Here is a 115,343-nt window from a genome sequence, read left to right as displayed (position 1 = left end):
TTTGGGATAAGCCTCGGAAACGGGGTCTAATACCGGATATGACTTCCGCCTTCATGGGTGGGGGTTGAAAGTTCTGGCGGTTGGGGATGGGCTCGCGGCCTATCAGCTTGTTGGTGGGGTAATGGCCTACCAAGGCTTCGACGGGTAGCCGGCCTGAGAGGGCGACCGGCCACACTGGGACTGAGACACGGCCCAGACTCCTACGGGAGGCAGCAGTGGGGAATATTGCGCAATGGACGAAAGTCTGACGCAGCAACGCCGCGTGAGGGATGACGGCCTTCGGGTTGTAAACCTCTTTCAGCAGGGACGAAGCGAGAGTGACGGTACCTGCAGAAGAAGGACCGGCCAACTACGTGCCAGCAGCCGCGGTAATACGTAGGGTCCGAGCGTTGTCCGGAATTATTGGGCGTAAAGGGCTCGTAGGCGGTTCGTCACGTCGGGAGTGAAAACTCGGAGCTTAACTCCGAGCCTGCTTCCGATACGGGCAGACTAGAGGTAGGCAGGGGAGAGCGGAACTCCTGGTGTAGCGGTGGAATGCGCAGATATCAGGAAGAACACCGGTGGCGAAGGCGGCTCTCTGGGCCTTACCTGACGCTGAGGAGCGAAAGCGTGGGTAGCGAACAGGATTAGATACCCTGGTAGTCCACGCCGTAAACGTTGGGCGCTAGGTGTGGGGGACATTCCACGTCCTCCGTGCCGCAGCTAACGCATTAAGCGCCCCGCCTGGGGAGTACGGCCGCAAGGCTAAAACTCAAAGGAATTGACGGGGGCCCGCACAAGCGGCGGAGCATGCGGATTAATTCGATGCAACGCGAAGAACCTTACCTGGGTTTGACATATAGGGAAATCTCGCAGAGATGCGGGGTCCGTAAGGGTCCTATACAGGTGGTGCATGGCTGTCGTCAGCTCGTGTCGTGAGATGTTGGGTTAAGTCCCGCAACGAGCGCAACCCTCGTCCTATGTTGCCAGCACGTTATGGTGGGGACTCATAGGAGACTGCCGGGGTCAACTCGGAGGAAGGTGGGGATGACGTCAAGTCATCATGCCCCTTATGTCCAGGGCTTCACGCATGCTACAATGGCCGGTACAAAGGGCTGCGAAACTGCAAAGTGGAGCGAATCCCAAAAAGCCGGTCTCAGTTCGGATTGGGGTCTGCAACTCGACCCCATGAAGTCGGAGTCGCTAGTAATCGCAGATCAGCAACGCTGCGGTGAATACGTTCCCGGGCCTTGTACACACCGCCCGTCACGTCATGAAAGTCGGCAACACCCGAAGCCGGTGGCCTAACCCTTGTGGAGGGAGCCGTCGAAGGTGGGGCTGGCGATTAGGACGAAGTCGTAACAAGGTAGCCGTACCGGAAGGTGCGGCTGGATCACCTCCTTTCTAAGGAGCATTGACGCCAGGTTCCGTTAAGGGTCTGGTGTCTACTCGTCGTTTCCTGGACGTCCGTTCCAGGGCGACGGTGCTTCGGAATGTGGAACATTGACCATTAGGCTCGGATCTCGAGCTGCGAGGCTAGTACTACCCACTTGTGGGTGTGGAACGTGGAGCGGTGAAGAGTGAAGGGTCGAGGCGCGCTGTTGGGTCCTGAGGAATCGGGCCCGGCTCACTGGACGTGATGTCTGGGGGGACGTGGACTGGTTTTTCTGGGTCACAGCCACACTGGATGGTTTTGGTGTGGTGGGTGGCTGGGGCCGGCTCTCACCAAACTGCTGGTGGGTTCGCTTGATGGGTGTGTTGTTTCCCTGGATGGTGTGCTCGATCATGTGTGTGGTGGTTTAAGGGTTGGTGTTCCTGCCCGTATTTTGAGAACTGTATAGTGGACGCGAGCATCTCTTTGTAGCGTAATTTTGTCTTTTGTTGTTTGTTTTTGTGACAAGCTACTAAGGGCAATCGGTGGATGTCTTGGTACCAAGAGCCGATGAAGGACGTTGGAGCCTGCGATAAGCCCCGGGGAGTTGGCAACCGAGCTGTGATCCGGGGGTGTCCGAATGGGGAAACCCAGCTGGCATTCTAAAGCCAGTTACCAGTGCCTGAACACATAGGGTTCTGGAGGGAACGCGGGGAAGTGAAACATCTCAGTACCCGCAGGAAGAGAAAACAATAGTGATTCCGTGAGTAGTGGCGAGCGAAAGCGGATGAGGCTAAACCATGTGCGTGTGATAGCCGGCGTGCGTTGCGTATATGGGGTTGTGGGAGCATTCGGGTCTTAATGCCGTGAGACCAGAGAGTTATAAATCGCTGTTGAAGTCGAATCTTCTGGAATGTCGAGCCGTAGTGGGTTATAGCCCTGTAGGCGTAAGACAGTGACTCTCGAGTGTTTTCCCAAGTAGCACGGGACTCTTGAAATCCCGTGTGAATCTGGCGGGACCACCCGCTAAGCCTAAATACTTCTTGGTGACCGATAGCGGACTAGTACCGTGAGGGAAAGATGAAAAGTACCCCGGGAGGGGAGTGAAATAGTACCTGAAACCGATTGCCTACAATCCGTCGGAGCATCTCCTTGTGGGGTGTGACGGCGTGCCTTTTGAAGAATGAGCCTGCGAGTTAGTGGTGTGTGGCGAGGTTAACCCGTGTGGGGTAGCCGTAGCGAAAGCGAGTCTGAATAGGGCGCTTTAGTCGCATGCTCTAGACCCGAAGCGGAGTGATCTATCCATGGGCAGGTTGAAGCGTGGGTAAGACCGCGTGGAGGACCGAACCCACCAGGGTTGAAAACCTGGGGGATGACCTGTGGATAGGGGTGAAAGGCCAATCAAACTCCGTGATAGCTGGTTCTCCCCGAAATGCATATAGGTGCAGCGTCGCGTGTTTCTTACCGGAGGTAGAGCACTGGATGGTCTAGGGGGCTTACCGGCTTACCGAAATCAGCCAAACTCCGAATGCCGGTAAGTGAGAGCGCGGCAGTGAGACTGCGGGGGATAAGCTCCGTAGTCGAGAGGGAAACAGCCCAGATCACCAGCTAAGGCCCCTAAGCGATTGCTAAGTGGAAAAGGATGTGGAGTTGCCCAGACAACCAGGAGGTTGGCTTAGAAGCAGCCACCCTTGAAAGAGTGCGTAATAGCTCACTGGTCAAGTGATTCCGCGCCGACAATGTAGCGGGGCTCAAGCAATCCGCCGAAGCTGTGGCATTCACACTCGTACCAGGTGTTGTCTTCGGACGGCATCCAGGTGTGTGGATGGGTAGGGGAGCGTCGTGCAGCGTGTGAAGCAGCCTAGTGATGGAGTTGTGGATGCTGCACGAGTGAGAATGCAGGCATGAGTAGCGAATGACGGGTGAGAAACCCGTCCGCCGGATGATCAAGGGTTCCAGGGTCAAGCTAATCTGCCCTGGGTAAGTCGGGACCTAAGGCGAGGCCGACAGGCGTAGTCGATGGACAACGGGTTGATATTCCCGTACCGGCATTAACACGACCCGACCGAACCCGCTGATGCTAAGGACCAGAATCCATGACGCCTTCGGGCTGAGTGGTGGACGGTTTGACCCGAGGTGGTAGTAGGTGCATTGAGGAGTGACGCAGGAGGGTAGTCCAACCGCGGCGATGGTAGGCGCAAGCTGATCCGCGGGCAAGGTGGTAGGGCGAGGCATAGGCAAATCCGTGTCTCACATAGCCTGAGAGCCGAGGCGGACCCGTTTAGGGGAAGTGGATGATCCCATGCTGCCGAGAAAAACTTCGCAGTGAGTGTTAGAGCCGCCCGTACCCCAAACCGACACAGGTGATCAGGTAGAGAATACCAAGGCGATCGAGTGAACCATGGTTAAGGAACTCGGCAAAATGCCCCCGTAACTTCGGGAGAAGGGGGGCCGGATCCGTTAGGTGACTTGCTCACCGACGCGGTGATGGCCGCAGAGACCAGGCCCAAGCGACTGTTTACTAAAAACACAGGTCCGTGCGAAGAAGTAATTCGATGTATACGGACTGACGCCTGCCCGGTGCTGGAACGTTAAGGGGACAGGTTAGTCGGCTTAGGCCGGCGAAGCTTTGAACTTAAGCGCCAGTAAACGGCGGTGGTAACTATAACCATCCTAAGGTAGCGAAATTCCTTGTCGGGTAAGTTCCGACCTGCACGAATGGCGTAACGACTTGGGCGCTGTCTCAACCGTGGACTCGGCGAAATTGCATTACGAGTAAAGATGCTCGTTACGCGCAGCAGGACGGAAAGACCCCGGGACCTTTACTACAACTTGGTATTGGTGGTCGGTACAACTTGTGTAGGATAGGTGGGAGACTGTGAAACTCGGACGCCAGTTCGGGTGGAGTCATCGTTGAAATACCACTCTGGTTGTTCTGGCTGTCTAACTTTGGTCCGTTATCCGGATCAGGGACAGTGCCTGGTGGGTAGTTTGACTGGGGCGGTCGCCTCCTAAAAGGTAACGGAGGCGCTCAAAGGTTCCCTCAGCCTGGTTGGCAATCAGGTGTCGAGTGTAAGTGCACAAGGGAGCTTGACTGTGAGACAGACATGTCGAGCAGGGACGAAAGTCGGAACTAGTGATCCGGCGGTGGCATGTGGGAGCACCGTCGCTCAACGGATAAAAGGTACCCCGGGGATAACAGGCTGATCTTCCCCAAGAGTCCATATCGACGGGATGGTTTGGCACCTCGATGTCGGCTCGTCGCATCCTGGGGCTGGAGTAGGTCCCAAGGGTTGGGCTGTTCGCCCATTAAAGCGGCACGCGAGCTGGGTTTAGAACGTCGTGAGACAGTTCGGTCCCTATCCGCTGCGCGCGCAGGAGACTTGAGAAGGGCTGCCCCTAGTACGAGAGGACCGGGGTGGACGAACCTCTGGTGTGCCAGTTGTTCCGCCAGGAGCACGGCTGGTTGGCTACGTTCGGGAGTGATAACCGCTGAAAGCATCTAAGCGGGAAGCACGCTTCAAGATGAGGTCTCCCACCGGGTTAACCGGGTAAGGCCCCCAGTAGACCACTGGGTTGATAGGCCAGAAGTGGAAGCATCGCAAGATGTGGAGCTGACTGGTACTAATAGGCCGAGGGCTTGTCACACACACCCACCCATGGTGGGTAAGCAAGCCCCCAGAAGACACTGCGCTACGTAACTGAGAGAAGCATTCGCGTCCACTGTACGGTTCCCGAAATACGGTCAACCCCCAGCCCACCAAACCCCACACGGGGTTTGTGGCTTGGCAGGATGGTTGGTTGATATTTCTATAGAGTTTCGGTGGCCATAGCGTCGGGGAAACACCCAGTCTCCATTCCGAACCTGGAAGTTAAGCCCGACAGCGCCGATGGTACTGCGATCGGGAGATCGTGGGAGAGTAGGACGCCGCCGGACATTCACACTGTTAAGGGCCACCCCGTAAGGGGTGGCCCTTAACACATGTCCCGATGGTCCTCAACCAAGCAGCTGCTTGCGGGTGGGAGTGTAGGTCCACCACGGGCGGGCGGGGTTGCCGTTGGCTTGGTCCACGGCCGACATGATGGTGTCGAGGAGGCACGGATCGTGGCGGCGTCCGTCGACGGTGCAGATGGTGTCGTAGATGTCGACCTGGTCGCGGCCGGCCAGCTGGCGGACTTCGGTGATATCGGCACGCCGCAGGTAGCCGGCTACTGCCCGGCCGACGTTCATGAGGGTCGTCAGATCTGAGGTTGTTGGAGTGGGTGGCATCTGTCGATCGTCACTCGTGCGGAGTCTGGTGTCTTGAAGGTTTCGGACACCGACCCCGTTTGACGACATCAGACCAGGCTCAGTAGGTCTGGTAGTAGATGAGTTCGCCTGATTCGCCAGCGGCGGCGCCTTGGCTTGGGATGAAGAGACTGACCAGGATGGCCGGCTGCCCGTTCGGTGCGTTCAAAGCAGTCACGGTCGGATTCGCGAAGGCCGTGCTGCCGCCGTCGGTCCGGATAGTGGTCTGATCGGCGTTGCCGGTCTGATAGTCGTACACGAACATGCGCCAGGAGCCGAAGTCGCCCTTGGTGAATTGACCCTCGATCAGACCGAAGCTGCAGCCGCGGAACACAGCCTGGTCGCGGTCGCCGATGTTGCCACCGACACCCCAGTACAGCAGGGCGTTGTCGTAGTTCGGCTGCGCCGCCGTACTCCAGGAGCTGAAGTTGGTCAGCTGTCCGCGTTGCTGCCTGTCCCGGTCGCAGTTCCACCAGTAGTGCCCACCGATGTCGATCGTCGAATGGTCGATATCGGGAGCGAGCGTGATCCCGTAGATGTTCGGCGTGCCTTCGGCGCAGGACGACAACTGACGGGGAGCGTCGAAGGACCGCGTCACCTGGCCGGCCAGCAGGTCGGTGCGGCTGGCGAAGTAGCGGAAGGCGAGGTGGTTGTTGCCACCCCCGGGCTGCTCCTGCTCCCAGGCCATCACGAAGCCGCCGTTCGATGCCTGGGCGATCGTCGGCTGCGACGCCGGTCCGGTGTTACTTCCCGCGAGTTCGCGGACCCAATGCCAGTTCAGTAGATCGGTCGAGGTGGCGAGGTTGACCCGGAAGTGGCCGTCGGCCGCCAGATGATGGGAGACGGCGAGGTAGCCACCAGTCGCGTCCTGGATGATCTTGACCGTGTCCATCACGTGTCCGGCGTCGTCGTGCACCGCGTACCGCTTGCCGGTCGCGCCGCTCACGTTCTCCACGATCGAGCGAAGCTCGGCGCGCGCCGGATCCGACGGCGGGGCGTCGGCGGCTGCGGGTGCCGAGACAGTGGCCAGAAGCAGCGCTGAGCAGGTCAGAAGTCTGATGAGCATGGGCGGTCCTCCGTGGGGCGGGTTGTGTAGAACGCCTGCCCACCGCCGAACCTGGGGAAACCCGTTGCCAACATCAACAGCCGCATGCGTAGGGTCTGCGGATGGAGAATGCGGCGATGGTGCTGATCGTGGGGTTGCCGGGGGCGGGGAAGACGACGGTCGCGCGACGGTTGGAGGTTGAGCGGGCGGCGCTCCGGTTTACGCCGGATGAGTGGATGGAAGCGTTGCTCGGGGTGAGCGAGGACAACGGTCGGCGCTGGGTGCTGGAGTCGCAACTGTTCTGGGGTCTAGCGGCCCGGGCATTGACGCTGGGCGCCAGCGTGATCCTGGACTATGGGTGCTGGTCGGAGACTGAGCGGGACTTGTTCCGGACGCGGGCCCAAGAAGTCGGTGCGCGCACGGAGATCGTCGTACTGGATCTGCCGTTGGATGTGTTGTGGGAGCGGCTGCACGCGCGCAACGCGGCGTTGCCGGCCGGGACGTTCGCGATCAGCCGGGAGGAGTTGGTGGAGTACGCCGCTCAGTTTCACGTACCGAGTGCCGCGGAGCTGGCGCGGTGGGATCACCAGGTCGTTGTGACCGAGTAAGCGGTCTACTCCTCGGGGGCGATACCGACCAAAGCGGCTGCGGCGCAGATATGGACCGGAGTGAGATCGGCAGGGGCGACCGGGGCCTGGAGCAGTGTGCCGCGCTCGAACGGGGTCAGCGTGATGTCGATGCCGTGGGCACCGGCCACGAGGCCGCGGACGTAGGTGAGCCAGCCCATCATCGGAATGCCGCGGCGGAAGACCCCGGCCGCGGCAGCGAGCTCGGTGTCGGCGATGCTGGCCCACTGCGGTTCCCAGATCGTCACGACCGCGCGGAGGACCTGGGCGAACCGCTCGGACTGCGCGAGTGCGTCCTCGTCGCTCCAGTGCAGCGTGAGCTGGTCGGAGACCGTGGTGAGCGTCCCGCCCATCGACAGGTCGAACAGCCAGGGCAGCTCGCCGGTGCTCTGCAGATGCAGACGGGTGGTGCTGGAACCGTTCGCGAGGACCTTGGTGGTCGCCTCGACCATCTCCTGGAGCGGGGTCGCAGCGTCGGCCTCGAGGACGTGGTAGCCCCAGCGTTCGTCCTGGGTCCAGTTGTGTACGTCGGGGAACGCCACCGCGACCGCGGTCAGCGTGCGGCCCACGCGCAGCGCGCGGTGCTCGACGGACTCGTCACGATGGGTCCACTGGGCGCGGAGCAGCCAAGATGCCATTCACGCCCTCCGATCGTGAGGTGGCCGGATCTGAGACGGTACGCCGATGATCGAGCCGTTGGCCAGAGCTCCGCGCACCCGGTGTGAGCGCTTACGGCGGTCCTCTGGAGCTGTCACCGAACTAGTTTGAGGCACCGGCGGTTCGGGGGTCAGCACCGGGGTCCGATTTTGGTAACCACCCAGCCAAAGTCTGGACAGGTGTCAAGACGTGAGGGTCGGCGACGCGAGGTCGAGGGTCGGGGTGACGCCGCGGTAGGAGGTCAGCCACTCGCGGAGGAGTTCCACGCGGCCGGCGTAGTCCTCGTTGCCCTTGACGACGGGTGCCTGGTTGTACGCCATGGTGTCGGAGCTCCGGCGGAGCTTGACGTAGAGGCGGGACGACGACAGGGCGTAGCGCTCCATGTCGTCCTGCAGCGCACCGATGACGGTGATGTTCCGGTCGCGACCGATCTGCTCGAACAAGGCGACGGCCTCACGGCGGTGCTGGGAACCGAGGTTTCGCCCCAGCTCGTCGAGGATCAGCAGCAGCGGCCGGTCCGAACCACCGGCGAGCGCGGCCGCGCACACGAGCTTGACCGCCTTCTCGTCCATCTGGGCCGTGTTGCCCTTCACGTTGAACGCGGAGAACGGCCCGCCCTCCGAACGCCGCCACTTCGGCGTGACCGTCCAGCGCCACGGCTTGTCCGGCTCGGCGGGCGGGTCGGGCTCCGGGAACTCCAGTTTCGCGCCGTACCCGCCGTACTGCTGGTCGAGGCGGTCGAACTCCTGGGAGACCAGGCGGAGCCGCGCCTTGATGCCGTCGGCGAGGGAGGCGCGGTGGGCGCGGGCGGTGCTCTCGGACTCCGCCAGGCCCTCGCGGGCGCGCTCGAGGGCGGCGTTCCGTTCGGCGCGCTGGTTGGCGATCTGCTGTTGCTGCAGGCTGTCGAACGTCTCGTGCTGCGCGAGGTGGCTGCTCAGCGTCCGCTGCAGTGCCGGGACCAGGCCGACGCGGGCGCCGAGGGTGCCGTTCGTCCAGCCGTCCGGGCCGTTGAGGATCTCCCAGAGTTCGGCCGGGATCTCCTCGCGGGATCGCGCGTTCGGGAAGCACCGGCGGATGACGTCGTCGAGCTGCGTGCAGGCCTGGTGGTTCCAGTCGGCCGTCATACGGCGTTGCGCGTCGTCGGGCAGACCGAGAATGAACTCCTCGGCCTCGGCGGGCGTCGTGCCCCAGGCCGTGGTCCGGGTCGTCAGGTCGAGCGAGGTCTGCTCCTCCAGCAGCGTGAGCCGGCGGCCGGTCAGGTCGTCGAGGATCCGCTCGTGGTCGCGGCGGGCCGCCTCGAGGTTCTTGAGGCGTTCATCCCGGACGAGCTGCTGACCGGCGGCGGTCTCGGCGGAATCCTTGGCGGCCTGGAGTTGCGGCGCCAGTGAATCACGGTCGGTCTCGTGCCGGTCGATCGTCTCGCGGAGCGCGAGGACCTGCTCCTGGACCGATTCGGCGTCGGCCAGTGCGCGGGCCGCCGCCGTACGACGTTCTGCCTGGTCGACTCGGGATCGCGCCTGCTCCAGCGCCGCGGACGTGACGGCCCGGGCCTCGACCGTGGCCTCGAGCCGGCGGTGGGCGGCCTCGATCCGGGCGGTCCGGCCGGTCAGCGGTTCGTCGAACTGCCCGACCGCGACGACGCCGGCGACGTCGTCGATGTTGTCCTTGGTCGCGCGTTCGCCGATCGCAGCGAAGAAGGCATCCAGGGTGAAGCGCTTGTCGGCGGACTTCGGGCCGCTGCGCTGACCCTCACGGGTCGCGCCTGGCCGATTCGCGAGTACCAGAAGGAATCCGGCGTACCCGGCATCGGCCAGCGCAGTCGACGCGACAGCAGCGTCACCGGCGTCGATGACAACGGCCTCGCGGTACGGCGCGAGTCGCGGCTCCCACTCGGCTCGGTCGGCGGACGGCAGCTCGGTGATGTCGGTGAGCGCACCGCACTCGATGCCGGCGTTCTCGAGGACCTGCTGCTGTGGCGCCGATACGGTCTGGCCGCTCTCGGCCTCCCGCAGCTCGGCCGTCGCCTGGTCGACCGCGGACCGGGCCGCGTGCTCCCGGCCGATGTGCTCCTCGAGTACGGCGCGTGCCTCGGTCTGCTCCTCGGCCGCGGCGGCCAAGTCACGCCCGTCCGCCGAACGTCCCGCGTCCACCAGTCGGCGGTGCTCCTGGCCGAGCCGCTCCAGCTGCTCACGCACCGAGCGCTGCGCCAGATCGAGCTCACGGTCACGCGCATCCAGCTTGTCGCGCTCCTGCCGCGTCAGCTGAACGTCCCGCAGCAGGAGCTCCTCGTTGCCGAAGGCTTCGATCTCGGAGTCGACGGCCTCGCGTCGCGCCTCCTGCTCGGCGACGCGTTCGTCGAGTACGGCGAGTTCCTGCAGGATCTCGTCGTTCCGTGCCGCGCCGTCGATCAGGTGCCGGGCGCTCCGAGCCTGCCAGGACTCCTTCGCCGCGGCGAGCGCGTCCCGGGCTGCGGCGCGCTGCAGGATGCCGGCCTCGACGGTCGCCATCTCCTGCTCCCAGCGCTGCAGGTCGGTCGTCGCCTGCTTGGTCGCCTCGCGTTGGGTGTGCTCGGCGGATCGATGTGCCTGCTCCTGCTCGAGCTCGTGGTCGAGACCGGTGAGGGTGGCGATCGCGTTGAAGATGTGCGCCGGGCCGAGCTCGTTGAGCGGCTCAGCCAGGAGGTTGGCTGTCGGGCTGGACCGCACCGAGGTGGACAAGAACGAGACGCATCGGACCTGACCGCCGTACAGGACTGTGGACAGCTTGTTGGCGTGGAAGTCGGTGCGGCCGTTCGAGTGCGGGAGGGCGGCCCACAGCGCATCGGCGCCGGCGGCACGCTCGGCCTCGGTTGCGCCGTACGGGACGTGTAGGCCGTTCTTCCAGCGCAGGTCGATGTACGAGGCTTTGCGGTTGATGCGGATCCAGACGGTGATCGCGGCCGCCTCGATCTCGGCGAGGTCGGTCAGGTCGGGGTCGGAGAAGACGCCGACGATGTAGCCGCGGTCGACGTTGGACCAGTTGCCCTCCTGGCCGGCGGCTTCGGCGGTGAACAGTAGCTCGGCCGCGCCGGGAGCGCCGCTGGTCAGGCGCCACTGGTCGTCGGCGTGCAGGAGGCTGAGCGCGGCGATCCAGGAGGACTTGCCGGCGCCGTTCGAGTCGGTCGGGCCCTGGCCGGCGACCGTGACGAGGCCCTGGCCGACCATCGGGATCGGGTGCGTCGAGAGGCGGGACAAGTCGACGACCTGTACGCCGAGCAGCACCTTGGACCCGAGGATGTCGAACGGACCGTCCTCTACTGCGCTGCTCATATAGCTCCTTCTTCTCTGCTGCTGTCGATCGTGAGGCTGCTGCCGTTGCGGGCTCGAATGGCTTCGGCGATGGGGCTCGCGGGGGCAGCGGCGAGGATCAGCTGGTCTTGGAGGCGGCGGCGGGCGGCCGGGGTGAGTCGCTGGAGTTGTGGCCCGGGGATGTAGCTGGGGCCGCCGGAGTGGTCGCCGGAGAGTTGGATCAGGCCGGCGGCGCGGAGGCGTTGAAGTGCTAGACGTCGCTCCTCGCCGCTGATCCTGGTCGTCCGCAACTCGTCGACCGTCGTGGGGCGGGCAGACTTCCAGCTGTCACCGGTCAGGATGCCTTCGCTGCGGGGGATCGCGACCGAGTGGATCAGTACGAGGACGAGCACTGCGCGGTCGATGACGGACAGCGGCTGCCAGCCCTGGGCGGTCAGCGTCGCGGCGATGTCGTCGGCGTACCCGGAGGTCCAATGGGTGCCGTCGACGTGGACCAGTGTCCGCCCGATGAGCTTCAGCATCTTCTGCACATGCCGCCGAAGCGTCACGTCTCTGAGCCCAGCCAACTGCACTTCAGCCACCGGGTGCGCGGCGTACTGCACTGCACTGAACGCAGCCAGCACTTCATCCCGAGCCCGATCACTCAAATCCAGCAACAACGAATCAAACAACACATGCTGCTCACTCATCGGACCCCTCCCGGATGGAGGCCGGCGCCGGGTTCGCTTCGGCGGAGAGGGGGTCTGCGTCTGGGGTTGGGGTGGTGGGGGTTGCCAGCAGGGGTCGGGGTGGGTCGGGGAGGTGGCGGCAGAGGTCTCGGAGGGTGGATTGGTCGGTGGGGGTCCAGGTGATGACTCGGGGGCCCAGGCGGACTTCGCCGGCTTTCTCGTTCCAGAGGAGCCAGTGGGTGGCGTGGAGGCGGCGGAGGCTGCCGATGATCAGGGTCAGGTCGCTGGGCTGCTCGGGGCGGCCGCGCATGGCGGCGTACACGGATCTGATCTGGGCGAGTGTGCCTGTCGAGCCCGGCCAGGCTGGGCCGCTGCGGTCGGTCCAGCAGCAGGTGACGCAGATTGCTAGGACTCGGGCGGTCTCGTTTGGCTGTTCGACGGCGACCGGGGGAGTGCCGAGCTCCTCCAAGACGGTGTGACCGGTGCCTGAGGGCAGCGTGGGCACGAGCCAGACGGTTGAGCCGTCTGGCGATGCTGCCCGCGTGAGGCCGGCGACCGCCGGTGTGTCCGGCTCGACCTCGAGCGGGCCGGCAGACTGTACCTTCGCCCACCACAACGCGTTATACAGCCGCCGCTCCACGGCCTCGGACGATCGTCGCTCGGCACCGTCCGAGGACTGGGTGCTCATCGGGTCACCCGGCGGAAGGTGCCTTCGGTGGCCCAGGGGGTGCCGGCGGTGGGGTCTATTCGCATGCCGTCGGACCAGACGAGTTCGTAGTCGAGTTCGTCGTGGAGGTGGGCTGCTGTTAGCTCGGCTAGCACTCGGCGGGCGGTGAGCCAGTCGCCGGCGTCGTCTATGACCTCGACGATGTTTACGGACGTTCGGCCGGCTAGGACGCGTTCGGCTTCGGCGCGTAGGTCCTCGCGGTCTGTTGCGGCGGCCGATTCCGGGGCGTCGGCGTCTGCGGTCGGACGGGGTGGCGCCATGCGGGCGGTGCCGGTGCGGCGGCCTGTTTCTACTGCCTCGACCATTGTTTGCGGCGAGAAGTCTGGGGCGGCTGCGTCGAAGAGCAGGCCGTCTAGGACGCCGGCCAGGACGTCCGGCTCGCTGCTTCGTGTGAAGGTCAGCCAGCTTTCGATGGGCAGGAGGCCGAGTGCGCGCGTCGTACCTGCTCGCTCCACCAAACGCCCGGCGGCCAGTTGTACGGCGTCGGCATACGCGGCCAGGGACATTCGCAGTGAGGTGCAGGCGCGATGCAGGGTTGGCCAACGGTCCAGGACGATTCGGTGGACCTTCTCGGCTTGCTCGATCAGGCGTTCGTTGCCCCAGGCGAGCTGGGCGTTCTCTCGGAGTTGGGCGGTGGTGCTTGTGGAGACGAGGATGGCTAGCTCGTTGCCGAGGAGGCGGAAGACCTTGGTCAGTCGCTCGATGGACGCCTGGCCTTGCTCAGAGGTCGCCTGTGGGTCACTGACGCTGTGGGCCTCCAGGGTGAGCAGTTGGTGCAGCTCCGCTTGGCCGCCCTGGACCGACATGCGGCGCAGGAACATGAGCATCACGTAGGGCGCGAACGCGGCTCGGTGGCGGAGTTCGTTCGGGCGGTCGACGAGTTTGGTGATTGCGCCGTACTGGCGGAGTACGTCGAAGCGCCGGACGATCACGTCGTGCGGATAGGCGCGGCAGGCCAGCGTGGCTTGCTCGACGGTGAGGCCGTCGCTGCCGGCCTCGGCGAAGGCGTCCAGGATCGCTTGATCGACGTCGAGGAGATCGGGGTCGACGATCATTGCGCCGGCCTCGCGGGCGAGGACGGCGAAGACCTGACGGTAGACGCGGAGGACTGCTGCCTCGGCCTCGGCGTCCAGCAATGTCGGGTCCATCCGTACTCCCTCCCGTGTGATAGCGACCGGCTACCAGAGAAAAAGGACTCTAACCACCCGAACCGACAGACCAAAACCGGGCTGCCCGGCACCTGTGGACAAGCTCAAAGGCGGGGTGGGCTGGTTCGCACCGACAGACCAAAACCGGGTTGGCGGCGAGCTGTGGACAACTGCACAGGCGGGCCGGGAGCGGGTTGCGGAGGGCCTGTGGAAAACCGGATGACGGTGTGGCCGGGGGTGCTTACCATCCGAGTGTGAAGAGAATCCTTGGCTGATGCGGTCCAGGTAGACCGCGTCAGTCCCACGGCGCCTTCGGGCGTTCGCCACGCCGGTGTGGGCCCAGTACAGGGTCCCCGGCGCGCTTGCTGATTCTCTCCTTTCCGGAGCTTTGCACATGACCGTGCATGACGCGCGCTCGATCGGCGCGCAACACCCCCGTGTCCGCGATCTGCTCACTGTCCGCAAGGACGCCTCACCCGGCCGGATCATGGTGGAAGGCAGTTGGGAACACGACCGCCTGCTCACCACCCAGGCCCCGATCGACGCCTTCTTCTGGTGCCCCGAGGCCAGTACGACGTCCGCCGTACATCGGATCGCGGAACGCGCCGCCGAGGTGTACCGCATCTCGGAGAAGCTGCTCGCCCGCCTCTCCCGCAAGACCCGCTCCGACGGGTTGATCTCGATCGCCCGGCTGCCGGTGTGGACGCCGCACGCATTCCGGTTCACCAGCGAGTCACTGGTGCTCGTCGCCGACGGAGTCGAGTACGCCGGGAACCTCGGCACCCTGATCCGTACCGCCGACGCGGCCAAGGCGGACTGCCTCGTCCTCACCAGCCGGCGCGCCCGGCCGAGCCACCCGGCCGTGTACTCCGCCAGTCGTGGGACTGTCCTGTCCACACCGGTCCTGGAGTTCGATGACATCCCGGCAGCCGCGGCCTGGTTGCGCGACCACGGCTTCCGCGTCCACCTCGCCGACCCGGCGGCCACGGGTAGCTATCGGGTCCCGCAGTACGACGGACCGACGGCCTTCGTCGTCGGTTCGGAGGGGGCGGGCTTGTCGCGCGAGTGGCACGAGCAGGGCTTCGGCGCGGTGTCGATCCCGATGCTCGGCCAGGCGGATTCGCTCAACGTCGCGCTGTCGGCCGGCATCCTCCTGTTCGAAGCGCGGGCTCGGAAGGAAGGCTGGTGAAAGGCCAGGCAGAATGACACCGCCACCGATGAACAAGGAGTGCCCGTGCCGTTCGAGCCAGGCGAGGTCGTCGTCCCGTCAGATCCGCGCATCGTCCTGGAAGGCCAGTGGGGTCAGCAGCCTGGAGTGGCGATCACCGTCAACTCCGGCTCGCGGATCTCGTTCTCGTTTGCGGGCGAACGACTCCAGTTGCTGTTCGACACGGAGGGCCTCACCGTCGCGCCGCACCTGTGGATCACGGTGGACGACGGCGAGCCGGAGCTCCACCTGATCGACGACCCGGTGGTCGAGCTGTCCGCGCCGACCGGACAGCACCGGGTCGAGGTCGTGGTGAAGGACGTGAACGAGCACGTCAACAGGTGGAACCCGCCGTTCGAGTGTGCGGTGGTGTTCGCCGGTCTCGTGCTCGACGTGAACTCGCGGCTGCGGCTGAGCGGTCGGCCGGTCGGTCCGCGGCTCGAGTTCTACGGTGACTCGATCACGCAGGGCGTGCGGTCGCTGAGCTCGCACTCCGAGTCGGAGGGCGCCGACGGTACGACGACGTACGCCTATCTGACCGCCCGCGCGTTCGGCGCCACGTCGTACCAGGTGGGCTTCGGGAGTCAGGGGATCAGCAAGCCGGGCAACGGCGAGGTGCCGGCCGGGGTGGACTCGTTCGGCTGGAACTTCGCCGGCTCGCCCGCCGAACGGGTCGAGCCGGCCGACGTCGTCGTGATCAATCTCGGCGTGAACGACCCGACGCTGGAGCCGGAGGAATACTCCGGTTACGTCACGCGGGTGCGCTCTGCGTACCCGGAGACGACGATCGTGGCGCTCACCCCGTTCAGCGGCAAGCATGCCGAGACCATCCAGGCCGCGGTGAAGTCCCTCGACGATCCGAACCTCGTCTGCATCGACTCCACCGGCTGGATCACCGAGGACGACTGCACCGACCTCGTCCATCCGACCGCCGCCGGCCACGCGAAGATCGCCGCCCTGCTGATCCCGGCGCTGGAGGAGCACACCTCGCTCCGGCGCTGAGAGGATGAGGGTATGGCGGAGAAGTTCTCGACTGTGGACGAGTACATCGCGTCGTTCCCGACGGAAGTCCGAGAGGTGCTGGAGCAGGTACGGCGTACTGTCCACGCGGCCGTGCCCGGGGCGGGGGAGAAGATCAGCTACCAGATCCCCACGATCACCCTCGACGGGAAGTCGCTGCTGTACTTCAGCGGCTGGAAGGAACACATCTCCGTCTACCCGATCCCGCCCGTCGATGACGCACTCGCGACCGCGATCGAGCCCTACCGCTCCGGCAAGGGCACCCTCAAGTTCCCACTGAAGGACCCGATCCCGTACGACGTCATCACCCGGCTGACCCGGGCTTTCGTCGCCGCCCACGGCTAGTGCTGTGGAACGTTGGATTGCGACGGAGCTGGGCCGACCGCGTTCGGCGGTGCCAATCGGGTCGTGACAACCGCGCCCCGGGAGGTCCTTCCACGGCGCAGGCGCGGTTGCGACCTGGTGTTGCTTGGCGCGGCACTAGCTCCCGAACGCCGGCGCGATCGCTCACGATGCGGACCGGGCGCATCTAGGACGTCAGGAGGTCGCGGGGGTCGGGGGAGGGTGGGCCGGTCAGGGTCCAGTCGTTGAAGTGTTGGTTGAAGCGGTACCAGAGGGCGTCGGCGCCGAGGCGGAGTTGGGTTTTGCCGGCGGTGACGCGGTTGGCGTGGATGGTGGCACCGGGAAGGGCTTCGAGTGCTTCGGTTAGGGATGCTGGGTCGACGTCGGTTGGTTCGTCGACTGCGGCTGCGAGGCCGCCGGGGCCGGCTTCGCGCCAGGCGACGGCCCAGCTCGTGAGTTGCCGGGCTGGTACGCCGGCTCGATGCGCGAGGTCGGCGAGGTCCGGCGTACCGAGGACCAAGGCTGCACGGCGGGCGAGATCCTGTTCGAAGGTCAGGTCAAGACCACCGTCGCCGTCGCCGGAGGCGAGCTCCCAGGCTCGTCGGGCGGCGTCGGTGGCCAGGACGACGAGGTCTCGTACGTCGACGCCTGAGGATCGTGGTGGGTCCAGGACTCGTACGGCAGCCGGCGTACCGGGAGATCCCATTGGTCTTGGTGGAACGGGCACTGGAACCGGGCCGGGGGTGCTGGCTCCGTCTTCGGAGGCGAGGTAGCGGGCGAAGGCTGCTATCGCGGGGATGCCTGGGGGTGGGGGAGTGCGGACAACCGTGGTGGGGACTGCTGGGGCCGAGCGCCGCGCGCGGAGCGCGGTGAGGAGTTCGTCCTTGCGGCGGCCGCGGAGGAGCAGGAGCGCGAACGGGTCGTCGTCGAGGGCGTCGGCTACGAGGTAGCAGACCGCGGCGGAGTGTTTGCAGGGGACGGCGAAGTCGGGGCAGCTGCAGTTGGTGAGGACCTCGCCTGCTCCTGGTAGCAGGTCCAAGCCGGCGGCGTGGACGTCGTCGACGACCTCGGGTGGGAGCTCGCCGTCGAGGAGCGCTGCCACGCGGCCGATCTGGGCTGAGACCACGTCGAGGACGGCGTCCCATTCGGTGGTCGAGAAGGCGCGGATGCGGACCGTCACCTGGTACGGCGTGACGCGGCTGCCCTGTACGACGGCCTCGACCTCGCCTGGGGTGACGGTCAGCTCCAGAACACTCCCGCGGCGTGCGTACGAGCGTCCGCGCGAGAGCCGACCGGGATCCAGCCGAGCGCGCTGCTCCAGCGCCTCCAGCCACGCCCGGCCCCACCACGTAGCTCCAAACGGCCGCCGACTTCCTGGCCCCCTTGCCGCAGGCAGCCCGGCATCCTCGTCTCCCTTCCGCCGCCACCCCTGCCACGGCGCCCGCTCACCCGAAGCCCTCTGAACTTCCCGCGCCGCCTGCCCACCCGGTGACGACAACTCCAGCGACCCCGATGCCCTCCGCGGCACCGAGTCGTCGGATCTTCCACGCCTGCCCCGCAGGTCCGCCACCTCCCGGGGCTTCTGGTTGTCCAGGTCGTCGGCGGGGTTGCGGGGTGGTTGGTCACTCATCGGGCTCACCGGCCGCGGACACGCGACCAACGGCTGATGGGTTGTGCGGACCTGCGGCGCCGGCTCGTAGAGGAGTGGTGGACAGCTCGACGAGCTCGGACAGCTCGGTGTCGGACAGTTCACTCAACCAAGCCTCGCCCGAGCCAACCACCGCATCGGCCAGGTTGCGTTTGGCGGCTATGACCGTGGAGATGCGGTCTTCCAGGGTGTTCTCGGTGACGAGGCGGTGGACCTGCACCGGGCGGTCCTGGCCGATGCGGTAGGCGCGGTCAGTCGCTTGGTCTTCGACTGCTGGGTTCCACCAGCGGTCGTAGTGGACGACATGTGTCGCACGTGTCAGCGTCAGGCCTACTCCACCGGCCTTCAAAGACAGCAGGAACACCTGCGCCTCGCCGCCCTGGAACTGCGAGACCAGCTGCTCCCGCTTGCGTACGCCGATCCCGCCGTGCAGGAACAACGTCTTGACCTGCCGCGCCGCCAGGTGAGCCTCGATCAGCCGGCACATCTCGACGTACTGGCTGAAGAGCAGCACCGACTCGCCCTCGGCCAGGATCACGTCGAGGAGTTCGTCCAGCGCCGCGAGCTTGCCCGACCGGCGCTCCAGCGGACCCGGCTCGTGCAGGAACTGCGCCGGGTGGTTGCACACCTGCTTCAACTGCGTGAGCAGGCTGAGCACCAGCCCGCGCCGCGCGATCCCTTCCGCGGACTCGATCTTGGCCAGCGTCTCCTTCGCGACCGCTTGATACAACGTCGCCTGCTCGGTCGTCAGCGGTACGACGACATCGTGCTCGGTCTTCTGCGGCAACTCCGGCGCGATCCCGGGGTCGCTCTTCTTCCGCCGGAGGAGGAACGGTCGCGTCACGCGCGCGAGCCGAGCGGTCGCCTCCTCGTCGTGATACCGCTCCACGGGTACGGCGACGTCGTGCCGGAACCGATCGAGTGTCCCCAGCAACCCGGGCGCCGCCCAGTCCAGGATCGACCACAGCTCGGACAACCGGTTCTCCACCGGTGTCCCGGTCAGGGCGATTCTCGTTGCCGACGGCAACGTCCTCAGCGAGCGCGCGGTCCGTGACAACGGGTTCTTCGCGTGCTGCGCCTCGTCCGCGACCGCGAGCCCCCAGAACACCTCACCGAGAACCCGATGGTCCTGCCGCACCACGCCGTACGTCGTCAGCACGACCTCATCTGGAGTCAGGTCACTCAACGTCCGCCCGGCTCCGTGGTAGCGCCGCGTCGGCACGTCCGGCGCGAAGCGCGCGAACTCCCGCTCCCACGTGCCCAGCAACGTCGACGGGCAGACCACCAACGTCGGCCCACGACCGCGTCCGAGCAGGTGAAGGTGCAACGCGATGACCTGGATCGTCTTGCCCAGACCCATGTCGTCGGCAAGACAGCCGCCGAGACCGAGATCCGCGAGCTGCGCCATCCACGCGACGCCGCGCCGCTGGTAATCGCGCAGCGTGGCCTGCAACCCAATGGGCTCCACGAACGGCGCCGGCTCCTCGGCCGCGCGCAACCGAGCGAGCATCGACGCCAGCGACCCGTCGGCGTCGAACGCCACGAGCTCGCCGTCGACCTCGATGGTCCCGGTCAATGCAGCACCGAGCGCCTCCGCACCGGTCAGCTTTCGCGTGCCACCACGACGCAGCTTCCGGACCAGGTCGTGATCGACTCGGACCCAGCGGCCTCGCATCCGGACCATCGGTCGCTTCGCCTCCGCGAGCGCGGCGACCTCCTGCTCCGTCAGCTCCTGCCCGTCCAACGTCGGCCGCCATCTGAACGCGACCAGGTCAGTCAAGCTGAAGTCCGGCCCGGTCACAGCACCAGGAGCCGGCGTCGCGACAGTCCCGCGCACGGCCAGTTCACCGGCAAAGAGTTCAGTCGGCCAGAGCACCTCGATCCCGGCGCCTTCCAACGCCGTGCTTCCTTCGGCCAACTCCTCCAACGCCGCATCATCAACACCGACTTCCGCCGGCGCCGCATCGCGCAACGCGGCACCGAGCGGCGGCCACACCCGAGCCCCGCGCCGCAATGCCAGCAGCAGATCGGTCTCCGCACGCTCCCCAAGAGCGGAGAGCACAGCGGCCGGTGCGTTCCACACGTCCGACACATCGAGCAGGAGGCTCGGATCCACGCCGCTCCGCAGCTGCAGCACAGCCCGGAACTCGTCAACTGACTCGGACGGCGGCTCGATCCGCAGCACCAGCCGCGCGCCGGCCGCTTCACTCAAAGCAGTCTCGTCCAGCCACCCGGAAGGTCCGCTCAGCTCTATCGGATCCGACGAAGCGAAAGGAGCCGCACCAGGACGTACGGCGACGGAAGCAGCCGGCGTCCGTACGAGCGTGTCCGCCAGCGCGTCCCAGAACGCTCGCACCAACTGCTCCGGGTCGATCAGCCGCACGGGCCTCGTTCCCTCGATCGGCAGTGCATGTCCGTACGCCGGCATCGCGGCGCCGAGGTTCCGCAACCAGCCGAGGTCCAACGGATCCAGCGGCGCCACCCGCCAAGCGCCGTACCCGTCAGGACTTCGATCCGGGACGAGCCGGCCCCGCCCGATCAGCCCCAGACCGGCAAGCGCCGCCGCCCGCCACGCCTCCCAACTAGCCGAGCCCGCCGCCGAACCAGCCGAGCCGACCGCCGAGCTGGCCGATTCGGCCGCCGAGCTGGCTCCGTCGTCGGACCCCAGTCGCGAGAGAACCTCATCGATCCGCAGCAGCCGGGCCGGCACTGTGGTCCGTCGCACGGCCGACCCCTTCGGCAGCACGAGATCGACCGTCCCGTCGGCGACCTCACCGGCCGCCGCGAGGCCGCCGTACAACGCCAACCGGCCCGCGCGCGGCGGGTCGGCAGGAACGAAGACGGCGTCGAACATGCCCTGCACAGTACGCCGGACCACCGACAACTTGCCGCCCGTCACACCGAGCCTGTGGACAAACCGCCCGAGTTGACCTGAACCAGCGTTGAGGTTGCACGCTCGGAGTTCACAAACGATGAGGGAGCACGCTATGCGCGCAGCAGTGGTGACCGAGTTCGGCGGCCCGGACGTGATCAAGACCCAGGACCGGCCGGACCCGGTTCCGGTCGCCGGCCAGGTCCTGGTCGAGGTGTTGGTCGCCGACGTCATCTTCGTCGAGACTGCCATCCGGAAGGGACAGCAGAGCAAGTTCTTCGACGTGAAACCGCCCTACGTGCCGGGAGGTTCCCTCGGCGGCCGGGTCCGCGCGGTCGGCGCCGACGTACCGGGGGAGTGGATCGGTAAGACCGTCGTGGGCCGAGCCATCGGCTTCGGCGCTCACGCCGAGCTGGCGCTCACAACTGCCGATCTGGTCGAAGTGCCCACCGAGCTGGACATCGCGACCGCAGTCGCCGTCTTCGGCGACGGCTTCACCGCTCTCATGCTCGAGGAACTGGCGCCGCCGATGCAGGGCAAGGAGGTGCTGATCACCGCGTCCGCCGGCGGCATGGGCCTGCTCCTGACGCAGTTGGCGCACCAGGCCGGCGCGCATGTCATCGCCGCCGCCCGCGGGCAGGGGAAGCTCGACCTCAGCAGGGCGCAACGCGCCGACGTGGTGATCGACTACGGCAGGTCCGGCTGGGAGAAGTTGGTGCTAGAGGCAACGAACAATCACGGAGCCGACATCGTGTTCGAAGGCGCCGGCGGTGAGCTCGGCGCCACCGCGTTCACAGTGGTCAGGGACGGCGGCTGGTTCTCGGCCCACGGTGCCCCGAGTGGCGGCTTCGCGGCGTACGACGCTACCGAGGCGCAACGCCGCGGGATCACGGTGAAGGGCATCGCCGACCTCCGCGCCGATACAACCACCACGACAGTCACCGGCGCCGAGGTGATCAGGCGAGCAGTCGCCGGCGACCTCGTCCCCGTGATCGACCAGGTCTACGACCTCGACCATGTGGCCGACGCGCACACCGCTTTGGAGAACCGCACCCTCCGCGGCAAGGCCCTGATCAGAGTCAGTCGGTGACCGGCTGATCACTGTGGTCGGTGACAGCGGGCGGGATGGGCCGGGCGGTGACGATCCGGTTCCGCCCGTCCCGCTTGGCGCTCAGCAGTGCGTTGTCTGCCGCGAGTACTAGTTGGTCCATCGTCTCGGCGACATCCGGGTACACCGCCGCGCCGAACGAGGCCGGCACGCCGGCGATCACAGCGGTGCTGGCGGTCGTGGTGGCCACCGACACGTTCAAGGTGCTGAGCCGGTCGCGGATCCGCTCGGCCACCTCCAGGACCTCGGTCTCCGAGGCTCCAGGCAGCAGCACCGCCAGCTCGTCGCCGCCGACGCGGGCGACCAGATCACCCTGCCGGACTTCTGCGCGGACGCTCTCGCCGACCGCACGCAACGCCTGGTCACCGGCCGGATGACCGTAGGTGTCGTTGATCTCCTTGAACTTGTCCAGGTCCAGCATCAGCAGACCCACGCTGCTGCGCAGAGTCTCGGCCCGAGCCAGCTCCACCGGCACAGCGCTGGCCCAGTACGCCGGGGTCGCCAGACCGGTCTTGACGTCAGTCCCCGCGGCCCGCTGGAACTGCGGAAGGAGGAGGTCGCGGTGCAGCGTCAGCACTGTCACCATGAGGATGGGCACCACCCATGGGTACGAGGCCTGGAGCGCGGCAACCGCCACACCGAGACCGAGACCCGCGACCACGACAAGCTGGTCGGCCAGATCGCCTAGAGCACCACGAGCGGTGGCATCTGGAGACGACAGCAGGATCGCACCGATCACCAGTGCGAAGTTCACCAGCCACCATGTAGTGGCCGCGGCCACTACGACGAGCAGGGACCACGGTCCGGTCGGCACGCGCGGCTCGAACAGCAGGCCTCCGGCCCGCAGCACCGCGGCGGCCGCGGCACTGGCCAAGATGAACGTGCTGGCGGAGAACACCTTGCGGTGCGCGATGGTCCGGCCATAGACCCGGATCCAGGAGTATCCGTACGAGACGACGATCAGTGCGACGACCAGGCTGAGCGGGAGCAGCAGCAGGCCGGCGAACACCCAGAGGCTCTTCAGGTTCGTGTACGGCGAAGTATTCGCCGCCATTTCGCGTCGGCGCTCGATTCCGCGGGCAGACTCGAGGTGAAGCACCGAGGCGGCGGCCAGTACCGCGAAGGCGGCCCACTCGGACGGCCTGACGCCGGTTCGGGCGCCGGACACCGTCGAGGCCACAGCCAAGGCGGTGATGATGACTGCGACCGCGTCGACGCCGAGCACATAACTCAGCGCGGGACGCGGCAACGACCAGAGCTTCCAGTGGCGGGGTGGCACCCACCTGCTCCGACCGATCAGAATCATGGTGGCCTCACACGGATAGACCTGAGCGGTAATTCTTGAATAGTAACTGACTGTTCACGCGAGGTCACCCCCGACCCGCATCAATTCCATCTGGCGGATGGCGAAGGAAGGATCAGCACCATGGCGAAGATCAGCACCGGCAACGAGTGGCTCCACGGCGGCAACGAGTGGTTCACCGGCGGGAACGAGTGGTTCCACGGCGGGAACGAGTGGTTCCACGGTGGGAACGAGTGGTTCACGCAGAGTGGCAACGAGTGGTTCCGTCAGTCCGGCGGATCCGGTAACGAATGGTTCATCAGCGGCAACGAATGGTGATCCACGGCTACCCACCGAAATTTCTTTACTGACATTTTACGGAGCGTGTCCGGAGGTATTTTCCCCTGAATCTCCGGCCACTCGTCCGGCACCGTTTTCAGCGGTGCCGGCCCGGGATCGGCGGGCGCGTGTCCACGCGGCGCCCGCCGCCAGGGCGGCGATCGTGCCTAAGCCGCCCATCACTCCCAGTGCGACCGACGGCGAGGACTCGTTGGCGATCAGGCCCGCGAGCAGAATGCCTGCACCCTGACTGCTCTTGAGAGCTGTGCTGGCGACTCCGAACGCCTGTCCTCGCTGCGCGTCGGGCACTGCCTGGACGAACGCCGCACTGGTAGGCAGGTGGTACGCCGAGGCGAGGCCTGACACTGCCCACAGCACCACTGTGACGGCGAGACCTGGCGCCAGGAAGCAGACGATCAGTGGAGCGCACGCCAGCATGGCCAACGGCCCCAGGAGGTTCATGCGGCGCTCGGGTGACCAGAGGGTGATGAGCCACATACCTGCGACAGCGCCCGCCGGGCTCGCGGCCAGCAGGAGGCCCGCGGCTGTGGTGCCCTGGCCGATCTCGTGTGCGTAGGGGACCGCCAGGCCCTCCACGGTCACGTAGAAGCCGGCGATCGTCGCCAGGACGACCAGTGCGCGGAGTTTCGGCGTACGGGCGACCAGGGAGACGCCCGCGGACAGGTCTTTGAAGTAGTTGGTTGGTGGCGCATCAGTGTCACGGGCAGGCACAGCGCGACGTCGTACGCCGACCGCGATCAGCACTGCGGACAGCAGGAAAGTCGCGGAGTCCAGCAGGAGGCCGCCTGACGTCCCGACGGCGACGACGACCAGGCCACCGGTGCCGAAGCCGAGGACCTGGCTGAACTGGACGACCATGTCGTTCGCAGCCTTGCCCAGAACGTAGTGATCCCCCGGGAGTACGGCGGGGAGCGTCGCTGCTCGTGCGGCGTTGAAAGGCGAGCCGAACGCCTGCAGAGCGACCAGGAGCAGGACGACCACCACCAGTGGCAACGCCTGGATCGCCATGGCTGCAACGAGAACCGCCCGCGCGAGGTCGGTGACGATCATCACAGTACGACGCGGATACCGGTCGGCGATTCCGGCCAGTAGCGGCCCGAACAGCAGGTCTGGCACGTAGGTCAGGGCGTAGGTGAGCGCGGTCAGCCCTGCGGAGTCGGTGCGGTCGAAGACCAGGACCGACAGCGCCACACGCGCCAGCTGGTCGCCTGCGACGGATAGAACGCCGGCCAGGAACAACGCCCTGAACTCGGCGTGCCCGAACACGTCCCGCCAGCGCGCACGCTCGATGACCCCACCCACCATGCCTAAGACCTTAACCACAATCCGTGGCGCGACACATCCCGGCTGTGACTGAAAGGGTTTCCCTCCGGCGGCAGAACCTGGTTCAAAGGTTTGTTCGCGGCGCATCAGTGCCACATGAGGCACCCGGTTGTGACGAGTTTGGGTGAACGTTCTACTCTGGAGATCTCCGGTAGCGGGGTCTGGGCGGGGCGGCCCCGACCCTGCTACCGGAGCTCTTTCTTTGTGGGGCCTAGCTCGCACGGAAACTGCCTGACCGGGCAGAGACGGAAAACTGTCCGTGGTCACCGGTAGCGTTCTCAGTGCCAGGGGCGGCTCCTGGACGTGCTTCCTTCTCCTTCACCGGGCCAAGTAGCGCGTCCGCTCTCCGCCCCTGGCGCCTTCGTCCACGCCACCTGGGGGAGACGCGATGCCGGATCTGGGGACGCACACCGCGGCCGAGGCACAGGCAGCTGTGCTGCTGCGCCGCCGACGCCTCGTCGACGCCACCACGCTGACCCCGCCGATGCGACGTTCCGCGTGGCAGTGGCTCCGCCGTCCGCTCACCATCCAGGTCGGACTGTCAGCACTGCAGGCCGACCTGATCCAGCGCGGCTTCCTGCTGTCCGTCGAGCTCTACCGGCACTGCAGCTCGCTGTCGGCGCCGGCACTCGCCGGCTTCGGCAAAGCGTTGCTCGACCTGCTCGACGCCGAGTCCGGTCACGACACCGAGCACACACCGCTGTTCCGCGGCTTTCCGGAGAGCGTTCCCGGCGACACGGACACCTTCTACGTCAACCGGGTCTTCGCGCGACTCCTGCAAGAGCCCGAGCAGCCCTGCGTCCTGTGCGGCGACGCGAAGTCGGTGCACGCCGTCTCGCCGTGCGCACATCTGGTCTGCCGGACCTGCTGGGACGGTTCGGACCTCAGCGCCTGCCCGCTCTGCCTGCGCAGGATCGACCCGGAGGACCCGTTCCTCAAACCAGCGTTCGACGAAGTGCAGTCGGCGCACGTGCGCTCGAATCGCCTGCGCCTGCTCTCCCTGGCGACGGCCGACGCGGCGAGACAGACCGTCGAAGCTCTCCTCGTACGACGCTCGCCGCTGTCGGCCGTGGATCGTGCCGACCTGCAGGTGCTGCTCGCCGGTGCCGATCCGTCCTGGCTGCCCGTCGACATCCCGGTCCGGGAGACGCGTGCGCTGGTCATCGCACACTTCCTCGACGAGGATCCGGAGCTGATCGATCGCGCCGGTACGGCGACCGACGTACTGCGGCTGCTGTACGCGCTGATGGATGCCGATCCCGGGTTGCGGACACTGCCGGCCCGGCGGAAATCGTTGCCTCGGGCAACGCGGCGGCTGGTGCTGCAGCGGCTCGACCGGCTGCCGGCCGAGCCGTTGATCGAGGACATGCTCCGGCACGAGCGCGCCTGGAAGCGGATCGCGGAGAACATCCATCCGTTCGAGTTCGCGGGCCGGTATCCGCTGGCAGCGTTGGCGTTCAGCATCCTCCGTCGCACGGACGTGGACCTGCGGACGGCGGCCGGGCGAGCGGTGGCGAGTGAGGCGGCGCGGCATCCCTTCGTCCGGTTGGAGGATGGGCGGCCGGCCACGAGCACGTTTGCGTCGCGAGTCGAGGGCGCGCTGGCGACCGGGCGACCGGAGCACGCGCTCGACCTGTTGCGGCAACGGCCGGGGGAGTTGGTGCGGCGCCTCGTGCACCTGGCGCGGGCCCTGCCCACGGATCAGCATGGTGCGCTGGTGGACGCATTGACGACCGCGGCGCCGGATGTGTCGCCGGCGGTGATCACGGGCGCGCTCGGTCAGGTGCGCACGCCGCCGGGCGATCTCCGGTTGTTCTTCCCGCGTGGTGGGACGGCGCGGATCTGGACGGCGGTGGACGAGCGTGAACCGTTGCCGCCCGAGCTGACCGCCGCGCTGTCCGGCGTACTCGTCGGCGAAATGTTGCGTCGGGCGACGGATCTGCCGCGGTGGCGACGGGTGTTCCTGGACGAGGAGCTGACCCGGCTGGCTGCCCCTGGTTCGGAGCGGGGCTCGTCGTCGACGTTGCTGCGGATGACCCGGGGGAGTGCGGTTCCGATCCCGCCGGACGAGCTGCTGCGGTTGTTCCTGCACTGGGTCGAGCCGAGGGGCCGGCGGGTCAATCTCGATCTGTCGGTCGCGGTGTTCGACGAGGAGTGGGGTTTCGTCGGGCTGTGCGACTACATGCGACTCCGCTTCGACCAGGACGCGTTGGTGCACTCGGGCGACCTGACGTCCGCGCCGTCGCCGGCCGGATCGACGGAGTTCGTGGATCTCGACCTGCGCGCGGTCCGGCGAGTCGGCGGCCGGTATGTGCTGCCGGTGGTCTTCAGCTACAACAACGTGCCGTTCGACGAGCTCGAGCGCGGGTTCGTCGGCGTCATGCGGCAGCCGAACGGCCTGTTCGATCCGGCGGCGGTCGAGGAGCGGTTCGACCTGACCGGCCCGGCGAAGATCCTGCTGCCGTTCGGCGTCGACCTCCTGACGAAGGAGCTGCGCTGGTACGACGTCAACCTCAGCGCAGCCGGTTACGGTCACAACATCGCGCGGTACGGCGGCCACCTGGCGCTGATGGCGGCGACCCTGGAGGAAGTGCACGGCTCCGGCGACCGGGTCAGCCTGTGGGAGATCTGCTGCTGGCACGCGGCCGCTCGCGCCGACGAGATCGCCGTACGGTGTGCCGACGGGTCTGTGGTCGGCTACCGGCGCGACCCTGCCGAAGACCTCGCGGCGTTCGCGCGGCGACTCACGGCTCGTTTGGAGCCTGACCGGGTCTGGGACGAGGACGCCGCCAACCGGTCCGACTTCGTCGCGGTCGTCGCCGGCGACGTCGTACCTCGCTCGGGTGCGGAGATCTACGCGCTGCACCCGCGTCTTCTCGACCACGCGAGCCACACGCTGATCGACGCTCCACACCTGCTCGCCGTACTGGCTCCCGACACCCGGGCGCACGCGCCGCTGCCCGGCTGAGCCTGACCCGAGCTCGGGCGAGTCTGGCAGGAGCCTGAGAAGAGTTTGACATTTCCGTGACGGCCGCGCGGTGCGTGCTTTGGTGCGCTTCGGAGCAGGAGTACAACGGAAGTGATGGCGAAGGGAGCCACGAATGACGTATGACGTGGTGGTGCTCATCGAGCGGGAGATGAGCGAGGGCGACGCGCGCCGTGTTGCCGCCCTGCACGCAAGGCGCGAGGAACCCGTGAAGTACGACCTGCTGATCTCCAGCCATCCGGAGGGTGGCTTCGGTGGTCCGATGGCGTTGCTGGGCTCGTCATTCGCGGATGTGGCCGGCCTCACCGGCTCGGCGTCCGTGGTCGGCTCCGCGACAGGCCCGTCCGCACGCGTCAGCCCGCCGGCCGGCTCGAGCCGGGCACCGATGGCCACACTCGCCGATCCGGACGTCGATCTGGCCTCGGTGATCGAGCACAGTTCGCACCGGCTCCGCGACGCGAGCCGCTACCCGGTCAACGTCTCGATCACGCACGGCGAGGTGCTGCTGGCCCTGATGTCGCTGGTCAAGAGCACCCGGAGCCAGGAGGTCGTCGTGGTCGCCTGGCCCGAGACCGCCGCCCACTTCCTCTGCTCCGACTGGATCACGAAGGCCCGCAAGATCCTCAAGGTCCCGCGGGTCCGGATCCTCGAACACGACACCTGAGGAGTTCCGAACGACAGGAGGTGAGGTCACCCCATCGGAGCGGGCGGGCTCCGGGGTGACGGGGCGCACTGCCACTACCTCCTGTCGTTCGGTACGGGTCAGCCGGCGCCGATGGGCTGATGCGGCAGCCGCACCTGCAGCGTCGTCTCGCCGGGGTGGGAAGTGATCGTGATCGTCCCGCCGTGGTGTTCGGCGACGATCCGTTGCGCGATGTCGAGCCCGAGGCCGGTGCCCTTGCCGACGTCCTTCGTCGTGTAGAACGGCTCGAACGCGCGAGCGGCGACCTCCGGCGGCATGCCGGGACCGGTGTCGGTGAACTCGACGACGATCCGGTCGCCGTCGGCGCGCGTGCTGATCCGCAGCGTCCCGGTGCCGTTCATCGCGTCGACGGCGTTGTCGATCAGGTTCGTCCACACCTGGTTCAGCTCGCCGGCGTACGCGTCGATCCGCGGGACGTCCACGCCGTACGACCGGATCACCTCGACCCCGCCGCGGAGCTTGTGCCCGAGCATGACCAGCGTGCTCTCGATCCCCTCGGTCACGTCGACGGTCTGGATCGAGCCGCGGTCCATCTGCGAGTACGAGCGCACCGCCGCAACCAACTCCGTGATGCGCCGGGTCGACTCCTTCACCTCGCCCAGCAACGTCGCCGCGGAGAGGGTGCTGGCAACCCATTCCAGCCCAGGCTCCAGCGAGTCGCCCAGTACGTCGGCCGCACGATCGCACCACTCGACGCTGGTCCCGGCGGCGGCCAAGGGCGGTGCGATCATCCAGTCCTGCTCGATGCCGTGCTCGTCCAGCCACTCCGAGATCATGTTCTCGTGGTCGGCGAGGTCGACCGGATCGGGTGCCGCGGTGCCGGCACCGAGCTCGAGCCGCAGTTCGTCGAGGGCGCTGAACTGCGCGGCCGTCACCTCGCCTACCGCGAGCTGCCGCAAAGCCGACAGCAGCGAAACGCAGGCCGTGTCGAGGGCACTGACCGAGCGCGCGGCCGCGGCGGCGGGGTTGTTGATCTCGTGTGCGAGCCCGGCCGCCAGTGTTCCGAGCGTGATCAGCGCATCCCGCTGCCGCGCCGTCGACTCGATCGCGCGCGCGGTCCCGTACACACCCTTGATCAGATGCCCGGCGAGCGGGAACCAGGCGTCGATCCGGTCGCGCAACACCTCGGCGGGCACCTGAAGCACTCGGCCCTCGGTGAGCCCGCGGCCGCTGGCGAGGTAGACGCCGTGCTCGTCCCACGCCCGGAACCCGCCGGCCCAGCGGCCCGCGACGTCGATCTTGCCCAGCACGGTGTCCTCGCGGCCGATCTTGCGGTGCAGCGCGATCGCGCCGTCGACCAGCACCCACCAGAAGTCGGCTGGCTCGCCCTCGTGGAACAGGTCGCGGCCAGGCTCGATCGCAACCTCGGTGCTGCCGTCGATCAGCTCGTCCAGCTGCGCGTCGGTCAGCCCGGCGAAGAGGGGGATGCCCCGCAGGTCGTCGGCGTTCATCAGACGGTCGCCAGGTAGCGGTGGACGAGATAGATCGACATCGCGCCCTCGCCGACAGCGGATGCGACTCGTTTCATCGAGTCGAGCCGGACATCACCGGCCGCGAACACGCCGGGCACGCTGGTCTCCAACGCGTACGGCGGCCTCCGCAGCGACCAGCGATCCAGCGCGACCAGATCCGGCCCGGTGATGACGAACCCCTTGCTGTCGCGCACGACGGTCTCCCCGAGCCACTCGGTCCGTGGCGAGGCGCCGACGAAGATGAACAACCAGCTCGCCTGCACCTCCTCGACCCGGCCGGACTCCCGCTCGGCCAGCGTCAGCGCCTCGAGATGCCCGTCGCCACGGCAACCGACCACCTCGGTCCGGCACCGCACCTCGATGTTGGTGGCGCTGCTGATCTTGTCGATGAGGTACCGCGACATCGAGCTCTCGAGGGTGTCCCCGCGGACCAGGAGCACGACCCGTTTGGCGTAGCGGGCGAGGTTGAGGGCCGCCTGACCGGCCGAGTTCGCCGCGCCGACGACGTACACCTCGTCGCCCTGGACCTGACTGGCCTCGCTCGCCGTGGCGCCGTAGTACACGCCGCGGCCGGTCAGCTCGCTGAGGCCCGCGAGGTCGAGGCTCCGGTACGAGATGCCGGTCGCGACGATCAGCGCGCGGGCCTCGATCTCGCCGGATCCCTCGAGCAGTACGGCGTGCACCGGGCCGCGGGACTCGAGTCCGACGACCGATCGGGCCAGCACCATCTCCGCACCGAAACGGGATGCCTGGGCGACCGCTCGCTGGGCCAGGTCGGAGCCGGTCAAGCCGCGCGGAAAACCGAGGTAGTTCTCGATCGCCGCGCTGAGCCCGGCCTGGCCGCCGGGCGCCTCACGTTCCACGATCACCGTGCTCAGGCCCTCGGACGCCGCGTAGACGCCCGCCGCCAGGCCGGCGGGTCCACCTCCGACGATGCAGACGTCGTACAGCGGCTGCTCGGCCCGGGTTCGCAGACCGAGGGCGGAGGCGAGGTCGACAGCGGACGGCGAGCGGAGGGCGTCGCCGTCAGGAACCAGGACCAACGGCAGGTCGCTGTCGGTCGCGGCGGCAAGGTCGCGGAGCCGTTGGCCCTCGGCGTCGCGCTCGACGTCGTACCAGACGTAGGGCACGTGGTTGCGGGCCAGGAACGTCTTGATGTCGTGCGCGCGGTCCGACCAGCGGTTGCCGACGACGCGAAGATCGGACGTGTGCTCGGGGTTGGCGTGCCGCCAGTCGTCGAGCAGGTCGTCGACGACGGGGAACAGCTGATCCTCGGGCGGGTCCCAGGGTTTGAGCAGGTAGTAGTCCAGGCCGATGTCGTTGATCGCCTTGATGGCGACGTCGGTGTCGGCGTATGCGGTGAGCAGGAGGTACTTCGCGCCCGGTGCGTGCTCGCGGGCCTGTTCGAGCAGTTCGATGCCGGTCATCCCGGGCATCCGCTGGTCGGTCGCGATCAGCGCGATCGGCTGGTTACGCAGGGCGAGTTTGGTCAGCGCGGCCAGCGCCTGGGCGCCCGACGTCGCCTTCACCACGAGGTAGTCGTCGCCGTAGCGCCGGCGCAGGTCGCGGGCGATCGCCGCCGAGACCATCGGGTCGTCGTCGACGCTGAGAATCGCCGGTTTGTTCACACTGTGCCCCCCACTGCGGTGAACCGATCCCGTCAGAATGCCACGAGATCCGCCTACTCATCTATCAGCGCGCGAAGCGTTTCCCGTGCGGGTTCGGGCACGTACCCGGCGTAGTAGTCGTACATGTTCTGCCGGGCGATCCGGGCCGCCGCGTGACCGTTGCCGGAGCGGATCGCCGCCACCACCTCGGCGTGGTGCCGCAGCGATTCCAGCATCAGGGCCCGGCTGTTCGGCGCGTGCGCGATCTTGTCCGAGATCAGGCTCAGGACGACGCCGCGGACGACCTCGTTGCAGGTCTGGATCAGCGAGTTGCGGCTGATCCGCGCGATCACGTCGTGGAAGGCGAGATCCGCCTCGCTGAACGCGGCGAAGTCGATGTCGATCGCGGCCCGCATCGCGACCAGCGTCTCCTCCATCTCGGCGAGCTGCTCGGGCGTGCGCAGCCGGGACGCGACCTGGATCGCGGCGCCGTCCATGATCATCCGGAACCCGATCAGCTCGCTCAGAGTGAGCTCGTCGACCCGCGCGAGCCGGACCATCTGCTTGCGCAGCGCGGTCTGGGAGAACGGCAGGATCTCCGGCCCGTTCGGATCACCCGGCCGGGACCGGACCATGCCGTTGCTCTCCAGCACCCGGAGTGCCTCGCGCACAGTGGACCGGCTGACCTCGAACTGCGCTACCAGTTCGCGCTCGCTCGGCAGCCGCTGGCCCGGCGCGAGATCACCCCGGGCGAGCGCCTCCTCGACCTGCTCGACGATCCGCTGGTACGCGCGGACCGGTTGCACCGGCTGGAACTGCGGGCCCTTCGCCATCCGGTGCACCCCAATCGCCTTGACAGAGCCGTGTGGTGCGACAAACCTAGTGGCCCACTGATACCTAGTCCACTGGTCGGACCAGTCACAGCTGGACGGCGAAGTCCGCCGTACGGCGTGGTCCCGGTCGCGCGGCCGGACCGGGATCGTCAGAATGCGGCGACAGTTCGAGGCACTGGAGGAATTCGCGTGAAGACCCCTCGCATCAAGGTCGCGCTGCCCAGCCGTGCGATCGCCGTCGCCGCTGCGGCGCTCTTGGCCCTGACCGCCTGCTCAGCCGGTTCGAGTACGTCGGGCGGCAGTTCGCCGGGAGGTGATCAGAAGCTGTCGATCGGCCTGGTCGCGGAGCCGGCCAGCCTGGACTTCACCACGACCGACGGCGCCGCGATCCCGCAGGTGCTGCTCGGCAACGTGTACGAGACCCTGGTCAAGCAGGACGACTCAGGCAAGATCGTGCCGTCGCTGGCCAAGTCGTGGACCGTCTCGCCGGACCGCACGACCTACACGTTCGACCTGGTCGACAACGCGAAGTTCACCAACGACAAGCCGTTCACGGCGTCCGACGCGGTGTTCAGCATCAACCGCGTCAAGACGGCGTGGACCACGTCGCTGAAGGCCGCGATGGACGTCGTCTCCGGCACGAAGGCGCTGTCGCCGACGCAGTTGCAGGTGACGCTGAGCAAGCCGAGCAACGACTGGTTGTTCCGGATGACGACCCGGATCGGCGCGATGTTCTCCGAGAGCGGCGTCAGCGCGCTGGCGACCCAGCCGATCGGCACCGGGCCGTACAAGTTCTCGACGTGGAACCGCGGCGACTCGATCGTGCTGCAGCGCAACGACAGCTACTGGGGGAACAAGCCGTTCTTCAACCAGATCACGCTGAAGTACTTCAAGGACCCGACCGCGCTGAACAACGCGCTGCTGACCGGCACGATCAACGTGATCGGCACGGTGCAGGCGCCGGAGGCGCTCAGCCAGTTCAGCAGCAACGACAAGTACCAGGTGATCGAGGGCACCACGAACGGCGAGGTGCTGCTGTCGTTCAACAACTCGCGGCCGGTCTTCAAGGACCTCCGGACCCGGCAGGCGATCCGGATGGCGATCGACCACAAGGCCTTGCTGGACACGTGTTTCGCCGGTCGCGGCAAGTTGATCGGCAGCATGGTCCCGCCGACCGACCCGTGGTACGAGGATCTCACCGGCATCGCGCCGTACGACCTGGCCAAGGCGAAGTCGTTGCTGCAGGCCTCCGGTGCGGCCGGCAAGACGCTCCGGCTGCGGCTGCCGACGTTGCCGTACGCAACCTCCTGCGGCCAGGTGGTGAAGAGCCAGCTGGAGCAGGCCGGGCTGAAGGTGCAGATCGACCAGCTCGAGTTCCCGGCGGCCTGGCTGACTACGGTCTTCAAGAACGCGGACTACGACATGTCGATCATCGCCCACGTCGAGCCCCGCGACCTGGCGGCCGTGTTCAACGCGAAGTACTACACCCGGTACGACGACCCGACGCTGCAGGGTTATCTGGCCGCGGCGGACGCAGGTGACGAGGCCGCGCAGGTCGACAACATGAAGAAGGCGGCGCGGCGGCTGTCCGAGCAGGCCGCGGGCGACTGGCTGTTCCTGCTGCCGAACCTCATCGTCGCGGACAAGGACATCAAGGGCCTGCCGCAGAACGCGATCTCCGAGTCCTTCAACCTCTCCACGCTCACCCGATGATCCTTCGCCTGCTCGAGCGCACCGCTGTGCTGCTGGTCAGCCTTGCGGTGAGCTCGGTGCTGGTGTTCGCGTTCATGGCCGTGCTGCCCGGCGACCCCGCCCGGGTGGCCCTCGGGGTGAACGCATCCGACCAGGCCGTGGCCGAACTGCGCCGCCAGTTCGGCCTCGACCGGCCCTTGCCGACGCAGTACTTCGACTGGCTCGGCGGACTGTTGCACGGCGATCTCGGTACGTCGTACGTGTCGAAGGTGGCGATCGGACCACAGGTGTTCGACCGGCTGCAGGTGACCCTGTGGCTCGTCGTCGCGGGCATGATCATTGCGCTGGCGATCGCGGTACCGGCCGGGACGATCATGGCTGGGCGGCACCGCAACGTGTCCGGGCTGGCTTTGTCCGCGGTGTCCCAGCTGGGAGTCGCCGTACCAGCGTTCCTCGCGGGGATTCTGCTGATCATGCTGTTCGCGGTGAAGCTCGGCTGGCTGCCTGCCAACGGCTGGACACCGCCGGCGCAGGATCCGACCATGTTCGTCAAGCAGTTGATCCTGCCTGCCTTGGCACTCGGTCTGGTGCAGGGCGCGGTCCTCACCCGCTACGTCCGTAGTGCGGTGCTCGATGTCTTGCGTGAGGACTATCTGCGGACAGCCCGGGCCAAGGGACTGCGTCCGTTCCCGGCGCTGTGGCGGCACGGCCTCCGCAACGCGGCCGTCCCGGTGGTGACCGTGCTCGGTCTCCAGCTCGCGACGTTGCTGATCGGTGCGGTGGTAGTCGAGCGGGTGTTCGTCATCCCAGGGCTCGGGAGTCTGTTGCTCGACGGTGTGTCGAACCGCGATCTCCTGCTCGTCCAGGATGTGGTGATGGTGCTCGTGGTCGCCGTACTGGTGGTCAACTTCCTGGTCGATCTGCTGTACGTCGCTCTCGATCCCCGGCTGCGGACGGGGGAGCGATGAGGCGGTTGAATCCGAGTCTGATCGCCGGCGGTGTGATCGTCGGAGTCATCGTGCTGATGGCGCTGGTCTCGTTCGTCTGGACGCCGTACGACGCGACGTTCGTGGACCCCGCGATCCGGTTGGCGAAGCCGTCGTGGGAGCACTGGTTCGGGACGGACAAGTTCGGGCGGGACGTGTTCAGCCAGATCATGGTCGGCTCGCGGACCACGTTGTTCGTCGGTGTGGTCGCGGTGGGCGTGGCAGCGGTGATCGGCGTACCCCTGGGAATCCTCGCGGCGATGGTGCGGCGGTGGCCGAGCGAGTTCATCATGCGGGCCAATGATCTGCTGCTGGCGTTTCCGGCGTTGCTGCTGGCAATCATGTTCGGCGCGGTGTTCGGGGCCAGCACGCTGACCGCGATGATTGCTATTGGCATCGCTTCGGTGCCGAGCTTCGCGCGAGTGATCCGGAGTGGGGCGCTGCAGGTGATGCGAACCGAGTACGTGCTCGCGGCGCGGGCGGCCGGGCGGCGACCGGGGCCGATCGCGGTGCGGCACGTGCTGCCGAACGTGAGCAGCCTGATCACCGTGCAGGCCTCGGTGTCGTTCGCGATCGCGGTGCTGGCCGAGGCGGCGCTGTCGTTCCTCGGCTACGGCACCCCGCCGCCGACGCCCTCGTGGGGGCGGATGCTGCAGGAGAGCCAGGAGTTCCTGTTCACCGCGCCGCGGCTGGCGATCTTCCCCGGTGTTGCGATCGCGATCGCCGTACTGGGGTTCAACCTGCTGGGCGACGGCCTGCGGGACCGGTTCGATCCGAAGCTGGAGGACCGGCGATGAGCGGCGACGTACTGAGCGTTCGCGGGCTGACTGTCACGGTCCGGGACAAGACTCTGGTGTCCGACGTGGACCTGACAGTGGGACCGGGGGAGCGGGTCGGGCTGATCGGGGAGTCCGGGTCGGGCAAGTCCTTGACCGCGCTGAGTCTGCTCGGGTTGCTGCCGGAGGACGTGGTAGCCGATGGCTCGGTGCGGTTGACCGGGGTCGACCATGACTTGATCGGTGCGGACGAACGCCGGATGTCGCGCATCCGCGGTGTGCAGATCTCGATGGTGTTCCAGGAGCCGATGACCGCGCTGAACCCGACGATGCGGGTCGGCGATCAGATTGCCGAGACGATGCTGATCCATCAGACGCGGCCGGGTCGTGGCGCCGCGCGGGCCGCGGCGGCCGAGCTCCTCGAACGGGTGCAGCTGCCCGCGGATACTCTGCGGGCTTACCCCCACCAACTCTCCGGCGGTCAGCGTCAGCGCGTCGTCCTCGCCATCGCGCTGGCCAACGATCCCGCGTTGCTGATCTGCGACGAGCCGACGACTGCCTTGGATGTCACCGTGCAGGCGCTCGTCCTCGATCTGATCGTCAAGGGCGTGGTTGCGCGCTCGTCGGCGCTGCTGTTCATCACGCACGACCTCGCGGTTGTCGCGACCGTGTGCGAGCGCGTGCTCGTCATGTACGGCGGGCGCGTGGTCGAGTCGGGTCCGGTCGGTGAGGTGTTCACCCGGCCACGGCATCGCTACACCGAGGGTCTGCTGGCGGCATCCGATCTCGAGACGGCCGACCGCCGACTGACCACGATCCCTGGCAACGTTCCGCCGGCCGGTCAGTTCCCGTCCGGCTGTGTCTTCCGCACCCGCTGCCGCCATGCGACCGACCTCTGCGCCACCAGTCCCGAGTGGTCCGGCACCGAAGCCGCCGGCTTCGCCTGCCACCACCCGGCCGGCAACCCCCACGACCCGGCGTCGGCCACCCGGCGGCCCGGAGGTGCTCATGCCTGACGCCGTTGTCCACGAGCACGTTCCGGCGGCTCGCGAGCCCGAGGCCTCCCCGGCGATCCAGGTCGTCGATCTCGTCCGCGACTACCCCCGCCCCCGGACGTCGCTGCTCCGGCCGGCCCCGGTGGTTCACGCCCTGCGCGGCGTGAGCCTGGAAGTCAAGCGGGGCGAGCGCTTCGGCATCGTCGGCGAATCCGGCTGCGGCAAGTCGACCCTGCTCCGGATCATCGCCGCCCTCGACCAGCCCACCTCCGGGCACGTGATCGTCGAAGGCACCGACATCACCCGCCTCCCGGAGCGCCGGCTGCGGTTCCTCCGCGAGAACCTCCAGCTCGTCTTCCAGGACCCGATGAGCTCCCTCGATCCGCGGATGCGTGTCCGCGACATCATCGCCGAACCCCTCGTCGTACAAGGCCATCCAGCCTCCGGCGAGCGCGTCCGCGAGCTGCTCGAGGCAGTCGGGCTGTCGGCCGACGCGGGAGACCGGTACCCGCACCAGTTCTCCGGCGGTCAACGCCAGCGCATCTCGCTCGCCCGCGCGCTCGCCCCCCGCCCGCGCATCCTGATCGCGGACGAGCCGGTCAGCGCCCTCGACGTCTCCGTCCGTGCGCAGGTCCTCAACCTCATCTCGGACCTGGTCGACGAACTCGACCTGACCCTGGTCTTCGTCTCCCACGACCTGTCCGTGGTGAAGCATGTCTGCGACCGCGTAGCGGTGATGCACGCCGGCCAGATCGTCGAGACCGGCTTCACCGGTGACGTGTACGCCGCACCCCGGCACCCGTACACGCAGCGCCTCGTCTCGGCCATCCCGACGCTGCCGCGCGCGTTGTCCGGGGCAACGACCTCCGACCTCCTCGCGACGAAGGGAGAATCAGCGTGAAGTTCCCAGCCGGGCTGCCGATCGGCGCGTCCTGGGTCGAGCCACCGTCGACCGCTCCGGTCATCTTCCCGTACGACGGTTCGACGGTGGCGGACGCGCCCGTGGGATCCGTCGAGCTGGCCCGGCAGGCACTCGACCACGCCCTCGCCGTCCGCGAGACGGTCGGGCGATTGCCGTCGTACGTGCGCCGGAAAGTCTTGCAGAGCGTGCATTCCGCGGTCTCCGCGGAGCGTGATGCCTTCGTCGACCTGCTCGTCCTCGAGACCGGGAAGCCGCTGGTCGACTGCCGGGTCGAGATCGATCGCACGCTGCTCACACTGGAGACGGCGGCCGAGGAGGTCGCCCGGCTGCATGGCGAGACCGTGCCGCTGGATCTGCTGCCGAGTGGCGAAGGGTTGCTCGGCTTCTGGGTGCGCAAGCCGATCGGGGTCGTGGTCGGCATCACCGGGTTCAACTATCCGTTGCTGCTCGCCGCGCACAAGATCGCGCCCGCGTTCGCCGCCGGCTGCCCGATTATCATCAAGCCCGCGCCGCAGACACCGCTTGCCACGCTCTGGCTGGTCCACCTCATGCGCTCGGCCCTGCTCGAAGCGGGTGCGCCCGAGAGTGCTCTCCAGTTGGTCACCGGGGGAGCGGACGTGGGCGCGACTCTCACGACGGACGGTCGTATCGGGGCCGTCTCCTTCACCGGTTCCGCCGCGGTGGGCCACCAGATCGCCCGCGATGCGGCGCCGACCAAAGTCCTGCTCGAACTGGGCTCCAACTCCGCCCTGGTCGTCGCGGAGGACGCGGACCTCGACGCGGCCGCGGACGCCATCGTGCGCGGCGGGTACTACGCATCCGGTCAGGCGTGTATCTCTGTCCAACGCGTCATCGCCGTCGAAACGATCCGTGACGCCTTGCTCGACAAGCTCGGCGCGCGTATGCCCGCAGTCGTCGTGGGCGACCCACGAGATCCGTTGACCCGCGTGTCCGCGCTCATCGATCCTCAGTCGACCGGCCGCGTCCGCGAGTGGGTGGACGAGTCGGTCCACGCCGGCGCCACTATCGCGTACGCCGCTTCCGGCGACCTGCTGGGTCCGACGGTGCTGATCGACGTACCACCCGGTCAGCTCGCCTGGGACGAGGAGATCTTCGGGCCGGTGATCGCCGTACGGTCGGTGCCGGATCTCGACACCGCCTTCCGGACGGTGAACGAGTCGCGGTACGGACTGCATGCGAGCGTGTTCACGTCCTCGCTCGACACCGCGTTCACCGCGATCGACCGGCTCGAGGTCGGCGGCGTGGTGATCAACGAGGTCCCCGGCTTCCGCTCCGACGTGATGCCGTACGGCGGTGTCAAGGACTCCGGCATCGGCCGCGAGGGCCCCCGCTTCGCCATCGAAGAACTAACGACAACCCGAATGGCCATCATCCGCCCGAGCCCCTGAGGCCACCCCACCGACCTGACCCCACCCCACCCCCACCCGACCGACCGGACCCGACCGACCCGACCCGACCGACCCCGCCCCACCCGACCCCGACCCCGCCCCACCCGACCCCCGACCCACCCCGCGCACCCCGCCGTTCGGCCGACTTTGTGCACCGGCTTCGTGTCCGGGGCGGCCGATCGTGCGGATCCCGTGCACAAAGTGGGCAGATCACGAGAGGAGAGAACGTGACGGACTACGCGAGGTTGTTCCGGCTCGACGGGAAGCACGTGGTGGTGATTGGTGCCGGCAGTGGCATCGGTCGCGAGAGCGCGCTGGCTTTGGCCGCGCATGGCGCGCGGGTGACCTGCGCCGACCGGGACCTCCCCGCCGCCGGGGAAACGGTGGCTCGCGGCAGCGATGAGCCCACCGGATCAGCTGGCGGGCTCACGGCGTACGAGCTGGATGTGCTCGATGATGCGGCGATCGAGCGGGCGGTCGGCGAGCTCGGGCCGGTCGACGTGCTGGTGTTCACCGCGGCGACCAACGTCCGGAAGCGGATCGTGGACTACAGCGGCGAGGAGTTCGACCGGGTGGTGTCGCTCAACCTGCGGGCGTCGTTCCAGCTGATCCGGGCCTTCGGCAAGGAGATGGCGGCGCGGGGGAGCGGCAGCATCATCGGGTTCAGCTCGATCCGCGGTACGACCGTCGAGCCCGGGCAATCGGTGTACGCGGCAACGAAAGCCGGCCTCGTCCAGCTGCTCCGGACCGCGGCCGCCGAACTCGGACCGTACGGCGTCCGCGCCAACGCGATCGCCCCCGGCGTCGTCGAGACCCCGCTCACCGCGCAGATCAAGGCGAACCAGGCCTGGTACGACGCCTACGCGCAGAAGGGGGCGCTCGGTCGCTGGGCCCAGCCGAGCGAACTGGCCGGCGCGGTCGTCTACCTCGCGTCCGACGCCGCTAGCTTCGTCACCGGCAGCGTCCTCGCGGTCGACGGCGGCTGGACCGCGGTCGACGGGCGCTTCGACCCACCCAACTGAGCGTCCGCGGACCTCGCACCGTTTGATCCCGACCCCAAGGAGCATGCATGAGTCTCGCCGATCTGACCGCGACCGACCTGCTGTCTCGCTTTCGCAACGGTTCGCTCTCCCCTGTCGAGGTGATCGACGACGTACTCGCCCGGGTCGAGGAGCTGGAGCCGCGGATCTGCGCCACGTACGCGCTCGACCCGGACGGTGCCCGGGCCGCGGCCCAGGAATCCGAGCGCCGCTGGCGTGACGGGGTCGCCGGTGCGCTCGACGGCGTACCCGTGACCGTCAAGGAGAACATCGCCACCCGCGGCACCCCGGTCCCACAAGGCACAGCCGCCACCGAGCTGATCCCTGCCACAGAGGACGCGCCGGCGGCGGCTCGGCTCCGCGCCGCCGGGGCAGTGATCTTCAGCAAGACGACGATGCCGGAGTACGGGATGCTCTCGTCAGGCGTGTCGACCTTCCACCACCTGACACGCAACCCGTGGGACCTGTCGAAGACGGCCGGCGGCTCGAGCGCCGGCGCGGCCGCCGCCGCAGCGGCCGGCTACGGACCGATCCACATCGGGACCGACATCGGTGGCTCGATCCGTCTGCCCGCCGGGTGGTGCGGCCTGGTTGGCCTCAAACCCACGCACGGCCGGGTCGCGGTCGGCAACCCGTACCCGGGCCGGGCGATCGGCCCCCTCATACGTACGGCGGCGGACGCGGCGCTGGCCTTGTCCGTCATGTCCGGATATGACCCGCGCGACCACACGTCCCTCCCGGCCGCGTCGGACAGTTACGAGGTCACCGTCGAGGGTCTCCGCGTGGCGTTGCTGCTGGACGCCGGGGTCGGCCTGCCGGTGGACCCTGAGGTGACCGCGGCCGTCTCGTCGGCGGCCGCCGTACTGGAGAAGGGCGGCGCGGTCGTCGAGCCGATCGGCCCGATCATCACGCGCGAGATGCTCGACGGGTTGGATCGCTTCTGGCGGGTGCGGTCCGCGGTGGACATCGCGGCGTTGCCCGAGGAACGCCGGGCCAAGGTGCTCCCGCAGATCCGTTCGTGGGTATCGACGGCCGGTGATGTGTCGGGTTTCGACGTCTTCCACGGATACAGCCAGATGGGCGCTATGGCGGCTGCGGTGACCGGTGTGTTCACGTCGTACGACGTCATCTTGTCGCCGGTGGCGCCGATCACCGCGTTCCCGGCCGAGCTCGCGTATCCGACGGACGATCCGTCGAAGCCGTTCGAGCACATCGGGTTCACCGTGCCGTACAACATGTCGGCCCACCCCGCGACCACCGTGAACGTCGGTTGGTCGACGTCGGGTCTACCGATCGGGGCGCAGCTCGCCGTACCGCATCACCAAGACCTGAAGGCGCTCGCCCTGGCCGAGTATCTAGACAGCTGGCAGACCGACCGGCGCGAGTGGCCGATGGGCTGAACTCTCGGTGGTAGGACGAAACGAGTCGCGGTAGACGCTGGGTGGGACGCCGACGTGTTCTTTGAACAGGGTGCGGAAGTTGGCTGAGGTGCCGAGGCCGCAGCGCCGCGCGACAACCTCCACCGTGAGGTCGCTGGATTCGAGCAGCTCCCGTGCGCGGCTGAGTCTGGCTTCCAGGATCCATCGCATCGGTGGCCGCCCGGTCTCGGTGTTGAAGTGCCGGATGAGGGTACGTCGGGACAATCCGGCCTCTTGTGCCAGTTGATCCACAGTGAGCGGCTGATCGAGGTTGAGCAGCGCCCACTCGTACACACCCGTCAGGCCGCCTGTGCGTCGCACGGGCAGGTCGATGTACTGGGCTTGGCCGCCGGTGCGGTGAGGGGCGGTGACGAGCATGCGGGCGCGCTGGTTTGCCGCGCGGTCCCCGAAGTCGCGACGGATGAGGTGCAGGCACAGGTCCAGTCCGGCGGCGACACCGGCCGAGGTCAGCACGTTGCCTTCGTCGACGTACAGCACCTTCGGCTCGACCGAGACCTGCGGGTACTGACTGGCCAGGGACTCTGCGTGCCACCAGTGCGTCGTGGCACTCCGACCGTCGAGCAAGCCTGCGGCCGCGAGCGCAAACGCGCCGGTGCAGATAGACATCATGCGGGCGCCCCGCGCTGCGGAGTCAGCCAGCGCGGCGCAGACCGCGTCAGACGGCACAACCGGCTCGGCCTGCCCAGGAACGATCACCGTGTCGGCGGATCGCAGGCAGTCCAACCCGTGCTCGATGAGGATCGCTGGGCTGCCGTGCAACTGGACTGGGCCTGGCTGCTCGGCACACACGGTCAGTTCGTACGGCCCGTCCCGCCAACTGCCGAAAACCTGCAGCGGAATCCCAAGGTCCAGCGCGAGAGCATCTGGGAGGACCAGGACAACGACATGATGCGCATCGCTGGGGGTCCGATCGGGCATGGCACGATCCTATCGTTGCATGGCGTGCGTGCCACTGACGGTGTCACCTTGCTCGCGTTTACGGTCGGATCATGAACTCTTCCGATCGCATCCCGGCGCTGCCCGACAGTCCTGTCGCGCGGCGCGCTGTCGAGCTCGCCGTGTCCGCCGAGAGCGAGCCCGTTGCCAACCACAGCATCCGCAGTTACCTGTTCGCCACACTGCTCGCCGAGCATGAAGGGCTGAAGCCGGGCGTCGACTTCGAGGCCGATCTGCTCTTCTACGCCTGCGTCCTGCATGACCTCGGCACCTCGCCATCGGTGCCGGGCAAGCAGCGCTTCGAGGTCGAGGGTGCCGATATGGCCGCCGAGTTCCTGACCGAGCACGGGTACGGCGCGCACGAGATCGATCCGGTCTGGGAGGCGATCGCGCTGCACACCACACCCGGTATCGCCGAGCGCCGGGGAGTGCTCACCAACCTCACTCGTCGAGGCGTGGCAGTCGACTTCGGCGTCGGCGCCGAGTTTATGACAGACGCTCAGGGCGAGGTTGTGCACCAGCGCTACCCGCGGCTGAACGTGGTCACCGTCCTGGTCGACGAGATCGTCCGGCACGCCGCCCGCTCCCCACAGGCCGCCGCCCGCTACACCCCCGGCGGCGAACTCACCCGCGAACGAAAGGAACTCGGCGCGCCAACGAGTCTCGAACTCGTTGCGACCGCCTCACGCTGGGGAGCGTAGCCAAAGTCCCCGCTCAGAATTCGCCGTAGACCTGGACCTTGGTGCCGATAGGGGTGTCGGCGAAGATTTCGTGGATTTCGGGGCGGAGGACGCGGACGCAGCGGTGGCTGGCGGGGTAGGGCTTGATCAGGGAGTTGACCCGGGAGCCGTGCAGGGCGATGCCGGGACGGTCGCGGAGGAAGTAGAGGGAGTCGTACATGAACGCGTCGTCGTACAGGCTGCTCTCGTGTGCGCCGGCCCACTTGCGCCAGACCTCGCCGGTGCGGTTCGGGGTTTCGTACCCGGGTGCGCCGGTCGAGATCCAGACGATCCGCTTGTAGGTCTTCCCAACGATTTGATACAGGATCTGGCAGGTCTTGTTCACGTAGATGCCGGGCGAGCGGGTCGGCGCCGGCCGCTTGGTTGCGTTGAGCACCGAATACGCGTCGTTGAGGGTGAGCCCGGCGCGGCTGACCGGCATGCCGTTGGTCTCGCGCCACGCGCACAGCGCCTGCTTGGCCCGCGCGGTGATGTCACCGTCGATGTCGCCGACCGGGTACCCGAGCTTGTCCAGCTGCCGCTCGACGCGCAAGGCGTAGTACTGCGGCTTCTGCTTCACCGTGGGCTTCGGCTTCACCGGCGTCGGCTTGGCGGTCGTCGGTGTCGCGGACGGCGTACCCGACGTCTTGGGGGAGGGAGTCGACTCGCTCGCGGCCACGTCGGAACACCCGGCGAGCACGAACGCTAGTACGACGGCACCGGCAACGAGACCACGTCGACGAGACACGATTCCCCTCTCCCTCGAGCACTTTTCAGAGTCGCAGAACCACGCCGTGTGATCCGGCAGCGACCCGCCGAGATTAGTGCTCCGAGGGTTCCCCGGACGCGTCGTTCCCCGATCCCGTCACCGAACCGTTGTCGACGACAGGTCCGGGGTCGTCCCGCAGCCTGCTGTACAGATACCCGTCCCGGTACTTCCTGGCCCGGAACTCGCACGCCCGGATCACCCCTTCGAGGGTGAAACCGGCCTTCTCCAACGCCTTCTGTTCGGCCAGATTCTCCGGATGCGTCGCGTCCTGGATCCGCTGCACGGGCGTGTGGTGGAAGAGATAGTCAGATCCCCTTCACCGACAGGCCGCAGCTCGATCCACATCCGGCCAGACTAGGTCGATCGGGGGGTTAGAGACCGAGGTCCCGAAGGAACTGAGGCTTGTAGGCCTGCATCACGACGTACCGCTGATCCGGCACCTCCATGCCCGCGTTCTTCGCCGCGTCACTGGCAGCGTCGTGCTCACCCACCGGCACACTCGGGTCGGTCCAGTCCTGCTCGGCCGAATTCCACCGCGTCACCGTGTACTCGGCTTCGATCTTGTCGTGGGCGACCAGTTCCTTGGCGGTCCGCTCCGCTTCCTGCGCATCCTCGAGGGTGTGCGTGTAGAGCAGCATCCGGTTCCCGTCGCGGGTCACCGTCACCTGACTCCCGAGCCGCTTCTGCGCGTCATCGTCCAGATCCAGCGCCCGCAACCGCTCCCAGAACGTCAACCTGTGCTCGTCGTTCCCGAGCACAACCTCAACCCGAAACTCCTCATCCGCCATGTTCGACACCCTACCTACTGGAAGCCTCTCGGCCGTCGCGGCAGGGGGTCGTCGGCCAACATGCGGGACAGGTGAATCGTTTTGCTTCGATCGACTAGAGTTCTGAGTCATGGAGCTGAGGCACTTGGAACACTTCGTGGCGGTGGCCGAGCAGAAGCACTTCACGCGGGCGGCCGAGGCGATGTCGATCTCCCAGTCCGGCCTGTCCGCCTCGATCCGCGCCCTCGAACGCGAGCTGCGCGCCTCCCTCTTCGTCCGCAACACCCGCAGCGTCGAGCTCACCGAGGCCGGCCGAGCCCTGCTGTGCGAGGGTCGCCGTACTCTCGCCGCCGCTGAGGCAGCCAAGGACGCGGTCGCTGCGGTCCAGGGTCTGCTGCGCGGTCACCTGACGGTCGGCCTCGAGCAGTGCCTCGGCGTGGTCGACGTACCGGCTCTGCTGGCCAAGTTCCGCTCCGCCTATCCCGGTGTCGAGATCGAGGTCCGCCAGGGCGGTTCCACCCCGATGCTCGACGAGCTGGCGTCCGGTCGCCTCGATGTCGCGTTCGTCGCCACGGACGGTGGCCGCATCGACGGGTTGGACCTCCGCCCGCTCTCCCGGGAGTCGATGGTCCTCGTCTGCGCCCCCGACCACCGCCTCGCCAAGGCGACCGCGGTCTCCCTCGACGACCTGGTGGGGGAGTCGTTCGTGGACTTCGACCCGACCTGGGGCGCCCGTACGATCTCCGACCTGGCCTTCACCACCGCCGGCGTCGCTCACCCCGTGACGATTGAGGTGAACGACGTACACACGCTCCTGGCCCTGGTCGCCCACAACCTCGGCGTAGCCCTCGTCCCCGAACGCATCGCCGCCAAACGCGGCGACCACATCACCGTCGGCCTCACCCCCGGCAGCGCCGCCGACTGGCAGGTCTCCGTAGCCGTCCCCACCGGCACCGCCGCCTCCCTGGCCGCCGACGCCCTCCTCGGCATGCTCCCGACCACCGCGACGCATACTGCAGACTCGCGACGCTGATCCGGTCGAACGGCCAGCGCCTTCACCGAGCGTCCTGCAGCAACGTCGCGCCGACGGGCTTCACGCGGGCGAGTACGGCGTCGATCCGCGTGAGCGTGTCCGGGTGCAAAGTGATGTCGGCCGCGGCCAGGTTCTCGGATATGTGCGCCGGCGTACGACTGCCCGGGATCGGTACCACCGCCGGATCCTGGTGCAGCAACCAGGCGAGCGCGAGCTGGCTCCGGGTGATCCCGAGGTCCGCGGCGAGCGACCGGAGAGCGGCGTACGACGCGTTGTTCGCTGTGAGACTGTCCGAGTCGAACCGAGGCGCGTTGTTCCTGAAGTCGTCCTCGCCGAGATTCTGCACGGTGCCGGTCAGGAAACCCGCACCGAGCGGGCTCCACGGTACGACGCCGATGCCGAGTTCACGCGCAGCCTCGAGCAACTCGGGATCCACCGGCCGCCACATCGACCACTCGGTCTGTACTGCGGCGATCGGATGTACGACGTGCGCCCGCCGCAGCTCGTCCGGCGTCACGTTCGACACTCCGAGGTGGCGAACCTTGCCATCGGCAACGAGTTGGCTCATGGCGCCGACGGAGTCCTCGATCGGCACCTGCGGGTCGGGGAAGTGGAGATAGTAGAGGTCGATCGCGTCGATCCCGAGGTTGCGCAGGCTGTTCTCCGCGTACGCACGGATGTATCTCGGCTCGGCATTCACCAGCAGCTCTTCGAACGCGAAGCCGACCTTCAATGGATGCGCTTGCGCGCCGTCGGCCAGGGCGAGGCCGAACTTGGTCGCCACGGTGATCTCCTCGCGACGCCCGCGAATCGCCCGCCCGACCAATCGCTCGTTGTGACCATCGTCGCCGTACGCATCACTGGTGTCGATGAACGTCCCGCCGGCCTCGATCGCCGCGTGGATTGCCGCGACCCCGCCCTCGTCGTCGATCTCGCCGTACATGCCCGGCGACAGCACCATCGCGCCGAACCCGATCGGTGGTACCTGGAGCCCGCCGAGAGTGCGAAGTGTTGTCATGGCTCCACCCTCAGGTCGCGGGTGCTTGCCGGTCCAAGACCTGTTGATATAACCATCGGTTATGGATGCGCATTTGCGGGAGCTGCGCTACTTCGTCGCGACGGCCGAGGAACTGACCGTGACGGCTGCGGCCGCACGCCTGTTCGTCTCCCAGCCCGCGCTGTCCAAACAGCTGCGCGCGCTCGAGCGTCGGCTCGGGTTCGAGCTGTTCCAGCGACTGCCGCGCGGCCTGGCCCTCACCGACCAGGGGAGTGCTCTGCTCCCCGTCGTACGCGCGATGCTCGAGACCTGGGACCGCGGGTACGTCGAGGCGCGAGCACTCAGCCACCCTCAGCAGTTGGTCGTCGGCATGCAAACCGCCATCGGCCGCGACCTCCAACGCCCCGCGGCCAAGCGCTTCCGCGAACGCGCCCCCGGCTGGACGGTCTCCTTGCGGCTCGTCGGCTGGGATGACCCAACCGCCGGCCTGGCCGACGCCACAAGCGACGTCGCCTTCGTCTGGCTACCGGTACCTGAAGAGCTGGCAACCCGAGTCCTGATCCGCGAAGACCGCTGGGTAGCCCTGCCCTCAGGACATGCGCTCGCCGACCGCGCCGAGATCCCCTTCGCCGCACTGCTTGACGAACCATTTGTCGCCTTGCCAGTCGCAGCAGGCCCACTCCGAGACTTCTGGCTGGCGCTGGACGCCCGCCCCGGCTCGGCGCTGATCGCAGCAGAGGCCACGGCTGCCGACGAGGTCCTGGAACTGGTCAGTGCAGGCGTCGGCGTCGCCCTCATCGCCGAGGGCAACGCTCGCCTCTACGAGCGTCCCGGCCTGACCTTCCGCCCCGTCCCCGACCTCCCGCCCGCCGAACTGGCCATAGCCTGGCGCCGCACCGATTCCCGCGACATCGTCCACCTCTTCGTCGACTCAATCGGGTGATTGCGCTAGAACGACGACCGGCGGCGCCTCAGCGATGCGGGCCTGTACGCCGTACTCCAGCCGGCCCGCGCAGCTATGGCGCAGCCGTCCCACAACCTCTCATGTGGGCGGTAGCGTTTCCGCATGGCGCAGAACCACGATCCTCAGTCGAGCTCGGTCAGTCAGGCCGAATTGCTGGAACAGTTCAAGGCGGTCATCGCGGGCAGGGGCACCGATGACCTGAGCAGACTGCTTCCGCAGCTGCTGGGTGCCGCGATGCCTGGGCTGGATCCGTTCGGCCAGACGCCACCGCCTTCACGGCGGCGAGCACGTCGTGCCGACGTCGTCACCTTTCGGGTGCGCGTCGATCTGACGGGGACCAAGCCCCCGCTATGGCGGCGGCTAGAGCTCGCCTCTGACCTGTTCTTGAACGAGGTCCACGAAGTCATTCAGGCTGCATTCGGATGGACCGACAGCCACTTACACGAGTTCGCCTCGGGCAAGGACTACTACCACCCTGCGAGCGAGCATTATCTCTGCCCGTTCGAAGACGGCCGGATCGGCGTACCCGAAGAGGACGTACGCCTCGATGAGGTACTCGCGAAGCCGGGTGACAAGCTGTTCTACCTGTACGACTTCGGCGACGACTGGATGCACGTGATCAAGCTCGAAGCCGTGCTGCCCCGGGAGGACTCCGCTGCCAAGGCTGTCTGCATCGGCGGCCGAGGTCCTGGCCCGAGTGAGGACTGTGGCGGGGTCTATGGCTACGAGCTGATCACCGCCGCGCTCGATCCCACGCATCCAGGACATGCTGAGGCGGTCGCCGACTATGCCCGCATGTACGGCGAAGACGCCGAACCCGGCGATTACGCGCCCTCCTCGTTCGACCCCGACGAGATCAACGAGATGCTGGCCGGGTTCAGCGAGGGTGAACCAGATCTTCCTGGACCGCTCGGCGGACTCGTCCTGGCGATCCGCTCAACGACACACAGAAGGCTGTTCCAGCGGATGATCGTCGACGCGGACCTGGACGCGGCTGTTGAGATCGACGCTGATACCGCGGCGCAGATGGTCTCGCCGTACCGTTGGCTGCTTGACCGTGTTGGGGATGACGGCATCAAACTGACCGGCGCCGGCTACCTGCCGCCTGTCCATGTGGAAGCCGCTATGGCCGAACTCGGACTGGGCGAAGAATGGATCGGCAAGGGCAATCGAGAGATTCAGACCATGCCCGTACTGGCCCTGCGAGAGTCGGCACAGGCGATGGGCCTGCTTCGGAAGCACCGCGGAACACTTCTCCTGACACGGTCCGGACGTGCCGTCCGCAATGATCCGCTCGCACTGTGGTGGCACCTGGCCGAGCGGATGCCACCGGCGTCCAGAGACGCCTGTGAAACCCAAGCCGGGCTCATTCTCTTGGCGACTCTCGCCGCGCGATCCACCGATGAGCCGGACAGGACCATCGCGGAGTTGCTCAGCGCGATCGGCTGGATGAGTAGCGATGGAATATCGATGACGCCATCTCTGGCCGGCCAAGCGGTCTGGGACACCAGGGCTGCACTGCACCGGCTCGGAGCCTACGTCAGCGAGCCTGGCATCCACCGCTGGTCCGCCACACCCACGCCGCAAGGCGTGACGTTCGCGAGGGCCGCACTGCGCACCTGGTCTCCCAAGTCCTGACGAAGCTCCAGGTCCCGCCGCCGCTTTCAAAGCTCACGGCATCGGCGGGCCGACCTAGGAGCGCGCATCGCCCGTACGCCGCTGTACTTGCGCACGGGCGATGCTTCGCCGGTCTCTTACCAGGCGTAGTCCTCGGGGGAGGTCTTGTAGCCGGGGAAGATCTCGTCGAGGCGGGCGAGGGCCTTGTCATCGAGCTTGATGTCGACCGCGCGTACGGCGGACTCGAGCTGCTCCATCGTCCGTGGGCCGACGATCGGACCGGTCACGGCCGGCTGGTGCAGCAGCCAGGCCAGCGCGAGCTCACCGGGCTCGTGGCCGAGCTCGTCCGCGAAGGCCTCGTACTGCTCGATCTGCGGGCGGAGCCTTTCGAGTGTCTCCTTGGCGCGGCCCTCGAGGCGGCGTACGCCCTCGTTCTCCTTGCGGACGACACCGCCGAGCAGACCGCCCTGCAGCGGCGACCACGGGATCACGCCGAGGCCGTACTCCTGCGCGGCCGGCAGCACCTCGCGCTCCACATCGCGCACCAGCAGGTTGTAGATCGACTGCTCGCTGACCAGGCCGATGTAGTTGCGTCGCGCCGCGGCCTCCTGGGCCTGCGCGATGTGCCAACCCGCGAAGTTGCTGGATCCGGCGTACAGGATCTTGCCCTGCTGGATCGCGACCTCGATCGCCTGCCAGATCTCGTCCCACGGCGTTGCGCGGTCCACGTGGTGGAACTGGTACAGGTCGACGTAGTCCGTCTGCAGCCGCTTCAGCGACGCGTCGAGCGCGCGCCGGATGTTGAGCGCCGACAGCTTCCCTTCGTTCGGCCATCCCTCGCCCATGTCGCCGTAGACCTTGGTGGCCAGCACGGTCTTGTGCCGGCGCGCCGGGTCCTTCGCGAACCACTCGCCGATGATCTCCTCCGTGCGACCCGGGTAGATGGCCCGCCCGTACCCGTTGGCCGTGTCGAAGAAGTTGATGCCCTTGTCATGCGCCGCGTCCATGATCGCGTGCGCGTCCCCCACCTCGGTGTGAGGACCGAAGTTCATCGTCCCCAACACGATCCGACTAACCGACAAACCAGTACGCCCAAGATGAGTGAAGTCCATACCCCCACCCTTGCTCGCCGGCGCCGACTCTTCCAACAAAATAATCAGGTCAGTGCCATCACTTGAGCTTCTGAGTCAACCTGCTCCGGACCACTTCGGTCGGGATGGCGCCACCTTCAGCGATCGCATCCAGCAGCGGTCCCACGAGGGCGGGGTCGTGCGTGTGCTGAAGATCGAGGTCGAGACCGCGGCGCTCGCACGTACGGCGAAGCGCGGCGAACAGGGGCGCATCCTGCTCGCGGACGAGACCGCCGCCGACAACCACTGTGACAGGATCGGCCAGCCCACAAGCGCGGGCGAGGCTGAGGATGTAGTCGGCCAGGCGTTCCGTCTGCGTGTCGACAAGCTCGGCCACCACCGGGTCGTCATCGATGAGCTCCAGAACTGACGGGGCGTACGCCGCAAGAGCCGCAAAGGTGAACGCGTTGCCTCGCGCGGTGGTCGTCTCAAGCATCTCCTCCGGAGTCGATGCTCCGAACAGCGGCGGAAGTACAGCGGTGAGCTTCGTCGACTCAGCCATCCCGAGCTGGGAAAGATAGACCGCTCGCAACGCCTCACTCACCAGACCGGCGCCGCCGAGCGGGTGCTGCAGCCACCACGACAGCGCCCACTCTCTCAACGGACCCCGGCCGGCCAGTGCGGCCCCGGTGCCGAGTACGACGGAGACACCCTGTCCATCGAGCCGGCCGCACCGAATCAGCGCGAAACCGTCGTTCTTGATGCTGAAGGCCCCCTTATCGAAGAGGCCGCCCAGCGCCGCATTCCAGAACTGTTCGTCGACGGGCCAGTCGACACCCGCCAACCGGAAGGCCGCATGCCTGACTTGGGACGGCCCGATGCCCGCGGAGTCGAGTACATCGCCGACGAGGCCGAGGACGACTGCTTTGGCGGCCTCCGGCCCGGCCGGCGCGTAGATGTCGCCGACACCGCCCCGGGCGAGGCCGACGAGGTCACCGTCGGCCGTCGTCAACCCCGCCCAGGTCTTGGTGTTGCCGGCGTCGACAGCGAGAAAGAGGTCTGTCACCTCAGAAGTCTTTCAGGCAGGTACGCCGCGTGCGCCGCGGCCATCTCGTCGTACAAGTGCTCCGCGACCGACAGATCGGGCACCAACGGGTTCGCGATGAGCGCCCGGATCGCGTCGGCGCGGGTGCCCTCCCACGCAGCCTTCGCTGCCAGCATCTGGTAGTCGGCCGAGCTGACGCGTGATGCCCCGAACAGCAAGCGGCAGCGGCTGTTGCGGGTCGATGTGGCAGCCCTTGCGGTTCACGGTGCAGTAGACCTCGACGACGGTCTCCGCGTCGAAGCCCGGGAGCGCATTGTCAACATTAGGAAGGTTGACAGGCAGACGTGCGCCCGTGTCGTTGTAGTAGGCACTCATCACGTCGATCGCCAGCTCGAGCTCGTGGATCCCGCCCCGCGACCGGGCCGGATCGAGGTGCGGATGGCTGGACTCGGCCTGCTCGCGGTAGTGATCCCAGTACCCGGGAACCGCGTTCATGATGACTTCCGAGCGGGTTCGAGGCGCGGCCTGCTGGTCTCGGAACACCTCGTTACGGAAGTAGTAGTAGTTGAAGTAGTCCGACGGAATGGAGCGCATCACCACGGCAAGGTGCAGCGCCCGCTTCGAGTTGGCATCGAGGGTCGGGTCGTCCTTGCGGGCTTCCCAGGCCGCGTCGAGCAGCGGCATGACGTCCTCGCCGTCGTACAGGTGCTCGTAGCTCCAGCAGTTGTGGTTGACACCGGCCATGGTGACCTTGGCACGATCAGGGTCGAGCCCGGCCGCCCTGAGTACGACGGGCGGGAACACGATCGGCCCCTCGCACATCGAGTAGATCGGGACGGGCGTGTAGTCCGCGACCGCCTGGGACACGATGTTGACCGGGTTGGTGTAGTTGAAGATCACCGCGCCTGGGGCAACTGCCTGCAGGTCATCGGTGATGCTGCGCATGTCGTTGATGGAGCGCAGTGCCATGAAGAACCCACCGGGCCCCTGGGTCTCTTGCCCGATCACGCCGTGCTTGAGCGGAATGCGCTCGTCGAGCGCGCGGGCGGCGAAGTTGCCGGGACGGAAGCTGGTCAGTACGGCGTCGACGTCAGCCAGTCCGGCGCGCTGATCCGTCGTCGCCGTGACGGTGATGTTGTCACCGCCTTCCACAGCGAGCTTCTCGGCGATGCGGCGTACGGTCTCCAGGCGCTCCGGGTCCTGGTCGATGAGCACCACCTCCGAACCCGCGAACTCCGGTCCGTGCCACAAGAACGAGGCCATGGTGCCGGCCGCTCTGGAGGATCCTCCGCCGATGTAGGCCATCTTGATTCGAGCCATGTCTTTATGAGACCCCTTCTCGTTCTGACTTGGGTGCGGCTTCTTCGTCCGCGTAGATGAGGGCGTTGCGGCAGTCGTGGACGATCGTTGCCGGCCACATCGGGTCGTAGCTGTCGGCCTGGCGAACCCGGTCGAAGGCATACGCCTTGTTGGGTCCCCACAGGAGCATCGCCACGGAATGCGAGAGCTCGGCCAGTTCCGCCGTACCGATCGTGACGCCGTACGTCGGGACGTCGGCTGGGGACTGTAGATGCGGGAAAGTGGACAGGTTGTCTCTCCGCGTCGACTCGGGCAACTTCACGACCCGGGTCGGCGCGTCCCGCGGCGTACCTGGTCCGTTGAGAGCGACGTGACCGTCGCCCTGGCCACTGGCGAGCAGGAAGAGATCGATGCCGCCCAGAGCAAGCACTTCATGCTCGAGGGCGCCGGGCTCGTTGGGGTCGGGGGCGACGAGACTGTCCTGACGAAGTCCAAGGGGGCCTAGCAGATTTCGTTGGGCCCAGCCGATGCAGCTGTGCGGCGTGCTGGGGGACAGCAGCTCCCATTGTCCGGCTTGCCCCGTGACGTACTCGTCCATCATCACCACCTGCAGGCCGTCCACGCGGACCCCGCGCTGAAGCGCCAGTCGGCCCAATGCGGCGGCGACTGGCGTCGCACTGCGACCGGCGGGAAAGCCGACGACGTACCGATCCGCGGCGGCAAGCCGGTCCAGAATCTGCTCGGCCACGACTTCGCCGATCTGGGCAGCAGAGGACAGCACGGTTATAGGTGTCGCCACGTCACTCCTTGACCGCGCCGGCCATGACGCCGCTGATGAACTCACGCTGGAAGAACAGATAGAGAGCCACGACCGGCAGCGACACGATCAGCGAGCCGGCGGCCATCAGGTTGACCTGCAGCACGTGCCGGCCCTGAAAGGCGCCGAGGGCAACGGTCGCGGTCTGCTTCTCGGGATCGCCGAGGAAGATCAGCGACAGGAAGAAGTCGTTCCAGGTCCACATGAACGACAGGAGGACCAGGGTGAGGACCGCCGGACGAGCCATCGGGACGAGGATGCGCCACAGGGTGCTCCACACGCTGGCTCCGTCGACAGCGGCGGAGTCCATCACCGAGCGGGGGAGCGCTCGGAACGTCGCCCGCATCCAATAGGTCCCGAACGGAACTCCCATGCCGAGCTGGATGATGACCAGTCCCAGCCACGAGTTGGTAAGGCCGATGTTCTGGAACTCGTAGTACAAGGGGATGACGATCACTTCGGTGGAGACCATCATCCCCAGTAGGATGACCGGGAAGAGGAACCGCTCGCCGACCACTCCGAGGATGCCGAACGCGTAGCCGGACAGGACGGCGAGCACGGTCTGTCCGATGACGGCGGACACCGTGATGACCAGGGACGCGTACATCGAGTGGGCGAGGTTCCCGTCGTGCCAGGCCGCCCCGAAGTTGCTCCACGCAATCTGCGAGAAGTCCAGTGCGCCCGAGGTGTTCGGGCTGAGGGAGGTCAGGACGAACCACGCGACGGGGAACAGCACCCCGATCGTCAGCGCGATGACGATCACGTAGTTCGTGGCGCGCTCGTACCTGGAGATCATCGGTCTTTGTTCTCCATGATCCTTGTGATGCCGACCGCGATGCCGAGGCACAGGACGGCCAGGACCACCCCGGTCGCGGAGGCCTTGCCGACATCCGGGTTGACGAAGGCCAACTGGTACAGGAGAAGCGCCGGGGTAGTGGTGGCAGTCCCCGGGCCGCCCTGGGTCGTGATGTAGACCATGTCGAAGGTCCGCAGGGCGCCGGTGATGGTCAGGGTCAGTGCGATGGCCATCTGGCCGCGCAGGCTGGGGAGGGTGATCAGCCTGAACTCCTGCCACCGCGTCGAACCGTCCAGCCGCGCGGCCTCATAGAGCTCGTCCGGGATGGCCAGGATGCCGGCGAGGAACAGCACCATCGTGAACCCGAAGCCACCCCAGACACCGATCATGCCGAGCGACGGGAGGGCCCAGGTGAAGTCCCCGAGCCAGTTGCGGGTCAGGTGGTCCAGGCCGACCCAGCGCAGTGCGCCGTTCAAGGGACCATCAGGCGCGTAGATGCGTTTCCAGATGATCGCCACGACGACACTCGTCAGCACCTGCGGGAGGAAGAGGAACCAGCGGTAGATGCCCTCGCCACGGATCTTCGCGCGGCTGAGCAAGGCGGCACTGATCAACCCGAGGCCGAGCGGTATCAGGCCGAACATGAGGATCAGGACCAGGACATGTCCGAAGGCGGCGTACATCCGTGGGTCGCGTCCGAACTCGAGGTAGTTCTGGAGTCCGACCCACGACGGCTCGCTGACGCCGTCCCACTTGTAGAACGAGTAGTTGACCGTCTGGAGCAGCGGTACCAGGACGATTGCGCCGTACAGCAGGAGGGCGGGCGACAGGTAGAGCAGCCCGATCCAGCGCCTCTTTTGGGCCTGCCTCGAGGCCGTTCGCGACCTCGGTTTCGCGCCGACCGCCAGACGAGAGGTCTGAACAGTCATCGTCGTCCGGCCTGGAACTTGTCGTAGTCGGCCTGAACCGCCTTGACCAACTCGTCAGGCGCGCTCCGGCCGGCCAGCAGCAACTGGACCTGACCGCCGAGGGTGTCCAGCATCGAGGGCGTCGACCAGTCGAAGTACGGGACGTAGCCGTTGTCCTTGTCCAGCGACCGCTGACCGGCGATCTCCGTGCCGAACTCGGCGTTGTCCGTCGGTGCCTTGACGTCGTTGAGCAGAGGGAGGAAGCCGTTCTCGACGACGTACTGCGCGGTCTGCGGGCCCGCGAGGAAGTCGAGGAACGAGGCGGCGACATCCGGGTGCGCGCACTTCGAGCCGAGCGCGACGGCGGTGGATGCGCCCGTACCTACGACCTTCCCACCAGTGGCCTGGGGGAGTTGGACGTACCCGTACTCCTGCTTCTGGGCACCCTTGAAGGCCAGCGTTCCCGTGTACTCGAAGCGGAACGCGGACTTCCCCTTGAGGAACGCGTCGATCGCGTCGGCGTACTGGATGCCGGCATGGTTCGGCGTCAGCCAGCTCTTGGCCTGGTACGACTTCAGGCGCTCGGCCGCCTCCGACAGCCCGATGTCGCCGGCCTTCACGGCTCCCGTCGAGTAGACGAAGTCGTTGATCTTCTTCTGATCGCCGAACAGATCCTGCAGCGCCAGCAGGATCGCCGTCGACGAACCCTTGTCCTGCGACCCGTAGCCGATCGGTACGACGCCCGCGGCCTTGGCCTTCTCACACGCGGCCTCGAAGGACGCGAGGTCGGTGGGCACGGTGGCGCCGATCCGGTCCAGCACTGTCTTGTTGTAGTAGAGGCCGATCAACGACGAGCTGGCGACCGGTGTGGCGAACAGCGATCCGGAGCCCATCTCCTTGCCGTCCGACGTGAACTGGGTCTGCCGCAGGATCGTGCTCGGGAACTTGTCCCAGCCGAACGCCTTCGAGTAGCCGTCCAGGTTGAGGACCAGTCCCGCCTTGGACAACGTGCCCAGGGACTGCCAGCCGTTGTTGACCGTGATGATGTCCGGCGGGTTCTTCTCCTTCAACCGCAGGTTGGCCGTCTGGGTCAGCTGACCCCAGTCGACGGACGTGCGCTTGATCGTCACGTTCGGGTACTTCTGCTGGTACGCCTTCACCGCGTTGGCCACCCACTGAGCGGCATCGCCGGACCACCAGTCCAGCATCGACAGCGTCACCGCGCCGGCCTTGGCGACGTCGATCGACGTGGCCGGCGCGGACGGGGCACTGCTCGCCTTGGTGCCCTGTGGCGCGCAACCAGCAAAAGTGAACAGGCCGAGCGCTGCCCCCGACTTCAACACCGTCCGCCTGGTAACCATCGTGACTCCTTCGTCCGTGACTTTCCAACCACCCTACGACTCCGAAACCAGTTATGCCAGTCCCAACCAGTTGGCTATTTCGAGCGCAGTTGGATGGCGAAACTGGTATAGTAAGTCCCGTGACAGCAGCAGAACCCGCGGTTGAGCGTGTCAAGAAACGGATCCACGAGGGCATCGTCAGCGGGCGATATCCGAGCGGAAGCAGGCTGCCGAGCGAACGCCAGTTCGCCCTCGAAACCGGCCTCAGCCGCATGACCGTCCGGGCCGGCTTCCAGGCCGCATCCGACGACGGCCTGATCCTCCCGTCACCCCAACGAGGTTGGTATGTCCGCGACCTCGTACTCCGCGAACCTCCGAGCCGACTCCAGTCCTTCACCGAGATGGCTCATGACCTCGGCTTCCGCCCCAGCTCCGAACTCCTCGACCGCCGCGAACGCCCCGCCACCCTCGACGAGGCGCACCGTCTGCACCTCGCGCCCACGACCCCCATCGTCGCGATCCGCCGGCTCAGAGGCATGGACGGCCGACCGGTGACCGTCGAGGACCTCGTCATCCCGGTCGCCATCGCCCCCTGGCTGACCACCGTCGACCTAACCGACGCGTCCCTCTATGAACTCTTCTCGGACCACGGCATCGAGTTCTCCTACTCCCGCTACACCGTCCAGGCCCAGAACGCCGACGCCACCCTCGCCACGCTCCTGAACCTCCCCGCCGGAGGCGCCATCCTGGTCGCCACCGAAATAGCCTTCACCCAAGACACCACGCCCCTCCTCTCGGGCACCAACCACTACCGAGGCGACGCCTACCAATTCACCGCCGACCTAACCCGGTAATGGGTCTGACCCACGCGGGCTACGCACGCGTTCCTCGTCGCTCCGCTCCTCGTCACGCCCGCTTCGCGCGCTCCCACCCACCCCCCGGCTCATCGCCGGTGTACCCATGCCAGCTACCGCCGGCGACCTGCGGGCTGCCGCCAAGGTGCCGCGCGCTCCTGCGCGTCGCGCGCCATCAACCACCCCTGCGACCGCCCGTGCGCGAAAACAACTGTCCACGCCTATCGGCAGCCGAATGCCCTTCTCGACATCGACCGGCACCTCGACAGGCTCGTAGGTCAGCAATGCGCAGTCAGTTCACCAGCCGAGCTTCGCGGCCTCATCGCGAGCGTGAATGGCGACCGCGAGCGGGAAGTCCGCCGTGTCGTAGCGGACGACGGAGGCGCCACGACTCGATAGCTCGTCCTCGACGGCATCCGCGGTCAGGTCATCGCGACCGGTTAACACCAGGATGGTTCCCACGATCAGTAGTTGTCCGTGGACTTGTCCGACCCCGGCCGCTGTCCACCCGGAATGGGCGTCTCGGTGTTCGTCTCCGGCAACGCTGCCGCGATCGGGTGGTACGGATTGCCGGTCGCGGACGCGTTCAACTGCAGATCGGCGCTCTACGACATCGGCAGCTCCAGTGACTTCGCCTCGGCCGGCGACGACAGGTGACGAACCCCGAACGAACAACGTTGCTCATGGCATCCTCCTCGTTGTTGATGGCTGGAACGGCTGACAGACGCGGGCGTCAGGGATCCGGCACGCCTGCCAGCCGGTCTTTGGTCCCCGTCTGAGTCGTCAGACGGCTGCACAGGGCGTGTGAGCTCAGACGGGACGGTCGTGAGGGAACGGCGCGTTTGTGATGACTCATCCCGCGCCGCCGGAGCTGAGAAACCGCGCCGGCTCGTTGGTCACCCGAAGGCTGGCGAATCGCTGTTGCATCGCACGCTCGAACCGAGCCGCAGACGCCGGTTCGCAGACATGGTCCACGATCACGTGCTCCCCGAACCAAACACGTACTCGGCGTTCGGTGCCGGCCAGCTCAGCGGTGGTCATCGATCCTTTACGTCCTTGATGAGATCGCGAACCATCAAGACGGCGAGCACGGCGGCGACGATGAGGAGCGCCCACATTTCAGCGATCACGCTGAGTCGTCCCTTCACAGCTTTGTGAGTCGGATGTCATACAGCGAACCATCGGCTACGGTGAGTCGGAACCCGCGACGCAACGCGGGTGCGGTGAAAGCGGTGAACGCCGCGCCGGACCAATGGCTCCGGGTGGCTTGGGAGGATTCGGTGTCCCGGGGACGGCAACGAAACGAGATGCTCGCTGCGGTGATCGCCGAGGCGCAGTGGTCACATGCCCAGGTCGCGATTGCGTTCGGCCGAGTCGCGGCTGAGCGCGGCGCTCACGGCCTCGCCGGCATCGGCCGATCTCATATCTCCCACTGGGTGGCCGGCACGGTCCCTTCGGCGGCGGCACCTGACATTCTGGCGGAAACCCTGACACGCCGTCTTGGCCGAACAGTGACGACAGCCGAGATCGGTCTCACAGATGCCGATGCTATGCCAGTGCTCGATTGGGATGCGGATACCCTTGCGACGCTTGTCGATCTCGGGAGAGGCACCTTGGATGTCGAGCGCAGGTCGATTCTGCGGGCAACCGGCTATTCGGTCGCCGGTCTCGTGCTCCCCGGCGAATCTTGGTGGAACCGGATGGTCCGGACAGCTGAGGGCCGGTCGACGGGCGCGCGATCGGCAGGCGCCGGCGACCTTGAGGCTGTGCGCGAGACAGTCGAACTGTTCACTCGGATCGACCAACGACGCGGTGGCGGTCATGCGCGCACAGCCGTCGTGCAGTACTTGACGTCCGACGTGGCGGGGTATCTACGGGCGTCGTACGCCGACCCAGCCGTACGACGCGGCATGTTCGCGACTGCTGGTGAACTGGCGTATCTGGTGGGCTGGATGGCGTTCGACAACGGCGAGCACGCCATCGCGCAGCAATACTTCGCTGTCGCCGTGAAGTTGGCGGCTGAGGCGGACGATCCACCTCTGGCAGGACATGTTCTTCGGGCGATGGCGCATCAGGCGGTTGACCTAGGCCACGGCAGACAGGCCGTCCATGTCGCGGAGGGCTCGATCGCGGGAACGCGGTACTCGGCGGCCTCGCCGAGGGAACGAGCACTGATCGGAGTCGTGCACGCTCGTGCGTTGGCCGCGGATGGCCAGAAGGCAGCAGCCGCGCGAGCGCTCCTTCGCGCCGAGGCTGACCTCTCATCCGCGAGTCCCGGAGACGACGAACCCGGTCGAGTGTTCTTCTTCGGTGAAGCCAGCCTCGCGCACGAAACCGCCTGCACTTTGCGCGACCTGGGCGACCTGAAGGGGGCCGTCCGAGAATTCCAGCGCAGCGGTCGAACCCGCAAGGCGGCGACCTTCACCAGGACCCACGCAGTGACGTTGGGCTACCTTGGCTCGGTTCAGGCGCGAAGCGGCAACCTCGATGAGGCCTGCGGCACCTGGTCCGAAGCCCTCGACGTCATGGACGGCGTCCAATCAGCGCGGGCCAGGCAGGTCGTGCGGGATATGCGCTCAAGTCTCTCGGTCTATCGTGCTAGAGGAATTCGTTCCGTCGCCGAGTTGGACAGCCGTGCGGCTCGTTACCTTGCGGCCGCGGGCCGATGACTCCGCGGCGACGACAGAGAGGATCGTATGAGTCAGCCCATCACTGTGGAGCCTGTTGCCTACCTCGTCGGTGGGCGCGCACAACCGACCGACGACTACTGGGGCGGAACCCAGGCGATCATCCGCATCGACGGCCAGAGGTTCACCGAGGAATCCACCCGAGGGCTGGAGGACTTCTCACACCTCGAGATCGTGTTCCACTTCCACCTAACGGACCAAGACGATCTCAACCTGGGAGCGCGGCGCTCACGGGACAACCCAGACTGGCCCGAAGTCGGAATCTTCGGACACCGCAACATGCGCCGGGTCAACTGGCTCGGTGTCTCACGCTGCCGCCTCCTGAAGGTCGACGGCCTCGACCTCATAGTGGAAGACCTCGACGCGGTCGACGGCACGCCCATCCTCGACATCAAACCCTGGTTCGCCGAATTCGCCCCCCGAGGCGAGAGTCGCCAACCCTCCTGGACGACCGAGATGCTGACCGACTACTTCGCTCCATCGGAGAGCGCTGGCCGCGATCTTCGACACTGAGCAGGGGTTCGAGTTCGGTGCCGTGCTCACAGTCGACCGCCGCATTCAGGCCCGTAATCACCTGAGGGAGCATCAGGCCAGATCGCGGAGGCTGCCGGCGGCCTGGAGGTCCGCAAATCGGCGAGTAATTTGGCTTGCGATCGACGTGTCGTGAACTAGGAGCCCTGCCTCAAGGTTCTTCTCGACCGCCGCGTAGGACAAGTTCGCACTGGTCACGAGGGCGGTGTGGCCGTCGATCACGAGGACCTTCGAGTGCTGCATGCGTGCGGTGCCAGTCACGCTGTCGTGGAAGCCGAGAACTCGTGCACGCGGTACGGCACCTCTGATGGCCTCTGCGCAGTCCTTTTGCTGGCTCACGTCGGCGATGACGGTGATGGACAACTTTCGCCGTGCGGCACGCAGCAACGCCTGGACGAACGGCGCAGTCGCTGTGCCCGAGTACGTGGATGCGAGAACCGACTCTTCGGCTTCGTCGATGAGACGTACGATCGCCGATGTCGTGCGAACCGAGTCACCAGGCAACTGTGGTCCGCTCCAAACGAGAGTCGGTGGAGTTGGCACCCGCTCCGCTGTCGCGGCTATCGCCCGCAGTGTCGCTGCTACTGCGTGCTTGTTGGTGAAACCCTGGAGAATCTCCCGGACGAGTCCTTCCGCCTGCCCTCGCTTGTCCGCCGCGAGGCTCCGCACCGCACGACGAGGCATCCCGTCGATCACAAGGCTGTCTGCCACTCGGCGCAACTCGGTGGGAGCGAGGAGCGCGCCCAGCGGCTCCAGAGACGCGAGACCCACGGTGGTCACGTCGTCAGACCGTCCAGCAGACCTGCGACCCCCAAATCAGTCACCTGGTTCGAGTAGAGCGTCAAAAGTAGACGGCGGTCCAGGAACCGGTTGGCATTGTCACACGAGGTCTCAGACAGAAACGTGCAGAAGTGGCATGCAGCACCGTGAAGAAAGTCTTCCTGGCCACGGGGTACGCGATGGGAGCACACCGGGTCCGAAGAACACCGTGATGCTCGTGCGATGGAGCGAGCGACGAGGCGTTCCACAGCGTCGGGCGCCGACTGTTCAACGAGCCCGCCGAGCGTCCCGTCACTGTCCGGTGAGGTTGTGGAGATGAGAAAGCCCGCTGCAGGGTCGCGGTCGTCGGCGCCGCGCCACGCGTAGATCCGCTCTGCGAGCGAGGCGGACCCGTAGCCGGCGTCAAGCGCCATCTGCCGGATGATCAGGTGCGCGAGTGTGTGGACGGCCCAGTACCTAGGTGGCTCGAGACGGGCATCTGCATCGATGGGAGCCGCAGAGGTGCTCGTACGACGCTGGACGTTGCGCCTGTGAGCCTCCCTATGAGCGTCCCACAGCTTGGAGTCGCGGACGGCGTCCTCCCATGGCCCGATGACGTCCTCGCGCAGTCGGAAAAATACGCCCTCTCCGTGGTCTTCGGTTGCTGGAACCCAGGTCGGCTTCTTCCGTGCAAGTGGTGCTAGTCGTTCTGGGGCATCGCCGATTCGCTCGAAGGCGTCGACACGGGTGAATCCGACGAAGGCGTTGACCTTCTTCAATCGGTCGACTGCTGCGACGGTCTGTATGACTGGGGTCAGACCTGGAGGAACAAGCACATCCCTGATCCGGAAGTCGCTCTCACGTGCGTGCCTAGCGAAATCGGCCGGGCGAATGAGCGTGCGCCACTCGGGCGCCCGCAGCTCGATGGGGCTGTACGGTGTCGTCCGACCGGAGTCCACGTCGCCTCCCGCCGCGACTAGCTCAAGGGCCTCCCAAACAGTTGGATCGGGGACGTCGGTGAGGTCCAGGCCGTCCTTGAGAATCAGCATCTTGAACATAGGGACGGCCGCCTCTGACGCCACCATCGCCCGGAGCTCGGCACCCACACCTTGGAGCCGCGCAGCGACGTCTGCGACGTTGAGCTCCTTACTCTCCGGGACGACGAGCAGGCTGATCGTGGCAGGGAACCACTGGTTGGCGGCACCGAGCAGCATGAGTTTCGTTTCCGCGTCGCATGCTTCGAATGTCCCGAGATGGGGATGGCGGCCGCGGCAATGAGGCATGCGTTCGGCGCCTGCGGTGCCAGTGAGCTCACGCATGCTCCGCGTCAGTCCGCATGTGACGCAGGTGATGCGGACCTCCGGACCGATATTGCTACGCCATTCGAGCATCCGCAGCTTGGTCGCCGGGTTGGTGACCCCTGGCGTCTTTTCGCAGGTCCACGTGCCACCGTGCGCTCGATGCACGAATGCCGTGTAGGGGAATTCGTCGAGGTGCCCGTTGAGGCAGGCGACGAGATAGCGAGCTGGTACGGCGACGCTGTCGCGCGGCTTGCCCTTGTTGTTGCGTCCGCGACATTGCTTGTGGACGAATCGTGCCTGGTCCGGGCGCATGCCGATCGTGTTGAAGAAGGTGAATGGGCCACCCTCGCCCTCGAATGGGGCGAGGAGGTCGCATCCGGTGCAGCGCAGCCAGCGAGGGAAGGCTGCAGCTGGAACGCCCAGCTTAGGCACCTCACGAGGGCCTAACTCTTGGCGCGGCGGGCGGCGAAGCTCACGCACCTGGCGACCTAGCTGAGCCTTGACAGCTTCGATGAGTCGCGGCTCGAATACCTGAAGTGGACCACCCATCTGAGCGTACGCGCGCTCCCAGGCATCGAGGCCCTGCGGCATAACTGCGATGTGAGGTAGGTCGACCGACGCGCCGATTCCTGCGGTGTAGAGCAGCGCGGTCGGGCGCACGGAACCCACTCGGCCGAAGTTCTTCGGCTTGACCTGGTCCATGTGCTCGAACGGATCGAGGACGTCGGCCGTGGCGAGATAACTCAGCTCGCCGCCCGGTTCGCCACCGTGCGGCGCCAGACCCGAGACCTGGCTCATGCTTCTACCTCCGCGTCGAACACCCACGCCGGCGAATCGGGCGGGTCTGGCTCAGCGATGCGGTCACCGTACGAGCGGACGATAAGGCTGATTTCCGGCTGTACTTCGCGCATCGAGTTCGCAACCCGTAGGTAGGCATCGTCACCAAATGCCGGACCGTCCTCAGGACTCCTCAGCAGGGCGTTGCCCTTGCCGGTGTAGCTGATGGCAGTAACCGCCTTCGCCTTCTTGTACCACGCGTCGAGACGACGTGTGAGCTTGTCCTTGATGTCCTGCACTCGGTCATCTGCGCCCGACCCCGCGGCCCGACGAGCAATCACATCGACAAGATTCTCTAGCGTCGCGAACCGCGAGGTGATGCTCCAGGCACCTTCTTGTGGCGAGTACGACGTCGTGTGCCCGACGTCCAGCACGCGAGCGATCGAGACGAGTACGCCGGTGAGCCCGCGCTCCAGCGAGCTGTCCGAATAGGGGGTGACGGAGAGCGCCTCGACGTGGGCGTAGAACGTCCGGTGGTCGTGCTCGAACTGTTCGTAGTGAGCCATGTCGCGCGGCCTGGACCGGTTGGCCAGGGTTACGACGAGTCCTGGCTTGGCAGACACGCGGCCGACGCGAGAGGAGGCCTGGATGTACTCCGCCGTGTTCTTTGGCTGCCCGACGACAACCATCAGCCCGAGGCGCCCGACGTCGACTCCAACCTGGAGCATCGAGGTGGCAAGGATGACGTCGTATGGCCGATCCCCAGCTCGCTTTGGAACCGCCTTCTCAGCCTTGCGAAGAGCGGACTGATCGCTGTGCGCCCGAGTGGTGTCCCAGGCTGGGTCAAACGGAGCGGAGAGCCGATCCAGTGTCTTGGTGATGTCGGTGGACGAAACGCGCGATGTGAGTTCACCGATTTCGAGACCCCATGTCCCGCGGCGAGGGTAGCCGCTAGCCCTGTCGGGGTTTGTGATGCGTGTAGTTACGTCATCATCTAGGTACCGCCGCATACCGGCAAGCTCGCGAGTAGCACTGAAATAGCCGACGAGCGTCATGTACGGGTCCGCCGCTTCGCCGTGCTTGTCGAGCAACTTCTGGCCGGCTAGAAGGAGGATCTCGCTAACCCTGATTTCGGCGAGGGTGAGCTTCACACCATGCGCGCAGACACCGAGGTAACGCCGACCGGGATGCTTGGCGGATACCGGCACCTCTTTTGAGAAGTACGTGTCGGCGATGTCGAGCACCTGTGGCGGGAAGATCTCGATTCCTCGGCCGTAAAGCCGGCGAACCTGTGCCTCAGCATTCCGGCTCGTTGCTGTGGACGCGACGACGAGCGGCCGGACTGGCGCCGCAGCCGCTGCGTCAGCGCCAGACTGCCAGCAGCAAAGTGAGTCGACGGCGACTTCGAACAAGCCGACAGCGGTGCCGAGGGCACCAGTGATGAGGTGGAGCTCGTCCTGGATCACGAGGTCAGGGGGACGCAGACGGCCGGTCTTCAGGACTGCAACCTTTGGCAGGCCGTTGCCCGCCTTGTGGCTTGAGCCCGTGCAAATGGACGCAGGGGTGTCAGGATGCCGATAGCCATGGCGCGGACAACGCTCAGCCACGTGGCCGAAGAGGCTCGCCGCTTGACCTTCACGGGCAATGCGGGCGAACTTATCAACCGTCGCCAGGAGATAGGTCGGCGGAAACCGGTAGATCTCCTCGTCGACTGTGAGGATAGGCAGCCCATCCTCGACGAGGCCACCCTCGGCGAAGGGGCATTCAGTGCCAAGCTTGGCGCCGCAGTGCACGAGAATCCGGCGACGTGCCCTGTCGAGTTGGATGTGTTGCTTGGGGGAGATTGGGGAGCCACACCATGGACAGCGCTGGAGCTGTAGGACCGTGACGCCGTACGGCCGCCCTTCGGTGGCGAGCGCTGCGCTGATCTGTTCCTCAGCCTCGTTGAAGGACTTGGGACTGACGTTGCTGCCAACCCAAAGGCCGATCCGGAACGGTTCGGTGCCCCACGTAGACGGGTCGCGGCGACGTACCAATTCCGCAGCACACACGAGAGCTGTGGCGCGCTGGAACTGCTGAGTAGTTAGCAGCCGCAACGTGTAGCGCATGAGGACGGCCACACCGTCGCGCCCATCCAACGTCCCATCGAGCGAGTTTACGACGCCCTGAAGGCGCCGGATCGCGAATGTGTACGCCGCAAGGCCAAGGTAGGCCTCGGTCTTGCCGCCGCCAGTGGGAAAGAAGAGCAGTTCGGCGCGGGCATCGTCGCTGCTACGCCGCAGAGCGGTCGGATCGGTGAGTGCCGGTAGCTGCATGAGAATGAAGCCGATCTGAAAGTGTCGCCAGGATGCGGCGCCCTCGCCCTTGGCAACCACCTCCTCAAGTGCAGCCGCGATACCTAAGGTGGCATCTTCGGACCGGGCCTGTGCGACTTGGCTGTGAACGCGCTGATCCGCCATCACGCGATTCATGAACTGGAATGCACGGAAGGCGTCTTGGTCCGAACTGAGTAGCGCGAGCCCTTCGGCGAGCCGATCGGCGGCGATCCCGGCGTCCTCAACGGCAAGTTCCGCCACGCCCCGAAGGTGGTCGGGAAGATCGATGGCGTCGGTCCCGCGCTCGTCGAGCCACTCGCGATAACCGCTGATCAGCGGCGTGAGCCCCTCGACAACTTCCGCCTGTGACGCTGCTGCCAAGCGCTCCATCGATAGGAGGGTCCCGTCGACACCGGAAGCGATGGTCTGGGGGATCTCTGCCTCTGGCATCCAAGTGGTCCGCACTCGATTCGCGGTACGAACACCGGCGGAGAGGTCAGGTCGCCATGTGCCATCGATCGATGGGTCGATTGTGGTCCACGCCGCCGAGCAGGTGCGGCCGATGGCGAACTCGAGCCGATCGCGATAAAGCAGTTCGAGCCGCTCCTCTTCATCGTTCAGGCCGGGGGGCAATGCGTCGAGAGCGTCGTGGATGGGGAGGAAGACGTTGCTGTCGTCAGCAGCTGCGACTTCAAGCTCAGCCTGGAACAGCCACTGACGTGGCGGGAGGTTTCCGTCGGTGACCCGGCGATTCTGAAGAGCGACCTCGATGATGAGCGTCCCGTCACCGTCCGCCAGTACCTCGACGCTCACGGACACCTCAACCGCGCCATCACGTTCGAGAACAGGCAGGTCCAGATCAGCTCCCGGCCGGAGTTTGTCAGCCGTCACGTTGACCCGGCAGTCATGGGGCGTTCGGTCGTAATAGGTCCGGGTCCGACCTTCCTCGTCTGCCTCTCGCCGAGGCGCGTATGCACCCCAACGAGCCGTTAGGGCCAGCCCGGGACCTCCGGATGCGATACGGAATCGGAGGCCCATCGAGGAAGGTGCGATCAGCTTGGATGCTGGACCCTTGTCGTCAGCATCCTCCGGATCGTCAGATTCAATTACCTCGAGGTCGTCGGATTCTGGGACACCGCCGCTCGACTCGTCGACCGTGGCTATCAATGGAGCCTCTGCAGCGCGCAGGTCGTCCAACTTCGTGTCCAGAGCCGTGGCTGGAGTCTCGATGCCAACGGTTGTGTCGACCTTGACTGGCGCCAGCGCACCGACCAGGTAGCGGCCACGAGGGTTGCCCACAACTGTTTCAGTCCGGCCGTCCCACGGCCCGACCAGATCTGCTACAAGGAGGCGATGCAGCTCATCCCTGACGTCAGCCGATGTCATTGCAGTCAACGTCATAGTCCCTCACCTTCGCCTTCCTGGAAATCGTCAGTATTCTCGCCTACACCACCGACCTCACCGTGAGTGGCCGCCCGGCGGTGGTTCTCCTCAAGCAGCCGGTCGAGGAGTTCGACGCGCGCCGCCTGGCTGATAGTGAAGCGCTCCATCTGCCGATACGTGTGATACCCGTGGCCCAGTGGGACGTCCTCCCAGCCGTAGGCGTGCACAACCGCCTCGTCGAGCATGACGTGGATTTCGCGTAGTTGATCGACGTCCGCGTCGCCGTCTATGTCTGGATCGTTCACGAGGTTGTAGACCTTCGTAATGCCGAGGCCGCGGCGCAGCATGATCTCGGCACGCTCTTCGTCGAGCATTTTGCCGACGATCTTGAGATCGTCTACGTGAGCTGGACGCGCGAATGTATCGAAGACGTCGGACGGGGTGTACCGGACCCGAGTCTCCAAGGATGAGCCGTGCATGATCGCCCAGGTCTGGTGCAGGCTCGATGACAGCACAGCCTGATCCGCGTAGTCGTCCGACGCAAACACCACGATCTGGTCGCTGAAGACCTGGCCGGTGGGAACACGTACTGGCATCACGGTCTTGCTGACTCGTGCGATGGCAAGGACGTGATGGAGCCCTTCGATGGCGAGATAGAGTCCGGCAGCGCGTTCTGCGAATCGCCACCATGAGTCTCTGCGTGGACGCCGGGGGTTCGTGGCGCGCTCTGGACGGACAAGGCGTTCGACACGCTGCCAGGCCAATTCGTACCGTGATGCGGCTGCCGCATCCCGCGTACCGAAGTCGATGACCGATCGGCTGGCGGATGAATCCGGTCGAGAGTTGAGGTCATCGCCGTTCAGATAGCTGAACACGATCTCGCTATTGAGGGCACTGGCCTCCAAGAGTTGTGCGGCCTCGTCCTCGGAGAGGACGAAACCCTTCCCCAGAACGTAGCTGCCGATGAACGCCATACCTGAGTTCTCGACGAGCCGAACAGGCGACCCTGACGTTCGCCCACTGGGTTCGAGCAGCGTCGAGATGGATCGAACGAGTAGGCCATCTGCGACTCGGGAGGAGTCTTCCAACAGCGGCGCTCGGCTGCCCCACACCCCGGCATACTCAAGGTTCGCGCTCCGCGCCGGCCAGGACGCACTCTGTACCGCGCGTCGGATCGTCATGCCGGCCACTGCCATACGATCGAGACCGACCTCACGGGTGTCGCCTTGCGCGATCGTATTCGTCGCGATGAGTCCGAGCTGGCCAGTATCGGTTTTGATTAAGGAGAACGCGCGGAGGAAGAAGTAGGCGACGAGGTCAGCGCTTCCCTTGGTATTGCCCGCGAGCTGATTGACGAACCAGTCACGCACATTCTCACCCATGGACCCAGTGAGCTTCTGACCTCCGAGAAATGGCGGGTTCCCGATGATCGCGTCGAAACCTCCATGCTCGATCATGACGTCCGGGACCTCGAGCACCCAGTGCAGTGGCTGCCATCGGTCGTAGTCAGTCTGGATTGTTGGCCTGAGGCCGCGGTCGATGAGCCCCTCTAGCATCGCGGGGTCGCCGAGGTTCGCATTCATCAGAGCGTAAGAAAGGTTCTCATAAGCCTCGTCGAGTGCCTTGCCCTTCTTGCCGCCGAGCAGCAGACCTCCGGCAATGATAGCGTCGCCGATCTTGCGCAATTGACCGAGGTGTTGGCCAAGTTGCTTCATCAACTGACGCTTGGCTCGAGTTGATCGCATGGCATCGTTCTCGGTGACCGGGGAGGCCAACTGGTGCCGAATTTCGGTGGCTCGCTGGATGGCTAGATCGACATCGACCGTGAACCCGGGGTTGCTCATGCGAGCCGGCGGTGGGTCGATATGCAGGCCGCGCAGTTGGCGTAGCTCGGTGATTCCCAGCAGAGAGTTACCACAGAAGATCTTGTCGTCTACAAAGGAGAACGGCCTGTCAGGATCGAGGGAGACCAGCCAGAGCGAGAGCTTGCACATTTCGACGGCCATCTGATTGATGTCTGCGCCATAAAGGCAGTGCGCGATCACCTCCCGGCGGGCCTCCACGCCCCTTCGCTTGCGCTGTTCTGTAGTCGAATCATCCCGTGTGATGCCTTCGGCGTCCCATGCCTCCAAGAGACGCTCGCCCAAGTATCGACTGGCGGCCACGAGAAACGCACCCGACCCTACTGCGATGTCGGCGACCTTGAGGTCGAGGATCTGAGACGAAGGGATCAGCTTCCAGCGCGTTGTGTCCGCGGTTTGGAGCGGACCCGGCGAGTAAACGAGCGGTTCGAGCGTATGAAGCACCACCTCCTCCGCTAGCGAGCGAGGCGTGTAGTGCGTGCCGGACGTCGCACGTGATCGAGTCTCGACCACAAGTAGCCCACCGGCAGGCACTACGTAGGGAAGCTCTCGGGGGTCCAAACGCATCAGGCTGTAGTAACCGACTAGTTCCTCGACCAGGCCATCGTCACCTACGACGGGGCGAAGCCGGCGCCGGGCCTCGTCTTCCGTAGCGGCCTGGCCGCTCTTAGCGTACGCCTTGGCAAGTTGGCGCGCCGTGCGGGTCCTGGCCCCGGACTGATCTTTCTTGATCCATGTGATGAGTTGCTTGGCGAAGCGCTCCGGGTCTTCGTCCGCCTGGTCGTTGATGTTGTGCAATACGTCTAGCGCCACCTCGGGCTCTGAACCGGCCTCAGGGCCCTGCAGGCCGACGATGACCTCGTCGGTGTAGCGGGCCGAGTAGCCCAGCAGACCCTCATACACATAGCCGATTTGCTCGACGTCGAGCTCGCGGAAGGAGACCTGGCGATCCTCCCCAGCCACCTGGGCGTGCTGGACCGACCGTAGTACGTGGAACATGACTCGGTCGTCGACGAGCACGCGTAGACCGCCACTGGTGGCGTTCGCTGCGGTGAGCCAAGGAAAGCGGGCCGGGTCGAAGAGCGAGCCACCGTAGGCGGGCATCCGCAGGTCCTCGAATGTCGCCCCGGTGTAGAGGGCCTGGCTCGTCGCAAGCAGGCGGTGCCACGTGTCGTAGGTCGCTGCTAGGGCTTCGTCACCTTCGATGCCAACCGCGTGCCGGCGCCGCTCGTCTAGGCGATCGAAGACCTCGGAGATGGCGTATGCCTCGCGGTACAGCTGTTCGGTCGGTAGCAGTTCGTTGGCCTCGGCGAAGAGAAGGAAAACGATCCGCATCATGGCTGTGACGGCGGCGTCGTAGACCTCGTGCCCGTCGGTCGGCAGTGGCGACTCTGCGCCGTCAGCGATGGCGCGCAGGTGGGACGCGGAGAATGATTGCACCAGCAGCTCGACTGAGGCGCGGACCTGGTTGCCCAGCGCGTCGGTGATCTCTTCGGCGCTCGCGATGCTCGACTCGAGCAGTGCGGCGAGGCGCCGTTCGACCGTCCCACCAGCGAGAGATGTGAGGCGCGCTAGGGCCCAGAATGCGTCACGCAAGTCAGGCTCCTCGCGAAAGAGCGCGCCATCGAAGATGCCGGAGCCGGTGCTTCCTTGGGTGCTCTGCCACACCAGCGCCCACCATCGACCGTCGGTGACGACTGCCACTGGTATGCGCACACCATCGCCTTCGGCCGAAGCACGCAACAGCGCTGCGGCCCGGTCGACAGCACTTGCTGACCACCCGTCGACCCCCGCGACGGAGAGATCGTCCGTGGGGTCAACCACCAACAGCAAAGCCGCTGGGCTGCCACCTGCTTCGAGTACAGCGGCAGTCGACACACTCACGGAGTGATCCAAGTTCCACGCTCGAACAGCTGCGCTGTCGCCGGTGCGGGCGTACTCACCCCACTCCAGGACATCGTTGGTCATGGTGCGGATCCAGGCGTCACGGGCATCGAGGTAACGAGTCAACGGCGCGCCATCCATACGGTTCTCAGTGCGCATCCATGTCGTCCACGCCTGCTCCCAGTCGGTGAAGCCGGCACGGAATGCCTCGCGGACACCATCCACGGTGTCGTCGGGTCGAGAGAGGCCAGAGGGGAAGTGAGCCTTCAGCGCAGGGCGGGACAGGAACGGGCCGTCGGTTTCGACCAGCTCAAGCCAGGCGAAGGGGTATTCGGTGCGATGTGCTTGGCGTGCTCTCACTTGGCAGCCTCCTCGGCGTCTGCAGGCGTGAGGGCGAAGACGAGCGCCCCAGTGAACACGTGTCGGGTTGGCCGGGCGTAGCGAGATTCAACGGCGTCCCGTTCCCGTGCGCGTTCGTCCGAAAGAACGTGTAGGCGGCGCTGCACCTCACGGATGTCACGTCGACGCTGTGCAGCACTTCCGTCGGGCTCGAACAGCGTGTCCGCTGCCTCACGGGCTTCCCGCTCCATACGAGCCAGGGACCTCGTGAGGGTGTCCTCGAAGCGCTGGAAGGTGGCGTCGACACGCGCCAGATCCGCGTCCCGTCGCGCGACCAGGGAAGCATCGAGCTCGCGCAGTCGACGATCCGTGCGAGTCTCAACCGCACGCTCGACCCGAGCACGTAGCCCGTCGGCGTCGTCGGCATCGGCGTTCCACCGCCGCACGATCGGATGCAACGTTGCCTGGGGGACGCTCATCAGCCGATCGCCATCCAGGGTCGCCGCCAGAAGCTCCTCTGACAGTTCCTCACCGAGCTCCTGTCGACGACGAAGCCGTGTCCCGGCGAGAAAGACTTCCTCGTGCAGGCGAGTGCCACTCGCACCGACGAGGACCAGCCGCGCCACGGCTGCCGCGAACGAGTCCCGCAGGCCTGGGACGACAACGGCTGTCATGCGGCGGATCGACGGCTGCGGCTGCCACAGCTCCTGACGCAATGTCCGCGTGGCGAGTTGGACGAGCGGGTGGCCGAGGTGGGCGTGAACGATGTCTGTCCGTCCATCTGCAAACACTTCCGGCGCGAAACTGATTGGTCGATGCTCGCCGGTTAGTGGGTCGTCTAAATCGTCTGTCGCGAGCTGCCAGGTCGGTCCGATGCTGCGCGGCACCGCGAAGACCGGTTCATCAGTGCGATCATCACCGATCTCCTCTAACCTCGGCTGATTCTGCAGATCCAGCGCAGTGTCGACCACTCGGCGGACGTTGGACGGATGCAGGTGGAGCCTGTCGCGTACAGAGCCCAGCTCCTTGGCTATGCGAGTCAGCTCCCCAGAGAGACGACGCTCACCGCTGAGCAGCTCGTTGACGGCCTTCTGAGAGGCGTCCGCGGCCGGGGCGGGGCGAGCCGCCCTACCGAGCAGCTCGCGCTCGACGTCGGGCGCCAGGACTGGGTTAGCTGAGCCGAGGTCCGCGCGGACGTTCTGCATCTTCTTCGTGAGTCGCCGCAGGAGGTCCATGTCCTGGGCGAGGGCCGAGCCGCCCGCTCGGTCAGGGGCGAAATGCCATGCGATAGGCGTCTCGGTCTGCCCGTAGCGGTCGATCCGGCCAATCCGTTGCTCGAGCCGGTTCGGATTGAACGGGACGTCGAAGTTGACGAGGCGGTGGCAGTACCGCTGCAGATCGATCCCCTCTCCCGCCGCATCGGTGGCGAGAAGGACGCGCACCTGATGCTCGGCGGGATTGGCGTTGAAACGACGGCGGATGGCTTCGCGGTCTTCTTGTGGGGTCTGGCCATGGATCACCGCCAATCGCTTCGAGTCGTAGCCGGCGCTGGTCAGCACCGACTGCATCCACTCGAGCGTGTCGACGTACTCGGTGAAGACTATGACGCGCTCGTTGGACCAGGTGCCAGCGGGCCGTGTGACGCCATCCAGGAAAGTCATGAGCCCGCGAAGCCGTGAGTCGGGAGCCGCCTCGTATCGCTCGCCCCAGGCGATCAACATCTCAAGATCTGTCAGATCTTGCGCGGGCAGTTCCGGCAACGCGCGACGAGTACTCAGGAGGGTGTCGAGTTCGGGCTGAGCTGCACGTCCCTCCTCGTCGTCGGCAGCGTTCTCGCCCATCACATCGTCGTACTCCGGGAGCATCGGCTCACGACCGTCCCGCCTCGCGTCGAGATAGGCGCTCGCTGTCTTTGCGAACGCCCAGGGCGAAGACAGGAATCGCTTCTTGAGTAGCAGTGCGGCGATGTCGGCGGCACTTCCGAGAGCCGTGCGGGAAGCGTGCTGGCGGCGGTTGATCAGCTCAGTGAGTCGGTCGTACGTCTCGGCCTCGTCCTCGCTAGGGGCGTAGGGGAGGGCCTTGACCTTGCGTTGGCGGAATCGGCTGTCTTCGAGATCCGTCTTGAGGCGGCGGACGGCAACCTCGCCCAGAGCTACGCGGTCGATCTCCGCGCCGCGCGCGAAACGGTGTTCGTCGACCATCTCGAGGAGAGCAGTGAATGACTCCTGATAGCCGTTGTGGGGGGTCGCGCTGAGAAACAGTCGGTGCTCCGACATGCGTGCAAGTTCGCGAACTGCCAGGGTCCGTTGGGAGTCGACCGCGTACGCGCGCTTCGCTGAGGTGTGCTGCGGGGCAGAAGGCGCGACGTGATGAGCCTCGTCGACAACGAGGATGTCGAACGCGAAGCCGTCCGTCGAAGGTCGCCGACGGGCGACATCGAAGGCGGCCTGCAAGAGACGTTGCGCTCGCGCAGCCGGGAGCCACGACATCGACACGATTACGCGGGGGAACAAGACGAACGGGTTGGCGTGGACACCGTACCGGCGACGTACGTCGCGCATAGTCTCGGAGCTGATGACCTCGAAGGACAGCCCGAACTTCTCGGCCATCTCGTCCCGCCACTTCAGGACCAGGCCGGCTGGGCAGACGACGATCACTGACCGTGCGCGGTGACGGAGCAGTAGCTCCTGCACGACGAGGCCGGCCTCGATGGTTTTGCCGAGTCCGACGTCATCGGCCAGGAGGAGATTCGTCCGTGGGGCAGCCAGAGCGCGGCGGAGCGGCTCTAGCTGGTACGGCTCGACGGTTGCGCCGCTCCGAAAGGGTGCTTGGTAAGCAGTCGGGTCGGCAGAGGTTACGGCGCCCCAGCGGAGAGCATCCACAAAGGCCGCGAGTGTGGCCGGATCATCGATCTGTTCGGCATCTAACGTGTGTGGCAGGCCGTGCTCCGGCACGAGATTTGTGCCGGCCTCGATCTCCCAGACCACTCGGAGTTCATCGCCGTAGCGGTCGTCTCCCATCGCCTGGAGGGCTACGGCATGCTGGATCTCGGCCGAGCCATCGTCGGCCGAGGAACGGGGCAGACCCTGGGCTGTGACGTCGGTGACCACCCAGCGGGCGCCGCGGACATCTACTAGCTGACCAACCTCGGGCAGTGCTGACGGCACGGAGTCCCCCTTCATCTAGTGCACTCATCGAACCCTATCGGTGATGAGGACGGTTCGTTTCGTTGCGGCTCACCATTTCGGCGCAGAATTGGAGCTGCTGGTCCTGCTTCCCTGCCTGGCAGTCTGCTCAAGGTTGCTCACGTCGAGGCGTCGGGCGTCGCGCCCAGCATGTATCATTGCCTCCCTCAAACCTGACTTCGTAACGTTGACTCACTGACTAGCGTCGGTCGCCGACTCACGGAAGGACGCCATGCCTGCTGGGCACGTGGCAGGGCTATTTGCCGGAATTGGCGGCTTCGAGAAGGGTCTTGCCTCCGCGGGTTTCGAGGCGGACCTCCTGTGTGACGCTTGGGAGCATGCCGCGTCGACTCTGGCGCGTAGGTTTCCCGGCGTCTCAATCGTGGGCGACATAGTCGAGCTCAAGGCTCTGCCAACAGTAGAGGTCGTAACGGCCGGGTTCCCCTGTACCGATCTGAGCCAGGTCGGACGCGCGGCTGGAATCGACGGCATCGAGTCGGGGCTTGTGCGCGAGGTCTTCCGGTTAGTCGACAACGCCTCGCCAAGGTGGCTAGTGCTGGAGAACGTTCCCAACATGCTCGCCCTGCACGGCGGCCGAGCCATGGCTTTCATCACTGGCTGGCTTGAGTCTCAAGGATGGAATTGGGCATATCGGACCGTCGACTCGCAGAGTTCAGGTGTAGCCCAGCGTCGCCGGAGAGTGATCCTTGTGGCGTCCAAGTCGGAAGACCCACGTCAAGTGCTATTCGCTGATGAGGCGGGGCCGTCAATGCGAAGGGTCGATTCGCCGTCTGCTTATGGCTTCTACTGGACAGAGGGAAATCGTGGCGTTGGTTGGGCTCCGGACGCAGTGCCGACTCTCAAGGGTGGATCGAAGCTTGGAATACCATCGCCTCCTGCAGTCTGGTTGCCAGCGGAGCGGCCGGGCAAGGCGATCGTACGGCCTGACATCAGAGCCGCAGAGCGACTCCAGGGTTTTCCTGCTGGCTGGACCGATCATGTCGAGCGCGAAGGACATCGCTGGAAACTCGTTGGCAACGCGGTGACAGTCAACGTCGCGAAATGGCTCGGACAGCGATTGCGTGAACCTGGTGAGCCAGTCGAGGTCGAGACGAAGCCACTTGCGGACGTCAAGCGATGGCCGGCGGCCGCATCCGGCGTCGCTGGTTGTCGCGAAGCATGGTTTCTGTCAGAGGTGCCCTTGCGGAAGCGTCGGCAGCGATTGACGGACGTATTGAGAATCAATGGGATGTATCCACTTTCCCGAACCGCTACAGCAGGATTCGCTAAGCGACTCGCCGCCAGCAGACTCCGCGCTGGCGGTGATGAATTTCGCTCAGCTTTATCCAATCACGTGGCCGAGATGTCTTGAAGCCAAGATGCCAGACCCGTTGAATGATCTCACCAGGCGCAGGATGCGGAGTCAGGTCAGGCGTGATACCAGACCCGAGTTGGCGCTAAGATCTGAATTGCATGCGTTGGGCTTTCGATTCCGCGTGGATTATGCTCCTGAGGTTGACCTTCGATCTCGTGGCGATATTGTGTTCACCCGTCGCCGCCTTGTGGTGTTCGTCGATGGTTGTTTTTGGCATGGATGCCCAGAGCATGCAACTGCACCGAAGAACAATGCTGGGTGGTGGCGACAGAAGATTCGGGCCAACCAGGAACGTGACCGCCGGACAGACTCTGCATTGGAGTCTCGTGGATGGCAGGTGATACGTGTCTGGGAGCACGAGCGCGCGATCGAAGCAGCCCGCAGAATCGCGTCTATTCTCGCACGGGACTGAGGCGGCGTACCGGATGTCGTCGGAGTTACTCGATCTCCGAGGGCGTGTTGGTCTTCCTCATCAACGCGCTCGGCTGGCGGTCCGGAAGGCCTCATACCGCTCTTCGAGGTTGTCCTTCGCGGGGCGGGCAGTGCGCGCGCGAGGCGCGGATAGCCGGACGCCGTTCATGTCCTGTAGGCCGTGTTTCAGCATCGGGCCGTCGACCTCGCCAAGGATGTCGGGACGAATCTCGACGACGAGGTTGGGCCTGACGCCGAGGATATTTCGATCGAACGCCGCATGATGGATCTTGCACAACGCGAGGCCATTCGGCACCACCGGGCGACCCATCGGATGGGCGTCGGGCAGGATGTGGGCCGCGTCGAGTAGGTCCGCGTGTCTCAGATGGCAAATTGCGCACTGCCGCCCGTACGCCTGTAGCACTCGTGCGCGGAACACAGGTTGGTGTATCCGTAGTCTGGTCAGGCGCTCGGCGTACTCGCGGCTGTCCTCGGTGGCTTCGTCGCCGTGCGGAAGGAAGCGCTGAACCGGATCGACGGCGACGACAAACTGTAGCTGGTCGGCTTCGTCCTGCACGAGATAGACGGGGAATTGCGCAATGTACTTGCCCGAATCAATGCCCAGGAACCAGATGAGGGGGAGTTGTTGCTCGAAGCAACGCCTCAATGCTCGGTTCTCAGGGTGGTTCGGGTCGCTTCCGCGGTACTTGTACCTGAGTAGTCCATCGGCGCCAGCCTCGTCGGCGTACGGCGGTGTCCGACCAGGTGGGGTGTAGGTCGTGCGGAAGGAGAGCGCGGCGTCCAGGATGGCCGGCTTCCGTATGCCGCGCTGCGGGTCCATCAGGGGTATGCGTCGGCCCCTGAACTCGAACGTCGCTAGCTCTGCGGCCGTCAACAGACGGTCACCGCGTAGAGCAAGCCATGACATTGCTGCATCGCGGAGCTCGCTGTCAAAGGAGCCGACCATCACGTTCAGATACTTACCAGACCAGGGCTCAGTTGTCGCCGGTCGTAGTCGGTCGACGGCCTGCACGGGCTTGAGCACGTCAGGCTCTATCGCGCTGGTAGGGCAGGATTCAGGTCGGTGTTTGTATCCAGCGCATGGATCTGTGCCTTCCTGTGGAAGTCTGTTCGCAGCGACCGTCGCGACGAGATTCTCTCGTTGCGCGAGGCGGAGTTTCGGGGGCTTGCGGTGAAGTATGGCGCGGAGGGATAGGGCTGAGGTGCCGATCGAGTTCGAGGCCAAGGTGTTGGATGTCGTGCCGAGTGAAGTGGCTCACCGCATCCTTCGGCTGGGTGGGCGGCGGGTGGGGGCGCGGCTGATGCGGCGGTATGTGTATGACGTTCGGGCGGGGGGACGAGTCGCGATGGATTCGGCTGCGGGATGACGGTACGGCGGCGACGTTGACCGTGAAGGAGATCGCGCACGACGGGATCGACGGGACGACGGAGACCGAGGTTGTGGTGAGCGACTTCGAGGTCACCAACGAGTTGCTGGCTCGGATCGGGTTCCGGGCGAAGTCGTATCAGGAGAATCGGCGGGCCAGCTTCGAGCTTGATGGCGCTCAGTTGGAGATCGACTGGTGGCCGCTGATTCCGCCGTACCTCGAGATCGAGGGGCAGTCTCGGGAGCATGTCGTCCGGGTTGGCGAGGCGTTGGGCGTCTCTGAGGACGAGCTCACCGGTGAGAACACGGTCAAGGTGTATGCCCGCTACGGGATTGATCTGACTAAGATCTCCGAGCTCAGATTTCCCGAGTGACGCATCACTTCCAGGGCCGTCGGCTGGAGTAGGTCGAACCCTCTCGCGATCAGGTGAGTTGCTGGCCGTGCGCTAGGTGGTGGCACCGCAGCGCACGGCCGTTTGAGGTCAGCTGCTGTGAGCGGCTGTCTCGATGAGCTCGGTGACAGCACCGGGCTTGGCCACCATCGACAGGTGCGGCGCGTTCACCTTCACGATGTGAGCGCCGGCGCGGTGCGCCATGATTTCCTGCTCCGCCGGCGGCAGTACCTTGTCCGCCGTACCGATGAGGTCCCATGAGGGGATGGTCTTCCACGCCGGAACACCAGTGAAGGGCTCCCCGAGGGTGCTGGCTGTCAGCGGCCGTTGGCCGGCGGCCAGGACGGCGGCCTGTTCGACCGGGATGCCGCCGGCGAAGAGGGCCGGGAACTGAGCTGGCTTGATGTAGACATCGGCATTGATGACGGTGCCGTTGGCGTCGTGGATCGGCACCGCGGTGATCGAGCTGTTCGGGTCCAGGGCGGACCCGGGCTGTGCGGAGGCGAGCGCGCCGACGCTGTCGCCCTGGTCGGGGATGAAGGCATCCACGTAGACGAGGGCTCTGACATTGGGGTTGCCGGTGGCAGCGTTGGTGATCACCATGCCGCCGTAGGAGTGCCCTACGAGCACGATTGGGCCGGGGATGCTGGCCAGCAGATCACGCAGGTACTGCGCGTCGGAGGCGACGCTGCGCAGCGGGTTTGCCTCGACGTTGACCGTGTATCCGTCGCTCTGCAGTCGTGATGTGACGGCAGACCAGCTCGAGCCGTCAGCCCACGCGCCGTGCACGAGCACGATGGTCGGTTTGACTGGCTGGTCCTGCTGCAGGGTTTGCGCGCTGCTGCCGGGGGCGGTGCTGATGCTGAGTGCGAGCACGCCGGTGGTGAGGGCCGCGACGGCGGCGAGGAGTGATTTCTTCGGTGTACGCATGGCTTGTCCTCTGCGGGTGTGGTTATCCGCTCGCCGGGCGGCGTCAGCGGCGATGGCGGTCTTGGTGCCAGTACGGACGCTAGGGCTGGACGAGGACGCTGGCGCCGCTGCGCGCGTCATCCTGCACAGCCTGCGGATAGCCCTGCACGAACTGAGCACTGCTCGCTCCAGTGACCGATCTCCGCGAGCGCGCTGGGCCGGGTATTGTCATTTGTGCGAGCCGGCGCCGACAGCGCCTGTCACGCCCTGCTCGCGGCACGCTCAGCCTGCGGTCGGGGAGCAGGGCAACTACGAAGGACCAGGCCCGTGATCCAGATCGTCGACTCGAGCACGATGCCGGCCGGCGTGCGGTCGGAGGCCATGCGGGCGGTGGCCGCCAGGATCATTCCGGTCGAGCTCGACTTCCCGGTAACGGGCCCTGTCGTGCGAGGCACGCTCGCCGACCTTGGTGCGCTGCGGATCTCCTCCATCCGTTCCAACGTCACAAAAGTCGAGCGGACCCCGCGCCTGGCGCACGATGATCTGGAACCCAGTCTGTTGCTGGGTCTCCAGGCCAGCGGATCGAGCCTCGTCGTTCAAGATGGCCGCGAAGCTGTTGTGCGCCCGGGCGACCTGGTGGTGTACCGCTCGACATCCCAGTACACCCTCGTCGATGCTGAGGGTTACCGACAGCACCAGTTGCGCATGCCGTTGGAGAACCTGGCCCTGCCGCGGGACGTCGTGCGGCAGGTAACGGCGACGCGACTGAGTCCTGGGCATCCGGTCGCAGACTTGGCCACGCTCTACTTCCAGCGCCTCGTGGGCCGGCAGAAGGCCTTCGCGGGCGCCGCGGCAGACGCAGTAAGCCAACCGTCGATGGAACTCATCCGGGCCGTGATCAGCACTCACCTTGACGTCACCTCAACGGCGGCCAGGGAATCACTGCAGGCCACGTTGCAGATGCGGATCTTGGAGTACGTGCGTGCGCACCTGGGTGATCCGACCCTCAATGCTGCGCAAATCGCGGTCGAGCATCACATCTCCGTTCGCCACCTGTACAACGTCCTCGCCAGCGGCGGCATCTCCCTCGGCGAGTGGATCCGCCGCCACCGCCTGGAGGCGTGCCGAGACGAACTCGGCCGCGGCCGTTCTCAGAACCTCACCATCGCCTCTGTATCCCAACGCTGGGGATTTCGCGACGCATCGACCTTCGGGCGCCTCTTCCGCGCCGAATACGGACTCTCACCACGGGAGTGGCGCGAGATGGCGACGAAGGCACAACCTGCCGAGCGAGCAGCTCCGCCCCCTGGCCACGCACGATCTGAGTCAGCCTGACGCACGCGTCATGATTGACGACCACACGCTAGGCGATCAGATATCGGACCTCGCTGGGATGGGTCGACCTGGCCGCGTCGCGATGTTGGGGTGGTCTGTATGGCTACCGAACGTGGGTAGATGGATTGTGTCGGCAGGTGTCGTGCGTCCGAAATCGCGGAAGGCTCTCTTCCGCGATTAGTGCGACGATGAGTTCATGTTGGAGACGTCGGCTCGCTTGCTTCGGGTGTTGTCGTTGTTACAGGTCAGGCGGGATTGGGGTGGGCCTGAGTTGGCGGAGCGGCTTGGGGTTTCTACGCGGACGTTGCGGACTGATGTTGAGCGGTTGAGGTCTCTGGGGTATCCGGTTGAGGCTCGGTCTGGCGTGGCTGGGGGGTACCGGTTGGGGGCTGGTGGGGTTTTGCCTCCCTTGTTGTTGGATGACGAGGAGGCGGTGGCTGTGGCGGTGGGGTTGCGGACTGCTGCGGCTGGTGGGGTGGCGGGGATTGAGGAGACGTCGGTGCGGGCGTTGGTGAAGTTGGAGCAGGTTTTGCCGGGGCGGTTGCGGGGGCGGGTGCGGGCGGTTTCGGCGGCGACGGTGGCGGTGGGTGGGGCGGGGCCGCGGGTTGATGCTGAGGTGTTGACGGGGATTGCGGGGGCGATTCGGGATCGGGAGCGGTTGCGGTTCGACTACGCCGGCGGGTCTGGTGGGGTGTGGGGTGAGGAACCGCGCGGTGATGAGGGCGATGCGCAGGACATCACCAACGCAGCAGGCAACTCCAGCGACGCAAGCGGTGGCGGCGTGCGGCCGCCGCGGGTGGTGGAGCCGCATCGGTTGGTGGCTTGGGGGCGGCGGTGGTATTTGGTTGCTTGGGACAACGGTCGCGAGGCTTGGCGGACGTTTCGGGTGGATCGGATGAACCTGAAGACGCCTAATGGGGCTCGGTTTGTGCCGCGGGCGTTGCCTGAGGAGGATGTGGCGGAGTTCGTACGGCGGTCTGTGGGGGAGGCCTCGTGGCAGTATCGGGCTCGGGTGAAGGTGTTCGCATCGGCAGAGTACGTGAAGAATCGGATGCCGATTCCGATCGAGCCTGAGGTGATCGACGAGAGCGCGTGCATCGTCGAGCTGGGGTCGGATGATCCGCATCAGTTGGCTGTTTGGTTGGGGTTGATGGATGCGGACTTCGACGTACTGGATGCGCCGGAGTTGGTGGCTGCGGTCCGGGAGCTCGGCGATCGGTACCACCGCGCTGCCGGCGGGTGAAGATCAGGTCTTACGCTGAGACCGGGTGGAGGGAGTGGCCGATGATTGCGCGGATCTGGCGGACCGGGGTGGACGAGAGCCGGGGCGAGGAGTACGACGCCTTCGCGGTGGAGCGGTCGTTGCCGATGTTCCGGAGGCGGCCGGGGTGTCGGGCTGTGTTCTTCGTGCGGACGAAGGACGGGCGGGCGGCGATCACTTTCTGGCAGGACCTGGCCGCTGCCGAGGCACTGCTGAGCTCGAAGGACTACCTCGAAACGGTCGACGCGATCTTGGCAGCCGGATTCCTGCGCCCACCACAGTCGGTTGAACTCCTGCCAGTCGATCAGCTCTGGCTCGCGCCTGACTTGGTCTGATCCCGGTCAAATCTCGCGGCCGGTTGAGGTGCCGCGGCCGCGGGCGGTGCGTGGCGGCTGCTGAGCGGGCGCACCAGGTCTGACGGAACCGGAGGTGGGCGCGACATCGGCGGCTGCGGCGAGGGCCTTGCGGAGATCGGGTGGGAGCGGAAGGCGGGGAGGGCCAGTGGGTTCGGCGCCGCCGCGTTGGAAGGTCGGGCGGTAGTTGGGGAGGTGGGTGAGGGCAACGTCAGGTTGTCCGACCTCACGCCCGAGGCGGGCGCCGGCTACCTCGAAAGGGAGGTCGTCTCCACGGTGCTCGAAGCAGATGGCTTGGCGGTATGGGAGACCGCCGTCCTCAGGCTCGAACTCACGGTAGAGCAGACGATGTGACGGTCCGAGGTCATGGCCATAGCGAAATTCGGGGACGACCGGCACCTTGATCTCGGCGCAGTCCCGGAGATCGTGGTGGCCGGGAGAGTATCCGAGGCGCTTACCGTTGAAGTCTTCCTCGCGTCCGCCTGCCAGTGCTCGGAGGCCGAGTTTTAGCGCATGAAGTTCTCGAGCGCGGAGGCTGTCGGGCCGCGAGGCGGCAGCCTGCTCGAGCATCGCGATCTTGCGCCGAAGCTGGGGATCGATGATGATCCGGAACCGCGCGGTCATTTCTTCGGCAGGTCGGAGTCGTCGATCGGTTCATTGAGATCCCAGCCGTACTCCGCCGCCACGTCCTCGAGCGGCACGGAGGGCTCGTTGTCGGCCAGGCGTTCACGGGCGATGTCGTAGACATGGTCGAACTCTTGAGTTTCGGCCGAGAGTACGGCGAGGCGCTGCCAGGTGTCCCACGATATGAAGACGCCCTCGGGCTGCCCGGCGTCGCCGACGATGAAGGGTCCTGTCTCGCCGGAGCGGAAGCGCTCGAGCATCTGCGGAAGATGCTCGGCAGCCGCGGATGAGCCGATCACCCAGATCCGTTCACCACTGGCGAGGATGTGCGGCGTTTCGTCGGAGTTCATGGCTGTCCTTCCGTGGGTGAAGCGTCGTCTTCAGGATAGGAGTCGGGCGCTGGTCGAGGATGGAGTTATCCACAGGCGTTACTTCGGTTTGAACTCTGACTCGTCGATTGGTTCGTTGAGGTCCCAGCCGAGTTCGGCGGCTACCTGTTCTAGGGGAATTGAGGGGCGAGGGTCGGCTAGGCGGCCGCGCGCTATGGCGTAGGTGGTGTCGAAGCCTTCTTCGTCGAAGACTCGGGTGTCGAGGGCTCGCCAGAGTTCGAAGGGGACGATGACGCCTTCGGGTTCGCCGGCGTCTCCGAAGATCAGGGGGTCCAGGTGGCCGAAGCGGAAGCGTTCGAGCATGTGGGGGAGGAGTTCGGCCGCGGCGGGTGTCTTGATGACCCAGACGCGTTCTCCGTCGGGGAGGAGGTAGGGGGTTTCGTCGGAGTCCACGGATTGTCCTTCCGCTGGGGTGGGCTTCTTCAGGAGAATAGGGGTTGCGCGCCGACCACGAGCGGAGTTATCCACAGGGGGCCTTGGGCAACTGATGGGAGTAGCAGATGGGTGAAGGGCACTGGGTTGAGGTTCGGGTGGTCCCTGAGCCGGAACTGGATGAGAAGCGGTGTTTGAAGGCTGTTCGGCAGTTGCGGAGGGAACTGGCTGAGGAGGGGTTGCCTACTCAGGATGTGGTGGAGCGGCCTGGTGGGTTGGCGCAGGATGACGGGTCTATCGCGATTGCGGTGGCGTTGGTGGGGGCGGGTGGGGTGGTGCCGACCTTGGTCGCCGTACTGCGGGATTGGATCCAGCGGCGGAAGAGTCCGGGGAAGATCGTTGTGACGCTGGGAGACGACTCGATCGAGCTGGAGCGACCGACGTTCGATGAGCGGGCGGAGGTGCTCGAGGCGTTCTTGAGTCGGCATCAGGGGAAGTAGGAAACCAGGCGTTGTCCGGTGGGCGGCGCGGGCGTAGCGTCGATAGCGGGATTCTGGCGACGTGGCTGGCGGGGAGCTGGTGCGGAGCACGCTGGGGGCGGGTGACGCATGATGTCGCGTGGGGGGAAGTCACGCGACCGTGCCGTGAGGAGACTGCCTGGTTCGAGGGGCGGGCCAGGGATGAGGATCTCCGAGGGGGAACGTGATGGGGTCTTCGTTGGGGTGCCGGCCCGTGGGTCGGTGCAGGATTCGGGAACACCTCGCTCAGCGAGCCATTCGTTGTGGTCAAGGCGCCTGTCGATGCCAGTACGGCGCTCGGCTGCAGCGGACCTGGTGGCGGCAACACCACAGCGCCTGAGGTCTGCCCGGAGAAGGAAGCTCTGCCCGGACGTCCCTCCAGATGGGTGGAGCCCAAAGGAGCCCGGGGTGCGCAAGCACCCCGGGCTCCCTGCGTCCCGCGCAGTCGTACGGCGGACGGGAGGCAGATGCCTACAGATTGTCGCGACTGAAACGCTGACGGGCCGGCTCGCGGGAAGCGAGCCGGCCGAGGTGGTCGGGGGGCTTACAGGTTGCGGAAGAAGGTGCGGAGGTCGGCGGTGACGTCGTCGGGGCGTTCGAGAGCGGCGTAGTGACCGCCGTCCTTGAAGTTCGACCAGTGGACGATGTTGGTGTTGTCGCGCTCGGCCAGCGGACGGATCGTCTTGAAGTCGTCGGCGAAGACCGCGACACCGGTCGGCGCGTTGTTGAGTTGCGGCTCGGTGCCGGCGTGGGCCTCTTCGTAGTGGTAGCGGCCGGCGGCGGCCGAGGTGTTGGTGAACCAGTACAGCGACACCTCGGTGAGGATCTGGTCCCGGGTGACCAGGCTGGTCCCGTTGCCGAAGCTGTTGAAGAGTTCGTTCCAGGCCAGTTGCCCGACCGGTGAGTCGGAGATGCCGACGGCAACGGTCTGCGGCCGGGTGGAGTTGATCGCGTTGTACCCACCGACCGACTGGAACCACTTCAGGTGCTCCAGCGCCGCGTAGTCCTCGGGCGTGAACTTCTCGAACTCGGCCGGGTCGCCCGACGGGAACGAGAACAGCTGCAACACGTGCAGACCAAGGAAACCAGGAGGGTTGAGCAGGCCCAGCTCCCGCGAGACCATGGCACCCCCGTCGGAGCCGTGCGAGCCGTACGAGTCGTACCCGAGACGACGCATCAGGGTGTCGAAGGTCCGGGCGACCCGGGCCATCGTCCAGCCGCGGTCGACGAGCGGCGTACTGAACCCGAAGCCCGGGATCGACGGGACGACGACCGAGAAGGCGTCGGCGTCTGATCCGCCGTACGACGAAGGATCGGTCAGCGGGCCGATCATGTCGAGGAAGTCGACGAACGAACCCGGGTAGGTGTGGACCAGCAGCAGCGGTGTCGCGCCCTCCACCTTCGACGGGATGTGGAGGAAGTGGACGGTCTGGCCGTCGATCTCGGTCAGGTAGTGCGGGAACTCGTTCATCCGCGCTTCCTGGGCCCGCCAGTCGAACCCGTTCTGCCAGTGGTCGACCATCTCGCGGAGGTAGTGGTTCGGGGTGCCGTACTCCCAGTCGTCGCCGGGAACGGGCTCGGGCAGCCGCGTCCGCGCGAGGCGGGCGAGCAGATCGTCCAGGTCTGCCGGGGCGATGTCGACGGTGAAGGGCCGGATGCTCTCGTTCGTGTTCATGGCTTTACCGTAGAATCCGTATAGGAACATTACTTTCCTACTTAGGAGACGGATTTGCTGGAGACTTCGTCGCGGCTGCTGTCCCTGTTGGCGCTCCTGCAGTCCAGGCCGGCTTGGACCGGCACCGAGCTGGCCGAGCGGCTGGAGGTGACGACGCGGACGGTTCGCAATGACATCGACCGGCTCCGCGAGCTGGGCTACCCGGTCGACGCGACCCGCGGCCCGGCGGGTCACTACCAGCTCGGCGTCGGTGCGAAGCTCCCGCCGCTGCTGCTGGACGACGAGGAGGCCGTGGCCGTCGCGGTCGGATTGCGTACGGGCGCCGGCGTCGCCGGGATGGCTGACAGCAGTGCGCGGGCGTTGACGAAGCTCGAGCAGGTCCTGCCACATCGGCTCCGGCGCCAGGTGAACGCGATCCACCGGGCGATGTCGAAGGGGCCGGACAACACCGGCTCGAACGTCGAGGATCCCGAGATCGACCCGGCCACGCTGACCGCGATCGCGGCCTGTATCCGCGACGAGCATTACGTGCGGTTCGACTATTCGATCCCTACCGGTGCGCTGATGCGTGGCGCCGGGTCGGGCCGGAGCTCCGATCTGCCCATCCTGGTCGAGCCGTACCGCTTGGTGAGCTGGCAGCGGTACTGGTACCTGGTCGCGCGGGACGAGACCGGCGACTGGCGGACGTACCGGGTCGACTGGATGTCGTTGCGGATGGCAACAGGCCGGCGCTATCAGCCCCGCCCGATGCCGGCCGACGACTACACCGACTTCGTCCTGCGCGACGTCGCGACGACCGGGTGGCAGGTGCATGCCCGGATCACGGTGTTCGCGCCGGCGCAGGAGGTGCTGTCCCGGATCCACGCCGCGGTCGGCATCGTCGAGTCGGTCGACGACAGTACGAGCGTCCTCGTCACCGGCGCCGATTCGCTCGAGATCATCGCCGTCTACATCGGGATGCTCGGCCTCGACTTCCACGTCGACGGCCCACCCGCCCTGCTCGACCACCTCGAAAGCCTAGGCACCCGCTACCTCAACGCGATCCGCTGAGCCTCGCGCCGCCGACGGGCGCTTTGGGGTAAGAAATCGTCAATGAGCGCCAATCTTCTTACCCCAAACCTGGCCAGACCCCCGCTCGAGGCGGAGGCTGCTCGGCGTCGACTTCCACGTGGACGGCCGACCCGCCCTGCGCACCCGCCTCGAAACCAGCGGTATCCGCTTCTTCAACGCGATCCGCCATCTGTACCAAGGCCGGCGTTGCGGGCCTGGACTATGGCGGCGGAGCGGTCGGCGATGCCCAGTTTGGTGAAGATGGCGGAGACGTTGTTGGCGACTGTCTTCGAGGCGAGGTCGAGGCGGTCGGCGATGGCGGAGTTGGACAGGCCGGCGGCGAGCAGGTCGAGGATCTGGCGTTCGCGCGAGGTGAGTTCGGGGAACGGCTCGGCCGCGGGCGGTGGCGCGGAGAAGAAGCCGAGCATGCGCCGCGCGACGCCCGGCCCGAAGATCGCCTCGCCGGCGGCGACCGCCTGGATCGCCCGGGCGATCTCCTCCTGCTCGGCGCCCTTGACCAGGTAGCCGCGAGCGCCGGCCCGCATCGCGGCGAACACCGAATCGTCGTCCTCGAACATCGTCAGCACGAGTACGGCGACATCCGGCGCCGACCGCACCAACTCACGCGTCGCAGCGAATCCGTCGAGGTCAGGCATCTGCAGATCGAGTACGGCGACATCCGGTCGCGTCGTGATCACCTCACGAACGGCCTCGCGCCCGGTCGACGCGACCCCGACGACCTCGATGCCATCCAGCGACGTCAGCAACGCCGCAAGGCCCGCCCGCACCACCGGATGGTCATCGGCCAGCACGACGCGAATCATCTGTGCCCCAAGGGAAAACTCGCGTGCACGACCCCGCCACGGGGCGTCGGCCCGGCCTCGAACTTCCCGCCCAGCTCGGCGGCACGCTCCCGCATTGCATGCAGGCCGACGCCAGGACGCCAAGCCCCGTTCGGCGGACCGTCGTCGCTCACTTCGATCTCCAGGTCGGTACCACAGCGCAACGCTAGTACGGCGGACGTCGCGCGGGAGTGCCGTACGACGTTCGTCAGCGCCTCGGTCGCGATCCGATAAGCAGCGACCTCCAGGGCCGCAGGCAGCACAGGCAGTCCATCGGCCGACACCTCCACCTGGATGAATGCCCCGTCGGCACGGAACGACAGTTGGTCCGCCCGCTGCCGCAGGGCTCCGACCAGCCCGAGCTCGTCCAGCGCGGGTGGGCGCAGATCGTCGACAAGGCGCCGTACGTCGGAGATCGCGGTGCGGGTGTCGGCACGTAGGGTGGCGAGGAGTTCGTGTGCTCGGGCAGCGTCCGTGGCGATGAGGTTGGCCGCGGCGTCGGCGGTGAACGCGACGCCGGTCAGCGTCGGGCCGAGCCCGTCGTGGAGGTCGCGGCGGATCCGGCGGCGTTCCTCCTCCCGGGCCGAGACAAGCTTCTCGCGCGATGACTGCAGTTCGTTGGACAAGCGGGTCGCGTGCACGGCGACGGCCAGCGGTACGGCGACCAGCGCGAGTACATTGCGGTCCGCCGACGACAACCCGGACTCGCCCGAGCGCAGTCCGACCTCGAGCGATCCGACCACCTGACCGCCGTACTCGAGGTCGAGCGGCACGACGGTCCGCGATTCGACGGCCCGCGATCCGACGGTCCGAGATTCGACGGTCCGAGATTCGACGGTCCGAGATTCGACGGTCCGCGGTGAGGCAGATTGCGATGCGTCGGCGTCCGGGGGTGTCCCGGCTTCGGCGACGATCCTATTGTCGACAATCAGAGCGGCATACGGGAGGCGCAGGGCGGAGCGGATCGCGGCGACCACGCCGGGGAGGCCGGCGGACAGTTGCTCGCCGACACGCGACGCGACGCGAGCGGGGTCGTTGCGGTCGCCGTACAAGGCTCGGTCGACGAGGTGCTGGAGGCGGGGGAGGACCGGCGCGATGATCAGGGCGACGAACACGGTGACCGCGGCTGACCGCCCTACCTGGGACGCGATGAGCGAGTCGAGCAGCGCGACCAGCGCCGCATAGGCGCCGATGGCAACCAATGACAGCAGCGCCCAGGTCAGTGCTCGTGACACGACCAGCCGGATGTCGAGCAGTTGGTAGCGCACGATCGCGACCGCGACGGACGCGGGGATCAGCGGAATCGCGAGCAGGACGAGGATCGGCGTACCGGCGATGAACGCCCACGGGGTGACGAAGAGGACCGCGATGACGGATGCCAGCAGCAACCACAGGAGTTGCCGGCGGCCCATTTCGTCGGCGCGCCGGTATCTGATCAGCAGGCAGGTGATGGCCAGCAGGAACGCGACCAGGTTGCGCAGTTCGGCGGCGGTCCACAGCGGCCGGAGTTCGTCGTACGACGAGATGGCCAGGTAGCCGCGGGGAAGGCCCGGGGAGATCGTGTCGCCGCTTCCGACCATCTCGAGCACGAACAGCGGTGCCGTGACGATGATGCCGATCGCTGCCCAGCGCCAGCGCGGGGAGAGCAGCCGACCGGTCGGGAAGTACAACAGCGCGAGCGGGAGGAAGAGGCCGATCGACCACGGCCAGGCTGCCAGCGCGAGGGTGCCGATCACGCGTTGGGCGGTCGTCGGGGCGCCGGCGTCGGCCAGCAGCGGGGCGAGGGTTCCGCCGAAAGCCGTCGTGGCGTGACCGATGCCGTCGGCGATGAACAGCCAGCCGATCGGGTTCGCCGGCCGGTGCCAGGCGATCACCAGTCCGCACAGTCCGAACGTCAGACCCATCAGCCCGTTGGTCACGACGAACGCGTCCAGTAAGTCCTGCCAGCCCCAGCCGATCACCGCGGCGAACACCAGGGCCGCGATCACCTCGGCGATGGCGAACGCGCCCAGACCGCCCGCGAGCATCTGCCGAGCCGGCCGGGAGCTGTCGCGCCGGCCCGCGGCTGGGCTCGAGGGTGCGCCGACGGCTGCGTTCATACCCGCAGTGTGCTCCCGGAACTGTCCCGGCGTCTCGGGAATCCGATCCCGCGCCGCCCGGGGAACTGCCTGAACTGTGGGGAACCCGCGCCCAGGCGCCGTGCTGGATGAGCCGCGACGGTGGAGCCATCGACAAACCTGAGGGGGTAGGCAAGATGTCTCGGATGAACAAGGCTGGTCTGGTCGTGCTCGGCTTGCTGTCGGTGGTGGACCTGTTCGGGCCGCTGATGACGGATGGCGAGCATCCGCCGATGGTGATCGCCGTCGGCGGGTCGGTGGTCGGGCTGATCAGCCTGATCCTCCTGGTCTTCGCCTGGCAGGGAAAGCGCTGGGCGTTGGCTCCGCTGATCACGCTGCGGATCGCGTCGGCGCTGCTCGCAGTGCCCGCGTTCTTCGTCTCGGATGTGCCGGCCGGCGCGGTGGCAGCCGCGGGCGTCGGTGTCGCGGCAACAGTCTTCGGCGTCGTGGCGGTGCTCCTGCCGTCGCGTGAGCTGGTAGGTGCGCGATGACGCAGACGATGACGCGTACGACGCACGCCGACGTACGACCGGTGTCGCGATGGGTCGCGGCGCTGGTCCTGCCGATCGGGCCGGCCGCGATCGCCTTGCTGCGGTACTTCCTGCCGTACGACACGGTCGACGACGTGCCGACGATCGTCAATAGGATTGTCGACAATCTGGATCGCAGTTCGCTGGTGATCTGGCTGGGCTACATCGGGATCCTCACGCTCGTCCCGGGCGCATACTTCGTCGGAAGGGTCACCCGGCGAGGGGCACCCTGGATCACCGCGATCGCGCTGTTCCTCGTCGTACCGGGGTATCTGTCGTTGCCGTGGACGGCGGCCAGTGATCTGTTCACCTGGTCGGCGGGAACGGCGGGCCTGGACCCCGCGTCGATCGCCAGGGCGGTCGACGTGACGCACGGATCGATGAATCTGGCCGGCGTGCTGTTCGTCGTCGGGCATGTGTTCGGGACGATCGTGCTAGGGCTGGCAATGTGGCGGTCGCACATCGTCGGCCGGTGGGCCGCGGTGGCGGTCATGGTGTCGCAACCGATCCACTTCGTCGCGGCGATCATCGTGCCCAATCACACGCTGGATCTGATCGGCTGGGGTCTGCAGGCAGTCGGGTTCGCGGCGGTGTCGTGGGTGATCCTGCGGATGCGCGACGACGACTGGCAACCGTTGCCCTGAAGGGAAACGGCCTTCGGGGTGGGCTCGTCCGGCGATACCCTCGGCCGGGTGAAGAGGGAGATCAGATGACCGGGACACCGGCGGCGGACGAGCCCGCAATCGACGCGCGGCGGGGGAACTTCAGGCTGAAGCACGTCGCCGAGCAGAACATCGAGCGGCAGGCCTCCATCCTCGACGAGATGGCCGCGCAGCCCGCCGTACGAACGCTCAAGGCCTGGGCTCTCGCCGAGCTTGCGCCGGCGGCCGGCGAGACCGCGGTCGACGTCGGCTCGGGGACCGGCGAGGATGTGGTCGCGTTCGCCGAGCGGGTCCGGCCGGACGGTCGCGCGGTCGGCGTCGAGCCGAGTCCGGGGCTCCGGGACGAAGCGGTACGACGTGCTGCGGGGGCACCAGTCGAGTACGTCGACGGGCGCGCGGAGGGGCTGCCGTTCGACGACGAGTCGGTGGACGTGTTGCGATGTGAGCGGGTCCTGCAGCATGTCGACAATCCGGCTGCGGCGGTGCGGGAGATGGCGCGCGTACTGCGTCCTGGTGGGCGGATCGCGCTCATCGACACGGACTGGGCGACGGCGATCCTCCATCCGGCCGATCCCGACGTACTGCGCCGGATGGTCGACTACTTCCTCTCCGGGTCCGCGAACCCGTTCTCCGGCCGGCAACTGCGCGGTCTACTCGCCGATGCGGGGCTCGAGATCACGGGCGAGACGGCCGGCACCACGATCGAGCCGCAGGAGGGCGCGCGCCAGGGCTTCGTCTCGATGATGCAGCTGTCGTCGGCCGAGGCCGGCGTCATCACCCCCGCCGAGGCCGATGCCTTCGCCAAAGGTCTCGCGGAGGCCGCCGATCGCGGCGCATTCCACCTGTCACTGACGATGTACGCCGTCAGCGCGGTCAAACCCCGTGCTGTTTGAGGAACGTCACGGACCGGGCCATCGACGTCGGCCAGGCCGGGCCGAAGGCGTGTTCCTCGCCGGGGTAGGTGTACATGGTCGCGTCCTTGCCGGCGGCCTTCAGGGCCGCGAGGGTTTCGCGGGACCAGGCGATCGGGCAGGTCGAGTCGGATTCGCCGTGGTGGATCAGTAGTGGCTCGGTGACGCGGTCGAAGAAGTTGACCGCGGAGAGATTCCGCCAGAAGGCCGGGTTGCGGGACGGTTCGCCGTACGTGCGCAGGATGGTGGTCGCGATCGGGCGGTCGTTGCGGATCCAGCGGTTGAAGTTGTCGACCGCGTCTGAGCTGACCGGCGCGAACACGACCGCTGCCTTCACCAGACCGGGTTGTGCGACGAGCACGTTGTACGTGATCCCGCCGCCCATCGACCGGCCGAGCAGTCCGATCCGCTCGGGATCGACGTACTGCGAGGTCCGCAGGGCGTGGACCGCGTTGATCACGTCCTCGGTGTAGCCGAGCCTCAGGTCGAGTTCGGACCGTGGATCGTCCGACGATTGCGCGTGATTGCGGTAGTCCGTGTGCAGTACGACGTACCCGCGCCGGGCGAGGTAGTCCTGCTCCCGCATCAGGCCGCGGCCGTTGGTGTAGACGGCCGGGTCGATGAAGCCGTGGTTCAGGACGAGCGCTGGATGTCGTCCTGGGGTGGTCGGGACGTTCATGATCCCGGAGATTGTCAACAATCCGCTTGTGTACGTGACGTGGTAGCGGGTGTAGGCGGCGTTGCGCGCCAGCACGCGGCCGAGGCGGAGATTGCCGCCGTTGTACTTCTTCGTCATCAGCGCCTGCAGGGACACCGGGTGCGGTGCGGCCGGCGGTGTCGGCGTTGCTGCCGGTGTTGGAGCGGCGGTTGTCGGAGCGGCGGTTGTCGAGGTGCCGGACGGCGTGGAGGTGGCGGAGGGCGGGGACGTGGAGGCGGCGGATGGCGTGGTGGGGGTCGAGGAGGTCGCGCTCGGAGCGGGCGCAGGGGGTGCCGCGTCGTCGGTACTGCAGGCGACCACGGCCGTCATCACGAACGCGACGACTCCCGCCCACGCCATCCGCCGGTCCATGGGGTCAAGTTTGCCGTCGTACCGGCCGGAACCGGTCGAAAGTTCCCGCAACGATTGACACCCTCGCCTGGTGCCCGGGCGAGGGTGCTCGCTGTAGGCGACCGCATCCGGTGGGTCATGCATCAGCTCGCACAGAATGCAGGATTACTGTCGCGTACCGTGCATCGTTCGCACATTGCCGATCGGCGTGGCAGCATTTCGCTCCGGACGACTATTCAAGTTGGGGGCTTGAAATGTCACGAGCCAAACGTGCGATTCATCGGCGCCACCGACCGGTGCTGCTCGCCGTGGGTGTGGTCGCCGCGGTGACCGTCGCCGCGGGTGTGGCGATCGCGCGGTTCGGGTCGCCGGATCAGCCGGCCGCTCAACCGGCACACAGCGCGAGTCATCCGGCACACAGTGCGAGCCATTCGTTGCCCACAACGAGTCCGGCGTCCTTGCCCACCGCCGGTTCGTCGCCGAAGGGCGGAAGCAGTGCGAGTTCGGCGGCGGATGCTTGTGCGGCGGAGATCCGGACGACCGAGGCCGTGGTGGCCGCGGCCCGGACGGGCGCCGAGCATTGGCGTGAACACGTCCAAGCCAGGACGGATTTGCTGACTGGCAAAAACCCCGAGGCGACCACAAAAGCGATCTGGAAGCGGACCCGACTCGCCGGTCCCGGTGATATCTCCGCGCTGAATTCTGCCCTTACCGCGCAAGCCAAGGCCGCGGGCGGCTGCGCGAAAATGTCGGGCAGTCCGGCAGTCGCGTGTAAGAAACGACTGACGGTCCTCGACGCGGCGGCAGCAGCAGACCGAGCGGCCGCTGCCGACTGGGCCAACCATCTGGCGATGATGGCTGCTCACGCGGCGGGAGACTTCGGCGCCGAACACGCGCAGGAAATGTGGGTCGCCGCCTGGACGCACGCCCCGCAGAACCTGAACGCGGCAGCGCGGGCCAACACAGCCCTCGCCAAAGCCCCAGTGTGTAAGCCTTAACTCCTGACCAGGCAGTCGTCGGCAGCGGGCAGCGCGGTCGCAGTCGATCGGCTCGGCCATTGCACGATCAGTACGGCGGACAACACCAGCGCGCCGCCGAACCACTGGGTCGGGCTGAGGTGCTCGCCGAACACCGCGGCCGCCGCGACCACCGTCACGACGGGCTCGAGGATCGACAGAATCGAGGCCACCGACGGACCGACCCGCGCCATGCCGGCGAAGAACAGCAGGATCGCCGCGACCGTACTCACCATGGCCAGCGCCGCTAGCCACAGCCATCCCACCGCGGCGAAGTCGAAGGCGCCGCGGAACGGCCCAGCGCCATCCACGGCACCCCGGATCAACCCACTGACCAGGAAGGTGCCGAAAGCCCCGACACAGACCAGAGCCGCGAGCGCGAGCGGCGGCACATCAACTGTCGCCCGATCCCCAACCAGGATGTACGCCGTGTAGACAATCGCCGCCCCCAGCGCCAGCACCACACCGACCGCATCGAAACGGCCCGACATCGCCCCACCGAGCACCAGTCCGATCCCGGCCAGCGCCATCCCCAGCGCCCACACCCGTCGCCGCGACGCGCGCTCCCGGCCCAGTACGACGGCCACGGTCATCACCAGCACCGGGTAGACGTAAAGGATCAATGCGACGAGCGAAGCGTCGATCCTGGCCAGCGCGGAGAAGTACAGACCGGCTTGCGCCGCGTAGCCGAACACGCCCATGCCGAGTCCGATCAACATGGCGCGGCGCGGGAGGTTGCGCAACGCACCGCGTGCCAGCGCGACGATCAGCAATACTCCGCCGGCCAGGCCGAAGCGGACCAGAAGGAGTGCATCCACCGACACCCCAGCGTCGTAGGACAACTTGCCGAACACGGCCATCGCCCCGAACCCGGCGGCGGAAAGCAAACAGAAGAGGGCGCCCACGCCATCGATCGTCAGGCCTGTGGATTGTTCACGTCCATCGCGGCTTCCTGGACAAGACCGTGTAGCTATCCTGAACAGATGCTCGACCTGCGCCGGCTCCGCCTGCTCCGCGAAGTGCACGACCGCGGCACCGTCCATGGCGCCGCGCGATCCCTCGGGTACACGCCCAGCGCGATCTCGCAGCAGCTGTCAGTGCTGGAGCGAGAAGCCGGCACACCACTGCTCGAACGCATCGGGCGTAACGTCCGCCTGACCGCGGCCGGTCAGGTCCTGGTGCGGCATGCGTCGTGGCTGCTCGAGGGAGTCGAGGCAGCCGAGGCGGAGCTCGCGTCGGTCGCTGCGGGCCGAGTGGCCGGAGTAGTCCGGATCGCGTCCTTCCAGTCCGCCTTCTTGCGCATCGTGGCGCCGGCGGTCCGAACGCTCGCCACCACTCACCCCGACATCCGGGTCGAAGCTACCGAAGCCGAGGTCGAGCAGGCCGCACCGGCCTTACGCCTGCAGCAGCTCGACGTAGTGGTCGGCGACGAGTACGACGGTCAGCCCCGGGCCGTGCACGCCGACCTGCACCGCGAGCCCTTACTACGCGAACAGATCCGCGTCGTCCTGCCTGCCGACCACCCCGAGGCTGCCGCCGACCGGGTGCCGATCGCGAGGCTGGCCGACCTCCCGTGGGCCTGCTGCCAACCCGGCACCGGCCATCGCGAGATGCAGGTCCGGGTGTGCCGCGAGCTGGGCGGCTTCGAACCTGATCTCCGCTACAGCTCCGACGACTTCCTCATCCTGCTCGAACTGGTCCGCACCACTGGAGCCGGTGCCCTTCTCCCAGACCTGGTCCTCCGCCACGGCGCCCCCGGTGTCGCCGTCCGCCCGCCGGCCGAAGGCTCCGTCGGCCGTGAGGTCTTCCTGATGACACGCCGTACCCAAACCCCACCCGTGGCCGCGGTAGCCGACGCCCTCCGCACTGCCGCAACCGCCAACGTCGTGACGCAGCCGGACGGTGTGTCCGTCGAAGGAGCGTCGCGCGGCTAATTTAGGCATTGACGAATCGGGGGACCGCGCGAGAGTGTCGGGGTTGGAACGGGCGAGGTCTGGGGGGAAGGCCGGCTGCCCGTCGGGGGTTCAGACGCTCTCTGGGGTGAGGTTTCGCGCGACGCTCGACGGTGACGACCGGTCTGCGCGGCGCGCGCCGTACGTGCGCGCCGATCTGCGACAGGCGACGGTTCGGGGAGCGGACATGAGCACGATGGACGACTTGAGGGAACGCACCAGAGGACAGATCTTCACCGAAGGTGACGAGGGGTACGACGAGGCCCGGCGGGTCCACAACGCGATGCACGACAAGCGGCCGCAGGTCGTGGTGCGGTGCGAGAACGCCGGCGACGTGATGGCCGCCGTGGACTACGCGCGGACCAACCAGCTGGATTTGGCCGTCCGCGGCGGAGCGCACAGCGTGCCCGGGTTCGGCACGGTCGAGGGCGGCGTCGTCATCGACCTGAGCGGGATGCGCAACGTCCGGGTCAACCCGGTCAGCCGGACCGCGCGGGCCGGTGGCGGCGCGACGTGGGGCGACTTCAACGCGGCCACGCATGCCTTCGGGCTGGCCACGACCGGCGGCATCATCTCGACCACCGGCGTCGGCGGCCTGACGCTCGGTGGCGGGATCGGGTACCTGGCCCGCGGCCTCGGGCTGTCCTGCGACAACCTGATCTCGGCCGATGTGGTGACCGCGGACGGGCGGTTCCTGATCGCCAGTGAGAAGGACAACGAGGATCTGTTCTGGGCGCTCCGTGGTGGCGGTGGCAACTTCGGCGTGGTGACCGCGCTGGAGTTCCGGCTGGCGCCGGTGTCGACGATCTACGGCGGTCCGATGCTGTTCGAGATGTCCGACGCGACCGCCGTCCTGTCGGGGTTCCGCGAACTGATCAAGGACGCGCCCGAGCAACTCGGCGGGTTCCCGGCGTTCCAGATCGCGCCGCCGCTGCCGTTCATCCCGGAGGACCGGCACGGTGAGGTGTTCACCTTCATCGTCGGCTGCTGGGCGGGCGATCCGGATCAGGGTGAAGCCCAGATCTCGAAGTACCGGGAGTTCGCGCCGGTCGTCGCAGAGCATGTCGGACCGATGCCATACCCGGCGCTGAACAGTGCCTTCGACGGGCTGGTGCCGCCGGGGCTGCAGCACTACTGGAAGGCGAACTTCGTCACCGAGCTCACCGACGAGGCGATCAAGGCTCACCTGCGGCACGCACCCGCGCTGCCGGCGGTGAACTCGACCGTGCACATCTATCCCATCAACGGCGCCTGCCACCGGGTCACACCCGACGGCACCGCGTTCGCCTACCGGGACGCGAACTTCGCCACCGTGATCGCCGGCATGTGGCCGGACCCGGCGCAGAACGAGGCCGGCGTCGAGTGGGTTCGCTCGTACTACGACGACCTCTCGCCCCTTTCCGAGGCCGGCGGCTACATCAACTTCATGGCCGACGACGACCAGGGGCGGATCCGCGACAACTACAAGCAGAACTACGACCGGCTGGTCGAGGTGAAGCGCAAGTACGACCCGGGCAACCTGTTCCATCTGAACCAGAACATCGCGCCCTAGGCAACGAACCGCGCGGCCCGTACGACGTTCGCCGTACGGGCCGCGCGGTCTGGTGTTCGCCGGGTCAGAGGGTCAGCAGGCGCTGGAAGAAGGCGCGGTAGCGCTGCAGGGCCGAGCGGAGGTCTTCGGTCGACGGCTCGCCGTCGGACCACTGCTTCTCCAGCTCCTGGTGCTGCTGGTCGAAGGTGTCCGAGAGGCGCTTGAGCAGGTCGTCGACGAGGTTGTCCGCCTCGCTGACGGAGTTGCGCGGATCGTCGACGAAGCCCTGCTGGATGACCTCCCAGCGGGTCCGGAAGTCGACCACCGCATCGGGAGCCACCAACGGGTCCTCCACTGCCGACGCGCCCACGGTCTCATCCGTCGTGCGGTCGTCGGTCGTGCGGTCGGCCAGGCCGGCGTCCGGGCTGCGGTCGTCGTACCGGTCGTCCGCCGGGCGGCTGAGCGCGTCGTCGGTCACACGGTCGTCGTAACGGTCTTCCGCGATGCGGTCGTCCGTCGTACGGCCGAGCGCGTCGTCCGTCGTAGGGCCGGGGTCGATGCGGTCCGTGTCGGTCATGACGCGGTCGTCGTCCGTCGTCGGGTCGAAGCGACGGTCCTCGTGCATGGTCATGCTTGCTCCTTCGCGTCGGTCGGTTGGGTGCGGTGGTGTCCGCCGTCGTTCGTGCTGTCGGCCAGCAGTGCGTCGACCAGCGCGCGATAGGCGGTCACCGCTTGCCGGAGTTCTTCGGTGTCGGCCTCACCGTGGGCCTGGGCTACCGCGACCCGGTGCGCGTCGCGGTAGTGCGCGGCGACCTCCGGGTGGTCGACCGAGATGTCGTTGACGCGCTGGTCGAACTCGTCGACCGGGTACCCGGTCTCGCGCATCATCCGCAGGACGAGCCGATCCGCGTCGGCGACTGCCGATCCGGGACGGTCGACGAAGCTCTGCTGGATCCGGGCCCACTCGCCACGGTAGAGCTCCGCGGACTCGCGGCTCAGCGGGACGATGTCGAGCTTCGACACCCGGCGTTCACGCTGGCGCAGTTCGCGCTCGGCGCTGCGCCGGTCACCCGAGTCCTCGAGCGTGCGCTCGTACTCGGGGCCGAACCGCTCGTGCAGTTGCGCCGATTCTCTGCGCCGGTACATGAAGAACACCGCGGCCGCCGCGAGTACGACGACAACGATGATGACTATGGTCAGGACGGTATTCATCAGACCTCCAGTCCGATTGCTGGTGCGGACCTGCGATCTGGCGACACCGATCGCGAGGACCCCTCTGCTGGCGGTCCCCAGCGCCGCCTCACATCCCCGAAGTCGCACCGGTACCCAGCGCAAACGCAGACAAGCGTCCAGCCGGCCACCTTGTGGTTCGGTGACCAGCTGGACGCTGTCCGTGATGTGCTGAGTGATCAGGCCTTCGGCGCCAGCTTGTGCACGACGATGCCGGACTTGAAGGTAGTGGTGCCGAGCAGTTCGAGGTGGGTGAGCTCGAGGTCGATGCCCTTGAACATGTTGTCGCCGTCGGCCACCACCGGGAAGAACCAGAAGTGGTACTCGTCGACCAGCTTGTTCTCCAGCAGGGTCTTCGAGAACGACCCGGTGCCGTACTTGATCAGGTTGCCGCCATCCTGCTCCTTGAGCCGCCGGACCGCCTCGGCGGCGTCACCCTCCAGCGGCTGGGCGTTCCACTTCCACTCGGTGACCGTGCGGCTGGCGACGTACTTCGGCATCGCGTTGAAGTGGTCGGTGAACGGGTCTCCACTGCGCTGCGACCAGGCGTCGGCGAACCCTTCGTAGGTGACGCGGCCGAGCACCTGCGCGTCGACGCCCTCCATCAGCGCGACCGAGTAGGCGGAGTGCTCGTCGTCCCAGTACGGCGGGCTCCAGCGCTGCGGATTGTCGATGACGCCGTTCAGGGTGATGAAGGTGGACTCGATCAGCTTCCTCATTGGACTATCCCTCTCTCAGTGTTTGGTAAGGACGCTTGGAGCGCGCGTCCCGGAGCGCTTCGGCCCACCAGACGAGCTGGTCGAGCATGACCTTGGCTTCCGCCTCGTAGCCGGCGGAAGGGCGTGGCCAGCCGCCGTCCGCGGTGAACTGCTCCCAATAGCAGGGCAGTGCGACCGTGTTGCGGATGGTGACGGCCTGCAGTTCGGTGAAGACCTGCCGGAGCTGTGCAGTGGCGCATCGCCCACCGCTCTCCCGGCCGTAGCTGACGATTGCGACCGGCTTGGCGTGCCATTCCTCGTAGTACCAGTCCAGTGCGGTCTTCAGCGGTGCCGGAAAGCTGCTGTTGATCTCCGGCGTCACCACTGCGAACGCATCCGCTTTGGCGAGCCTCGGAGCGAGTACGGCGACCTCCGCGGGCATCTCGTCGTCGGTGTCGGGCAGTGTGGCCGGCAGGTGCGCGGTGGCCAGGTCGACCAGGTCGACTTCGAACTGCTTGGCCGCCTGCGTGGCCAGCCAGTGCGCCACGGTGGGACCGAACCGACCGTTGCGGGTGCTGCCGATGATCACTGCCAGTCGCATCGTCGTGCCTCCTTCCGATGAGACAGACTCTGCCGGAGACCGTTTACGGTTTCTTTCCGGTCGCTGGGCCGGTGATCGGAATAAGGTGCGGCCATGCGCTTCGGGGTGCTGGGACCGGTGACAGCCTGGACGGACGCGGGATCGCCCGTGGTCATCCAGGGGCTGAAGGTCCGTGCGCTCCTGGCTGACCTGCTGGTGCACGAGGGCCGCCCTGTCCCGGCGGACCGACTGATCGACGACCTGTGGGGCGCAGACCTGCCGGGCAACCCGTCAGGCACCCTGTCGGCCAAGGTCTCGCAACTCCGCCGCGCTTTCGAGGACGCCGAGCCGGGCAGCCGCGGACTGGTCAACTCCGGTCCGGCGGGTTACTCACTGACCGTCGACGGTTCGTCGTACGACGCTCTGGAGTTCGCCGACCGGATTGCGTCGGGTGACCTCGGTGAGGCACTCGAACTGTGGCGTGGACCCGCGTACGCCGACTTCGCCGACGAACCGTTCGTCGAGACAGCCATCGCCCGACTGACCGAGCAGAGGCTGACCGCTCTCGAGACGTGGCACGAGGAGCGGATCGGCTCTGGTGACTACCCGGTCAGCGAGCTCGCCGACCTCGTGAGCTCCCACCCGCTGCGAGAGCGACTCCGGGCCTCACACATGAAGGCCCTCTACCGCAGCGGTCGGCAGAGCGAGGCATTGGAGAGCTACGAGCAGCTGCGTCGTCAGCTGCTGGATGACCTCGGCCTGGATCCCAGTCCCGAGCTCGTTGCGCTCCACCAGTCGATCCTCACGCAAGAGCTCCCACACGCTCGCACCAACCTTCCGGCCCAACTGACCGACCTCATCGGACGTGCGGAGGCCGTGGAGGACGTCAGCTCGTCTCTAGCGTCTTCGCGTCTCGTCACGCTGACTGGGCCTGGGGGAGTAGGCAAGACACGCCTGGCACTCGCTGCTGCCGCCGAGGTGGTGGATCGCTTTGCGGACGGCGTCGTCCTGGTGGAGCTGGCGGCGGTGACACCTGATGCGATCTCGGTCAGCAGTTCGCTCACAGACGCCGTACAGGCCGCACTGGACCTCCGGGATTCCACTGGCTCCAGTGAGGGCGTGGTCGACCGGCTCGCGGCTGTGATGGGCTCTCGCCTCCTGGTGCTGGATAACTGCGAGCAGGTGGTCGCAGAGGTTGCGGAGCTGACAGACCGGCTTCTGGCCGCGGCACCGGGGCTGCGCGTGCTGGCGACGAGTCGTGAGCCGCTGGGCCTCGCGGGCGAGGTCGTTTGGAGTGTGCCGCCGCTGGAGGTGCCGTCACCTTCTTTCGATCTGGACGCACTCGGCGAGTGCAGTGCGGTCCAGCTGTTCATGACTCGCGCGGCAGCTGCCTCGCGTGGCTTCACTCTGTCCGCGGAGACGGCTGCCGACGTGACCGTGCTGTGCCGGCGGCTTGACGGGATCCCACTGGCGTTGGAGCTCGCTGCGACTCGCGTGCGGGCGTTGGGAGTCCGTGGATTGGTGGCGCGCCTCGACGACCGCTTCCGGTTGCTGGCGACCGGACACCGTGGTGCTGCACCGCGCCAGCAGACTCTGTTCGCGATGATCGACTGGAGTTGGGAGCTGCTCGCTCCGGATGAGCAGTCCGTCCTGCGACGGCTCGCCGTACCTGCGGATGGATGTACGGCTGAGGCCGCGGCGGCGCTGTGTGATGAGCCGGACGTACTGGATGTGCTGGTTCGGCTCGTGGACCGGTCGCTCGTCGTACCCGTGCATGGGGTGGATGGGCCGCGCTATCGGTTGCTCGAGTCGGTAGCGGCGTACTGCACGGAGAAGTTGCGTGCCTTCGGTGAGTTGGAGGCAGTGCGGCAGCGCCATCTGTCGTACTACACGTCGCTGGCCGAGGCAGCCCGGCCCGCTTTGTTCGGTGGTGAGCAGAGTCGGTGGTTGCAGTTGCTCGACGAGGACTCGGCCAACTTGCGGACTGCACTGGATCGGGCGGTCGCCACTGAGCGGGTGGATGTGGCGGAGCGGTTGGTCGATGCGCTGGCTTGGTACTGGTTCCTGCGCGGGCGTCTGATGGAGGCTGTGCGGTCTTTGGAGGCTGTGCCCGGCTCTGCGCGGGCTGAGGCTTGGCGGGTCGGGTTCAAGTACCTGCTGGGTGACAGTGATGCGGCGGGGGAGCGGGACCGCTGGGCTGATGCGGCTGACGCTCGAGCGCAGTGGTGGATCGCCTACACCGGCAGCGACGCGGGCGACCTCGCAACGTGCCTGACGCTCTTGGAGAGTGCACTGAAGAGCTTCGAGGCCGACGAAGACCAATGGGGTGTGGCTGCGGTACTCGCGGCACGCGCGAAGCATGCGCACGTACGGGCTGACCTGGCGGCGTTGTCAGCCGACGCTTCCGAGAGTGTGCGGATCTTCCGGTCGCTGGGAGACCGGTGGGGCATGTTGCAGGCGACCAGTTGGCTTGGCGCCCACGCGGAGCTCGTCGGCGACTTCGACGAGTCGGCGCGGCTGCATCTGGAGAGCGCGCAGATAGCGGAGGAGCTAGGACTGTGGCCTGAGCTCGCCAGCGCGCTGGGCATGCTTGGGTGGACCTCGATCAGACAAGGCCGCTATGAGTTGGCCCGCACCCACGGCGAGCGCGCACTGCGACTGGCGACCGAACAAGGCCAGCGCTCGACGCAGGCCCTTGCGGAGATCGTGCTGGGCTTCGCAGCCCGTCGTACTGGCGCCCTTGCGGAGGCCTCGCAGCGCCTACAGGCCTTGATCGACGCCGCCCGCCGACAGGGCGAGCCAGTGCTCTACTTGTCGATCGTGCTGGAAGAGCTCGGCTTCGTCAGGGAACTTCAGGGCGACGTCGTGGCAGCTTTGGAGCTCCACAGGGAGGCCTTCCGGATCTCCGAGGAGTTCGGTTCGCTGCGCAGCATGTGCTGGGCTCTGGAAGGCATCGCGGCCTGCCACCCCGACAAGACTCTCGCCGCGACCCTCCTCGGCACGGCTGCCGCCACCCGCGCGAGTGAGAACTACCTGATCGCCGCGACTGAGTCCGACGACTTGACGCGAGCCACCACGGCCGTCGAATCCGCGGTGGGGGAGGAGGTCTACCGCGCCGCCTACGCCACGGGGAGCACCCTCACACCTCAGCAAGCCTTCGGCCTGGTGTGATCCTGTTCGCCAGCAGATGTTCTGTGGTTGAGATTATTCGTCTAGCGAAGTAGTTTTGCTCGCGAGCGAATCCCTGACAGGTGAAGGTGAACCCATGGACTACGGCCACGAACTGGTCTTCGGCACGTTCCTGACCCCCGCGGTCGACAACCCCGCCCGCGTGATCGCGCTGGCGCAGCTGACCGAGCAGGTCGGCCTCGACCTCGTCAGTTTCCAGGACCATCCGTACCAGCCCCGGCTGATGGACGCCTGGACTCTGCTGTCCGTCGTCGCCGCGCAGACCCAGCGCGTGAAGGTCACCACGAACGTCGCCAACCTCCCGCTCCGGCATCCCGTCGTCCTCGCCCGCAGCGTCGCCACGCTGGACCTGATCACCGGTGGCCGCGTGGAGCTCGGCCTCGGCGCCGGCGGCTTCCTGGACGCCGTCGCGGCCAACGCCGGCCCGCGTCTGACCACCGGCCAGAGCATCGCCGCGCTGGAGGAAGCTATCGCGATCATGCGCGAGGTCTGGACGCCGACCGGCGGCGGCATTCGGCTGCCTGGCCAGCACTACACCGTCTCCGGCGCAAAGCGCGGCCCCGAGCCCGCACACGACGTCGAGATCTGGCTGGGCGCCTACAAGCCCCGCATGCTCGCCCTCACCGGACGCCTCGCCAACGGTTGGCTCCCGACCAGCGCGTACGCCGGCCCTGACCAGCTCGCCGCGATGAACAAGATCATCGACGAGGCCGCGGTCGAGGCGGGCCGCGACCCCGCCTCGGTACGGCGGCTCTACAACGTGTCCGGCCGGTTCAGTGGCAGCGGTGGCTTCCTGCAGGGGCCCGAGGAGGTGTGGATCGATCAGCTCGCAGAGCTGACGATGGGCGAAGGCATGAGCACATACATCCTCGGCTCCGACGACCCGGACGACATCCGCCGCTTCGCCGAAGTCGCCGCTGGTGTCCGCGAGGCCGTCGATGCTGCTCGCTCAGGAGCCGTTGTCGAGCCGCGGGCGGCGGATGGGTTCGGCGTCGTGCCGACTCCACCTCCGGCTGTACGACGGAGCGCCGTACAGGTGCTCGACGAGTCGGAGCGACCCACTGGTCCTGCGCTCGACCCGGACCGCACGTATACGCCGTACCAACTGTCGTCCGGTCAGCATCTGATCGACGTACACGACCATCTGCGCGCGGAGCTCGAGCAGATCCGCGACCTGGTCGAGCAGGTGGCTGCCGGCTCGATCGGCGTCGGCCAGGCGCGCTCACACATCAACACCATGACCATGCGGCAGAACAACTGGACCCTCGGCACGTACTGCGAGTCCTACTGCCGCCTGGTGACCACACACCACTCGTTGGAAGACGCATCGCTCTTCCCGCACCTCAGGCGAGCCGATCCGGCGCTCGCGCCTGTCGTGGACCGGCTGGAAGCTGAGCACCGCATCATCCACGACGTACTGGAAGGTGTGGACAAGGCGCTGGTCGCGCTGGTCGACGGCTCGGGTTCCATCGACGGTCTGCGCGCAGCGGTCGACCTGCTGGACGACACGCTGCTCTCACACCTGTCCTACGAGGAGCGCGAGCTGGTGGAGCCGCTGGCGCGGCTCGGCGTTATGTAGCCTCAACCAGCAGCGAGGCGTTACTTAGCCTCACCCAGCAGTGAGGCGAGGATGTCGAGCAGGCGGAGCGTCGGCACCTCGCCGAGCAGCCGCGCGGCCGACGTGGACGGCTCGGCGATCAGGCGGACCTGCAGCAGCTTGAAGTCGCGGATGTTGGCCGGGTTCACCAGGTCGCGGTGGACCGCGGTGAGGAACTCCGAGCCCGCCGACGCCGTGCCATAGGTCATCCGGATGAAGCTGTCGGTGACCGGGTAGAGGTACGGCCGCTTCAGGTGCAGCAGCTTCGACTTCTTGGCGTGGCCGAAGCCGCGGTGGCCGGTGAACTTCTCGTCCAGCGCCATCGCCGCCAGGAACAGGTCGCTGCCCGGGGTCGCGTCCTCCAGCCGCGCGTCGACCGGGATCGCGGCGAACTCCTTCTCCGCCTCGACCTCCAGCAGCCACGGGATGTCCATCGCCCGCAGGTCGGCGCCGATCACCATCGTCCGGGCCAGGTCCTCGAGCGTCACCTGGTCAGGATCGGAACCGCCGACGCACGTCATCCCGGGCAGACCGTCGTAGTACTGAAGTACGGCGCCGTTGGTCTCGGCGTACAGCCGCAACTGCGCGATCGCCTCGTCGACGACGATCTTGCGAGTACCGATGTTCATGAGCCACACCCTCACACTCTTGGTGGCAGACCCGCCAGCGGCCGGACCAACATCCGAACGTTCCAACTCTGTTTCCGCAGATCGTAGGCGACCGCGCGCTCATCCACACGGCAGGGTCACTTCCCGTTATCCACAACCTGTAACCATGTACTCGCACGGCCTCCGATCCCCATAGACTCTCAGTGACTGACCATCAACTGAGCGGAGGCGACCATGGTGTTGGCCCGGCGACTCGTCGCCTTGTTCCTGACCGACATGCTCGTCGTGCCCATCGGCCCGGTGGCTCATGCGGCCCGTCCCGACACGTCGGCGTGTGGTGGTTTCAGTCCGCCATGAACTTGCGAAGCACGTCAGCGCCTGGTTCGCCCGGCGGCAGCCATTGACTCCCAGGAAAGACGTCGGCCAGAGCCTGATCGGTGACGAAGATCGGGCCTGCGTAGCCGGCGGGGACCTTCGCCGGCAGCAAGGTCGGGTCGTCGATGATGATGCCGTGCTTCACTCGGGAGGCGGCCAGTACCGGTAGGTCCGCCGCGATGCTGGTGCTGCCGAACGCCGACCGGTCATTGGCCGTCAACAAATGGGTCACGTCTTCAAGGTCCGCGTGCGTCATGGCCGTTGGCAGTAGCGCTGCATCGTGCAGCCATGGCAACCACTGGACCGCTCCGTCCATCGGCGCGATCGCCAGCCTCGCGGCCTTGGTCTCGACCGACGGACGCCCGAGCAGCTCGTAGTACAAGGATCGGAGATGTTCGGCCTGGCTGTCCCAGGACATTTCGTGACGCAACTTGCCGTCAGCAACGCGCTCGCGGTATGGCGCGGCGTCGGCCAAGATGTGTGACACCTTGGCGGCAAGGTCCGACGCGTTCTCCGCCTCGAAGACTTCACCGATCCCAGTACTGCCAACAAAGTCTCGCAACGTCGGCATGTCGCTCGTCACGACCGGAAGCCCGGCGAACACATACTCGAAGACCTTGTTGGGTAGCGCCATCTCGTGGCTCGGGTACCGCAGCAGCGGAATCAGCCCGACATCTGCGGTCCGCAGGTAGTGCGTGACATCGTTCGGAGGCACCGGGTCGAGAAAGTGGACTCGATCGCCGACATTCAGCGAGGTGGACAGCCGGCGTAGCTCGTCAACCGGTCTCATCTTGACGGTCGGTACACACACCACTGCGAGATGTACGCCGGGAAGGTGCTGGAGGGATGCGATCGCCGTTTGAACTCCGCGCGCATGGGTGATCCCGCCGCTGTAGACCATCAACGGCACCGCAGGCTTGAGTTCGAGCGCGTCGCGGATATCGGGCATATCAGCGATGGGCTCGACAGCCGGTGGGCTGTTGATCACAACGGTCGGCGTACGATCCAACCGGTGCCGTGCCTGCAGCGTGTGCGCGATCGCCGGGCTGACGGTGACCACGCGATCCACCTTCTGGATGTACTCGCGCTCATGTTTGGCCCAGGCAGCAATGAGCCGCGGCGTCCGCGGTGGATAGACGGACAGGCCAGGGACGTACTCGTGGGCGTCGTAAACGACTTTCACAGCGCGCCCCTGCAGGGCTGCTCTCCCTGCCGCTCGGACTGCGACCCCGATAACGTGCATGTCGTGGGCATGCAGGACGTCTGGGCGTAGCCGGTCCAGCAGTTGCGCGAAGGTGGCTTCGTAGTCGTACGCCTCCGGGATGATTCTCCGCCAGCTCACAGGTCGGGCCCGTTGTGTGAGCCACCGGTCCCAACGCTGCCAGAATGTTGCTGCCTGTCGTCCTTCGTAGCCGGCCAGCCGCGAGCGAAACGCAGCCACGGTACGCGTCAGCCGAAGGTTCTGTTGGCGTAGCTTGCGGGCCGCCTTTCCGGTCTGGAACCTGATCGTTCCCATCGAGCCGACCATCCGCTGGGCCTTGGCACGTCCGGATTCCGCGGTGAGCTCAGCCTGCCGAGCCGACAGCCGAGCTGCCTGGACCGACCCGGGAACAGTGCCGGCGAGGATCCGCCGCGAGCGTCGGCGACCGCGACGCCGGTTGCGTTCGTCGCGGAGAAGGAAGCGGCCGGGCACCCGGATCATCACAACGTCACCGTCGATCGTGTCGATGGTGATCGACCCCGACGCCGTCACGCCAAGCAACGTGACCCGCCAACCCTCCTTGCCAAGGGCAACCGCCTCCTTCAGTACTCGGGTGTCGTTGGTGATGTCATTGGCGACCAGCATGACGACATGCGAAACCTGCACGCGGCCCTCCTCGGGTAGTGGTTACGTGCAGGAACGTGCCGTGCTGCAGGATTGGTTGCAGATTCGCTCGGAGTCGGCTGCAGATGCGCCGTACTGGCGGACGGGATAGCGTCGCCTCAGGTTCTTGTCGGCTGGATCGTCAGAGCAGCCGTGAGGACGAGACCAGGCGGATGGCCAGCGCGATGATCACCAGGCTGGAAAGCAGTGCAGTGAGCAGTCGGCCGAGGTGTCCGGTGAGGGCTCGGCCCAGTAAGGCCCCGCTGGTGGCTAGGAGTAGTTGCCAGGTGGCGGATGCTGCGAAGGCAGCGACTACGAAGGAGGCGCGCTCGGGTGGTGTAGGGGTGGCCGACGTGCCGGAGCCGCCGAGTACCAGGGCGGCGAAGTAGAGCACTGTCATGGGGCTGAGCAGGGTCATGCCGAGCAGTCCGAGGTACGCGGTTCGTGCGCCTGGCGGGAGATCCTGGGCGATTCCGGCCAGGCGGGGTGCGCGGTGCCTACGGGCCCGACTGGCATGGCTATGCCGTAGCCGGCCAAGAGGCCTGCCACCAGCGCGGCCGTCACGAGCGGACGGGGATCGACCTCCGGCATCGGACGCGGCGCTGCTGGATGCCCGCGGCCGGTCCGGCAGCAGGAATCAACAGCAACAGTCCGATGGTCGTAGCCATGCGCTCATGATGCGGACTGTCGCTGATGCTCCACAAGCGAATTTACGAGCGCCTCCATCAACCAGATCGAGTCCAGTTGCCTGATGCAACAACCTGCGGCGGGTCAGAGGCGGCGTTCGATTGCCCTGGTGGGGTTGAGGAAGAGGAGGACCGGCGGGGCGGTGTTGGGGAGGATGGTTGCGTACGTTTGGAGTTGGGGGGCGTAGTACGCGACTCGGGCGTCGAGGGCGGCTGCTGGGATGGCGTCGGTTTTGTAGTCGACGATCGTGAGGCGGCCGTCGTCTTCGCGGTAAATGAGGTCGACGAAGCCTTCGAGGACGGTGCCGTCGGGCTGGACAGTGCCGACGTAGGACTCGCGCCAGTGTTCGCGGCCGGCGGCTCGTTGGACGACGTCGGAGGCGAGAGCTGAGCGGACGAGGGCGGTGACCACGTCGGCGTACTCCAGGACGCCCTCGGCGAGGCATTGGGTGGAGACTGCGGCTTCGAGGCCGGCGCCGGTGGACAGGTCGACGACTTGCAGTACGGCGTGAACCGCGCGGCCGATCGCGGTGCCGTAGCGGCCCTTGGACCACGGCGGGAGTTCAAGGTCGCGCGGGGCTTTGGCGGTGCCGGGATCCACCTCGGCGAGGACGACGTCGGGGCCGGTGCCTTCCAGGCCGGATGCGCTCTGGGCGGAGCGTGCGCGGCTGGCGGATTGGGCGGTGGCAGCGCGGGATTCCCATTCGGTGCGGGAGATCGGTGGGGTGACGTCGGGGGTGATGCGCGGCTCGCGTTCGACCGCGGGCGGGCTGGTGAACAGCGTGGCATGGGGTGCCTCGACGCCGCCGGCGGAGGCGAGGAGTTCCGCGTTGCTGGAGTGGCGGCGGTTGCCGGAGCGGTGCAGGGAGACGACCAGGTGATCGCGCGCGCGGGTGGCGGCGACGTACAGGAGGCGTCGGCGTTCGTAGTCGTCCATCTGCTCGTCGACCGGCTGGACGAGGTCGAAGTCCTCGGTCTGCACGGATGACTTGAGCTTCACGGCGTACCCGCCGTCCGGTGGCCAGAGGACCTGGACGCCGCGCTGCCGGTTGGGCGCCGCGGTCATACCGGACAGGATGACGATCGGGAACTCCAGACCCTTCGCGGCGTGGATCGTCATCACGCGGACGGCGTCCGCGTCGGTCTCGGGCAGGACGGCCTCGGCGACGCGTGAGGTTTCCTCGCCCTGGTGGGCGGCCCAGGCCAGGTACGAGCGCAGGCCGCCGTGCTCGACCTCGGACCAGGCGCGGGCCTGGTCGACGACGAAGCGGATCCGGCGCCAGGCGTCGCGGGCCCGTGGGCCGATTGCTGCGACTTCGAGCATGCGGCGGTCGGCGACGATCTTCGCGAGGACTTCGCTCGGGGTGAGCCAGCGGGCGGCTTTGTACGTGCTCCACAACCAGGCGATCGCCTCGCCGACCGGGTGGGTCACGAGGGAGTCGGGGATGGGCGCGGCCAGGTTGAACGTGCCGCCGGAGCGTTTCCAGACGAAGAGGTCGTCGTCGCCGCAACCGAACAGTGGTGAGCGCAGAGCGGTGACGAGGGCGAGTTGGTCGCTCGGATCGCCGAGGGCGCGGGCGCAGGCGAGGAGGTCGCGGACTTCGGCGGTCTGAAAGACGAGGGAGCTGGCCTCGGCGCGGTACGGGATGTCGGCGCGGTCGAGAGCGTCCTCGAGGAAGGGGAGCGACGTACGCGCGGGGACCAAGACGGCGATGTCGCCGGCCTCCGCGGGTCGCCAGTTGCCGGTGCGGTCGTCGTACACCTGCCAGTCGTCGCGCAGCGCCTGCTCGACGACTGCCGCGACGTCACGCGCCTCGCGTTCACGGAGGACGGAGGCTTGCGCGCGGGGGAGGTCGTTGTGCGGCTCGGCGCCGAGGACGGTGACGCTCGGGCCGGAGGCGGTCTCGTCGTAGGGCTCGGGAGGCGAGAGTACGTCGGCGGACGCGGAGTCGTCGCCGTGGCGCCGGAACGGGAGGACCGCGGCGAGGTCGCCCAACGGGTCGCCGGAGTCAGTGCTGTCCGCTGGGGAGATCGGGGTGCTTGGTGTGGCAGATGCGGCGGGGTCCTCAGGGGCGACGAGGTCGTCGAAGAGCGTGAGGTCGTCGTCGGAGTCGTCGAGGAAGGAGAGCTGGTCGCCGCGCACCGCGGCGGTGGTGCTGGGGTGGGACGGGGCCGACGCGGTGCCGGGTGGGTTTGGGGTGGGGGAGGTCGAACCTCCGGCGGAGGGGATGGGCTTGGTGGGGCCGGTGCGGTGGGGGGAGAGGGATTGGTAGGAGGGTTGGGCGGATTCTTGGGGCTGGATCAGGGTTTCGAAGACGGTGTTGATCCAGCGGAGGATGGGTGCAACGGTGCGGAAGTTGGTGGTGAGGGCGACGGTTTCGCCGAGGAGGTGCTGAGCGGTGAGGTACGTCGCGATGTTGGCGCGGCGGAAGCGGTAGATCGACTGTTTGGGGTCGCCGACGACGAACAGGCGGCCTTCTGGGACTTCGACGTCGCGCCAGTCCTCGGCTTCTGCTTCGGCGCCACCCGCGATCCGGACGGCGAGCTCGATCTGGATCGGGTCGGTGTCCTGGAACTCGTCCAGCAGGAGCCGCTCGAAGCGCTCGTGCAGCGCTGCGCGGACGGCCGGGTGCCTGCGCAGGAGGTCGCGGGCGAGAACCAGCAGGTCGTGGAACTCCAGGCGCCCTTCCTCACGGCGGATCCGGGCCGATTCCAGCACGCGCTCGGCGATCCAGTGTGAAAGGTGCCGAAGGCAAGCATCCAGGAGCAGCTCGACCAGCGAACCGGCGACCTCGACCACCTCGGTGCAGTCGCCGCGGACCCCGTTGATGTCCGGCCAGTTCTCCTTGCGTCCGATCCGGCCGACCTTCAGACCGCGCAACGTCTGCAGGATCGCCAGCTGCGTCTCCTGGTCGGTCGCGGCCTCCAGCATCACCCCCAGCTCGCGGATCTGCGCCACCTTCGGCAACAGCCGGTCCTCGGGATCCAGACACGACCCGGCCACTCCACCGATCTGCGCCGCTGCCGCGACGAGCCCGGACAGATCCGGCATCGACACCAGCTCTGGTGGATCCACCAGCACGCGTTCGGCGATCAGGTCCCAGTCGTTCCCGAACAGTCGTGCCAGCGATCGCAGGTGTTTCAGCTCGACCCCGACCGCCATCGCGAGCAGCAGCGGCTCCGCGATCGAGTCGTCGTCCAGCAGCAGCTGCTGCAGCTCGGCCCAGCGCTCCTCGAAGGCGACCGACGAACCCACCTCGTCCAGGACGTCGATGAGTGGCGGCAGGCCGGCTTCGATCGGATGGGCGAGCAGGATCTGCTGGGCGAAGGCGTGCAGAGTGCCGATCGAGGCCGAGTCGAGGTCGTCCAACGCTGCATCGGCGAGGTGCCCGGCCGGGCCTTTCCGAGCCCTTTCGAACTCGACCCGCAACCGATCGCGCAGCTCGGCGCCGGCCTTCTCGGTGAAGGTGACGGCGGCGATCGTGCGCAGCGGTACGCCGTCGCGCAGGACCAACGTGGTCACCCGGTCTACGAGTGCATGGGTCTTGCCGGATCCGGCGCCGGCCTCGACGAACAGCGTGGAGTCGGTGTCGGATCGGATCCGATCCCGGGCGGGCCCGTCCAGCAGTTGCTCAGTCATCGCCGGCCCCCTCGGAAGCGAGCAACTCCAGAGCGGTCGGATCGATCAACCGGACCAACCTCTCCAGCGTCGGGTCGTGCCGCTTGCGATCCCACCGCGCCCGCACCTCGCTGTGCCCGAGCCCGTCCGGGTTGCAGTACGGGCACTGCACCCACAGGAAGTCCGGCACCTCGGGCGCCTTCGGTGGGAAGAATCCGGCCGCGATCGACGACACGATCACGTCGAGCGTGTCGACGTACCGGGCCTCGACCTCGGGGGTCAGCGGCACCGGGATCCGTTTCCCGCCGCGCCGGACGAACCAGTACGACGCCTCGACCGGTGTGGACTGCTCTCCCAACCGGGCCCGCGCCGCGTACGCGTACACCGGCAGCTGCAGCTTCGTCCCGCCCGCCACTGGATCCGACTCGATCGCCTCGTACCGCGAGAACCCACCGGTCTTCACGTCCGTCACATAGATGGTCCCGTCCGCGCCGAGATCGACCTTGTCGGCCGACCCTCGCAGCAGCACCCGCCCGGACGGCACCGGGATCTCCACCGGCGGCTCCCCGTCGAACCCGAACCGCAGCTCGCTCGCCACCACGGACGCATCCCGCTCCACCCGCCACCGATCGTCGTCGGTCAGCAGCACCATCAGGTCACCGAGGATCCGCAACCGCTCCCGCTGCCACAACCGCGGATGCCCGGTCAGACCCTCCGCTTCGAACTGATCCGCGAGATCCGCCCCGATCGCGAGCAGCAACGACCGCTGCTCCGCCGTCCACGGCTCGCCGTACCCGGGCAGCGAACCGGCCAATCGCGACACAAAGGCATCGAGACTGTTGTGGATCAGGTTCCCCACCTGCAACGGCGAGATCACCAGCAGATCCTCGGGCGCCTCGAGCGGCTCCACCTGAAGCAACCGCTCGACGAAATACGCATGTGGACACGTCGCGTACGCCTCCAACGACGTCGGCGAGGCGATCCGTTCCTCGACGGCGTACTCCGGCAGACCGGGCACCCCGGACAGGTCCCCGTCGAACCGCGTGAAGGCATTGCTCCCACGCCCGCGCAAGAGCTCCCGCGCGCGCACGAGCACCTCGTCGTTCACCCACAACCGGGCCGCCGCGGCGCGGACCTGCCACTCCTGCTCCGTCGCCGGCATGGTTGCCGTCGTCAACGATCCTGCGTACGACGCCGACGTCCGCAGCCGCTCGCCGTACCTGTCCCACTGCGTCGCGGGCAGCCCGTGATCGCCCGTCAGCTCTCGCAACGACCCCAGCAACCAGCGCGTCGGCAACCGCCGCGACGATCGGCGCAGGTCGCCGCGCGGGAACGACGCCACCACCTTCCGCGACCCGGCCGAGAACGCGACCAGCAGGTGCCGTTGCTTCTCGTCGAGCCGATCCCGGAACGACGCCAGCTCCGGCGCGGCCGCCTCGCGGACGCGATGGGGCAGCAGCGCATCCTCGTGGACGCGCCCCGGATACAGATCCTCGGACAGGCCGACGACGTACACGATGTCCGCCGCCAACCCGATGCTCGCCGACAGCGGCGCCACCAGTACACCGGTGCCGAATGTCCCGACGCGGGGGAGTGACTGCTGCAACTCCAGATCGAGCACGTCCCGCAGCACGGCGAGACCGGCCGGCGTCCCGAGCTCGTCCAACGTGGACAGGCCCTTCAGCGAGCTCTCGACCGCGGCTGCGGCGTACTGCTCCTCGATCGGCAAGGACGAATAGTCGCCGAGCAGATCATGGAAGAGCCGAAGGACTCCGCCGGCAAGCTCGGACCAGGTCTCCAGCAACGCCAGGGCACCCAACCGGCGGCGGAGCTCGGAGGCGAACGCGTGCAACCGCTCGGCCATCGAGGCGTTGTACTGCGCGCGCCGCACCGCGGCGGGCCGTGGATCCTCGGCGGCCTCTTCCTGATCAGCGGTACGCCGCTCGGACTCGGCGTACCGAGCGAGCCGGGTATCCCAGTCGTCGCCGCGAACCACACCGGCGGCCCGGGACATCCGCTCCCACTGCGGCACCGGGATCCGCTGGCTGGTGAAGTCGCGCGTCGGCGCGTTGGCGAGCGCACGGAACACATCCGCGCGCGGCAGATCCTGATCGATGAGCGCGAGCACCTCGAGGAGCGTCCGCGCGATGGCGCGCTCGTGCACCGGTCGCGTGCCGGGTCCGTTGACCTCGATCCGCGCGGCACCGAGGTGCTCGTGCAGCAACCGCGCGTACGGCGAGGCGGCCGAGTACAGCACCGCGATCCGGTGCGCCGGGGTGTGGTCGAGCGCCTCGACCACATCGCGGACGACACACCGCACCTCGTCGTCGGCGTCGGACGCGTTGAGGATCTCGGTGGCGACCGGGTAGTTCTTCGAGATCGACGACGGCAGGTCGATACCGATGCGCTCGAGTGACCGCCGGACGGCACGGTCGGCCCGTCGTACGTCGGTCAGACCCACGATCACGGTGAGATCGGCCGCGGCGCTGCCGAGCGCCTCGACGAAGGCTGCCTCGGACTGGGTGAGCTCCTGCGGAAGAAAGAGGACGAGCGCACCGAGCTCGCCGGCAACAGCGGGCGAGGTCGCGATGCGCGTGGCGGCGGCCCTCAACAGATCCGTCTCGTCATACCAGTCCGCGGCGAGCTCGGTGGTGACGTGGCGGTGCAGGCGAACGAGGTCCGGGCCGAGAGTCGAGGCGTGCGTGACCTTCTCGAGCGCTGGGTCGGTGAGGTCGCGGAGCTCGCGATGGGCTGAGGCAAGCGCTTGGATGGTCGACGGATGCTCGGCGACGTCCTCGAAGATGCCCGGTGCCTTCGACAGCGCCGTCCGCCAGGTCGCCGCGACGATCGGCCGGGTCGCCGGCCGGCGCGGGGACAGGACGCCCGCGGCGAGTTGCTCGGCCAGTCGCTCCAACGTCGCCAGGTAGAGGCCGGCGATGCCGCTGCGGGCGAGGTGGCGGCGGGCGATGACGCCGGCCAGGTTGTTGGGCAGCAGCAGCGTGACAGGGGTCATCGGATCGTCTGCCTTCAGCCGCGCGACCACGGCCTCCAGGCACTCGAGCGCGGCCGCTCCGTACGCCGTGCTCTCGATCCGGGTGCTACTCACCACAACCCCCGATGCTCGACTGTCACCGCAGACGGTAAACCCTGCCACGGACAGAAAGGTGACGGGGCGCGAAACGCCAAAGTTTCTGCAGGCCTGGCGATCCGCTCCCACAATGAAGAAATGACCAGGGAGACGACGATCGCGCGGGTGTTGCTCGTGCTCGTCTTCGCGCCGGCCGGCGGCCTGTTCGGCAAGGCCGTGGCCGAGGCCGCGCAGAGCCGCGCGTGGTGGCCGTGGCTGGTCGCCGCACTGGTCTGGCTGGTGCTGTCGGGACTGATCTCGATGGCGGTTTCGAACCATCTCGACGAGCACAGATAATGCTCCGATGGTCGCTGCGGTGCATCACGTCGAGATCTGG

94 protein-coding genes and 3 rRNA genes (2 of these 97 cut by a window edge) are annotated in these 115,343 nt (G+C 66.8%); 45 read left to right on the top strand and 52 right to left on the bottom strand.

Annotation, left to right across the window (positions count from 1 at the left end):
- From OG555_RS41215 to rrf, 3 genes are all read left to right on the top strand, one after another.
- Positions 1–1,383, top strand: a 16S ribosomal RNA gene (locus tag OG555_RS41215); it begins 135 nt to the left of the window's first position.
- 490 nt (positions 1,384–1,873) lie between these two features.
- Positions 1,874–4,999: ribosomal RNA gene (locus tag OG555_RS41210) — 23S ribosomal RNA — on the top strand.
- A gap of 171 nt (positions 5,000–5,170) precedes the next feature.
- Positions 5,171–5,288: ribosomal RNA gene (rrf, locus tag OG555_RS41205) — 5S ribosomal RNA — on the top strand.
- The 16S, 23S and 5S rRNA genes sit together here, the layout of an rRNA operon.
- Positions 5,289–5,348: 60 nt before the next feature.
- On the opposite strand, the gene OG555_RS41200 is transcribed toward rrf, so the two are convergent.
- Positions 5,349–5,621: a helix-hairpin-helix domain-containing protein gene (locus OG555_RS41200; protein ID WP_329479378.1), complete on the bottom strand. Its 273-nt coding sequence runs from the start codon at positions 5,619–5,621 to the stop codon at positions 5,349–5,351.
- A 79-nt stretch (positions 5,622–5,700) separates the two neighbouring features.
- Positions 5,701–6,705: a hypothetical protein gene (locus OG555_RS41195; RefSeq protein ID WP_329479376.1), complete on the bottom strand. Its 1,005-nt coding sequence runs from the start codon at positions 6,703–6,705 to the stop codon at positions 5,701–5,703.
- A gap of 101 nt (positions 6,706–6,806) precedes the next feature.
- Between OG555_RS41195 and OG555_RS41190 the strand changes: the two genes are divergently transcribed.
- Entirely contained in the window at positions 6,807–7,292 is a 486-nt protein-coding gene (locus tag OG555_RS41190) for an AAA family ATPase (protein WP_329479374.1), read from the top strand.
- Positions 7,293–7,297: 5 nt separating this feature from the next.
- Here OG555_RS41190 and OG555_RS41185 read toward each other — a convergent pair whose 3' ends face one another.
- The 5 genes from OG555_RS41185 to OG555_RS41165 all read right to left on the bottom strand — a co-directional run bounded on the left by OG555_RS41185 (position 7,298) and on the right by OG555_RS41165 (position 13,797).
- Positions 7,298–7,948 carry a hypothetical protein gene (locus OG555_RS41185; protein WP_329479372.1) on the bottom strand — a complete coding sequence of 217 codons (651 nt, stop codon included), beginning with the start codon at positions 7,946–7,948 and terminating at the stop codon, positions 7,298–7,300.
- A gap of 201 nt (positions 7,949–8,149) precedes the next feature.
- Positions 8,150–11,275: a chromosome segregation ATPase gene (locus tag OG555_RS41180; RefSeq protein WP_329479370.1), complete on the bottom strand. Its 3,126-nt coding sequence runs from the start codon at positions 11,273–11,275 to the stop codon at positions 8,150–8,152.
- A complete protein-coding gene (locus tag OG555_RS41175) occupies positions 11,272–11,943 on the bottom strand; it encodes a hypothetical protein (protein ID WP_329479368.1) in 672 nt (223 codons plus the stop codon). Before OG555_RS41175 ends, OG555_RS41180 begins: the two co-directional genes overlap by 4 nt.
- On the bottom strand, positions 11,936–12,610 hold the full coding sequence (locus OG555_RS41170; protein WP_329479366.1) for a hypothetical protein: 675 nt from the start codon (positions 12,608–12,610) through the stop codon (positions 11,936–11,938). Before OG555_RS41170 ends, OG555_RS41175 begins: the two co-directional genes overlap by 8 nt.
- Entirely contained in the window at positions 12,607–13,797 is a 1,191-nt protein-coding gene (locus OG555_RS41165) for a hypothetical protein (protein ID WP_329479364.1), read from the bottom strand. The genes OG555_RS41170 and OG555_RS41165 overlap by 4 nt, the downstream gene beginning before the upstream one ends.
- A gap of 394 nt (positions 13,798–14,191) precedes the next feature.
- Between OG555_RS41165 and OG555_RS41160 the strand changes: the two genes are divergently transcribed.
- Genes OG555_RS41160 through OG555_RS41150 form a run of 3 tightly spaced genes read left to right on the top strand, consistent with a single transcriptional unit; the run spans position 14,192 to position 16,369 of the window.
- Complete coding sequence (locus OG555_RS41160) at positions 14,192–14,986, top strand: TrmH family RNA methyltransferase (RefSeq protein ID WP_329479362.1); 795 nt, start codon at positions 14,192–14,194, stop codon at positions 14,984–14,986.
- Between the two features lie 45 nt (positions 14,987–15,031).
- On the top strand, positions 15,032–16,006 hold the full coding sequence (locus OG555_RS41155; RefSeq protein WP_329479360.1) for an SGNH/GDSL hydrolase family protein: 975 nt from the start codon (positions 15,032–15,034) through the stop codon (positions 16,004–16,006).
- Positions 16,007–16,018: 12 nt separating this feature from the next.
- Positions 16,019–16,369, top strand: a complete 351-nt coding sequence (locus OG555_RS41150; protein WP_329479358.1) for an iron chaperone — start codon at positions 16,019–16,021, stop codon at positions 16,367–16,369.
- A gap of 184 nt (positions 16,370–16,553) precedes the next feature.
- Here OG555_RS41150 and OG555_RS41145 read toward each other — a convergent pair whose 3' ends face one another.
- Together OG555_RS41145 and OG555_RS41140 are read right to left on the bottom strand one after the other, a co-directional pair.
- Complete coding sequence (locus OG555_RS41145; protein WP_329479356.1) at positions 16,554–17,996, bottom strand: SWIM zinc finger family protein; 1,443 nt, start codon at positions 17,994–17,996, stop codon at positions 16,554–16,556.
- Positions 17,989–20,868, bottom strand: a complete 2,880-nt coding sequence (locus OG555_RS41140) for a DEAD/DEAH box helicase (RefSeq protein ID WP_329479354.1) — start codon at positions 20,866–20,868, stop codon at positions 17,989–17,991. Before OG555_RS41140 ends, OG555_RS41145 begins: the two co-directional genes overlap by 8 nt.
- A gap of 133 nt (positions 20,869–21,001) precedes the next feature.
- On the opposite strand from OG555_RS41140, the gene OG555_RS41135 reads away from it, so the two are divergent.
- Positions 21,002–21,976 (top strand): zinc-binding dehydrogenase, encoded by a 975-nt coding sequence (locus OG555_RS41135; RefSeq protein WP_329479352.1) that lies wholly within the window; start codon positions 21,002–21,004, stop codon positions 21,974–21,976.
- On the opposite strand, the gene OG555_RS41130 is transcribed toward OG555_RS41135, so the two are convergent.
- The gene (locus OG555_RS41130; protein ID WP_329479350.1) at positions 21,966–23,300 is read right to left on the bottom strand and encodes a GGDEF domain-containing protein; all 1,335 of its coding nucleotides are present in this window, start codon (positions 23,298–23,300) and stop codon (positions 21,966–21,968) included. The two genes, OG555_RS41135 and OG555_RS41130, sit on opposite strands and share 11 nt — an antisense overlap.
- 120 nt (positions 23,301–23,420) lie before the next feature.
- On the opposite strand from OG555_RS41130, the gene OG555_RS41125 reads away from it, so the two are divergent.
- Complete coding sequence (locus tag OG555_RS41125) at positions 23,421–23,615, top strand: DEAD/DEAH box helicase (RefSeq protein WP_329479348.1); 195 nt, start codon at positions 23,421–23,423, stop codon at positions 23,613–23,615.
- A 36-nt stretch (positions 23,616–23,651) separates the two neighbouring features.
- Here OG555_RS41125 and OG555_RS41120 read toward each other — a convergent pair whose 3' ends face one another.
- Positions 23,652–24,941 (bottom strand): MFS transporter, encoded by a 1,290-nt coding sequence (locus OG555_RS41120; protein WP_329479346.1) that lies wholly within the window; start codon positions 24,939–24,941, stop codon positions 23,652–23,654.
- A gap of 406 nt (positions 24,942–25,347) precedes the next feature.
- Between OG555_RS41120 and OG555_RS41115 the strand changes: the two genes are divergently transcribed.
- On the top strand, positions 25,348–27,927 hold the full coding sequence (locus OG555_RS41115; RefSeq protein ID WP_329479344.1) for an MXAN_6230/SCO0854 family RING domain-containing protein: 2,580 nt from the start codon (positions 25,348–25,350) through the stop codon (positions 27,925–27,927).
- Positions 27,928–28,060: 133 nt separating this feature from the next.
- Positions 28,061–28,609, top strand: coding sequence for a hypothetical protein (locus OG555_RS41110; protein WP_329479342.1), 549 nt, complete (start codon positions 28,061–28,063; stop codon positions 28,607–28,609).
- A gap of 98 nt (positions 28,610–28,707) precedes the next feature.
- Here the strand turns inward: OG555_RS41110 and OG555_RS41105 are convergent, their stop codons facing one another.
- The 3 genes from OG555_RS41105 to OG555_RS41095 are packed head-to-tail and all read right to left on the bottom strand — an operon-like array spanning position 28,708 to position 32,560.
- Positions 28,708–30,099: a sensor histidine kinase gene (locus OG555_RS41105; protein ID WP_329479340.1), complete on the bottom strand. Its 1,392-nt coding sequence runs from the start codon at positions 30,097–30,099 to the stop codon at positions 28,708–28,710.
- Positions 30,099–31,748: an FAD-dependent oxidoreductase gene (locus OG555_RS41100; RefSeq protein WP_329479338.1), complete on the bottom strand. Its 1,650-nt coding sequence runs from the start codon at positions 31,746–31,748 to the stop codon at positions 30,099–30,101. The genes OG555_RS41105 and OG555_RS41100 overlap by 1 nt, the downstream gene beginning before the upstream one ends.
- 53 nt (positions 31,749–31,801) lie before the next feature.
- Positions 31,802–32,560, bottom strand: coding sequence for a FadR/GntR family transcriptional regulator (locus OG555_RS41095; RefSeq protein WP_329479336.1), 759 nt, complete (start codon positions 32,558–32,560; stop codon positions 31,802–31,804).
- Between the two features lie 189 nt (positions 32,561–32,749).
- Between OG555_RS41095 and OG555_RS41090 the strand changes: the two genes are divergently transcribed.
- The 8 genes from OG555_RS41090 to OG555_RS41055 all read left to right on the top strand — a co-directional run bounded on the left by OG555_RS41090 (position 32,750) and on the right by OG555_RS41055 (position 41,780).
- Positions 32,750–34,273 (top strand): ABC transporter substrate-binding protein, encoded by a 1,524-nt coding sequence (locus OG555_RS41090; protein WP_329479334.1) that lies wholly within the window; start codon positions 32,750–32,752, stop codon positions 34,271–34,273.
- Positions 34,270–35,220 (top strand): ABC transporter permease, encoded by a 951-nt coding sequence (locus OG555_RS41085; protein ID WP_329479332.1) that lies wholly within the window; start codon positions 34,270–34,272, stop codon positions 35,218–35,220. The genes OG555_RS41090 and OG555_RS41085 overlap by 4 nt, the downstream gene beginning before the upstream one ends.
- Complete coding sequence (locus OG555_RS41080) at positions 35,217–36,035, top strand: ABC transporter permease (protein ID WP_329479330.1); 819 nt, start codon at positions 35,217–35,219, stop codon at positions 36,033–36,035. Before OG555_RS41085 ends, OG555_RS41080 begins: the two co-directional genes overlap by 4 nt.
- Positions 36,032–37,030 (top strand): ABC transporter ATP-binding protein, encoded by a 999-nt coding sequence (locus OG555_RS41075; RefSeq protein ID WP_329479328.1) that lies wholly within the window; start codon positions 36,032–36,034, stop codon positions 37,028–37,030. Before OG555_RS41080 ends, OG555_RS41075 begins: the two co-directional genes overlap by 4 nt.
- Positions 37,023–37,910, top strand: coding sequence for an ATP-binding cassette domain-containing protein (locus tag OG555_RS41070; RefSeq protein WP_329479326.1), 888 nt, complete (start codon positions 37,023–37,025; stop codon positions 37,908–37,910). Before OG555_RS41075 ends, OG555_RS41070 begins: the two co-directional genes overlap by 8 nt.
- Entirely contained in the window at positions 37,907–39,340 is a 1,434-nt protein-coding gene (locus OG555_RS41065; RefSeq protein WP_329479324.1) for an aldehyde dehydrogenase family protein, read from the top strand. The genes OG555_RS41070 and OG555_RS41065 overlap by 4 nt, the downstream gene beginning before the upstream one ends.
- Before the next feature lie 227 nt (positions 39,341–39,567).
- Positions 39,568–40,362: an SDR family NAD(P)-dependent oxidoreductase gene (locus OG555_RS41060; protein WP_329479322.1), complete on the top strand. Its 795-nt coding sequence runs from the start codon at positions 39,568–39,570 to the stop codon at positions 40,360–40,362.
- A 47-nt stretch (positions 40,363–40,409) separates the two neighbouring features.
- Positions 40,410–41,780: an amidase gene (locus tag OG555_RS41055; protein WP_329479320.1), complete on the top strand. Its 1,371-nt coding sequence runs from the start codon at positions 40,410–40,412 to the stop codon at positions 41,778–41,780.
- Here the strand turns inward: OG555_RS41055 and OG555_RS41050 are convergent.
- Positions 41,736–42,737: a GlxA family transcriptional regulator gene (locus OG555_RS41050; protein WP_329479318.1), complete on the bottom strand. Its 1,002-nt coding sequence runs from the start codon at positions 42,735–42,737 to the stop codon at positions 41,736–41,738. The genes OG555_RS41055 and OG555_RS41050 overlap by 45 nt on opposite strands.
- A gap of 71 nt (positions 42,738–42,808) precedes the next feature.
- Here OG555_RS41050 and OG555_RS41045 point away from each other — a divergent pair, with 71 nt between their 5' ends.
- Positions 42,809–43,456 carry an HD domain-containing protein gene (locus OG555_RS41045; RefSeq protein ID WP_329479316.1) on the top strand — a complete coding sequence of 216 codons (648 nt, stop codon included), beginning with the start codon at positions 42,809–42,811 and terminating at the stop codon, positions 43,454–43,456.
- 13 nt (positions 43,457–43,469) lie between these two features.
- On the opposite strand, the gene OG555_RS41040 is transcribed toward OG555_RS41045, so the two are convergent.
- The 3 genes from OG555_RS41040 to OG555_RS41030 all read right to left on the bottom strand — a co-directional run bounded on the left by OG555_RS41040 (position 43,470) and on the right by OG555_RS41030 (position 45,031).
- Positions 43,470–44,222, bottom strand: coding sequence for a L,D-transpeptidase family protein (locus OG555_RS41040; protein WP_329479315.1), 753 nt, complete (start codon positions 44,220–44,222; stop codon positions 43,470–43,472).
- A 73-nt stretch (positions 44,223–44,295) separates the two neighbouring features.
- Positions 44,296–44,526 (bottom strand): GNAT family N-acetyltransferase, encoded by a 231-nt coding sequence (locus tag OG555_RS41035; RefSeq protein ID WP_329479313.1) that lies wholly within the window; start codon positions 44,524–44,526, stop codon positions 44,296–44,298.
- An 88-nt stretch (positions 44,527–44,614) separates the two neighbouring features.
- Positions 44,615–45,031, bottom strand: a complete 417-nt coding sequence (locus tag OG555_RS41030) for a hypothetical protein (protein ID WP_329479311.1) — start codon at positions 45,029–45,031, stop codon at positions 44,615–44,617.
- Between the two features lie 109 nt (positions 45,032–45,140).
- On the opposite strand from OG555_RS41030, the gene OG555_RS41025 reads away from it, so the two are divergent.
- A complete protein-coding gene (locus tag OG555_RS41025) occupies positions 45,141–46,043 on the top strand; it encodes a LysR family transcriptional regulator (protein ID WP_329479309.1) in 903 nt (300 codons plus the stop codon).
- A gap of 22 nt (positions 46,044–46,065) precedes the next feature.
- Here OG555_RS41025 and OG555_RS41020 read toward each other — a convergent pair whose 3' ends face one another.
- On the bottom strand, positions 46,066–47,061 hold the full coding sequence (locus tag OG555_RS41020) for an aldo/keto reductase (RefSeq protein WP_329479307.1): 996 nt from the start codon (positions 47,059–47,061) through the stop codon (positions 46,066–46,068).
- Positions 47,062–47,122: 61 nt separating this feature from the next.
- Here OG555_RS41020 and OG555_RS41015 point away from each other — a divergent pair, with 61 nt between their 5' ends.
- Entirely contained in the window at positions 47,123–47,983 is an 861-nt protein-coding gene (locus OG555_RS41015) for a LysR family transcriptional regulator (RefSeq protein ID WP_329479305.1), read from the top strand.
- A gap of 123 nt (positions 47,984–48,106) precedes the next feature.
- Positions 48,107–49,642, top strand: coding sequence for a plasmid pRiA4b ORF-3 family protein (locus tag OG555_RS41010; protein ID WP_329479303.1), 1,536 nt, complete (start codon positions 48,107–48,109; stop codon positions 49,640–49,642).
- A 116-nt stretch (positions 49,643–49,758) separates the two neighbouring features.
- On the opposite strand, the gene OG555_RS41005 is transcribed toward OG555_RS41010, so the two are convergent.
- The 7 genes from OG555_RS41005 to OG555_RS40975 form a co-directional block, all read right to left on the bottom strand.
- Positions 49,759–50,673, bottom strand: coding sequence for an aldo/keto reductase (locus tag OG555_RS41005; protein WP_329479301.1), 915 nt, complete (start codon positions 50,671–50,673; stop codon positions 49,759–49,761).
- Positions 50,674–50,791: 118 nt separating this feature from the next.
- Complete coding sequence (locus tag OG555_RS41000) at positions 50,792–51,757, bottom strand: hypothetical protein (RefSeq protein WP_329479299.1); 966 nt, start codon at positions 51,755–51,757, stop codon at positions 50,792–50,794.
- Between the two features lie 12 nt (positions 51,758–51,769).
- Complete coding sequence (locus OG555_RS40995) at positions 51,770–53,056, bottom strand: family 4 glycosyl hydrolase (RefSeq protein ID WP_329479297.1); 1,287 nt, start codon at positions 53,054–53,056, stop codon at positions 51,770–51,772.
- Between the two features lie 4 nt (positions 53,057–53,060).
- Complete coding sequence (locus OG555_RS40990; RefSeq protein WP_329479295.1) at positions 53,061–53,834, bottom strand: 6-phosphogluconolactonase; 774 nt, start codon at positions 53,832–53,834, stop codon at positions 53,061–53,063.
- 1 nt (position 53,835) lies between these two features.
- A complete protein-coding gene (locus tag OG555_RS40985; RefSeq protein ID WP_329479293.1) occupies positions 53,836–54,648 on the bottom strand; it encodes a carbohydrate ABC transporter permease in 813 nt (270 codons plus the stop codon).
- A complete protein-coding gene (locus tag OG555_RS40980) occupies positions 54,645–55,577 on the bottom strand; it encodes a carbohydrate ABC transporter permease (protein WP_329479291.1) in 933 nt (310 codons plus the stop codon). The genes OG555_RS40985 and OG555_RS40980 overlap by 4 nt, the downstream gene beginning before the upstream one ends.
- A complete protein-coding gene (locus tag OG555_RS40975) occupies positions 55,574–56,917 on the bottom strand; it encodes an ABC transporter substrate-binding protein (protein ID WP_329479289.1) in 1,344 nt (447 codons plus the stop codon). The genes OG555_RS40980 and OG555_RS40975 overlap by 4 nt, the downstream gene beginning before the upstream one ends.
- 119 nt (positions 56,918–57,036) lie before the next feature.
- Between OG555_RS40975 and OG555_RS40970 the strand changes: the two genes are divergently transcribed.
- Positions 57,037–57,750 carry a GntR family transcriptional regulator gene (locus OG555_RS40970; protein ID WP_329479287.1) on the top strand — a complete coding sequence of 238 codons (714 nt, stop codon included), beginning with the start codon at positions 57,037–57,039 and terminating at the stop codon, positions 57,748–57,750.
- 297 nt (positions 57,751–58,047) lie between these two features.
- Here OG555_RS40970 and OG555_RS40965 read toward each other — a convergent pair whose 3' ends face one another.
- Entirely contained in the window at positions 58,048–58,212 is a 165-nt protein-coding gene (locus OG555_RS40965; protein WP_329479285.1) for an MvdC/MvdD family ATP grasp protein, read from the bottom strand.
- 9 nt (positions 58,213–58,221) lie between these two features.
- On the opposite strand from OG555_RS40965, the gene OG555_RS40960 reads away from it, so the two are divergent.
- A complete protein-coding gene (locus tag OG555_RS40960) occupies positions 58,222–58,407 on the top strand; it encodes a hypothetical protein (protein ID WP_329479283.1) in 186 nt (61 codons plus the stop codon).
- A gap of 195 nt (positions 58,408–58,602) precedes the next feature.
- Here the strand turns inward: OG555_RS40960 and OG555_RS40955 are convergent, their stop codons facing one another.
- On the bottom strand, positions 58,603–58,791 hold the full coding sequence (locus OG555_RS40955) for a hypothetical protein (protein WP_329479281.1): 189 nt from the start codon (positions 58,789–58,791) through the stop codon (positions 58,603–58,605).
- Between the two features lie 266 nt (positions 58,792–59,057).
- On the opposite strand from OG555_RS40955, the gene OG555_RS40950 reads away from it, so the two are divergent.
- Together OG555_RS40950 and OG555_RS40945 are read left to right on the top strand one after the other, a co-directional pair.
- Positions 59,058–60,419 (top strand): hypothetical protein, encoded by a 1,362-nt coding sequence (locus tag OG555_RS40950; RefSeq protein ID WP_329479279.1) that lies wholly within the window; start codon positions 59,058–59,060, stop codon positions 60,417–60,419.
- 27 nt (positions 60,420–60,446) lie between these two features.
- Complete coding sequence (locus OG555_RS40945; protein ID WP_329479277.1) at positions 60,447–60,950, top strand: SAM-dependent methyltransferase; 504 nt, start codon at positions 60,447–60,449, stop codon at positions 60,948–60,950.
- A gap of 72 nt (positions 60,951–61,022) precedes the next feature.
- Here OG555_RS40945 and drmC read toward each other — a convergent pair whose 3' ends face one another.
- The 5 genes from drmC to drmD all read right to left on the bottom strand — a co-directional run bounded on the left by drmC (position 61,023) and on the right by drmD (position 74,755).
- Entirely contained in the window at positions 61,023–61,652 is a 630-nt protein-coding gene (drmC, locus tag OG555_RS40940) for a DISARM system phospholipase D-like protein DrmC (RefSeq protein WP_329484937.1), read from the bottom strand.
- Positions 61,653–61,744: 92 nt separating this feature from the next.
- Complete coding sequence (drmB, locus tag OG555_RS40935) at positions 61,745–63,826, bottom strand: DrmB family protein (protein WP_329479275.1); 2,082 nt, start codon at positions 63,824–63,826, stop codon at positions 61,745–61,747.
- On the bottom strand, positions 63,823–67,521 hold the full coding sequence (gene drmA / locus OG555_RS40930) for a DISARM system helicase DrmA (RefSeq protein WP_329479273.1): 3,699 nt from the start codon (positions 67,519–67,521) through the stop codon (positions 63,823–63,825). The genes drmB and drmA overlap by 4 nt, the downstream gene beginning before the upstream one ends.
- On the bottom strand, positions 67,518–71,609 hold the full coding sequence (locus OG555_RS40925) for an Eco57I restriction-modification methylase domain-containing protein (protein ID WP_329479272.1): 4,092 nt from the start codon (positions 71,607–71,609) through the stop codon (positions 67,518–67,520). Before OG555_RS40925 ends, drmA begins: the two co-directional genes overlap by 4 nt.
- A complete protein-coding gene (gene drmD / locus OG555_RS40920; RefSeq protein ID WP_329479270.1) occupies positions 71,606–74,755 on the bottom strand; it encodes a DISARM system SNF2-like helicase DrmD in 3,150 nt (1,049 codons plus the stop codon). Before drmD ends, OG555_RS40925 begins: the two co-directional genes overlap by 4 nt.
- 250 nt (positions 74,756–75,005) lie before the next feature.
- Between drmD and OG555_RS43065 the strand changes: the two genes are divergently transcribed.
- Complete coding sequence (locus tag OG555_RS43065) at positions 75,006–76,145, top strand: DNA cytosine methyltransferase (RefSeq protein WP_442914470.1); 1,140 nt, start codon at positions 75,006–75,008, stop codon at positions 76,143–76,145.
- Positions 76,099–76,560, top strand: coding sequence for a very short patch repair endonuclease (locus tag OG555_RS40915; protein WP_442914469.1), 462 nt, complete (start codon positions 76,099–76,101; stop codon positions 76,558–76,560). Before OG555_RS43065 ends, OG555_RS40915 begins: the two co-directional genes overlap by 47 nt.
- Positions 76,561–76,620: 60 nt before the next feature.
- Here OG555_RS40915 and OG555_RS40910 read toward each other — a convergent pair whose 3' ends face one another.
- A complete protein-coding gene (locus tag OG555_RS40910) occupies positions 76,621–77,604 on the bottom strand; it encodes an HNH endonuclease (protein WP_329479266.1) in 984 nt (327 codons plus the stop codon).
- 293 nt (positions 77,605–77,897) lie between these two features.
- On the opposite strand from OG555_RS40910, the gene OG555_RS40905 reads away from it, so the two are divergent.
- The gene (locus OG555_RS40905; RefSeq protein WP_329479264.1) at positions 77,898–78,320 is read left to right on the top strand and encodes a CYTH domain-containing protein; all 423 of its coding nucleotides are present in this window, start codon (positions 77,898–77,900) and stop codon (positions 78,318–78,320) included.
- A gap of 108 nt (positions 78,321–78,428) precedes the next feature.
- Here OG555_RS40905 and OG555_RS40900 read toward each other — a convergent pair whose 3' ends face one another.
- Complete coding sequence (locus tag OG555_RS40900; protein ID WP_329479263.1) at positions 78,429–79,268, bottom strand: alpha/beta fold hydrolase; 840 nt, start codon at positions 79,266–79,268, stop codon at positions 78,429–78,431.
- A 306-nt stretch (positions 79,269–79,574) separates the two neighbouring features.
- On the opposite strand from OG555_RS40900, the gene OG555_RS40895 reads away from it, so the two are divergent.
- The 3 genes from OG555_RS40895 to OG555_RS40885 all read left to right on the top strand — a co-directional run bounded on the left by OG555_RS40895 (position 79,575) and on the right by OG555_RS40885 (position 82,178).
- On the top strand, positions 79,575–80,582 hold the full coding sequence (locus OG555_RS40895) for a helix-turn-helix domain-containing protein (protein ID WP_329479261.1): 1,008 nt from the start codon (positions 79,575–79,577) through the stop codon (positions 80,580–80,582).
- 196 nt (positions 80,583–80,778) lie between these two features.
- A complete protein-coding gene (locus tag OG555_RS40890; protein ID WP_329479259.1) occupies positions 80,779–81,825 on the top strand; it encodes a helix-turn-helix transcriptional regulator in 1,047 nt (348 codons plus the stop codon).
- A 41-nt stretch (positions 81,826–81,866) separates the two neighbouring features.
- Entirely contained in the window at positions 81,867–82,178 is a 312-nt protein-coding gene (locus tag OG555_RS40885; protein ID WP_329479257.1) for a hypothetical protein, read from the top strand.
- A 6-nt stretch (positions 82,179–82,184) separates the two neighbouring features.
- On the opposite strand, the gene OG555_RS40880 is transcribed toward OG555_RS40885, so the two are convergent.
- The 3 genes from OG555_RS40880 to OG555_RS40870 form a co-directional block, all read right to left on the bottom strand.
- On the bottom strand, positions 82,185–82,820 hold the full coding sequence (locus tag OG555_RS40880; protein ID WP_329479255.1) for a hypothetical protein: 636 nt from the start codon (positions 82,818–82,820) through the stop codon (positions 82,185–82,187).
- Positions 82,817–83,170 carry a hypothetical protein gene (locus OG555_RS40875; RefSeq protein ID WP_329479253.1) on the bottom strand — a complete coding sequence of 118 codons (354 nt, stop codon included), beginning with the start codon at positions 83,168–83,170 and terminating at the stop codon, positions 82,817–82,819. Before OG555_RS40875 ends, OG555_RS40880 begins: the two co-directional genes overlap by 4 nt.
- A gap of 78 nt (positions 83,171–83,248) precedes the next feature.
- Positions 83,249–83,602: a hypothetical protein gene (locus OG555_RS40870; protein ID WP_329479252.1), complete on the bottom strand. Its 354-nt coding sequence runs from the start codon at positions 83,600–83,602 to the stop codon at positions 83,249–83,251.
- Positions 83,603–83,775: 173 nt separating this feature from the next.
- Here OG555_RS40870 and OG555_RS40865 point away from each other — a divergent pair, with 173 nt between their 5' ends.
- Positions 83,776–84,081: an effector-associated constant component EACC1 gene (locus OG555_RS40865; RefSeq protein ID WP_329479250.1), complete on the top strand. Its 306-nt coding sequence runs from the start codon at positions 83,776–83,778 to the stop codon at positions 84,079–84,081.
- Positions 84,082–84,643: 562 nt separating this feature from the next.
- Here OG555_RS40865 and OG555_RS40860 read toward each other — a convergent pair.
- On the bottom strand, positions 84,644–85,774 hold the full coding sequence (locus OG555_RS40860) for an epoxide hydrolase family protein (protein ID WP_329479248.1): 1,131 nt from the start codon (positions 85,772–85,774) through the stop codon (positions 84,644–84,646).
- Positions 85,775–85,828: 54 nt separating this feature from the next.
- Here OG555_RS40860 and OG555_RS40855 point away from each other — a divergent pair, with 54 nt between their 5' ends.
- Positions 85,829–86,824, top strand: coding sequence for a helix-turn-helix transcriptional regulator (locus OG555_RS40855; protein WP_329479246.1), 996 nt, complete (start codon positions 85,829–85,831; stop codon positions 86,822–86,824).
- A gap of 173 nt (positions 86,825–86,997) precedes the next feature.
- Here OG555_RS40855 and OG555_RS40850 read toward each other — a convergent pair whose 3' ends face one another.
- Together OG555_RS40850 and OG555_RS40845 are read right to left on the bottom strand one after the other, a co-directional pair.
- Positions 86,998–87,648, bottom strand: coding sequence for a response regulator transcription factor (locus tag OG555_RS40850; RefSeq protein ID WP_329479244.1), 651 nt, complete (start codon positions 87,646–87,648; stop codon positions 86,998–87,000).
- Positions 87,645–89,765, bottom strand: coding sequence for a sensor histidine kinase (locus OG555_RS40845; protein WP_329479242.1), 2,121 nt, complete (start codon positions 89,763–89,765; stop codon positions 87,645–87,647). The genes OG555_RS40850 and OG555_RS40845 overlap by 4 nt, the downstream gene beginning before the upstream one ends.
- A 164-nt stretch (positions 89,766–89,929) precedes the next feature.
- Between OG555_RS40845 and OG555_RS40840 the strand changes: the two genes are divergently transcribed.
- The 3 genes from OG555_RS40840 to OG555_RS40830 all read left to right on the top strand — a co-directional run bounded on the left by OG555_RS40840 (position 89,930) and on the right by OG555_RS40830 (position 91,868).
- The gene (locus OG555_RS40840) at positions 89,930–90,274 is read left to right on the top strand and encodes a hypothetical protein (protein ID WP_329479240.1); all 345 of its coding nucleotides are present in this window, start codon (positions 89,930–89,932) and stop codon (positions 90,272–90,274) included.
- Entirely contained in the window at positions 90,271–90,957 is a 687-nt protein-coding gene (locus OG555_RS40835) for a hypothetical protein (protein ID WP_329479238.1), read from the top strand. The genes OG555_RS40840 and OG555_RS40835 overlap by 4 nt, the downstream gene beginning before the upstream one ends.
- A 65-nt stretch (positions 90,958–91,022) precedes the next feature.
- Entirely contained in the window at positions 91,023–91,868 is an 846-nt protein-coding gene (locus tag OG555_RS40830; RefSeq protein ID WP_329479236.1) for a methyltransferase domain-containing protein, read from the top strand.
- On the opposite strand, the gene OG555_RS40825 is transcribed toward OG555_RS40830, so the two are convergent.
- Positions 91,849–92,955: an alpha/beta hydrolase family protein gene (locus OG555_RS40825; RefSeq protein ID WP_329479234.1), complete on the bottom strand. Its 1,107-nt coding sequence runs from the start codon at positions 92,953–92,955 to the stop codon at positions 91,849–91,851. The two genes, OG555_RS40830 and OG555_RS40825, sit on opposite strands and share 20 nt — an antisense overlap.
- Positions 92,956–93,392: 437 nt before the next feature.
- Here OG555_RS40825 and OG555_RS40820 point away from each other — a divergent pair, with 437 nt between their 5' ends.
- Positions 93,393–93,932, top strand: coding sequence for a hypothetical protein (locus OG555_RS40820; protein ID WP_329479232.1), 540 nt, complete (start codon positions 93,393–93,395; stop codon positions 93,930–93,932).
- Here the strand turns inward: OG555_RS40820 and OG555_RS40815 are convergent.
- Positions 93,929–94,855 (bottom strand): DMT family transporter, encoded by a 927-nt coding sequence (locus OG555_RS40815; RefSeq protein WP_329479230.1) that lies wholly within the window; start codon positions 94,853–94,855, stop codon positions 93,929–93,931. The genes OG555_RS40820 and OG555_RS40815 overlap by 4 nt on opposite strands.
- A 78-nt stretch (positions 94,856–94,933) precedes the next feature.
- On the opposite strand from OG555_RS40815, the gene OG555_RS40810 reads away from it, so the two are divergent.
- Together OG555_RS40810 and OG555_RS40805 are read left to right on the top strand one after the other, a co-directional pair.
- On the top strand, positions 94,934–95,884 hold the full coding sequence (locus OG555_RS40810) for a LysR family transcriptional regulator (protein WP_329479228.1): 951 nt from the start codon (positions 94,934–94,936) through the stop codon (positions 95,882–95,884).
- Positions 95,885–95,990: 106 nt separating this feature from the next.
- A complete protein-coding gene (locus tag OG555_RS40805; protein WP_329479226.1) occupies positions 95,991–97,454 on the top strand; it encodes an FAD-binding oxidoreductase in 1,464 nt (487 codons plus the stop codon).
- 64 nt (positions 97,455–97,518) lie between these two features.
- Here the strand turns inward: OG555_RS40805 and OG555_RS40800 are convergent, their stop codons facing one another.
- From OG555_RS40800 to OG555_RS40785, 4 genes are all read right to left on the bottom strand, one after another.
- The gene (locus OG555_RS40800; RefSeq protein WP_329479224.1) at positions 97,519–98,064 is read right to left on the bottom strand and encodes a hypothetical protein; all 546 of its coding nucleotides are present in this window, start codon (positions 98,062–98,064) and stop codon (positions 97,519–97,521) included.
- Positions 98,061–98,645, bottom strand: a complete 585-nt coding sequence (locus OG555_RS40795; RefSeq protein ID WP_329479222.1) for a hypothetical protein — start codon at positions 98,643–98,645, stop codon at positions 98,061–98,063. The genes OG555_RS40800 and OG555_RS40795 overlap by 4 nt, the downstream gene beginning before the upstream one ends.
- Before the next feature lie 197 nt (positions 98,646–98,842).
- Complete coding sequence (locus tag OG555_RS40790; RefSeq protein ID WP_329479220.1) at positions 98,843–99,382, bottom strand: dihydrofolate reductase family protein; 540 nt, start codon at positions 99,380–99,382, stop codon at positions 98,843–98,845.
- A 4-nt stretch (positions 99,383–99,386) separates the two neighbouring features.
- Positions 99,387–99,962: an NADPH-dependent FMN reductase gene (locus OG555_RS40785; RefSeq protein WP_329479218.1), complete on the bottom strand. Its 576-nt coding sequence runs from the start codon at positions 99,960–99,962 to the stop codon at positions 99,387–99,389.
- Positions 99,963–100,055: 93 nt separating this feature from the next.
- Between OG555_RS40785 and OG555_RS40780 the strand changes: the two genes are divergently transcribed.
- Positions 100,056–103,112, top strand: coding sequence for a BTAD domain-containing putative transcriptional regulator (locus tag OG555_RS40780; protein WP_329479216.1), 3,057 nt, complete (start codon positions 100,056–100,058; stop codon positions 103,110–103,112).
- Between the two features lie 94 nt (positions 103,113–103,206).
- The gene (locus tag OG555_RS40775) at positions 103,207–104,709 is read left to right on the top strand and encodes an LLM class flavin-dependent oxidoreductase (RefSeq protein WP_329479214.1); all 1,503 of its coding nucleotides are present in this window, start codon (positions 103,207–103,209) and stop codon (positions 104,707–104,709) included.
- A 20-nt stretch (positions 104,710–104,729) separates the two neighbouring features.
- Here the strand turns inward: OG555_RS40775 and OG555_RS40770 are convergent, their stop codons facing one another.
- The 5 genes from OG555_RS40770 to OG555_RS40750 form a co-directional block, all read right to left on the bottom strand.
- A complete protein-coding gene (locus tag OG555_RS40770) occupies positions 104,730–105,356 on the bottom strand; it encodes a DUF6308 family protein (protein ID WP_329479212.1) in 627 nt (208 codons plus the stop codon).
- A 322-nt stretch (positions 105,357–105,678) separates the two neighbouring features.
- Positions 105,679–107,577, bottom strand: a complete 1,899-nt coding sequence (locus OG555_RS40765; RefSeq protein ID WP_329479210.1) for a glycosyltransferase family 4 protein — start codon at positions 107,575–107,577, stop codon at positions 105,679–105,681.
- Positions 107,578–107,716: 139 nt separating this feature from the next.
- Entirely contained in the window at positions 107,717–107,974 is a 258-nt protein-coding gene (locus tag OG555_RS40760) for a hypothetical protein (RefSeq protein ID WP_329479208.1), read from the bottom strand.
- A 371-nt stretch (positions 107,975–108,345) separates the two neighbouring features.
- Positions 108,346–111,900 carry a UvrD-helicase domain-containing protein gene (locus OG555_RS40755; protein WP_329479206.1) on the bottom strand — a complete coding sequence of 1,185 codons (3,555 nt, stop codon included), beginning with the start codon at positions 111,898–111,900 and terminating at the stop codon, positions 108,346–108,348.
- Positions 111,893–114,985, bottom strand: coding sequence for a PD-(D/E)XK nuclease family protein (locus tag OG555_RS40750; RefSeq protein ID WP_329479204.1), 3,093 nt, complete (start codon positions 114,983–114,985; stop codon positions 111,893–111,895). The genes OG555_RS40755 and OG555_RS40750 overlap by 8 nt, the downstream gene beginning before the upstream one ends.
- A 120-nt stretch (positions 114,986–115,105) precedes the next feature.
- On the opposite strand from OG555_RS40750, the gene OG555_RS40745 reads away from it, so the two are divergent.
- Positions 115,106–115,303 (top strand): hypothetical protein, encoded by a 198-nt coding sequence (locus OG555_RS40745; protein WP_329479202.1) that lies wholly within the window; start codon positions 115,106–115,108, stop codon positions 115,301–115,303.
- Positions 115,304–115,310: 7 nt separating this feature from the next.
- On the top strand, positions 115,311–115,343 hold the 5' end (the start) of the coding sequence (locus OG555_RS40740) for a VOC family protein (protein WP_329479201.1). Its footprint extends 363 nt past the window's final position; only the first 33 of its 396 coding nucleotides appear in the window; the start codon lies at positions 115,311–115,313; its stop codon lies beyond the right edge, outside the window.

This window comes from Kribbella sp. NBC_01484, assembly GCF_036227145.1.
In the GTDB taxonomy this organism is placed as follows: Bacteria; Actinomycetota; Actinomycetes; order Propionibacteriales; family Kribbellaceae; genus Kribbella.
Note: the sequence above shows the minus strand (reverse complement) of the source record. Positions and strands in the feature narration are given on the sequence as shown.

Excerpts from the sequence above, each read along its gene's own strand:
- OG555_RS41200 (WP_329479378.1), bottom strand. The coding sequence starts at position 5,621 with ATGCCACCCACTCCAACAACCTCAGATCTGACGACCCTCATGAACGTC.
- OG555_RS41195 (WP_329479376.1), bottom strand. The coding sequence starts at position 6,705 with ATGCTCATCAGACTTCTGACCTGCTCAGCGCTGCTTCTGGCCACTGTC.
- OG555_RS41190 (WP_329479374.1), top strand. The coding sequence starts at position 6,807 with ATGGAGAATGCGGCGATGGTGCTGATCGTGGGGTTGCCGGGGGCGGGG.
- OG555_RS41185 (WP_329479372.1), bottom strand. The coding sequence starts at position 7,948 with ATGGCATCTTGGCTGCTCCGCGCCCAGTGGACCCATCGTGACGAGTCC.
- OG555_RS41180 (WP_329479370.1), bottom strand. The coding sequence starts at position 11,275 with ATGAGCAGCGCAGTAGAGGACGGTCCGTTCGACATCCTCGGGTCCAAG.
- OG555_RS41175 (WP_329479368.1), bottom strand. The coding sequence starts at position 11,943 with ATGAGTGAGCAGCATGTGTTGTTTGATTCGTTGTTGCTGGATTTGAGT.
- OG555_RS41170 (WP_329479366.1), bottom strand. The coding sequence starts at position 12,610 with ATGAGCACCCAGTCCTCGGACGGTGCCGAGCGACGATCGTCCGAGGCC.
- OG555_RS41165 (WP_329479364.1), bottom strand. The coding sequence starts at position 13,797 with ATGGACCCGACATTGCTGGACGCCGAGGCCGAGGCAGCAGTCCTCCGC.
- OG555_RS41160 (WP_329479362.1), top strand. The coding sequence starts at position 14,192 with ATGACCGTGCATGACGCGCGCTCGATCGGCGCGCAACACCCCCGTGTC.
- OG555_RS41150 (WP_329479358.1), top strand. The coding sequence starts at position 16,019 with ATGGCGGAGAAGTTCTCGACTGTGGACGAGTACATCGCGTCGTTCCCG.
- OG555_RS41145 (WP_329479356.1), bottom strand. The coding sequence starts at position 17,996 with ATGAGTGACCAACCACCCCGCAACCCCGCCGACGACCTGGACAACCAG.
- OG555_RS41140 (WP_329479354.1), bottom strand. The coding sequence starts at position 20,868 with ATGTTCGACGCCGTCTTCGTTCCTGCCGACCCGCCGCGCGCGGGCCGG.
- OG555_RS41135 (WP_329479352.1), top strand. The coding sequence starts at position 21,002 with ATGCGCGCAGCAGTGGTGACCGAGTTCGGCGGCCCGGACGTGATCAAG.
- OG555_RS41130 (WP_329479350.1), bottom strand. The coding sequence starts at position 23,300 with ATGATTCTGATCGGTCGGAGCAGGTGGGTGCCACCCCGCCACTGGAAG.
- OG555_RS41125 (WP_329479348.1), top strand. The coding sequence starts at position 23,421 with ATGGCGAAGATCAGCACCGGCAACGAGTGGCTCCACGGCGGCAACGAG.
- OG555_RS41120 (WP_329479346.1), bottom strand. The coding sequence starts at position 24,941 with ATGGTGGGTGGGGTCATCGAGCGTGCGCGCTGGCGGGACGTGTTCGGG.
- OG555_RS41115 (WP_329479344.1), top strand. The coding sequence starts at position 25,348 with ATGCCGGATCTGGGGACGCACACCGCGGCCGAGGCACAGGCAGCTGTG.
- OG555_RS41110 (WP_329479342.1), top strand. The coding sequence starts at position 28,061 with ATGACGTATGACGTGGTGGTGCTCATCGAGCGGGAGATGAGCGAGGGC.
- OG555_RS41105 (WP_329479340.1), bottom strand. The coding sequence starts at position 30,099 with ATGAACGCCGACGACCTGCGGGGCATCCCCCTCTTCGCCGGGCTGACC.
- OG555_RS41095 (WP_329479336.1), bottom strand. The coding sequence starts at position 32,560 with ATGGCGAAGGGCCCGCAGTTCCAGCCGGTGCAACCGGTCCGCGCGTAC.
- OG555_RS41085 (WP_329479332.1), top strand. The coding sequence starts at position 34,270 with ATGATCCTTCGCCTGCTCGAGCGCACCGCTGTGCTGCTGGTCAGCCTT.
- OG555_RS41080 (WP_329479330.1), top strand. The coding sequence starts at position 35,217 with ATGAGGCGGTTGAATCCGAGTCTGATCGCCGGCGGTGTGATCGTCGGA.
- OG555_RS41075 (WP_329479328.1), top strand. The coding sequence starts at position 36,032 with ATGAGCGGCGACGTACTGAGCGTTCGCGGGCTGACTGTCACGGTCCGG.
- OG555_RS41070 (WP_329479326.1), top strand. The coding sequence starts at position 37,023 with ATGCCTGACGCCGTTGTCCACGAGCACGTTCCGGCGGCTCGCGAGCCC.
- OG555_RS41055 (WP_329479320.1), top strand. The coding sequence starts at position 40,410 with ATGAGTCTCGCCGATCTGACCGCGACCGACCTGCTGTCTCGCTTTCGC.
- OG555_RS41050 (WP_329479318.1), bottom strand. The coding sequence starts at position 42,737 with ATGCCCGATCGGACCCCCAGCGATGCGCATCATGTCGTTGTCCTGGTC.
- OG555_RS41045 (WP_329479316.1), top strand. The coding sequence starts at position 42,809 with ATGAACTCTTCCGATCGCATCCCGGCGCTGCCCGACAGTCCTGTCGCG.
- OG555_RS41030 (WP_329479311.1), bottom strand. The coding sequence starts at position 45,031 with ATGGCGGATGAGGAGTTTCGGGTTGAGGTTGTGCTCGGGAACGACGAG.
- OG555_RS41025 (WP_329479309.1), top strand. The coding sequence starts at position 45,141 with ATGGAGCTGAGGCACTTGGAACACTTCGTGGCGGTGGCCGAGCAGAAG.
- OG555_RS41020 (WP_329479307.1), bottom strand. The coding sequence starts at position 47,061 with ATGACAACACTTCGCACTCTCGGCGGGCTCCAGGTACCACCGATCGGG.
- OG555_RS41015 (WP_329479305.1), top strand. The coding sequence starts at position 47,123 with ATGGATGCGCATTTGCGGGAGCTGCGCTACTTCGTCGCGACGGCCGAG.
- OG555_RS41010 (WP_329479303.1), top strand. The coding sequence starts at position 48,107 with ATGGCGCAGAACCACGATCCTCAGTCGAGCTCGGTCAGTCAGGCCGAA.
- OG555_RS41005 (WP_329479301.1), bottom strand. The coding sequence starts at position 50,673 with ATGAACTTCGGTCCTCACACCGAGGTGGGGGACGCGCACGCGATCATG.
- OG555_RS40995 (WP_329479297.1), bottom strand. The coding sequence starts at position 53,056 with ATGGCTCGAATCAAGATGGCCTACATCGGCGGAGGATCCTCCAGAGCG.
- OG555_RS40985 (WP_329479293.1), bottom strand. The coding sequence starts at position 54,648 with ATGATCTCCAGGTACGAGCGCGCCACGAACTACGTGATCGTCATCGCG.
- OG555_RS40980 (WP_329479291.1), bottom strand. The coding sequence starts at position 55,577 with ATGACTGTTCAGACCTCTCGTCTGGCGGTCGGCGCGAAACCGAGGTCG.
- OG555_RS40975 (WP_329479289.1), bottom strand. The coding sequence starts at position 56,917 with ATGGTTACCAGGCGGACGGTGTTGAAGTCGGGGGCAGCGCTCGGCCTG.
- OG555_RS40955 (WP_329479281.1), bottom strand. The coding sequence starts at position 58,791 with ATGACCACCGCTGAGCTGGCCGGCACCGAACGCCGAGTACGTGTTTGG.
- OG555_RS40950 (WP_329479279.1), top strand. The coding sequence starts at position 59,058 with ATGCTCGCTGCGGTGATCGCCGAGGCGCAGTGGTCACATGCCCAGGTC.
- OG555_RS40945 (WP_329479277.1), top strand. The coding sequence starts at position 60,447 with ATGAGTCAGCCCATCACTGTGGAGCCTGTTGCCTACCTCGTCGGTGGG.
- drmC (WP_329484937.1), bottom strand. The coding sequence starts at position 61,652 with ATGCCTCGTCGTGCGGTGCGGAGCCTCGCGGCGGACAAGCGAGGGCAG.
- drmB (WP_329479275.1), bottom strand. The coding sequence starts at position 63,826 with ATGAGCCAGGTCTCGGGTCTGGCGCCGCACGGTGGCGAACCGGGCGGC.
- drmA (WP_329479273.1), bottom strand. The coding sequence starts at position 67,521 with ATGACGTTGACTGCAATGACATCGGCTGACGTCAGGGATGAGCTGCAT.
- OG555_RS43065 (WP_442914470.1), top strand. The coding sequence starts at position 75,006 with ATGCCTGCTGGGCACGTGGCAGGGCTATTTGCCGGAATTGGCGGCTTC.
- OG555_RS40915 (WP_442914469.1), top strand. The coding sequence starts at position 76,099 with ATGAATTTCGCTCAGCTTTATCCAATCACGTGGCCGAGATGTCTTGAA.
- OG555_RS40905 (WP_329479264.1), top strand. The coding sequence starts at position 77,898 with ATGACGTTCGGGCGGGGGGACGAGTCGCGATGGATTCGGCTGCGGGAT.
- OG555_RS40900 (WP_329479263.1), bottom strand. The coding sequence starts at position 79,268 with ATGCGTACACCGAAGAAATCACTCCTCGCCGCCGTCGCGGCCCTCACC.
- OG555_RS40890 (WP_329479259.1), top strand. The coding sequence starts at position 80,779 with ATGTTGGAGACGTCGGCTCGCTTGCTTCGGGTGTTGTCGTTGTTACAG.
- OG555_RS40885 (WP_329479257.1), top strand. The coding sequence starts at position 81,867 with ATGATTGCGCGGATCTGGCGGACCGGGGTGGACGAGAGCCGGGGCGAG.
- OG555_RS40880 (WP_329479255.1), bottom strand. The coding sequence starts at position 82,820 with ATGACCGCGCGGTTCCGGATCATCATCGATCCCCAGCTTCGGCGCAAG.
- OG555_RS40875 (WP_329479253.1), bottom strand. The coding sequence starts at position 83,170 with ATGAACTCCGACGAAACGCCGCACATCCTCGCCAGTGGTGAACGGATC.
- OG555_RS40860 (WP_329479248.1), bottom strand. The coding sequence starts at position 85,774 with ATGAACACGAACGAGAGCATCCGGCCCTTCACCGTCGACATCGCCCCG.
- OG555_RS40850 (WP_329479244.1), bottom strand. The coding sequence starts at position 87,648 with ATGATTCGCGTCGTGCTGGCCGATGACCATCCGGTGGTGCGGGCGGGC.
- OG555_RS40845 (WP_329479242.1), bottom strand. The coding sequence starts at position 89,765 with ATGAACGCAGCCGTCGGCGCACCCTCGAGCCCAGCCGCGGGCCGGCGC.
- OG555_RS40840 (WP_329479240.1), top strand. The coding sequence starts at position 89,930 with ATGAACAAGGCTGGTCTGGTCGTGCTCGGCTTGCTGTCGGTGGTGGAC.
- OG555_RS40835 (WP_329479238.1), top strand. The coding sequence starts at position 90,271 with ATGACGCAGACGATGACGCGTACGACGCACGCCGACGTACGACCGGTG.
- OG555_RS40830 (WP_329479236.1), top strand. The coding sequence starts at position 91,023 with ATGACCGGGACACCGGCGGCGGACGAGCCCGCAATCGACGCGCGGCGG.
- OG555_RS40825 (WP_329479234.1), bottom strand. The coding sequence starts at position 92,955 with ATGGACCGGCGGATGGCGTGGGCGGGAGTCGTCGCGTTCGTGATGACG.
- OG555_RS40810 (WP_329479228.1), top strand. The coding sequence starts at position 94,934 with ATGCTCGACCTGCGCCGGCTCCGCCTGCTCCGCGAAGTGCACGACCGC.
- OG555_RS40800 (WP_329479224.1), bottom strand. The coding sequence starts at position 98,064 with ATGACCATGCACGAGGACCGTCGCTTCGACCCGACGACGGACGACGAC.
- OG555_RS40795 (WP_329479222.1), bottom strand. The coding sequence starts at position 98,645 with ATGAATACCGTCCTGACCATAGTCATCATCGTTGTCGTCGTACTCGCG.
- OG555_RS40790 (WP_329479220.1), bottom strand. The coding sequence starts at position 99,382 with ATGAGGAAGCTGATCGAGTCCACCTTCATCACCCTGAACGGCGTCATC.
- OG555_RS40785 (WP_329479218.1), bottom strand. The coding sequence starts at position 99,962 with ATGCGACTGGCAGTGATCATCGGCAGCACCCGCAACGGTCGGTTCGGT.
- OG555_RS40780 (WP_329479216.1), top strand. The coding sequence starts at position 100,056 with ATGCGCTTCGGGGTGCTGGGACCGGTGACAGCCTGGACGGACGCGGGA.
- OG555_RS40775 (WP_329479214.1), top strand. The coding sequence starts at position 103,207 with ATGGACTACGGCCACGAACTGGTCTTCGGCACGTTCCTGACCCCCGCG.
- OG555_RS40770 (WP_329479212.1), bottom strand. The coding sequence starts at position 105,356 with ATGAACATCGGTACTCGCAAGATCGTCGTCGACGAGGCGATCGCGCAG.
- OG555_RS40760 (WP_329479208.1), bottom strand. The coding sequence starts at position 107,974 with ATGACAGTGCTCTACTTCGCCGCCCTGGTACTCGGCGGCTCCGGCACG.
- OG555_RS40755 (WP_329479206.1), bottom strand. The coding sequence starts at position 111,900 with ATGACTGAGCAACTGCTGGACGGGCCCGCCCGGGATCGGATCCGATCC.
- OG555_RS40745 (WP_329479202.1), top strand. The coding sequence starts at position 115,106 with ATGACCAGGGAGACGACGATCGCGCGGGTGTTGCTCGTGCTCGTCTTC.